At 75.3% G+C, this 115,343-nt stretch carries 81 protein-coding genes and 1 pseudogene (2 of these 82 cut by a window edge); 36 read left to right on the top strand and 46 right to left on the bottom strand.

All coding sequences use genetic code 11. From position 1 onward, the window contains the following. Positions 1–74: the 3' portion of a cytochrome P450 gene (locus ACFWP2_RS15290; protein ID WP_380451123.1), read on the top strand. Its footprint begins 1,177 nt before the window's first position; only the last 74 of its 1,251 coding nucleotides appear in the window; the start codon falls outside the window, past its left edge; its stop codon occupies positions 72–74. 80 nt (positions 75–154) lie between these two features. Here the strand turns inward: ACFWP2_RS15290 and ACFWP2_RS15285 are convergent, their stop codons facing one another. Continuing rightward, positions 155–3,403, bottom strand: coding sequence for a BTAD domain-containing putative transcriptional regulator (locus tag ACFWP2_RS15285; RefSeq protein ID WP_380451121.1), 3,249 nt, complete (start codon positions 3,401–3,403; stop codon positions 155–157). 290 nt (positions 3,404–3,693) lie between these two features. Here ACFWP2_RS15285 and ACFWP2_RS15280 point away from each other — a divergent pair, with 290 nt between their 5' ends. Next, the gene (locus tag ACFWP2_RS15280; RefSeq protein WP_380451119.1) at positions 3,694–4,557 is read left to right on the top strand and encodes a class I SAM-dependent methyltransferase; all 864 of its coding nucleotides are present in this window, start codon (positions 3,694–3,696) and stop codon (positions 4,555–4,557) included. An 84-nt stretch (positions 4,558–4,641) separates the two neighbouring features. Here ACFWP2_RS15280 and ACFWP2_RS15275 read toward each other — a convergent pair whose 3' ends face one another. The 3 genes from ACFWP2_RS15275 to ACFWP2_RS15265 form a co-directional block, all read right to left on the bottom strand. Then, complete coding sequence (locus ACFWP2_RS15275) at positions 4,642–6,198, bottom strand: hypothetical protein (RefSeq protein WP_380451117.1); 1,557 nt, start codon at positions 6,196–6,198, stop codon at positions 4,642–4,644. Positions 6,199–6,456: 258 nt separating this feature from the next. Then, a complete protein-coding gene (locus tag ACFWP2_RS15270; RefSeq protein WP_380451115.1) occupies positions 6,457–7,743 on the bottom strand; it encodes an MFS transporter in 1,287 nt (428 codons plus the stop codon). 161 nt (positions 7,744–7,904) lie between these two features. Further along, complete coding sequence (locus ACFWP2_RS15265; RefSeq protein WP_380451113.1) at positions 7,905–9,290, bottom strand: rhodanese-like domain-containing protein; 1,386 nt, start codon at positions 9,288–9,290, stop codon at positions 7,905–7,907. Positions 9,291–9,649: 359 nt separating this feature from the next. Here ACFWP2_RS15265 and ACFWP2_RS15260 point away from each other — a divergent pair, with 359 nt between their 5' ends. The 5 genes from ACFWP2_RS15260 to ACFWP2_RS15240 all read left to right on the top strand — a co-directional run bounded on the left by ACFWP2_RS15260 (position 9,650) and on the right by ACFWP2_RS15240 (position 16,280). After that, positions 9,650–10,015, top strand: coding sequence for a rhodanese-like domain-containing protein (locus ACFWP2_RS15260; protein ID WP_380451111.1), 366 nt, complete (start codon positions 9,650–9,652; stop codon positions 10,013–10,015). Further along, on the top strand, positions 10,012–10,761 hold the full coding sequence (locus ACFWP2_RS15255; protein ID WP_380451109.1) for a sulfite exporter TauE/SafE family protein: 750 nt from the start codon (positions 10,012–10,014) through the stop codon (positions 10,759–10,761). Before ACFWP2_RS15260 ends, ACFWP2_RS15255 begins: the two co-directional genes overlap by 4 nt. A 136-nt stretch (positions 10,762–10,897) precedes the next feature. After that, positions 10,898–11,464, top strand: coding sequence for a rhodanese-like domain-containing protein (locus ACFWP2_RS15250; protein WP_380451107.1), 567 nt, complete (start codon positions 10,898–10,900; stop codon positions 11,462–11,464). Between the two features lie 283 nt (positions 11,465–11,747). After that, positions 11,748–14,114, top strand: a complete 2,367-nt coding sequence (locus ACFWP2_RS15245; protein WP_380451105.1) for an RICIN domain-containing protein — start codon at positions 11,748–11,750, stop codon at positions 14,112–14,114. A gap of 114 nt (positions 14,115–14,228) precedes the next feature. After that, positions 14,229–16,280, top strand: coding sequence for an alpha-galactosidase (locus tag ACFWP2_RS15240; protein ID WP_380451103.1), 2,052 nt, complete (start codon positions 14,229–14,231; stop codon positions 16,278–16,280). A gap of 62 nt (positions 16,281–16,342) precedes the next feature. On the opposite strand, the gene ACFWP2_RS15235 is transcribed toward ACFWP2_RS15240, so the two are convergent. Beyond that, entirely contained in the window at positions 16,343–16,801 is a 459-nt protein-coding gene (locus ACFWP2_RS15235) for a hypothetical protein (protein WP_380451183.1), read from the bottom strand. A gap of 125 nt (positions 16,802–16,926) precedes the next feature. Between ACFWP2_RS15235 and sigJ the strand changes: the two genes are divergently transcribed. Beyond that, a complete protein-coding gene (gene sigJ / locus ACFWP2_RS15230; RefSeq protein ID WP_380451101.1) occupies positions 16,927–17,886 on the top strand; it encodes an RNA polymerase sigma factor SigJ in 960 nt (319 codons plus the stop codon). A 45-nt stretch (positions 17,887–17,931) separates the two neighbouring features. Here sigJ and ACFWP2_RS15225 read toward each other — a convergent pair whose 3' ends face one another. Together ACFWP2_RS15225 and ACFWP2_RS15220 are read right to left on the bottom strand one after the other, a co-directional pair. After that, the gene (locus ACFWP2_RS15225; RefSeq protein ID WP_380451099.1) at positions 17,932–19,179 is read right to left on the bottom strand and encodes a saccharopine dehydrogenase family protein; all 1,248 of its coding nucleotides are present in this window, start codon (positions 19,177–19,179) and stop codon (positions 17,932–17,934) included. A gap of 6 nt (positions 19,180–19,185) precedes the next feature. Further along, positions 19,186–20,259, bottom strand: a complete 1,074-nt coding sequence (locus ACFWP2_RS15220; protein ID WP_380451097.1) for an alpha/beta hydrolase family protein — start codon at positions 20,257–20,259, stop codon at positions 19,186–19,188. 69 nt (positions 20,260–20,328) lie between these two features. Here ACFWP2_RS15220 and ACFWP2_RS15215 point away from each other — a divergent pair, with 69 nt between their 5' ends. Further along, positions 20,329–21,177 carry a PaaX family transcriptional regulator C-terminal domain-containing protein gene (locus ACFWP2_RS15215; protein ID WP_380451095.1) on the top strand — a complete coding sequence of 283 codons (849 nt, stop codon included), beginning with the start codon at positions 20,329–20,331 and terminating at the stop codon, positions 21,175–21,177. Here the strand turns inward: ACFWP2_RS15215 and ACFWP2_RS15210 are convergent. Continuing rightward, positions 21,167–21,976 (bottom strand): annotated as a pseudogene (locus tag ACFWP2_RS15210) (MFS transporter); the annotation flags it as partial. The gene ACFWP2_RS15215 and the pseudogene ACFWP2_RS15210 sit on opposite strands and share 11 nt — an antisense overlap. 82 nt (positions 21,977–22,058) lie before the next feature. Here ACFWP2_RS15210 and ACFWP2_RS15205 point away from each other — a divergent pair. The 3 genes from ACFWP2_RS15205 to ACFWP2_RS15195 are packed head-to-tail and all read left to right on the top strand — an operon-like array spanning position 22,059 to position 23,969. Then, on the top strand, positions 22,059–22,802 hold the full coding sequence (locus ACFWP2_RS15205; RefSeq protein WP_380451093.1) for an AraC family transcriptional regulator: 744 nt from the start codon (positions 22,059–22,061) through the stop codon (positions 22,800–22,802). Positions 22,803–22,839: 37 nt separating this feature from the next. Further along, positions 22,840–23,583: an SOS response-associated peptidase gene (locus tag ACFWP2_RS15200; RefSeq protein WP_380451091.1), complete on the top strand. Its 744-nt coding sequence runs from the start codon at positions 22,840–22,842 to the stop codon at positions 23,581–23,583. A gap of 20 nt (positions 23,584–23,603) precedes the next feature. Continuing rightward, the gene (locus ACFWP2_RS15195; RefSeq protein ID WP_380451089.1) at positions 23,604–23,969 is read left to right on the top strand and encodes a nuclear transport factor 2 family protein; all 366 of its coding nucleotides are present in this window, start codon (positions 23,604–23,606) and stop codon (positions 23,967–23,969) included. Positions 23,970–24,072: 103 nt separating this feature from the next. On the opposite strand, the gene ACFWP2_RS15190 is transcribed toward ACFWP2_RS15195, so the two are convergent. From ACFWP2_RS15190 to ACFWP2_RS15135, 12 genes are all read right to left on the bottom strand, one after another. Next, positions 24,073–25,743, bottom strand: coding sequence for a thiopeptide-type bacteriocin biosynthesis protein (locus tag ACFWP2_RS15190; protein WP_380451087.1), 1,671 nt, complete (start codon positions 25,741–25,743; stop codon positions 24,073–24,075). Positions 25,744–25,761: 18 nt separating this feature from the next. Next, a complete protein-coding gene (locus ACFWP2_RS15185; RefSeq protein ID WP_380451085.1) occupies positions 25,762–27,768 on the bottom strand; it encodes a TOMM precursor leader peptide-binding protein in 2,007 nt (668 codons plus the stop codon). After that, complete coding sequence (locus ACFWP2_RS15180) at positions 27,765–29,414, bottom strand: hypothetical protein (RefSeq protein ID WP_380451082.1); 1,650 nt, start codon at positions 29,412–29,414, stop codon at positions 27,765–27,767. Before ACFWP2_RS15180 ends, ACFWP2_RS15185 begins: the two co-directional genes overlap by 4 nt. After that, on the bottom strand, positions 29,411–30,631 hold the full coding sequence (locus ACFWP2_RS15175) for a hypothetical protein (protein ID WP_380451080.1): 1,221 nt from the start codon (positions 30,629–30,631) through the stop codon (positions 29,411–29,413). The genes ACFWP2_RS15180 and ACFWP2_RS15175 overlap by 4 nt, the downstream gene beginning before the upstream one ends. Beyond that, entirely contained in the window at positions 30,624–33,266 is a 2,643-nt protein-coding gene (locus ACFWP2_RS15170; protein WP_380451078.1) for a lantibiotic dehydratase, read from the bottom strand. Before ACFWP2_RS15170 ends, ACFWP2_RS15175 begins: the two co-directional genes overlap by 8 nt. Before the next feature lie 200 nt (positions 33,267–33,466). Then, on the bottom strand, positions 33,467–33,640 hold the full coding sequence (locus ACFWP2_RS15165; RefSeq protein WP_380451075.1) for a thiazolylpeptide-type bacteriocin: 174 nt from the start codon (positions 33,638–33,640) through the stop codon (positions 33,467–33,469). Positions 33,641–33,945: 305 nt separating this feature from the next. Continuing rightward, complete coding sequence (gene lanL / locus ACFWP2_RS15160; protein WP_380451073.1) at positions 33,946–36,477, bottom strand: class IV lanthionine synthetase LanL; 2,532 nt, start codon at positions 36,475–36,477, stop codon at positions 33,946–33,948. A gap of 55 nt (positions 36,478–36,532) precedes the next feature. Further along, a complete protein-coding gene (locus ACFWP2_RS15155) occupies positions 36,533–36,700 on the bottom strand; it encodes an SflA family class IV lanthipeptide (protein ID WP_355269065.1) in 168 nt (55 codons plus the stop codon). 281 nt (positions 36,701–36,981) lie between these two features. Beyond that, positions 36,982–37,893: a phytoene/squalene synthase family protein gene (locus tag ACFWP2_RS15150; protein WP_380451070.1), complete on the bottom strand. Its 912-nt coding sequence runs from the start codon at positions 37,891–37,893 to the stop codon at positions 36,982–36,984. Between the two features lie 91 nt (positions 37,894–37,984). Then, on the bottom strand, positions 37,985–38,509 hold the full coding sequence (locus ACFWP2_RS15145; RefSeq protein WP_380451068.1) for a hypothetical protein: 525 nt from the start codon (positions 38,507–38,509) through the stop codon (positions 37,985–37,987). A 164-nt stretch (positions 38,510–38,673) separates the two neighbouring features. After that, on the bottom strand, positions 38,674–39,927 hold the full coding sequence (locus ACFWP2_RS15140; protein ID WP_380451066.1) for a styrene monooxygenase/indole monooxygenase family protein: 1,254 nt from the start codon (positions 39,925–39,927) through the stop codon (positions 38,674–38,676). A gap of 171 nt (positions 39,928–40,098) precedes the next feature. Continuing rightward, complete coding sequence (locus ACFWP2_RS15135; RefSeq protein WP_380451064.1) at positions 40,099–40,749, bottom strand: pyridoxamine 5'-phosphate oxidase family protein; 651 nt, start codon at positions 40,747–40,749, stop codon at positions 40,099–40,101. Between the two features lie 269 nt (positions 40,750–41,018). Here ACFWP2_RS15135 and ACFWP2_RS15130 point away from each other — a divergent pair, with 269 nt between their 5' ends. Together ACFWP2_RS15130 and ACFWP2_RS15125 are read left to right on the top strand one after the other, a co-directional pair. Further along, positions 41,019–42,539 (top strand): FAD-binding oxidoreductase, encoded by a 1,521-nt coding sequence (locus ACFWP2_RS15130; protein ID WP_380451062.1) that lies wholly within the window; start codon positions 41,019–41,021, stop codon positions 42,537–42,539. 165 nt (positions 42,540–42,704) lie between these two features. Beyond that, positions 42,705–44,069: an FAD-dependent oxidoreductase gene (locus ACFWP2_RS15125; protein ID WP_380451059.1), complete on the top strand. Its 1,365-nt coding sequence runs from the start codon at positions 42,705–42,707 to the stop codon at positions 44,067–44,069. A 54-nt stretch (positions 44,070–44,123) separates the two neighbouring features. Here ACFWP2_RS15125 and ACFWP2_RS15120 read toward each other — a convergent pair whose 3' ends face one another. After that, on the bottom strand, positions 44,124–44,741 hold the full coding sequence (locus ACFWP2_RS15120; RefSeq protein WP_380451057.1) for a TetR-like C-terminal domain-containing protein: 618 nt from the start codon (positions 44,739–44,741) through the stop codon (positions 44,124–44,126). A 322-nt stretch (positions 44,742–45,063) separates the two neighbouring features. On the opposite strand from ACFWP2_RS15120, the gene ACFWP2_RS15115 reads away from it, so the two are divergent. Beyond that, positions 45,064–45,276 (top strand): hypothetical protein, encoded by a 213-nt coding sequence (locus ACFWP2_RS15115; protein ID WP_380451055.1) that lies wholly within the window; start codon positions 45,064–45,066, stop codon positions 45,274–45,276. A 157-nt stretch (positions 45,277–45,433) separates the two neighbouring features. Here the strand turns inward: ACFWP2_RS15115 and ACFWP2_RS15110 are convergent, their stop codons facing one another. The 6 genes from ACFWP2_RS15110 to ACFWP2_RS15085 form a co-directional block, all read right to left on the bottom strand. Further along, positions 45,434–47,491 carry a histidine kinase gene (locus ACFWP2_RS15110; RefSeq protein WP_380451053.1) on the bottom strand — a complete coding sequence of 686 codons (2,058 nt, stop codon included), beginning with the start codon at positions 47,489–47,491 and terminating at the stop codon, positions 45,434–45,436. Between the two features lie 205 nt (positions 47,492–47,696). Further along, a complete protein-coding gene (locus tag ACFWP2_RS15105; protein ID WP_380451051.1) occupies positions 47,697–48,374 on the bottom strand; it encodes a response regulator in 678 nt (225 codons plus the stop codon). Next, the gene (locus ACFWP2_RS15100) at positions 48,371–49,705 is read right to left on the bottom strand and encodes a histidine kinase (RefSeq protein WP_380451181.1); all 1,335 of its coding nucleotides are present in this window, start codon (positions 49,703–49,705) and stop codon (positions 48,371–48,373) included. Before ACFWP2_RS15100 ends, ACFWP2_RS15105 begins: the two co-directional genes overlap by 4 nt. 219 nt (positions 49,706–49,924) lie before the next feature. Then, complete coding sequence (locus ACFWP2_RS15095; RefSeq protein WP_380451049.1) at positions 49,925–50,773, bottom strand: ABC transporter permease; 849 nt, start codon at positions 50,771–50,773, stop codon at positions 49,925–49,927. Next, on the bottom strand, positions 50,770–51,726 hold the full coding sequence (locus ACFWP2_RS15090; RefSeq protein ID WP_380451047.1) for an ATP-binding cassette domain-containing protein: 957 nt from the start codon (positions 51,724–51,726) through the stop codon (positions 50,770–50,772). Before ACFWP2_RS15090 ends, ACFWP2_RS15095 begins: the two co-directional genes overlap by 4 nt. 152 nt (positions 51,727–51,878) lie before the next feature. Then, positions 51,879–53,192 carry a hypothetical protein gene (locus ACFWP2_RS15085; RefSeq protein ID WP_380451045.1) on the bottom strand — a complete coding sequence of 438 codons (1,314 nt, stop codon included), beginning with the start codon at positions 53,190–53,192 and terminating at the stop codon, positions 51,879–51,881. A 131-nt stretch (positions 53,193–53,323) separates the two neighbouring features. Here ACFWP2_RS15085 and ACFWP2_RS15080 point away from each other — a divergent pair, with 131 nt between their 5' ends. Further along, on the top strand, positions 53,324–53,716 hold the full coding sequence (locus ACFWP2_RS15080) for a DUF302 domain-containing protein (RefSeq protein ID WP_380451043.1): 393 nt from the start codon (positions 53,324–53,326) through the stop codon (positions 53,714–53,716). A gap of 10 nt (positions 53,717–53,726) precedes the next feature. Continuing rightward, the gene (locus ACFWP2_RS15075; RefSeq protein WP_380451041.1) at positions 53,727–54,569 is read left to right on the top strand and encodes a universal stress protein; all 843 of its coding nucleotides are present in this window, start codon (positions 53,727–53,729) and stop codon (positions 54,567–54,569) included. A gap of 51 nt (positions 54,570–54,620) precedes the next feature. Here the strand turns inward: ACFWP2_RS15075 and ACFWP2_RS15070 are convergent, their stop codons facing one another. From ACFWP2_RS15070 to ACFWP2_RS15060, 3 genes are all read right to left on the bottom strand, one after another. Then, positions 54,621–55,613: an alpha/beta fold hydrolase gene (locus ACFWP2_RS15070; RefSeq protein WP_380451039.1), complete on the bottom strand. Its 993-nt coding sequence runs from the start codon at positions 55,611–55,613 to the stop codon at positions 54,621–54,623. Positions 55,614–55,857: 244 nt separating this feature from the next. Next, complete coding sequence (locus tag ACFWP2_RS15065) at positions 55,858–56,208, bottom strand: DUF6300 family protein (RefSeq protein ID WP_380451037.1); 351 nt, start codon at positions 56,206–56,208, stop codon at positions 55,858–55,860. Continuing rightward, complete coding sequence (locus ACFWP2_RS15060; protein ID WP_380451035.1) at positions 56,205–56,396, bottom strand: hypothetical protein; 192 nt, start codon at positions 56,394–56,396, stop codon at positions 56,205–56,207. Before ACFWP2_RS15060 ends, ACFWP2_RS15065 begins: the two co-directional genes overlap by 4 nt. A 247-nt stretch (positions 56,397–56,643) precedes the next feature. Here ACFWP2_RS15060 and ACFWP2_RS15055 point away from each other — a divergent pair, with 247 nt between their 5' ends. Continuing rightward, the gene (locus ACFWP2_RS15055) at positions 56,644–57,732 is read left to right on the top strand and encodes a branched-chain amino acid aminotransferase (protein WP_380451033.1); all 1,089 of its coding nucleotides are present in this window, start codon (positions 56,644–56,646) and stop codon (positions 57,730–57,732) included. Between the two features lie 62 nt (positions 57,733–57,794). Here ACFWP2_RS15055 and ACFWP2_RS15050 read toward each other — a convergent pair whose 3' ends face one another. The 8 genes from ACFWP2_RS15050 to ACFWP2_RS15015 form a co-directional block, all read right to left on the bottom strand. Beyond that, positions 57,795–59,372: a long-chain fatty acid--CoA ligase gene (locus ACFWP2_RS15050; protein WP_380451030.1), complete on the bottom strand. Its 1,578-nt coding sequence runs from the start codon at positions 59,370–59,372 to the stop codon at positions 57,795–57,797. A 38-nt stretch (positions 59,373–59,410) separates the two neighbouring features. After that, a complete protein-coding gene (locus ACFWP2_RS15045; RefSeq protein ID WP_380451028.1) occupies positions 59,411–60,370 on the bottom strand; it encodes an alpha/beta fold hydrolase in 960 nt (319 codons plus the stop codon). Continuing rightward, complete coding sequence (locus tag ACFWP2_RS15040) at positions 60,367–61,332, bottom strand: beta-ketoacyl-ACP synthase 3 (protein WP_380451026.1); 966 nt, start codon at positions 61,330–61,332, stop codon at positions 60,367–60,369. Before ACFWP2_RS15040 ends, ACFWP2_RS15045 begins: the two co-directional genes overlap by 4 nt. Continuing rightward, on the bottom strand, positions 61,329–62,141 hold the full coding sequence (gene fabI / locus ACFWP2_RS15035; protein ID WP_380451023.1) for an enoyl-ACP reductase FabI: 813 nt from the start codon (positions 62,139–62,141) through the stop codon (positions 61,329–61,331). Before fabI ends, ACFWP2_RS15040 begins: the two co-directional genes overlap by 4 nt. Then, positions 62,141–63,382, bottom strand: a complete 1,242-nt coding sequence (locus ACFWP2_RS15030) for a beta-ketoacyl-[acyl-carrier-protein] synthase family protein (protein ID WP_380451021.1) — start codon at positions 63,380–63,382, stop codon at positions 62,141–62,143. Before ACFWP2_RS15030 ends, fabI begins: the two co-directional genes overlap by 1 nt. Then, positions 63,379–63,633, bottom strand: coding sequence for an acyl carrier protein (locus tag ACFWP2_RS15025; RefSeq protein WP_380451018.1), 255 nt, complete (start codon positions 63,631–63,633; stop codon positions 63,379–63,381). The genes ACFWP2_RS15030 and ACFWP2_RS15025 overlap by 4 nt, the downstream gene beginning before the upstream one ends. 116 nt (positions 63,634–63,749) lie before the next feature. Further along, positions 63,750–64,868, bottom strand: a complete 1,119-nt coding sequence (locus tag ACFWP2_RS15020) for a radical SAM protein (RefSeq protein WP_380451016.1) — start codon at positions 64,866–64,868, stop codon at positions 63,750–63,752. 47 nt (positions 64,869–64,915) lie between these two features. Further along, complete coding sequence (locus tag ACFWP2_RS15015) at positions 64,916–65,635, bottom strand: Phenylacetic acid catabolic protein (protein ID WP_380451013.1); 720 nt, start codon at positions 65,633–65,635, stop codon at positions 64,916–64,918. Between the two features lie 399 nt (positions 65,636–66,034). Between ACFWP2_RS15015 and ACFWP2_RS15010 the strand changes: the two genes are divergently transcribed. From ACFWP2_RS15010 to ACFWP2_RS14985, 6 genes are all read left to right on the top strand, one after another. Next, positions 66,035–66,493, top strand: a complete 459-nt coding sequence (locus ACFWP2_RS15010; protein WP_380451011.1) for a PaaI family thioesterase — start codon at positions 66,035–66,037, stop codon at positions 66,491–66,493. 151 nt (positions 66,494–66,644) lie between these two features. Then, positions 66,645–66,812 (top strand): hypothetical protein, encoded by a 168-nt coding sequence (locus tag ACFWP2_RS15005; RefSeq protein WP_360344316.1) that lies wholly within the window; start codon positions 66,645–66,647, stop codon positions 66,810–66,812. Between the two features lie 242 nt (positions 66,813–67,054). After that, entirely contained in the window at positions 67,055–68,341 is a 1,287-nt protein-coding gene (locus ACFWP2_RS15000; protein WP_380451008.1) for an MFS transporter, read from the top strand. 205 nt (positions 68,342–68,546) lie between these two features. Beyond that, entirely contained in the window at positions 68,547–81,770 is a 13,224-nt protein-coding gene (locus ACFWP2_RS14995) for a MupA/Atu3671 family FMN-dependent luciferase-like monooxygenase (protein WP_380451006.1), read from the top strand. Next, entirely contained in the window at positions 81,767–83,254 is a 1,488-nt protein-coding gene (locus tag ACFWP2_RS14990; protein ID WP_380451003.1) for a condensation domain-containing protein, read from the top strand. The genes ACFWP2_RS14995 and ACFWP2_RS14990 overlap by 4 nt, the downstream gene beginning before the upstream one ends. Positions 83,255–83,465: 211 nt before the next feature. Continuing rightward, entirely contained in the window at positions 83,466–83,942 is a 477-nt protein-coding gene (locus ACFWP2_RS14985) for a nitroreductase family deazaflavin-dependent oxidoreductase (protein WP_380451001.1), read from the top strand. Positions 83,943–84,073: 131 nt separating this feature from the next. On the opposite strand, the gene ACFWP2_RS14980 is transcribed toward ACFWP2_RS14985, so the two are convergent. Continuing rightward, positions 84,074–85,351, bottom strand: coding sequence for an LPXTG cell wall anchor domain-containing protein (locus tag ACFWP2_RS14980; protein ID WP_380450999.1), 1,278 nt, complete (start codon positions 85,349–85,351; stop codon positions 84,074–84,076). A 246-nt stretch (positions 85,352–85,597) separates the two neighbouring features. On the opposite strand from ACFWP2_RS14980, the gene ACFWP2_RS14975 reads away from it, so the two are divergent. The 3 genes from ACFWP2_RS14975 (at position 85,598) to ACFWP2_RS14965 (ending at position 90,160) form a co-directional block, all read left to right on the top strand. Beyond that, complete coding sequence (locus tag ACFWP2_RS14975; protein ID WP_380450997.1) at positions 85,598–86,128, top strand: GNAT family N-acetyltransferase; 531 nt, start codon at positions 85,598–85,600, stop codon at positions 86,126–86,128. After that, positions 86,125–86,823, top strand: coding sequence for a phosphotransferase family protein (locus tag ACFWP2_RS14970; protein WP_380450995.1), 699 nt, complete (start codon positions 86,125–86,127; stop codon positions 86,821–86,823). Before ACFWP2_RS14975 ends, ACFWP2_RS14970 begins: the two co-directional genes overlap by 4 nt. Positions 86,824–86,929: 106 nt before the next feature. Further along, positions 86,930–90,160, top strand: coding sequence for an AMP-binding protein (locus tag ACFWP2_RS14965; protein ID WP_380451179.1), 3,231 nt, complete (start codon positions 86,930–86,932; stop codon positions 90,158–90,160). A gap of 112 nt (positions 90,161–90,272) precedes the next feature. On the opposite strand, the gene ACFWP2_RS14960 is transcribed toward ACFWP2_RS14965, so the two are convergent. The 6 genes from ACFWP2_RS14960 to ACFWP2_RS14935 form a co-directional block, all read right to left on the bottom strand. Then, complete coding sequence (locus tag ACFWP2_RS14960; RefSeq protein ID WP_380450993.1) at positions 90,273–93,398, bottom strand: amino acid adenylation domain-containing protein; 3,126 nt, start codon at positions 93,396–93,398, stop codon at positions 90,273–90,275. Continuing rightward, the gene (locus ACFWP2_RS14955) at positions 93,395–99,010 is read right to left on the bottom strand and encodes an amino acid adenylation domain-containing protein (protein WP_380450991.1); all 5,616 of its coding nucleotides are present in this window, start codon (positions 99,008–99,010) and stop codon (positions 93,395–93,397) included. Before ACFWP2_RS14955 ends, ACFWP2_RS14960 begins: the two co-directional genes overlap by 4 nt. Positions 99,011–99,098: 88 nt before the next feature. Next, complete coding sequence (locus ACFWP2_RS14950) at positions 99,099–102,164, bottom strand: amino acid adenylation domain-containing protein (protein ID WP_380450989.1); 3,066 nt, start codon at positions 102,162–102,164, stop codon at positions 99,099–99,101. Positions 102,165–102,988: 824 nt separating this feature from the next. Then, positions 102,989–103,771: a siderophore-interacting protein gene (locus tag ACFWP2_RS14945; RefSeq protein ID WP_380451178.1), complete on the bottom strand. Its 783-nt coding sequence runs from the start codon at positions 103,769–103,771 to the stop codon at positions 102,989–102,991. A 300-nt stretch (positions 103,772–104,071) separates the two neighbouring features. After that, complete coding sequence (locus tag ACFWP2_RS14940) at positions 104,072–105,016, bottom strand: DUF5996 family protein (protein WP_380450987.1); 945 nt, start codon at positions 105,014–105,016, stop codon at positions 104,072–104,074. 46 nt (positions 105,017–105,062) lie between these two features. Next, complete coding sequence (locus ACFWP2_RS14935) at positions 105,063–105,995, bottom strand: LysR family transcriptional regulator (RefSeq protein ID WP_380450985.1); 933 nt, start codon at positions 105,993–105,995, stop codon at positions 105,063–105,065. 138 nt (positions 105,996–106,133) lie between these two features. Here ACFWP2_RS14935 and ACFWP2_RS14930 point away from each other — a divergent pair, with 138 nt between their 5' ends. The 3 genes from ACFWP2_RS14930 to ACFWP2_RS14920 all read left to right on the top strand — a co-directional run bounded on the left by ACFWP2_RS14930 (position 106,134) and on the right by ACFWP2_RS14920 (position 108,210). After that, complete coding sequence (locus ACFWP2_RS14930; protein WP_380450983.1) at positions 106,134–106,859, top strand: SDR family oxidoreductase; 726 nt, start codon at positions 106,134–106,136, stop codon at positions 106,857–106,859. A gap of 147 nt (positions 106,860–107,006) precedes the next feature. Next, positions 107,007–107,615 carry an ester cyclase gene (locus tag ACFWP2_RS14925; protein WP_380450981.1) on the top strand — a complete coding sequence of 203 codons (609 nt, stop codon included), beginning with the start codon at positions 107,007–107,009 and terminating at the stop codon, positions 107,613–107,615. Positions 107,616–107,772: 157 nt separating this feature from the next. Beyond that, positions 107,773–108,210, top strand: a complete 438-nt coding sequence (locus tag ACFWP2_RS14920; RefSeq protein ID WP_380450979.1) for a universal stress protein — start codon at positions 107,773–107,775, stop codon at positions 108,208–108,210. A 462-nt stretch (positions 108,211–108,672) separates the two neighbouring features. Here ACFWP2_RS14920 and ACFWP2_RS14915 read toward each other — a convergent pair whose 3' ends face one another. After that, a complete protein-coding gene (locus ACFWP2_RS14915) occupies positions 108,673–110,385 on the bottom strand; it encodes an IclR family transcriptional regulator C-terminal domain-containing protein (protein WP_380450977.1) in 1,713 nt (570 codons plus the stop codon). Positions 110,386–110,491: 106 nt separating this feature from the next. Between ACFWP2_RS14915 and ACFWP2_RS14910 the strand changes: the two genes are divergently transcribed. The 6 genes in view from ACFWP2_RS14910 to pcaB are tightly spaced (at most 16 nt apart) and all read left to right on the top strand, a layout consistent with a single transcriptional unit that may run on beyond the window. Continuing rightward, positions 110,492–111,250: a CoA transferase subunit A gene (locus tag ACFWP2_RS14910; RefSeq protein ID WP_380450975.1), complete on the top strand. Its 759-nt coding sequence runs from the start codon at positions 110,492–110,494 to the stop codon at positions 111,248–111,250. Then, positions 111,247–111,888, top strand: a complete 642-nt coding sequence (locus tag ACFWP2_RS14905) for a CoA transferase subunit B (RefSeq protein ID WP_380450973.1) — start codon at positions 111,247–111,249, stop codon at positions 111,886–111,888. Before ACFWP2_RS14910 ends, ACFWP2_RS14905 begins: the two co-directional genes overlap by 4 nt. Beyond that, positions 111,885–113,087: a thiolase family protein gene (locus ACFWP2_RS14900; RefSeq protein ID WP_380450971.1), complete on the top strand. Its 1,203-nt coding sequence runs from the start codon at positions 111,885–111,887 to the stop codon at positions 113,085–113,087. Before ACFWP2_RS14905 ends, ACFWP2_RS14900 begins: the two co-directional genes overlap by 4 nt. A gap of 16 nt (positions 113,088–113,103) precedes the next feature. After that, complete coding sequence (pcaH, locus tag ACFWP2_RS14895; protein ID WP_380450969.1) at positions 113,104–113,877, top strand: protocatechuate 3,4-dioxygenase subunit beta; 774 nt, start codon at positions 113,104–113,106, stop codon at positions 113,875–113,877. Continuing rightward, positions 113,877–114,434, top strand: coding sequence for a protocatechuate 3,4-dioxygenase subunit alpha (gene pcaG, locus ACFWP2_RS14890; RefSeq protein ID WP_380450967.1), 558 nt, complete (start codon positions 113,877–113,879; stop codon positions 114,432–114,434). Before pcaH ends, pcaG begins: the two co-directional genes overlap by 1 nt. After that, positions 114,421–115,343: the 5' portion of a 3-carboxy-cis,cis-muconate cycloisomerase gene (gene pcaB / locus ACFWP2_RS14885; protein ID WP_380450965.1), read on the top strand. 448 nt of this gene lie beyond the right edge of the window; only the first 923 of its 1,371 coding nucleotides appear in the window; the start codon lies at positions 114,421–114,423; the stop codon falls past the right edge of the window. Before pcaG ends, pcaB begins: the two co-directional genes overlap by 14 nt.

The following is a 115,343-nucleotide window of genomic DNA, read 5'->3' as shown; positions in this document are numbered from 1 at the left end:
CCCGGGACGAGCTGGAGTTCGGCCACTGGCCGGCCGACGGCTTCCATCTGCTGCGGCTGCCGGTGCGGCTCTGAGCGGCAGCAGTCGCGGCGGGCCTCGGTCTCGGTCGTCCCTGCCGCCTCAGTGGCGGAACCGTCTCAGTGGCGGAACCGCCTCAGGCGTCCGCGCCGGACGCCCGGACGCCCACCAGTCGGCGGGCCTCGGCCGCCAGGGCGTCGCGGTCCGCCGCCCCGTACTCGGCGAGCGCCCGGCGGCACTCCCCGGGGTCGGCCCGCTCGGCCTCGGCCCGGGCCGCCGCCGAACCCATGGTCGGCTGGAAGTTGCGCAGGCAGCGGAACCGCTCGGCCAGCACGACCAGCCGCACGCCCACCCCGGTCCGCTCGGGATCGCCCTCGCGGGAGCCCCGATCCAGCGCGGCCAGGCCGAGTGCCAGCAGCAGCGCCCCGGCGAGCGGGCCCTCCACCAACGCGGCCGGACGGTCGAGCAGTTCGGCCAGCCGCTCCGGGAGTCCGGCGGCCAGGACGGCCACCCGGTCCAGCTCACCGTGGCGGGCGTGCGCGGCCACGCAGGCCGCCTCCAGCTCCAGCGCCCAGGACGGGTCGGTGAGCACCTCCGCGGGCTGCTCCGCAGCGCGGCCGACCACCTCGGTGGACCGCCGCCACAGCGCCAGCCCGGCCGCCACCTCGCCCCGGGCGAGGGCGAGTTCGGCCCGGGCGCCCAGTTCGGGGGCGAGCTGGTCGACGGCATCGGCCGGCCGGTGCCGCACCGCCAGCTCCAGCCAGTGTTCGGCACCGTCCGGGTCCCCGTCCTGCAGGCCTGCGATCACCATGCCCCAGCGCAGGCCCAGCATGTCGCTCCAGTCGCCGAGCCGGTCCAGCTCGGCCATCGCCGCTCGCAGCAGCGGCAGCGCCTCGGCGCCCCGCTCGCCCTGGAGGTGCAGTTCGCCGAGACGGGCGAGCGCGAACACCCGCAGCCAGGGCACCGGCAGCGCCTCGACGCCCGCCAGCGTCCGCCGCGCCGAGGCGGTCGCCCGCTCCATCTCCTGCGCGGCCTCCCACCGGTAGCCGACCACCGCCTCGGCCACACCGGCGAGCAGCGGTTCCGGGGAGGCACACAGGGCCGCCAGCGCACCCCGGTCCGGGCGGTCGGCCACCGCACCGCCCGACGTGGAGCCCAGCACCTCGGGGACGGCCGCCATCACGGTGGCGATCGCCCGGACCGGGGTGTCCGGCGCGGTCGGGGCCAGTCGGCGCAGCGCGGCGAGCAGGCGCAGCGCGCCGGTGCCGGTGCCGAGCCCGCCGCCCGCGGCGAGCAGGGCGTTGACGGTACTCAGCGCGGTGAGGGTGCGCACCGGCTCCAGCAGCTCGGGCCCGGGGCGCAGCCGGGAGACCGGGCCGCCGGTGTCCTCGGCGAGGGCGAGCAGCCGGACGTAGTTGCCCTCGACGGTCCACAGCCCGGCGAGGACGGCGGCGCCGGCGGCGACCGTGGGTCCGTCCCCGGCGGCGAGGGCCAGCCGCAGCGCGTGCACCAGGTTGTCCTGTTCGGCGCGGACCGCCCGCCACTCCGGTACGGCGGCCGGGCCGAACGGGCCGTCGTGGTGGGCGAGGCCGAACTCCCTTGCCCAGCTGAGGAATCGGGCGATGACGGTCGCTTCCTGCGCGGCCTTCGCCCGTTCGGCGGCGCCGAACTCGCGGACCGTCTCCAGCATCCGGAACCGCCCGCCGCTCGGAGTGTCGGCCAGCCGCAGGAGGGACTGGTCGACCAGGTCCTCCAGGACGGTCAGGACGTCGAAGCCGGCTCCGTCGGTGCCGTCGGCGCCCGCGCCGGCGACGGCAACGGCATCGGAGCACGTGCCACCGACGGCGTCGGCGAGCAGCCGCCCGGCGGCCTCGGCGGTGAAGCCGCCGGGGAAGACGGACAGCGCGCGCAGGGCAGCACGGCCCGACGGGTCCAGCAGGTTCCAGCTCCAGTCGACCACGGCCTGCAGGGTGCGGTGGCGCTGCGGCGCGTCCCGGGGTCCGCCGCGCAGCAGGGCGAAGCGGTCGGCCAGCCGCTCGGCGATCTCGGCCACCGTCAGCACCCGCACCCGGGCCGCCGCCAGTTCCAGCGCCAGCGGCAGCCCGTCCAGCCGGGCGCACAGCCCGGCGACCGGACCGGCGGGCAGCTCGACGTCGGGCCGGGCCGCCCGGGCCCGCTGGGTGAACAGCTCGACGGCGGCCGTCCCGTCCAACTCAGGGAGCAGGTACACCGATTCGGCGGAGATCCCGAGCGGCGTGCGGCTGGTGGTGAGCACCCGCAGGTCGGGGCGGGTGGCGACCAGTGCGTGCACCAGGTCGGCGACGCCGCGCACCACCTGCTCGCAGTTGTCCAGCACCAGCAGCGCCGGCCCGGGGCCCAGCGCGCCGGAGATTCCCGTCTGGTCCCCCGCCCCGAGCGCGGCCTCGACCGCCCCGGCCACGTCCTGGTCGGCGGCCACCCCGGCGAGCGGCACCAGGTGCACCACCCGCTGCGCCGCCGCGCGTGCCACGGCGGCGGCCAGCCGGGTCTTGCCGAGCCCGCCGGGACCGACCACCGACACCACCCGGGCGGCGCCCAGCAGCTCCGCCACGGCGGTGAGGTCGGCTTCCCGGCCCACCAGGGTGTTCGGCTCGTGCGGCACCCCGCGTCGCACCGGCGCTTCCTCGCCACGCAGCAACTCTTGGTGCAGTGCCCGCAGTTCGGGGCCAGGGTCGGCACCCAGGGCATCCCGCAGACCGCGGCGGTAGCGGTCGTAGCGGCCGAGTGCGGCCGCCGTCCCCGCCGTCCGGGCCTCGCTGCGCAGCAGTTCCAGCAGCACTTCCTCGTCCCCCGGCCGCCCGGCATCCTCCTCGGCGAGGGCCTCGACGGCCTGCGCGTGCCGCCCGGTGCGCGCCAGCGCGAGCGCCCGGGCACGCCGCAACGCCCGGTGGGTGCGGGCCCGTTCGGCGCGCAGCGCGGACACCGGGTCCGTCCCGTCGGGGTCCGCGGGCGCGCTCTGCGCACCCCAGAGCTCCAGCCCCGCCTCCGCTTCCGCGAGCGCCCCGGCGTGGTCCCCGGCCCGCGCCTTCTCGGCGCAGGCGGCGGCGTGCAGCAGCACCGCGGAGGCGTCCACCCGCTCCTCCCCGAGCCCCAGCCGGTACCCGGTCGGCGTGCTGACGATCAGGTCCGCCCCGAACTTCGCCCGCGCCCGGGACACCAGCACCTGCAGCGCCTTGCCCGGCCGCTCAGGCCCCTCCTCCGGCCACAGGCCGTCCACCAGGCTCCCCCGACCGCACCCGACCCGCACCTCCCCCGCCAGCAGGGCGAGCAGCCCCCGCAGCCCGGGGGCGGTGACCTCCTCGCCCCGACAGGAGACGGTGGACAGTACGCGCAGCTCGATCGTCACCGCGTCAGGCTAGCGACCACCCGCGGGCTGCCGTCGCCCGGCTCCGCGATCACCCACCCACGAACCCGCCACGCACCCACCCCCACACCCGCCATGCACCGGCCCGCGCACCGGTCCTGATTCCCGGTCAGCGGAGGTGGACCTTGTGCCACGGCACTCCAGTACCTAGTGTCTCGATGTATCGGTTCGATACATCGGCCCGATACTTCGTGCCGCCCGGGGTGGGTCGACCCCGGGCGGGCGCAGCGGGCTGTGCACCCGGCACGGACCGCCGACCGGAAGGAGCCTCGATGACGGGGACCGACCACAACACCGAGCACCACCAGGGCGCCGTGCAGCGCCATGTGCTCACCGGGCAGGAGGCGGAACAGGAGTCCGCGCGGGACGAACGACGGCTGCACAGCTCGTCGTTCGGCAGGGCCGCGGTCGCCTACGCCGAGCACCGCCCGGACTACGCGCGGGCCGCGGTGCGCTGGGCCCTCGAAACCGCGCCCGGCCCACGGGTGCTCGACCTCGGCGCCGGGACGGGCAAGCTCACCGCGGCGCTGGTCGCGCTGGGCCACGACGTCGTGTCGGTCGAGCCCGACCGGGCGATGCTGGCCGAGCTGCGCGGCACGCTGCCGACCGTCCGAGCGCTGCCGGGCAGCGCCGAGGCGATCCCGCTGCCGGACGCCTGCGTCGACGCGGTGGTGTCCGGCAACGCCATGCACTGGTTCGACATGGATCTGGCGGGCCCGGAGATCGCCAGGGTCCTCGCGCCCGGCGGTGTGCTGGCCGGCCTGTGGAACGTCTTCGACGACCGGGTCGACTGGGTGGCCGGCCTCGCCCGCGTCACCGGCCCCGCCGCGATCGGCCCGCGCGACGTGCCTGCGAGTTGGCGCACCGCGACGGCGCGGATGCACCTCCCGAAGTCCGGCGGGGACGCCTGGTTCGACTCGCCGGAGCAGGCCGAGTTCCCGCACGGTCAGCAGCGGACCGCGGACTCCCTCGTCGCCACCCTCGCGACGAAGGCGGGCGTCCTCGTCATGCCGGAGCGGGAGCGGGAGGCCCTGCTGGAGGAGGCCCGCACCTATCTCGCTGACCGGCCGGAGACCGGCGCAGGCGATTTCACCCTCCCGATGCTCACCAGCGTGCTGCGCGTCCGCCGGATGTGAGCAGCGGTCCTCGCTCCCCGGTTCGCCGGGGAGCGAGGACCGCCGAGGTGGCCGTCAGCCGTCAACTCTGTCAGCTGTCAGCTGTCAGCTGTCAGCGCGGAACGCCCCGTGGACTCGCAGGTCGCCGTTGATCGACACCTGGCCGTCGTTGGTGTGCACGATCCAGGCGTCACCGGTGCGCACCGACAGGTGCCCGTTGGCGTTCACCTTCCCGACGAACATCGACTCCCCGCCGACCCGCAGGTCACCGTTGACCGAGATCTTCCCCTCGTTGGTGTGCAGGACCCAGCCGCCCCCGTTGCGGACCGAGAGGTCCCCGTTGGCGTTCACCTTCTGCTCGAACTCCGACTCCGCGTGGACGACCAGCCGCGGCGGGCCGTCCAGCGTCTCCAGCACGTTGTCGACGGTCAGCCCACCGTGCAGGGTGAGCCGCTCCTTCACCTGGGCCCGGTGTGTGATCACGTCGTTCAGGTCCGCCTTGTCGGCAGCGACGGTCCCCCACTGGTGGCTTCCGGTGCCCTGGTACACGTTCAGACCGGCGGGCGGGAACTCGATCCACCCGTCGCTCGTCGAACGCCCCTGCACCCACTTGGTGTTGACACCGTTCAGATCCGCCTTGTCGGCCGCGACCGTCCCCCACGCGCGGCTTCCGGCGCCCTGGAACACGTTCAGACCGGCGGGCGGGAACTCGATCCACCCGGCACCGCTGTCCCGGCCCCGTACCGACGCGGCGGTCACGGTCTCGACGTCCGCCGTGGCGGCGGAGACGGTGCCGAGCGCGTTGGCGTCGTCCCGCACCTGCGCCCCGTGCGCGGTGAGGACGACCCGTCCCCGGTCCGTCGTGCCCTCCACCCACGGGGCGTGCACCCCGTCGGTCGCGGTCACGCTCTCGAACTCGGGGCGGCGGAGGTGGACGGTGGTGGTCAGGATGTAGCCCGGCTGCTGGTTGGTCCCCGAGGTGGCGATCAGGGTGTAGGTGGCGTCCCGCTTCGGCTCCTGGCCCGGCTTCGGCGACCACTGCCAGCCGGGTGCCGTTCCGGTCCTCGGCGGAACGAGCTCCGGGGGCCCGTCCGGGCCCTGGATCTGGTAGGTGAGGCTGTCGGGGCCGTCCCACTGGAGGAGGACGTCCGTGCCCGCGGCCACCAGGGACGCCCTGGGGCGGAAGTTGCGCGGCACCCTGGGTTCCTGCTTCAGCAGGCTCAGGCTCACGGGGTTCGTCTTCACCCACGGGCCGCTCGCCGCCCGCTCCGCCACCTGCAGCAGGACCAGCCCCGGCTTGCTGGAGACCGGGAAGCCCTCCAGCGCCAGGACCAGCGAGCCGCCGCCCTTGAACAGGGAGCGGCCGGGGTCACGGGCGGCCACCTTGAAGACGCCCGTCGTCGGGTCCCAGCCGGCCGTCGGCTCGTCGGCCGGGTCCGTCGCGTTGTTCTGCGCGATCCGCGCGGTGACCGCCTTCGGATCGGGCGTCAGATCACCGTCCTTCTGCCCGAAGGGCACCCGCACCTCGGTGGAGAACCAGAGTGCGTCGTCACCGGTCGGGTTGGAGACGACGATGTAGACCGTTCCCCGGGATTCCCCGCCCGCCTCCGACACCTGGAGCGGAGCCGGGTCGGTGAGGATTTCGTAGCTCAGGTATGCCATCGCTGAAGACCCCCAGTCTTCTGCCGTACGGGCGCTCGCCTCCACGGGCACCGCCCCTGCACAGCACTGTCCTGCCGGCCTGAAACCCGGGAGCCCCGATTCCTCACAACCGGCGCGAACCGGTCCCGTCCTGACCGAAAGAAGGAATCACCGGATTCCCGGCCCCTCCGATTCCCTCACGAGGCACGTCAGACCCGGGAAATGCGCCACCGCCCTGCGCCATCACGGGTGTCGCCGGTCATCAGCGGTTCGACCCCGCTACTCGGCCTGCGGCAGCGGGGATCCGCCCGGCCGGCGTGCCCCGGAGGCCTCCGCGTCCGGCTCCGTCGGACGGGTCCGCTCGGCCCAGGCGGCCACCGGCGGCCCGGCCGCGCCCAGGACCGCGAAGAACGCGCCGAGCAGCAGCCAGCCCGGGTGGCCGAGCGAGAGGACCACTCCGGTGAGGATCACGGGGGCGATGGCCTGGCCGGCGCCGAAGCCGATGCCGAAGAAGCCCTGGTACTGCCCCTGGGCGTGGTCGGGCGCGAGGCCGTAGCCGAGCGCGAAGCCGGCCGAGGACTCCCACACCTCCCCGACGCTGTGGACGCACACGGCGAGGACGGCGAGCACCGGTGCGACCCAGGCGGGAACATCGGCCGTCAGCGCCATCAACGGACAGCTGACCAGGAACAGGAACCCGGCGAGCCGGAAGGCGCGGCCGCCCTGACGAGGGGTCTCCACCGTGGAGCCGATCCTGCTCTGGAGCAGCACGCAGACACCGCTGTTGACCGCGTAGACCACGGCCACCGTCCAGCGCGGTGCGTCGGTGTGGGCGCTGAGCCAGATCGGCAACAGGAGGGAGACGGTCTGGTACTGCAGGCCCATGGCGCTGTAGAGCGCGACGAAGGCGACGTACGGCCGGTCGGTCAGCACGGACCACTGGCGGTACCCCTCGGGCCGGGGCAGCGGCCGGTAGTTCGGCAGGCCCAGGAACCCGATCAGTCCGGCGCAGGCGAAGCTGGCCGAGTTCACGAGGATCAGCGCGGTGTAGGCGGGGCGGGTGTCGATCTGGAGGGCGAGGGCCGCGCCCAGGGTGCCCACGACGACACCGAGGTTGACGAAGGTGCGGAGCCGGGCCCGGAAGGCGGCGGGACGTTCACCGCCCGCTCTGGCGATGAGCGCGCCGCCCGAGGCGCCGCTCGCCGCGGCGGCCAGCCGGTCCAGGGTGGCGATGAGCGTGAACGCGAGCCAGCTGTCGACGAGGACGAAGCCCGCCATGGTGACGGCCTGCAGGGCGAAGCTGGTCAGCCAGACCGTGCGCGGCCCGTACCGGTCGGCGAGGTTGCCCGCCGGTACGCCGGCCGCCAGGCCGACGAGGCCCGCGATCGTCAGACCCGCTCCGACCTGGGTGGCGGGCAGGTGCACCACGAGGGTGAAGTAGAGGATGGCGGCGGTGTTGAACAGCCCGTTGCCGACCCGGTTGACGAAACTGGCGGCGATCAGTGCGCGCTGCGGACCGGAATCCGACCCGTTGGACAACCCCCGCCCAGTCCCCCTCATGATCATGCCAGGCAGGCTAACACGGGGATTTCACGGCGTGTACGGGCCAGACTCCTCACGGCAGTTCCTGCCGGTGACACGCCTTCATGACACGGCACCTCACAGTAGTGAGCCCCGTCCCCCCGCCCGGTCCGAGGCCCGGACGGGGGTGGGCCGGGCGGCTGGGTTCAGGCCTGGGCGGGGTGGGTGAGGGTGTGCCAGGCGTTGTAGCCGCCGAGGAGGTCGGAGACGTCGGTGTGGCCGTGGTGGCGCAGCAGGCTGGCGGCGATGGAGGAGCGGTGGCCGCTGGCGCAGTGGACGACCAGGGGGCGGTCGGTGGGGATCTCGTCCAGGCGGCCGGGGAGTTCGGCCAGGGCGATGTGCAGGGACCCTTCGATGGAGCCCGTCTCGCGCTCGCCGGGGGTGCGCACGTCCAGGACGGTGGGGGGCCGCTCGTCGGCGAGGGCGGTGCGGAGCTGGTCGGCGGTGAGGCGGCTGGCGGGGGTGATCTCGTCGGCGAGGGCGGGCAGGGCGGTGCCGGGGTTGCGCAGGTAGCCGGCGATGCGGTCGAAGCCGATGCGGGCGAGGCGGGTGACGACCTCGCCCTCGCGGTCCTGCGGGGCGATGATCGCGATGTCGCTGTCGGGGGTGAGGACGGTGCCGGCCTGTTCGGCGAAGCGGCCGTCGGCGGGGACGTTGATGGCGCCGCGGACGTGTCCGGCGCCGAAGTCCTGGGGGCTGCGGGCGTCGAGGACGACGGCACCCGCGGTCCGGGCCTCCTTGAAGCCTTCGGGGCACAGGGGGGAGGCGGCGTTCGCGCGGTCGAGCAGCGGGTGGTCCTGCCGGTTGAGGGCGGCGTCGTGGCCGAAGTAGGCGGGGGCGGCGGACTGGCCGGCGGTGACGATGCGGACGAAGGTGTCCTGATCCATGGGCCGGCAGGCGTAGTTGGTCAGGCGCTGCGAGCCGATGGTGGACTGCTTCTCGGTGGAGAGGTTCTTGCCGCAGGCGGAGCCGGCGCCGTGGGCGGGGAAGACGCGGACCTGGTCGGGCAGGGCCATGAGCTTGTGGTGGACGCTGTCGTAGAGCATGGCGCCGAGCTCCTCGGCGGTGACACCGGTGGAGGCGAGCAGGTCGGGGCGGCCGACGTCGCCGATGAACAGGGCGTCGCCGGTGAGGACGCCGTACGGGGCTTCGTCGGTGGCGTGCTCGTGGACGAGGACGCTGATCGACTCGGGGGTGTGTCCGGGGGTCTCCATGATCTGGAGGGTGACGTCACCGAGGGAGACGCGTTCGCCGTCGGTGAGGTGGCGGATGGGGTACTCGGTCTCGGCGCGGTGGCCGTAGCCGATCCAGGCGCCGGTGCGGGCGGCGAGCTCGAGGTGGCCGGCGAGGAAGTCGGCGTGGAAGTGGGTGTTGATGACACCGACGACGGTCAGGCCGCGTGCCGTGGCGTCGGCGAGGTATTCGTCGACGTCCCGGCGGGGGTCGACGATCACGGCCTGGCCGGTGGTCTCGTCGGCGATCAGGTAGGAGGCCTGGGAGAGGCAGTCGAGGTAGTACTGGGTGAAGATCACGGGGTGGTCTCCTCGTCGGGGTCTGACGGGGGCGTATTTCCGAGCATACGACTCCCCGGGTCGATACGGGTGGGGGTATCGTCCGATACGGCCGGGGGTATGGCCGAACGATTTCGATAATACCCCCGGGGGTACTATGGTGGAGCCATCGAGAGGGTCGGCCGCCGCCTCCGAGCCAGGACGGGCGGGGCCGAGGATGCGCCGGTCACACCGCCGTACCCGGGCCACCGGCCCGTACGGACGACCGCGCCGCCCCCGACCCGCCGGACCACTGCGGTCCGGTCCCGCACCACTGGAGACACCGCATGCCTTTGCTGCCGCACGCCCACGGGTCCGCCCCCCACGGAGACAGCGCCCGCGTGAGCGGCGCCCACGGACAGGGCGCCCCCGGGCGGACCACCCCCGCCGAGGCCCACGAGCTCGCCCGCACCGGCGCCGCCGTGCTGCTCGACGTCCGGGAGGCCGCCGAGTTCGCCGCCGGTCACGCCCCTGGCGCGCTGCACCAGCCGCTGATCGCCCTGGTCGCCGGTGTCCCGCTGCCGCCCGAGGCGGCCGGACGGACCGTGCTGGCGATCTGCCGCTCCGGCAACCGCTCCCAGCGCGCGGCGGAACTGCTCACCCAGCGTAGCGTCGAGGTGCTGAACGTGGCCGGCGGCATGAACGCCTGGGCGGAGGCCGGGCTGCCGGTCACCACGCCCGGCGGCAGCGCCGGGCACGTGATATGACCACGCTGCTCCTGGCGCTCGCCGCCGGTGCGGTGGTCGGTCTCGCCCTGGGCGGGCTGGGCGGCGGCGGGAGCATGCTGGCCGTGCCCGCCCTGGTCTACCTGCTGGGCTTCAGTCCGGCGCTGGCCACCACGGCCAGTCTGGTGATCGTCGCCGCGACCTCGCTGACCGGGCTGCTCGCCCACGCCCGGGCGGGCCGGGTCCGCTGGCGCACCGGCGCGCTGTTCGCGGCCGCCGGACTGCCCCTCGCCACCGCCGCCGGGGCGCTGTCCGCCCGGCTGCCGGGCGCACTGCTGACCGGCGCCTTCGCGCTGCTGGCGGCGCTCGCGGCCTGGCGGATGCTGCGGCCGCCCACGGCGCAGACGCAGGAACGATCCGCCGCAGGACTCGGCCGGTCCACGGCCGCGGGCGCCGGACTCGGCGCCGTCACCGGACTGCTCGGCGTCGGCGGCGGCTTCCTCGCCGTACCGGCCCTGGTCTCGGTGCTCGCCTTCACCATGGCCGAGGCCGTCGGCACCAGCCTGCTGGTCATCACCGCCAACTCGCTCGCCGCCCTGCTGCCCCGCCTGGGCGCGACCGGTGCGATCGACTGGGCCGTGGCCGCGCCGTTCACCGGAGCCGCGATCCTCGGCGCCTGGGACGGCAAGCGGCTGGCCGACAAGCTCAGCGGGCGCACCCTGCAGAAGGCCTTCGCCGTCGCCCTGCTCGCCGTCGCCGCGCTGATGCTGATCACCACGCTGAGCTGATCACCACGCCGAGCCGACCGCCCCCGCGAGCCGGCCACCACGCCGAGCCGCCGATCACCGCAGTGGGGCGGCAGCCGGCACTCCCTGACGTCATCTCCCCCACCAACACCCCCTCCCGAAAGGACCCCACAGCCCCATGACCACGCCGCTGACCGTCGAGCAGCTCCAGCCCCGCCTCGGGCAGCTCACCCTCATCGACGTCCGCTCCCCCGGCGAGTACGCCGCGGGTCACATCCCCGGCGCCGTGAACGTCCCGCTCGACCAGCTCGACCGCGCCCTGCCCGCGCTGCGGGCGGCCGCCGGGCACGGCGAGATCGCCGTGGTGTGCGCCGCCGGGCCGCGCGCCGACAACGCCTGCCGCCAGCTGGCCGACGCCGGCATCCCGACCCTCACGCTGGCCGGCGGCACCAACGCCTGGGCGAACGCCGGACGGCCCCTGAACCAGGTGGCCGGCGCCCGCCGGGTGTGGGCGCTGGACCGCCAGGTCCGTCTGGTGGCCGGCTCGCTGGTGCTGGCCGGCGCGCTGATCGACCTCGCCCTGCCGGGCGCCCGCTGGGTCTCGGCGGCCGTCGGCGGCGGGCTGGCCTTCTCCGCGCTGAGCAACACCTGCGCGATGGGCTCGATGCTCTCCAAGCTCCCGTACAACCGGCCCCGCCCCGGCACGCCGAGCCTGGACGAGACGCTCGCCGCCCTCAAGCGCTGATCCCCGTCCCGGACCGCGACGGCGACTGACAACCGCGACTTACTACCGCGGCCGCGACCGCGACCAGGCCCGTGAAGGCTCCTGCCCACCCCCGTCGGGCAGGAGCCTTCACCGCTTCTCCCGGCCACCTCCCGGAAGCCGTCACGGCGTATCCCGTTGACGCGACCGAGCCAACCATGTGAAATGTCACCCATCACATGCGATGCATCATAACCCGGGCTCCCCACCAGATTTGAACGTTCCAACGTCACCACCCCACCCACCGACCGGAGGTAGCTCCGCCATGCCGCCCCGCCCCCGCGCCTTGCCCACCGGTCTCGCCCTCCTGGCCGTCCTCACCGCCCAGGCCCTCGGTGCCGCCCCGGCTCCCGCAGCCGCCGGAGCACCCCTCGTCGACGGCGGGAGCTACCTGCTCGGCTCGGCGCTCGACGGCTCCTGCCTCGGCCCCCAGTACGCCCAACCCGCCCCCGGCACCCCGGTGGTCGGCGCGGCCTGCGGGCGGCTGCTCAGCCAGCGCTGGCAGCTGCGCCGCAGCGGCGACGACTACCTGCTGGTCAACGCCGCCAGCGGCCGCTGCCTGACCCTCGGCGGCCCGGGCGGCCACCCCGCCACCGCCGACTGCGGCTCCTCCCCCGAGGCCGAGCGCTTCAGCGTCGCCCGCGCGCCGCAGGGCACCTTCACCCTCACCGTCCGCGGCACCGGCGCCTGCCTGACCGCCGACCCGGCGCCGGTGGGCCACCACTGCGACAACCGCCCCGCCCACCGCTGGACGCTCACCCGCACCGAGCCGCTGGTCCTCGCCGACCCCGGCTTCGAGCAGGGCTCCGCCGGCTGGACGTTCACCGCCCACACCGGCACCGCCGGCAACAACCCGCACGGCGGCGGCCGGCTCGCCTACCTCGACGCCGGAGCCGGCTACGCGGTGAGCCAGCAGGTCACCGCCGTCACCGCGGGCAGCTACGACCTCTCCGCCTGGATCGCGACGGGCGGCGCCGGCGGCGTCCTCTCGGTGAGCGTCAACGGCGCCGTGGTGCGCTCCCAGCCGCTGCCCGAGCAGTCCACTTACGCGAAGTACACCCTCCCCCGGGTGCCGGTCGCCCCCGGTGACCGGCTGACCCTCACCATCGGCTCCTCCCCGACGGGCTGGGTCAACGTGGACGACGCCGCCGTCGCCCCGTCCGCCCCCAACGACCCGGTGATCAGCTCCTCCGACCCCGAGGTCGTCGCGCTCTTCGACTGGGCCAAGACCAAGGCCAACAGCTGGGTCCAGCAGCCCGGCGCCACCGGCGTGCTGGACCAGGACGAGAACCACCCGGCCGGCACCGGCACCACCACCTACGACGCCTCGTACTGGGCCGGCTACCCGTTCCGATCCGCCTTCTACAGCCGGGACTTCGCCCACCAGCTGGTCGGCGCCCACCTGCTCGGGCTGGACGCCGAGAACAAGACCATGCTGCGCGGTTTCGCCGCCTCCGCCACCGAGGTCAACCGGCTCTACCCGGTCTGGGCGCTCAACTTCGACGCCCGCAGCTACGCCGCCATCGACTACCGCGGCCCGGACCGCTTCGTCCGCGAGCTGCCGGCACCGTTCGAACTCGTCCAGCAGGCCGGCGAGGCCTTCCGCTGGACCGGCGACCGGGACTACGCCCAGGACCCGAGCCTCGGCCGGTACGTCCGCAACACCCTCGGCCCGTTCATCGCCGCCCGCCCCGGCCCGGTCGACAACGGCGGGGTGCCGATCCCGCAGGCCACCAGTCGCAGCATCTTCGCCGGCACCGCCAGCTACGCCGAGAACGCCACCCGCACCTACGCCGAGGCCGGCGACGCGGTCGGCGCCCAGTACCAGGCCTACCTGGCCGCCGCCACGCTGGCCGACGCCCGGGGCGACGCCGCCTCCGCCACCGACCACCGCAAGGCCGCCGAGCGGCTGCGCACGTACGTCAACTCCACCTGGAGCGTGGACGGTTCGCAGCCCGGCGAGGTCGTGCACGGCTACGACACCACCGGCAAGGCGATCACCGGGTGGGGCTACGAGGCGAGCGTGCTGATGCCCGTCAAGCAGCTGCTCGACCCGGGCCCGCGCCGGGACGGCCACCTCGCCGCCATCGACGCCGCCGACTCCGGCCCGGAGCGCTCGGCCAACCTGGAGGCCTACACCTACCTGCCGGACGCCTTCTTCGCCAACCACGACGGCACCACCGCCTGGAAGTGGATGCGGCACATCTACGAGAGCACCGGCGAACCGCACGTGAGCGGCGCGATGCTCAACGGCGACTACCCCGAGGTCCCGTTCACCCTGCTCTCCCAGACCGTCCAGGGCCTGCTCGGTGTCACCCCTGACGCCGCCGGCCACGCGCTCGCCACCGCCCCGCAGCTGCCCGCCTCGATGGGCTGGCTCCAGGTCGCGGGCATCCCGGTGGGCGGCGGCACGGTGACCGTCCGCCACGACGGCGCGCAGCGCAGCACCGTCACCAACACCGGTACCGAGCCGCTCACCTGGGAGGCCCGCTTCCCCGGGCGGCACGCCCGCGTCACCGTCGACGGCGCGCCGCGCGAGGCCCGCACCGCCACCGTCGACGGCGCGACCTACACCGTCACCACCGTGACCCTCGCCCCCGGCCGCTCCGCGACCGCGACCGTCACCGACTGACCCCCACACCGCCCCACCCGCGGCCGGCCGGCCCCACCCGGCCGGCCGCGATCCCCTCTCCCCCTGAGAGCTTCCCTGACGACCCGGTCACCCCACATCCTCAGGAGTGCGCACATGCGCCGAACCCGCCGCCGTCTCGCGGCATCCCTGCTGTCCCTCGCCCTCGCCACCGCCGGCCTGGGAGCCGTCGGCCTCGGCACGGCCGCCCCGGCCGCCGCGCTCGGCAACGGCAACGCCCTGACCCCGCCCATGGGCTGGAACTCCTGGAACTCCCTCGGCACCGAGGTCACCCAGGAGCAGGTCGTCCAGACCATCGACTTCATGGCCGCCAACGGCCTGGTGGCCGCCGGGTACGACACCGTCACCATCGACGACGGCTGGTCGCTCTGGCACCGCGACGGCCAGAGCACCGACATCGTGCGCACCCCCGAAGGCGCGATGCAGCTCTACGACAACCAGGGCAAGCCCGTCTCCGGCACCGACGGCACCGGCAACGACCCCACCTCCGGCCACCTGATCCCGCGCCCCGACCACTTCCCGTCCCGGTCCTGGAACGGACAGACCGTCAACGGCATCGCGTACCTCGCCGACTACGCCCACAGCAAGGGCATGAAGTTCGGCCTCTACGCCACCGACACCTACCTCACCTGCCAGATGCACCCCGGCAGCCTCGGCCACGAGTCCACCGACGCGGCCGACTTCGTCTCCTGGGGCGTCGACTTCGTCAAGTACGACGACTGCCCGTACGGCCCGGCGATCACCGGCCCGGACGGGCACAACTACTACACCCAGGGCGTCGGCAAGGAGCTGACCCGCTCGATCTACGCCCGGGTGCAGACCTTCCAGCGCGCCCTGGACGCCGCCTCCGCCGCCCAGGGCCGGCCCAAGGTCACCCTCAGCGTCTCCGCCCAGCCCGTCCACACCGGGCTGCCGTACCTGCTCGCCGCCGACGACCCGGCCCGCACCGACCCGGTGGTCCAGGCCGCCGGCACCGCCCCCTTCCACGCCCCCGGCTACGCGCCCACCGGCATCTGGTGCGGCCAGGTGGCCAACCTCTGCCGGATCGGCGGCGACCGGAACAGCGAGCTCGACGGGGTGCTCTGGAACGGGCAGTTGCGCACCGCGCTGGAGTACCCGGGCAACGTCCGCCCGGGCAGCTGGAACGACCTCGACATGATGTTCACCGGCTGGCAGGACGTCTACGGCCTGTGGGGCACCACCGACACCTGCGTCTGCCACAAGCCCTTCACCGACGACGAGTCCCGCACCGAGACCTCGATCCTCGCCATGCTCGCCGCGCCGCTGATCTCCGGCGCCGACCTGCGCACCGCCGCGCAGTCCCAGCACAGTGACGGCGGCTACACCTGGTCCACCGGGATCAACGACGCGAGCCTGGCGATCCTGAAGAACCGCGAGGTGATCGCGATCGACCAGGACAGCCTCGCCAAGCCCGCCACCCTGGTCGGCGCCCAGCCGGCCGACGGGCGCGCGCCGGTGGTCCTCAAGCGGCAGCTCGCCAACGGCGACACCGCCGTGCTGCTGGTCAACCAGGACCCGTCGGCCGGGCGCACCGTCACCACCAGCCTCACCGAGCTCGGCCTCGGCGGCTCCGGCTACCAGGCCAAGGAGCTGTGGACGGGCGCGAGTTCGACCGTCACCGGATCGCTCGGCGCCCCGCTCCCGGCCCACGGCGCGGCCCTCTACCGGCTCACCCCGAAGGCGGCGGGCGGCTCGGGCGTCGTCGACGACGGGAAGTACCACACGCTGACCAGCGGTGGCCTCGCCCTGTCGCTGCTCGGCTCCTGCACCGCGCCGATCGGCTCGATCACCGACCTGGAGCCCGTGCGCCCCGGTGACCCGGCCCAGCAGTGGACCTTCACCGGCAACCCCGACGGCACCGTGCGGATCAGCGACAACTGCGCCACCGGCACCCACCGGCACACCGTGCTCTCCGCCGGGAACTCGGCCGGCTACAGCGCCTACCTGCTCGACCTGGCACCCGGCAACCCCTGGCAGGAGTGGAAGCTGATCCAGGGCTCGACCCCCGGCACCGTCACCGTCACCAACGTCGCCACCGGGCTCGCCCTCGACGCGGGCGCCGGCACCGCCGGAACCCCCGTCACCACCCGCCCGGCCACCGGCCAGAGCTGGACCCTCGGCTCCTGAGCCGACCGCGACAGGAGGACCCGGGGCGCCGACCGCGTCAGGAGGCCCCGGGTCCGCCCGAATCAGTCGGCTCGGGGTCCGACCGAATCAGGAAGCCCCGGGCCGGCCGCCCGCCGCACCGAGCGGGCGGCCGGCATCCGGACCAGCACCGCCACGCTCAGGCCGAAGATGAGCACGCCCAGCGGGACGTGGACCGACGGCACGTGCGCGATCCCCAGGACGACCTGCGCCGAGGCCAGCACCAGGAAGCCCGACGCGTACAGGATCGGGCGGGGCGAGCCGCCGCCCGGCCGCCAGGCCAGGACGGCGGCGAGCACGTACAGCATCGAGGCCCCGTACATCACCCGCGCGCCGATGCCGTGCAGCTGCTCGCCGTAGGAGGTGGAGAGCAGCAGGCCGGCCGAGACCGCCTGGAGGAGGACGGTCGCGGTCTGGAGCGCGACGGAGACCCGCAGGAAGGTGTGGGTGCGCTGCCCCGCTGTCGTGTCCGCCGCCGTGTCCGTCGCCGTCCCCGCCGTCATCCCGATGGCCATGATGCGCTCCCCTCTTCTGCCTCGCGGCAGCTGATCGATAGTGTCCCGCTAATCCGACGACACAGGTCGGCGAAGTGTGAGGCCCGCGGACGAAGCAGGGAGTGGCCCCGACCATGAACACCCCACCCGAGCCGGGGCAGCGGCGGTCCGTACCGGAGCTGAGCGTGATCGTCGGCGAGCGGCGGCAGCTGATCAACCTCGCCTACCGGCTGCTCGGTTCGCTGGCCGAGGCCGAGGACGCGGTGCAGGAGACGTACGCCCGCTGGTACGCGCTGTCCCCGCGACAGCAGGAGGCCATCGCCTCGCCGGGCGCCTGGCTGACCACGGTGGCCACCCGGGTCTGCCTGGACCTGCTCGGATCGGCGCGGGCCCGCCGGGAGCGCTACGTGGGCGAGTGGATCCCCGAGCCGCTGCCCGACCGCGGCGAGTGGATCGGCGGACCGGCCGGCGGGCGCGGCGAACCGGCCGATCCCGCGGACTGGGTGACCCTGGACGAGTCGGTGACCATGGCCTTCCTGGTCGTGCTGGAGGCGATGACCCCGGCCGAGCGGGTGGCGTTCGTCCTCCACGACGTCTTCCGCTACCCCTTCCCCGAGGTCGCCGAGATCGTCGGCCGGACCCCCGCGGCCTGCCGGCAGCTGGCCACCTCCGCCCGCCGCCGGATCAGGGCCGCGCAGGCCCCGACGGCGCCGACGGGTACGCAGGCGGGTCTGGTGCGGCACTTCAAGGAGGCCTGGGAGGCCCGGGACATCGCGGCCCTGGTCGCCCTGCTCGCCCCCGACGCCACGATGACGGCCGACGGCGGCGGAGTGGCCGGCGCCGCCCTCCGCCCGGTCCGGGGCGGCGAGCGGATCGCCCAGTACCTGATCCACTTCGCCGACAGGGCCGGCCCCGGGCTCACGCTCCTCGAACGGACCGTCAACGGCCGCCCCGGCCTGGTCGCCCAGCACGGCGGGCGCACCGCGACGGTGGCGGCGTTCGAGCTGGCGGACGGCCGGATCACCCGCATCTGGGCGGTCCGCAACCCGGAGAAGCTGCGCCCGTGGACGGAGAACGAGCCGCGCGGCGAATGAGTCCCCGACCTGCACGACCTGTGGGCGCGGCAGTCGGCTCCCGGCCTACAGGTCCTCCACCACCGCCACCCCCGGGCACTGCCGCGCCAGGTCGGCGAAGAACCGATCCGCGTCGATCACCGCCTCCGGCGGGTGCACCCCGGCCGGCCGCACCGTGCCGTCCAGCAGCTGTGCCAGCCCCAGCCCCGCCGGGACGCCGGTGGCTTCCGCCATGTCCGCCAGGAACCGCTCCGCGCCGGTCAGCCGGGCGAGCGCCACGGCCGGGCGGCCGTCCCGCGTTCCGGTGGCGGCGGCGAAGAACGGCGGGAGGGTGCCCGGGCCCCGCAGCCGGGGGGCGCGGACGGCCGCGCGCAGGGTACGGCGCACGGTGGGGCGGTCGAGGTCGGCGGCGGCGGTCTCGTTGGTCAGCCGTCCGGCGTCGAGGTCGTCGCGCAGCACGTCCAGGTAGGCGGCGGTGCCGACGGTCACCACCATCAGGTTGGCCGCGTCGCCGCCGGGCCGCAGGCTGCGGTGCAGGGTGACGGGCTCCGGGTGGCCGACGGTGTAGGCGGTGCCGCGGTGGCCGCCGGGCAGGTCGAGGGTGACTGGGCGCAGCGGGGGCCGGCGGACCAGCCGGCCGCCCTCGACCGCCGCGACGGTGCCGCTGATCTGCTGCATCCAGTGCACGGCGGCGGCGGAGATCTCGCCGTTGGCGTCACGCGGCGAGGTGTCGGCCGGCGGGCTGTCGGTCGGCGAGCTGTCGGCCGACGAGGGCGCGGGCTCGGAGCTCGCGGGCCGGGAGGCACCCGGCTGGTCGCCGACGTCCACCGGCCAGGCGGTGTACACGTCGGTCAGGGTGTCGAGGCGGGCGGCGGCCCGGGCCGCGAGCAGGTTGCTGACGCCGGGGCTGGCGCCCATGCCGAGCACCGCGCGCACTCCGGCGGCGCGGGCCTCCTCGTCCAGTTCCAGCATCGCGACGGTGGGTTCCCAGTCGTCGCAGATGTCCAGGTAGTGGGTGCCGGTGCGGATCGCGGCGCGCAGGACGTCGAGGCCGTAGCGGTAGTACGGGCCGACGGTGTTCAGCACGGCGTCGGCGTCCGCGAGGGCGGCACGCAGCCGTGGGCCGTCCGTGACGTCGACCCGGCTCGCGCGGACGGGCACCGGTGCGCCGACGGCGAGTGCGGCGGCGGCGCGGCGGGCGGCGTCGAGGTCGCGGTCGGCGATCACCAGTTCGTGGACGCCGGGCAGGGCGGCCGCGACCCGGGCGGCGACCCGGCCCATCGCGCCGGCTCCGCCGAGGGCGAGCAGTCTCATCGTGGGTCAGCCCTTCCGGTGGTCGAGCGAGGTCAGGAAGTTCCGCATGCCGTCGAGGTAGCCGGGGGCGAACAGCGAGCGCGGGGCGGCGACGGCGAGGAAGGTGCTGCGCAGTTCGGAGTCCTCGACGTCCTTGGGCACGAGGTTGTGGGTGGCGTCCGGGAAGCGCAGGACCCGGAGCAGGCCCGGGGTGGTGACGAGGCGGCGGTAGCCGGCCTCGGTGTCGTCGCTGTCGACGTTGAGGTCCCGGCCGCCGAGGACGAGCTGCACGGGCACCCGCAGGGCGGCGAGGTCCTCGGTGGCGTCGGCGAGGTGGTTGCGCTTGTTGAACGCCCAGCGCTCGGGGGTCAGCCCTTCGATGTCGCCGCCGGCGGCCCGGTACTGCTCGAAGGTCCCGGCGGACCGCAGGGCGGCGAGGTTGCGGTCGCTGCGGGCGACGGCGGCGGCGGTCTCCTCGGGCGAGGCGTGCCGTTCCCTGAGCTCGGCGAGCAGGTTGTAGCGGCCCTGCCGGAGCCAGTTGACGGCGGGGCCGACGGCGATCACGAACTTGACGTCCGGGGACTGCCGGGCGGCCTTGGGCATCACCCAGCCGGCCTGGCTGGCGCCCCAGAGCCCGATCCGGTCCGGGTCGATGCCGGGCTGCGCCTTGGCCCAGCGGATCGCGGCGAGGGTCTCGTCGGCGCGGTCCTGGAGGCTCTGGTCCAGCCAGTTGCCGGGGGCGTCGTGGACGCCGGGCTTGTCCCAGGACAGCGTCGCGTAGCCGGCCTTGGCCATGGCCTCCCAGAGCGGCCGGTAGAAGGTGTCGTGGGTGGCGTCCACGGGTCCGTCGCCGTGGACGAAGACCACCAGTCCGTACGGTCCGTGGCCGCCGGTCGGGCGGGCCAGCACGCCCTGGAGCGGCTGCTTGCCGCCGGTGACGGTGACCCGCTCCTCGGTGAGGTCGTACTCGTTCTGGTAGACCACCCAGCCGCCCGCGCCGGCCAGCAGCACGGCCACGGCCAGCAGCGATCCCCAGAGCCGGCGGTGCTTTCCCCGCGCCCTCGGCGTCTTCGCCGTCTTCGCCGTCTTCGGCTTCTCCATAGCGTTCATCCTTCAATCGATCGTTTCAAAAACGACCGTAGCAGATATGAACGCACTAGGATGATCGTCATGCAGGAGATCCCCACCCGGGTGCTGGTGGACGCGATGGTCCGCGCCGACGGAACGGTCGACTGCGGCGACCTCTACGCCGTGGCCGGCCGGCTCGGCATGAGCGACCAGCAGGTCCGGCTCACCATCAAACGCCTCACCGCCGACGGCCGCTTCGTCCAGGAGGGCCGCGGCCGCCGGGCGCTGCTGCGCGCCACCGCCGCGACCCGGCGGGAGATCGAACCGGACGTCGGGTACCTCGCCCTGATGTACGCCCAGGACCGGGGCGAGGCCCCCTGGGACGGCGTCTGGCACCTGGCCGGATTCGCCGTCCCCGAACGCGAGCGCACCGCCCGCGACGCCCTGCGCGAGACCCTGCTCCGGCTCGGCGGCGCCCCCGTGCAGAACGGGCTCTACGTCTCGCCGCACCCCTGGGAGCCGGACGTCCGGGAGGCGGCCGGCGCCCTGGGCGTCCTCGGCAACCTCACCCTGCTCGGCACCCGCGACCTGCACACCGGCGAGACCGCGGACCCCCGGGAACTCGCCCGCCGCTGGTGGCCGCTGGACGAACTCGCCGAGGGCCATCGGCGCCTGGCGGCCTTCGCCGCCGAGCAGTTCGCCCGGCTCGCCGCGGGCGGCCTGTCGGACACCGAACTGCTGACCGTGGCCGTCGAGTTGGCCGCCGTCTTCACCGAGGCCACCGAGCCCGACCCGCTGCTGCCACCCGAACTGCTGCCACAGCCCTGGCCCGGCGCCGAGGCGCGCGCACTGGTCGCCCGCTGCTGGACCCTGCTGCTCGCCGACCCACGACCGGGCGCGCCCCGGCTGTTCGACGCCTACGCGGAGGTGGTCGCGGCGGTCACTTCCTGACCGGTGCCACCCGCGTCGCCGCCGCATCGTCGCCGGCAGGCCCCGGCCTCACCGGCTCCGGCAGCGCCGGCTCCGGGAGCGTCCGGAACAGCGCCCAGCTCAGCACCGGCATCAGCACCAGCGGCAGCAGTGCCGTGCGCAGCGAGGTCGCGTCCGCGAGGCCGCCGATCGCCGGGCTCGCCAGGCCGCCGATGCTGACCGTCAGCCCGAGGGTGATCCCGCTCGCCGTGCCGATCCGCGACGGCAGGTAGTCCTGCCCGAGGGTGACCTGCAACGAGAACGGCACGTACAGCCCCGCCGAGGTCAGCGCCACGAACAGGTACAGCACCGGGCCCGGCACCAGCAGCAGCCCGGCCACCGCGACCGCCGCCACCAGGTACGACCAGCGGGACACCGCGACCCGCCCCCACCGGTCCGCCAGCGCGCCGCCCAGCACCGAGCCCACCGCGCCGCCCGCGTACAGCACCACCAGCGCCGCGGTGCCCGCCGCCGGACCGCCGCCGAGGCGCTGGGTGGTGAACAGGGAGAGGAAGGTGCTCAGCCCGACGAAGGCGATCGAGCGGCAGACCACCGCGAGCGACAGCTTCAGGAAGGCCACCCGGTCGTCGCTGGCCGGCGCCGGTGGCCGCTCCGCCCCGGCCGCCCGGCGCCGCTCCAGCTCGCGCAGCACCGGCAGGCAGAGCGCGGCGCCCGCGAGCGCGGGCAGGGCCAGCAGCGGGGTCAGCCGCAGGCCGCCCGTCCCGACCACGGCGGCGACCAGCAGCGGCGCGGCCGCGAAGCCCAGGTTGCCGCCCCAGGATCGACCTACGGTCGGAGTTCATCGGCATGCCGCCAGCCTCGGGCCCGCACCCGCTGTCGGACTTCCGATAACCTGCCATCCGATGCCGAGAATCCGCCACACTCCCGTCGCGTCGACCGAGGCCCGCCTGCTGCCCTCCGGCGGCGCCATCGACGCGCACCGGCACGACGACCACCAGATCGCCTACGCCGCCCGCGGCGTGCTGAGCATCACCACCGACGCCGGCTCCTGGGTCGCCCCCGGCAACCGCGCGCTCTGGATCCCGGCCGGCACCGTCCACGCCCACCAGGCCCACGGCGAACTCGAACTCCACCTGGTCGGCCTGCCCGCCGCCGACAACCCGCTCGGCCTCGACCGCCCGACCGTCCTCGCCGTCGGCCCGCTGCTGCGCGAACTGATCGTCGCCCACACCCGCAGTCCCGAGCGGGACACCCCTGAACGCGCCAGACTGCGCGCCGTCCTGCTCGACCAGCTCCGGGCCTCCCCCCAGCAGCCCCTGCACCTGCCCACCCCCGCCGCACCGGTCCTGCGGGCCCTGTGCGCGCTGCTGGATGCCGACCCGGCCGACGGCCGCACCCTGGCCGAACTCGGCCGCGCCGTCGGCGCCAGCGACCGCACGCTGTCCCGGCTGTTCCGCGCCGACCTCGGCCTGACCTTCCCCCAGTGGCGCACCCAGCTGCGGCTGCACCACGCCCTCGTCCTGCTCGCCGAGGGCCTGCCGGTCACCGCCGTCGCGCACCGCTGCGGCTGGGCCTCGGCCAGCGCCTTCATCGACGTGTTCCGCCGCGCCTTCGGCCACACCCCTGGCGCACAGGCGCCCCGTTGAACGTTTGCCGTCCGTGCGACGTGGGAGGCTGGGAGGCATGTGCGGTCGCTTCGTCTCCACCACCACGCCCCAGGACCTCGTCTCGCTGCTCGGAGAGCTCCGCTGGGACCCGGCCGAGACCTTCGCCCCCAGCTGGAACGTCGCCCCGACGGACCCGGTGCCGGCCGTCCTGGAACGCGTCGACCGGGACACCGGCGAGGTGCTGCGCCAACTGCGCCCACTGCGCTGGGGATTGGTGCCCTCCTGGTCCAAGGACCCGTCCGGCGGTGCCCGCATGATCAACGCCCGCTCGGAGACCGTCGACACCAAGCCCGCCTTCCGCAAGGCCTTCACCGCCCGCCGCTGCGTCATCCCCGCCGACGGCTACTTCGAGTGGCGCGAGGTCCCCGCCGGCGCCGACCGGAAGAAGTACAAGCAGCCGTACTTCCTCAGCACCGGCGGCGTGATGCTGATGGCCGGCCTCTACGAGTTCTGGCGCGACCGCACCCGCCCCGAGGACGACCCGCTCGCCTGGCTGGCCACCGCCACCGTCATCACCACCGACGCCACCGACTCCGCCGGCCGCGTCCATGACCGGATGCCGCTCACCATCGCCCTCGACGACCTCCCCACCTGGCTCTCCCCCGCCCACACCGACCCCGCCGAACTCCACCACCTGCTGCGCCGCCCCGCCGACGGCGACCTGCGCGTCCGCGCGGTCCCCACCACCGTCAACAGCGTCCGCAACAACGGCCCGCAGCTCCTGGACCCCGCCCCGGACCCGCTGGGGCTGGCCGACTGAAGCCGAACCAGGGAGATCGCATGAACGGCACCCCCGCGAGCGTCGTCGAGGCGGCGTTCCGCTGCTACCGCTCGCAGGACCGGGAGGCGGCCCTGCCGCTGTACGCCGAGGACTTCACGTTCACCAGCCCCCAGGACGACCGCATCGACAAGGCGGCTTTCTTCCGCCGGTGCTTCCCCACCGCCGACCGGTTCACGGAGCAGCGGCTGCTGCGGGTGACGCCCGCGGGCGAGGAACTCGTCTTCGCCTACTACGAGTACGAGCTGACCACGGGGGACCGCTACCGCAACGTCGAGGCGATCACGGTCCAGGGCGGGCTGATCCGGGAGGTGCAGGTCTTCTTCGGCGGCCGGCAGCCGGCTCGGGGCACGCCCGCGACGCCGTGAACCGGCCTGCCTGATCGCTCCTGATGGGTGTGGGGCCTCGGATCGACGCCCCACACCCTCGTGCGAGTGCGTGACGCCGTGGTCCGTCACGGGCCGCGGGTGCTCACTCCACGCTCGCCCCGGCGGTCCCCGGGCGGCCCAGCGGGAGGAGGTACTGGATCGGCTCGCCGAGGTCGTCGAGGCCGAGGAGTTCGTGGGCGAGGTCGTCCTGGAGGCCGCCGAGGGGGGTGGTGCCGAGGCCGAAGGCGGCGGAGGTGAGGAGCAGGTTCTGGGTCAGGTGGCCGGCTTCCAGGAGGCCGAGGCGCAGGGCGCGCAGGCCGTAGCGGCGGCGCAGGTGGGCGAGGTCGAGGTAGACGGCGAGGACGGCGGGGGCCCGGTCGATGCCGATGGCGTCCGGGTCCTCGGCCGGGCGGGAGAGGTAGGAGGAGAGGGCCTTGAGGTCGTCGAGGGCGGGGGCCGGACCGACCCGGCGCAGGCTGCGGTGTTCGGGCAGGCAGTGGTAGGTGCCGGCGGGCAGGCCGTCGACGGCGAGGGCGAGCAGGCGCAGCCGGACGGTGTGCAGGGCGCCCGCGCTCGGGTAGGGGCGGTGGCCGGTGCCGGGCTCGGGGGTGAAGGCGGACCAGAGCAGTCCGCCGAGGGCGCCGGCGGTGAGCGGGCCGGTCAGCGGGCCCCGGGTGGAGTGGCGGGTGCGCAGGGCGTCGGCGAGGGTGACGGGCGGCAGCGGGTCGGCGGGCAGCGGGAGGTCGTCGGGGCGGGGGCGCGGGGCCGGGGGGTGCGGCAGGTCGCGCAGGGCGGTGTCCTCGCCGCGGCCGATCTGGAACTTGCTGCGTTCCAGGTACTGGTGGTCCGGGGCGTGGTGGTCGGCGGGGAAGAAGGTGAACGGCTGTCCGGTCTCCAGCAGGGTGCGGGCGGCGAGGCGGCACACCGCCCGTTCCTCGTCGGGGCCGACGCCGAGCCGGTTGAACAGCATGTGCAGCTGGGAGGCCCAGATCCACTCCAGGCGCTCCTCGGCCCCGGCGGGAGCGGCGGGCGCGGTGGCCCCGACGGGCGCGGCCGCCCGCATCCGTGCGGCGGCTTCGGCGACCCGCGCCGCCCAGTCCCCCAGCCGGGGTGCGGCCGTTCCCGCCTCCAGTGCGGCGCGCAGTTCCTGGGCACGGCGGGCCAGCGCCCGCCGCTGACGGGCGAACACGGTGTTGACCCGGGTGTGCACGGCGGCGCCGGGCAGCGGCTGGAACTCGGTGACCCACCGCCAGGCGGCGGCGTGGCGGCGCAGCCAGCGGGAGGCCCCGAGTTCGTCGAAGCCGAGGGCGTACGCGGTGGTGTGGGCGAGGTCGAGGGCGAGCGGCAGCCGGTTCTCGGAGTCCTCGCCGAGGGTGTGCAGGGCACCGACGGCGGCGCGGGTGGAGTGGGTGAACACCTCTTCGGCGATCGGCAGCAGGGCCGCGCCGCCGTAGCGTTCGGTCTCGGGCTCGTACCGGACCTCCGTCACGCTGCCGTGCCCGTCCGCGAAGGGGCCGTCGGGCGGGGTGCGGCGGCCGGCGAGGCGGCTGAGCTCGGCGGCGAGGTCGGCGGGCGCCGGGCCCGGGCCGCGGTGGCGGATGCGCAGGTGGGGACCGCCCTCGCCGTAGCGGATGAAGAACCACTCGGTACCGGCGAGCCCGTCCATCAGCGGGGCGAGGTCCTCGGTGAGGAAGGCGTCGGCCTCGCGGGCGGGCAGCGGCAGCGCGAGGTGCAGGCTGTGCCAGGTGGTGGCCGGCCGCGCGTGGGTGGTCATCGCATGCTCTCCGGAAGGCTAGGGGAACGGGTGCGGGTGGAGCGGGAGTTCGTCGTGGCGCAGGGGCGCGGGGGTGCGGCCGAGGCGGTGCGGCACCTCCAGCAGGCGGGGCAGGCCGCGGGTGCGACGGTTGGCGTGGCCGAAGGTCATCGGCAGGGTGCCGGGGACGACGACCTTGGCGCAGTGCAGGCCGAGCCGGTCGCGGGCGCCGGGCTCGTCCTGGGTGACCACGAGGACCTCCAGGCCCTCTGCCGCCAGCCGGGTGACGGTCCGCTCCAGCAGGTCGGTGAGGTCGGTGACCGGTTCGGGGGCGCCCGGCCAGCGCTCGGTCCAGGGCACCGGCGGCGGCCCGGCGAAGAGGAAGTCCAGGCGGGGCTGGGCCTCGGGCAGGGTGTTGAGGCCGACGTGGTCGTCCAGGGAGACGACGAGCTCGGGCCGTTCCAGCATCGGCCGCAGCCGCCGCGGGTCGCGCGGCCCGCCCGGGGCGGTGGAGCGGTGTGGCGCCTCCTGGACGTTGGTGACCACCTCGGCGACGGCGGAGCGGATCGCCGTCCGGGGGTCGTGGTGGGCTCCGGCGGCCAGGAGGGTGCGCGGGGCTTCGAGGTGGTCGCCGCGGTGGCGGCAGAGGGCGATCACGGCGGGCACGCCGAGGTCGTTGGTGGCGTCGAGCAGGGTGAGCCGGTAGCCGAACAGCTCGGCCCGGTCGGCGAGTTCGGCGATCTGCGGGTCCTCGGTGGGGACGGCGATGCCGGGCAGCGGGGTGCGGGCGTACCAGGCCATCAGGAAGGCGTCGCGCTCGGCGACCTCGAACAGACCGTACAGCGCGGCCTCCTGGGGGCTGTTGCCCAGGCCGCAGCCGTTGGAGGACTCGTAGACCACCCGGGGGCGGTCGCGGCCGGGCACCTCCCAGTAGGCGACGCGTTCCGGGACGGCGACCGGGCGGCGATGGGTGAGCGACCAGCCGTGCACCCAGTCGAGTTCCAGCTCGGGGGTGTACGGGGCGGCGACCGGGGCGGGGAGGTCCGGATGGGCGTCGTCGGGCAGGCCGAGCCGGACCGGGTCGAGGACGGCGTCCGGGCCCAGCTCACGGGCCAGTTCGGCGTAGGAGGCGCGCAGGACGGTGCGGCGCCCGAGCGGCCGCATGCCCGCGTACCGCTCCACCGCCTCGAACAGCGCGATCCGCTCGCTGGAACGGAAGTCCGCGGCGCGACCGTACCCGCCGTCGTCGAGCGCCCGGCCGTCGGTCACCCAGGCGGTGGTGAGGGCGAAGGCCGAGTCCTCGGTGCGGAACAGCCGGCGGACCGGGCCGAACCGCTCGTCGTACAGCTCGGCCCGCAACTGCCCGGCGTCCGTACGGTCGTTGGACCCGCGCAGCACCGCCGGGTCGGGCAGCGGGCGCGGGGTGGCGGGCAGCCGGGCGGCCTCGGCCGTGTCGGCCGGCAGCGGATGGCAGACCTCGCAGCCGCCGACCGGGCGGACCCGGTGGGTGGACCAGGTGGCCCGGCCGCCGTGCACCACGTGGACCACGGCACCGTCGGGCGGCGACGGGGCGGCGGCCAGGTCCGCGGCGAGCACGGCCACGGCCTCCGCGAAGGCCGGGGTGCCGGTGCCCCCGAGCGCCAGGGCCGGGCTCTGCCAGGGCACCCGGCCGCCGGCGCTGGCGAGCCGCTGGTACTCGACGCAGGCCAGGCAGGCCGGCGCGCCGGGGGCGAGCACCGGTCCGACCACGGTCAGCGCGCCGTCCTCGCGCACCGGCACCAGGCGGACGTGGTGGGCCAGGGCGTGCCGGCTGAGCCGCTCGGCCAGGCCGAGGGTCCACTCGGTGAGGTGGACGACGGCGGTGCCGCTCGTGGTGTCGAGTGCCTCGGCCGGGGTGAGGACCGGCAGTTCACTCAGGGGCGGTTCGCTCAGGGGCGGCTCGCTCGCGGGCGCACTCGTGGGCAGTTCACTCAGGGGCGGCTCGCTCAGGGGCGGCTCGCTCGCGGGCGCACTCGCGGGCAGTTCACTCATGGACGGCTCACTCATGGGCGGCCTCCTTCGGCGACGAGGACCGTGAATCCGCAGCCGTCCAGGGCGTCGGCGAACGGGCGGGCCCCGGGGGTGGCGGGCTGCCAGCGGGTGGTGTGCGGGCCGGTGAGCCGGACCAGGGCGGCCCGCAGGTCCGCTTCCCGGTCGGCGATGTCGGCGAGCCAGCGATCGGCCGAGCCCAGGCCGGTCCAGGCCGCCGGGGTCCGGCCGGCGGCGGCGAGCGGGGCGGCGGCGCCGGACAGGGTGGTGTGGTGGGCGGGGGCGAGGCCGGCGTCCCGGGCCAGCAGGCGGGTGAGGGCGGCCAGTGCGGCGTGGGCGACGGCGTCGGCGGCACTGGCCTCGACCGAACGGCCCCCCTCGGCCCGAGCCAGGTATACCGGCCCGTCGGATAGTTGACGAACCGTCAGATCAGGTGCGCGGCCGAGCCGGCGGGCCAGCACGCCGTACCAGTGCCCGGCCTGCGGATGCTCCCGCCAGGCGGACTCCGGCACCGCGCGGCCGTCCGGAACCGGCCGGGCGAGGAGGGCCCGGCGCAGGGCCCGGCCGAGGGCGTGGTCCGGGTCGGCGCCGACCACCGGCGCGGCTCCCCCGCCCACCGCCGCCAGGTGCAGCTCGGCGGAGCGGCAGGCGGCGGCCAGCCGGGCCAGGTCCGTCCGTACCGCCCCGGCCGCCAGCGGGCCGGAGGGGGTGTCGCAGGAGACCAGGGCCAGGGGCAGCTGCGGCAGGTCGCCCGGCAGAGGCGCGTCCAGTACGCCCAGCCGGGGGTCGCCGAGGGCGTTCACCCGGCGCAGCGCCTCGGCGAGGCTCCCGGGTGGAGCGGCGACGGCCCCGGGGCCCGCCGCCCACGGGTGGTGCTCGGCCTGCGCTGGACGGGCCTCGGCGATCAGTACGGTGGGGCGCCCGTCGAGCAGCCGCGGATCGTCGGCCGGCTCGCCCGGGTCCGGCAGGCCCGCGACGGCGCAGAGCAGCCGCTGGGCGCCGGCGGCGGCGAGCAGCGCGAGGAGCACGGGCGGCGGCTCCGGAGCGGGGTCGAGGCCCATCCGGGCGGCGAGCGCCGTGGCGTCCGTCCGGGCCCGGGCCGGGTCGGCGGGCTCGGTGACGAAGCCGCCGTCCGCGCCGTACTGCAGCGCGACCGCCACCGCCGTTCCCGCCGGGCCGTCCGCCGTGGCCACCACCCGGCCGGCGGGCAGCCCGGGTTCGGCAACCACCGTCGGGGCGGCCGTCCCGCCCCGCGCCAGGGCGCGCACCACCGCACGGGCCGGCGCGCCGTGCGGGTCCGCGGCGGCCACCACCGGACGGGCGGCCGCGAGGGCCGCCGCCGCCCCGCCTGGGTCGTCCGCCACCGCGCCCGGCCAGGAGGGCAGTCGGGCCCCGTCCGGGTGGTCCACGAGCAGGCCGTGCTCGCGCAGCCGTTCGGTGACGGTGGCCAGCGCGGCGGCCACCCTCGGCTCGACGGCCGTGTCGAGGGCCTCCGCCTGCGGCCCGAGCCGGGCGGCGAGCACCTGCCACAGCGCCGGGAGCGCCCGGCTACCCTCGAGGGTGACGCTGCCGTCGCGGCCGCGCAGGTGCAGCCCTTCGCGCAGGGGCGTCACCGCCACCCCGGGGCGCAAGCGGGGCCGGACGGCGTCCGGTTCGGCCGTCATGCCGCTCCCTCCAGGCCGGTGCGTCCAGCGGCGCCCGGCACCCTCGCGGCGCCCGACTCCTCCTCGGCGCCCGACTCCGCCGCCGCGCCGAGGACCGCCTGCCAGCGGTGCCCGGTCAGCTCGGGCACGCTGCGCACCAGCAGGTGGGCGGCGAGGTAGCGCTCCATCGGGCGGACGTCGCAGATCGCGAGCAGCCGGTACAGGCCGTTGGTGCCGGCCCGGTTGATCAGGTAGTCGGGCCGGTGCCACATCCTGCCGTCGGGATCGGTGCGCTGCAGCAGCCGATGGAACTCGCTGTAGCGGGTACGCAGTTCGGCGTTCCAGCGCTCGGCGGTGGCCCGGTCGCCGAGGGCCTCGGCGCGCTCCCGGTACTCGGCGTGGCGGCCGCCGAGGTCGGCGCCGGCCGCCAGCCGCCGCCCGGCCAGGCTCCAGGCGGTGGCCGACCAGTGCGCCCAGTCCCGCTCCCAGCCGCGCGCACCACCCTCGGTGATCCGGCCGACCAGCGCGGTGACCGTCCGTCCGCTGTGCTCCCAGCGGCGCTCGAAGGCGGCCCGCAGGCTGCCGTCCGGGTCCTCGTGGACGAGGAAGTCCTCCAGGTGCGAGAGCACCGAGTAGTGCGCGCCGACCAGCCCGTCCGGGTGTGCGGTGGCGTGGGCCGCGAGCGCCGTGAGCACCAGCTGCACCCGCGCCTGCGCGGTGTCGCCGTGGGCGCCGAGGAACCGGCAGGCCGAGTCGAGGGCGGGCAGGCCGCTGCGCAGCAACTCCTCGCGCAGTTCGGCGGATTCGGCACCGATCAGAGCGCGCAGGGCGTCTTCGGAGGACCGGTCGACGGGCGCCGCCACGACGGTGTTGTCCGGCACCAGCGGGGCGTACGGCGGCGCGACCAGCTCCGCCCGTCCGGCGGCGGCGGCCTCGGCGAGCAGCTGCTCGTCCGTCCGGTCGGCCACGGACGGGTTGGCGGCCGCCCAGGCCCGCAGCGTCTCGGCGGCCCGCTGCGCCGCCCCGGCGATCCGCGCCCGCGGGCCGCGCAGCCGCAGCCGCAGGTGCGGCCCGAACCGCCAGTGCCGCTCGACGTGGGCGGCCAGGCCCTCGGCCGCCGCCTGCCGGGCCAGCGGCAGGACGGCTTCGCGCAGTGCGCGGGCCTTGTCGGGCTGGTAGTGGTACAGGACCACGTCCCAGGCGGTCTCGGCCCCTCGGCCGTCGGCCGGGTCACTCATCGGACGCCTCCTCGGTGCCGGCGGTACGGACGGTGTCGAAGGCGCCGGCCTCCTCCGCGCTTTCCCGGCCGGGCCGGTACGTCTCGACCACGAGCTCCATGGCCCGGGTCGGCTCCGCCTGCCCCGCGACGGCAGGGAGGGCCTCCTCCAGCACCGCACCGCGCGGGTACCGGGTGAGCCACTTGGCGAGGTGGCGCAGGTGCAGCGGGTTGCCGAGGTCGACGGGCTGCGGCTTGGGGGCCCGCAGGTGGGCCACGAAGGCGTCGCCGGGCGTGCCCTGGGTGTCGGCGGCGGCCGGCGCGGGGTGGAGGAAGAGCTGCTCGGGCAGGTCGAGCCGGGCCCGCCAGCGGGCGACGACCGCGACCGGGACCCCGTCGGGGCCCGGGTCGGCGGCGAGTTCGGCCCGCAGCGCGTCGAGCACTCCGGCCGGCAGCAGCCAGCGGCGGCGGGCGAGGAGGACGTGCCGGTGGCGCAGCCGCGGGGTGCGCAGCACGCTGCCGCCGGGCGCGGCGAGGGTGGTGCGCGGCAGCGGCGACCGGAAGTCGACGACCCCGTTGGGGTGGTCGTTGAGCAGCGGGCCGAGCCGTTGGGGCAGCATGACCGGTGCGAGGAAGCCCAGGTAGAGGACGTCGAGCAGCTCGCCGGTGGCTCGCAGCCGCAGCCGGAGCTGGTCGTCGGCCGGGTCGTGCACGAGGTCGAGGTCGGACTCGGCGAGGCCGGTCCACCGCCGGTCGGGGCCGATCTCGTCGGCGACCAGCCTCGGGTGCAGGTTGGCGTTGAATCCGCCGACCGGCCGGACCTGGGCGGCGCGGGCGCCGGCCCCGAGGCCGGAGCGCAGCTGCCGGGCGACCTCGTCGGCGGCCTGCGGGGCCAGGCCGTCGAGGAAGCGGCTGGTGAAGCGTCCCCAGCCGCCGTAGACGTGGTTGACGCACAACAAGCCGTCCGCGGAGTCGCGTTGGAGGAACCAGGAGTAGCTGAGCGGCCGGGCCGCGGTCCACCGGGGCAGCCGGGCGGCCAGGGCGCGAACCTGCCCGGCGGGGAGCACGAGTTCGCCGTCCAGCTCCGGCAGGTTCGCGAACTCCTCGCGCAGCACGGCGAGTTCGGCCGGGAGTGTGGTGTCCGCCCAGGAGTCCGCCAGGTCGGCACCGAACTCCCAGGGCGCCTCGCACACCCCGCCGACGCCGTAGCGGGCGACGAAGCGGTCCCGGGCCGCCCGGCGCATCAGGTGTCCGTGGTCGAAGAGCTCGGCGAGCGCGGTGAGTTCGGCGAGCGCCGCCCGGTCGGCAGCGCCCAGCCGGGGCCGACCGGGCGGGGCCGGCGCGTGGACGTCCTCGCTGAGGACGCTGAGCGGCGCGGCCTCCTGCGGCACCGGCCGTCCGGCGTCGGCCAGCAGCCGCCGCCAGCGCTCGGCGAGGGCGGCCAGCAGGGCGGGGCGGTGCTCGCCCGGGGCCGCGGCCAACTCGCCGCTCTCCCCTTCGAGCCGCTCGATCCGGTGGGCCAGCTCGGCGTCCTCGGGCCACTGCCGCAGCCACGCGGCCAGGCTCCGGAGCGGGTGCCGGTCCTGCGGGTCGACCGGCTCGGTGGGCACCAGCAGCCGGGCCGTGACGAGTCGGTCCACGAAGCGGTGCGCGGCCGGGTCGTCGCCCGGGCGCCCGAGGGCCTCGGCGAGCCGGGCGGCGAGGAGGTCCGGTGGCTCCGGGGTGGCCGCGAGCGAGGCGAGCAGGGCCAGTTCGGGCCGGGAGGCGAGCTCGACCTCCTCCTCCCGGGTGACCAGGAAGCGCCCGCCCGCGAACAGCGTCTCGGCCCGGGCGTAGCGGGCCCGGCCGTCGGCGACCCTGGCGGAGCTGGTCATCCGGTGCGGCAGCGTACGGCTGCGGCGGGGGTCTTCGAGCAGGGCCTGGACGAGCGCGGTGACCAGCGCCCGGTTCTCCCGGACGACCGCGCGGGGCTCGCCCGCCGCGTCCTCGGCCCCTTCGCCGTCCCAGCCGACGGCGGTGAACCAGGACAGCGGGCTGGTCTTGGCGGTGGCCCGCAGGGCGTGCCGTAGGACGGCGGCCTCCTCCTTGCGGGCCCGGCCGCGCGGTTGCCCGCTCGCGCCCGCCGTGTTGGCCACCGCGCGCAGCAGGTCGGCGCTGGTGAGGGCGACGGCCCGGGTGAAGGCGGGCTCCCGGCAGATACCCGCGAGGGCGGCCCGTTCGGCGGCGAGGGCGGGCGGGACGGCGTCGGCGAGCGTCTCCAGCAGTCGGGCCCGCAGCCGTCGCAGCTCCAGCCACTCGGCGAGCCGCGGTACGCGGCGCGGCAGGTCGGCGAGCCGGTCGAGCAGCGCCTGGCGGGGCGGGCGGCCGTTGTGCAGGTCGCGGCGCAGCGGCAGCACGACCCGGCGGTGGAACTCCTCGTCGTGCCCGCTCCGGCTGGCGTACAGCTCGTCGCAGAGGTCCGCCCGCAGGGCCTCGGCCGCGGCCTCGGCGGCGGCGAGGTCGCGCAGCAGCGCCCGGGTGCGCGCCGTGGCGGCGGGCTGGGCGGGCCGGGCGAGCACGGTGGAGCGCACCAGGGCGTAGCGCGCGGCGTACGCGGCCGGAGCCGGTACGGGTGCCGGCGCTTGGGCGTCCCGGGGCGGGGCGGCGCGGTTGGGCATGGCGGTTCCCTCCGACGGGGCCTGGGGCGCGTCTCGTGGGACTGGTCCGGTTCGGGCCGCGGCGCCGCCGGTCGGACCGGGCCCGCACGACAGGGCCGGCGACGCGGGACGGACCCGGCGCGTCCGGGCGGACGCGCCGGGTCCGTCCTGGCACCGTGGCCGGGCCTCGCGGGGCCCGGCCGGCGGCTTCGGACTGTTCCTTACATGTCCTGCGGCTGCGCGCAGGAGGACGAGGCCTGGCAGGAACAGGAGCCCCAGGAGGCGCCGTTCTCGGGCAGCGCGACGGTGTCGCGCAGCGAGGTGACGGTCAGCTCGCTGAGGTCGAGGTCCTGAAGGTCGAGGCTCTCGATGTGGGACGCGGTGATGTCGGACATGGCGTTCTCCCTCACGTGGGCAGGCGTGCCGGTCGAACCGGAAGGACGCGCCTGCGGTCGGATGTTGCGGGATGTGCCGGGTCCCCCGTGGGCGCGCCGACCGCGGGTCGCTCGGACCCGGGCTTCGCGCCGCCCGACGGCGACTCTAGGCGGCGGGCGGCGGCGGCCGGTAGGGTCATCGCCACCTTGGCCGGTAGCCCTCGCCAGGTCGGCTCAATACCGTTTCCCCGCAAATGGAACACCGGCTCTTCACTCGACCGCGCCCCCGGGCCGTGCTGGGGTGCGGCCGGCGTGCGACGGCGGGTTCAGCGCAACGGCAGCAGGCCCGGCACGGGGCCGCCGCGGCGGGCGAGGCGGCGCAGGAAGGTGGTGACGCCGGGGGTGCCGACCGCCCAGGCCCGGGCCTCCTCGTCCGGTCGGCGGCCGGGCAGCAGCGGCCGGTTCGGCCTGCCGCCCGCCCGGGTGAGGATCAGGGCCGCCAGGTCCTCGGCGGCCGCCCAGTGCCGGGCCTCGCCGGTGGTCACCGCGAGGTCGACGAGCAGGTCCCCGACGCCCGCGAGTCCGCAGCAGCGGAAGACCTGGGCGGTCCTCGGGGCGAGCGTCCGGCAGACGTCGCCCGCCTCGGCGGCCAGGGCGATCAGCGCGTCGTCGCCGTACTGCCGGCCGGCCTGGACCAGCAGGGTGCCGAGCCCGGCGAGACCGCGGCACCAGGAGAGGTAGCGCCGGGTCGCCCCCGGCGCACGGGCGGCGGCCATGATGCCGGGGAGATCGGCCGCGAGTCCGTCCACGATCTCCCGGGCGGCGCGCCGGGAGGCCTCGTCGGGCATGGCGAGCAGGAAGTGGGCGACGCCCGCGCGACCGTGCGCGAAGCCCTCCGCGAGGGCCGCGGTGCCGGGGTTGGGTTCCTCTCCGACGTCGTCCAGCGGCCGGCCGGCCAGGTCGGCGGCGCAGTCGGCCGCCGCCGCGCGGTGCGATGCGGCCGCCGGGCCGAGGGCGGCGAGCAGCAGGTGCCCGGTGCCGATGCCGGCCGTGCCGGCGATCTGGTCCACGCCCGTCCCCTCGTACCGGCGGGGCCGCGGGGGCTCGGTGCCCAGCGCGGCGGCCGCCTCGGCGAGGAACAGGTCGACGCCCGTACGGCCCTGGTACAGCGAGCCGTCCAGCTGGCCGAGGGCGGGGTGGGCGGCCGTCCAGCGGGCCAGTTCGGCGGCGGCGGCCCGGGCGTCCGGTCGGTCCGGGTGCTGGAGCAGTTCGAGGCCGAGGCCGGCCGCGCCGTCGTACAGCGAGAGCAGGGTCCGGGGCTGCCCGGCGCCCGGGCCGGCGGCGACCAGCTCGCGGGCCATCCGGACGCAGGTGGTGACGGTGTGGTCGAGTGCCTCGGCCGGCCGGCCGCCGCCCCGACCGGTGGGGGCGGCCCGTCGGACGGGCACCGCGCCCTCCCGCAGCCCGGCCGCCGTGGCGGCTCGCCGCGCCGGGTCGAAGCTCAGCAGGCCCTCGACCAGTTCGGCCGCCGGGTGCCCGGGCTCCGGGAGGGCGGCGCGCAGGCAGTCCAGGGTGCGGTCGCGGTTGGTCCCCGGGTCCGGGTCGATCACCACCGGGTCGAGGCCGGTGAGGGCGTGGTGCAGGGTGGCGCCGAGCGCGTAGTGGTCCTCGGTGGGGTCCTCACCGGTGGCGCCGGGCAGGCCGTACCCGGCGGTGGCGCCCGGCGGGCGCTCGCCCGCGAGGGCGCTCACGCCGAAGTCGACCAGCGCGGGCCGGCCGTCCGGGTCGAGCACCACGTTGGCGGGCTTGAGGTCGCAGACCACCACGCCGCGGGCGTGCACGGCGTCCAGCACCTCCAGCAGCCGGCGGGCCAGCGTCCACCAGTCGCGTCCGCCCGTGGTGCCGGCGTCGGCGTCGTAGGGCCCGGCGGTGAGCACCTCGCGGCGCAGGTCGATCCGGCCGCGGGCGGCGCTGACCAGGTACTCGTCGGTGCCGTGCCGGAAGTAGTCGACCAGCGCGGGCACGCCGGGGATCCCGGCCAGCGCGTCGAGCACCCGCCGCTCGTGCCGCAGTCGGCCGCGCGCGTCGACGCCCGCGCCGTCCTCGGCGACGAAGGCCCGGGCCTGCTTGACCACCACCTCGCGCCCGGTGGCGAGTTCGACCGCGCGGTAGACGTGGCCGCTCGGTGCGCGGGTGATGCCGGCGGTGATCCGGTAGCGGCCGTCGCCGACCCGGGTGGTCGCCGGGCGGGCGGGCGCGCCGGCCGCGTGGAAGGGGTCGCTCGCCCAGGGCGGCCGGCGGTAGCGGGCCTCGGCCAGCCCGGGGAAGAGCGAGCCGTCCGGGCCCGCCATGCCGGCCTGCGCCTCGTCGTCGGTGACGCGGAACGGGCCGTAGCGGTAGTGCACCGGGGCGTCCGGCCGCACGGGGCGGTCGCTCACCACCGCGGGGCCCTCCCGGCCGGCCAGTGCCTGCGCCAACTCCAGCCCCAGCGCACGGACTTCCTCCGGCCGGGGGTAGACGGTGACGGCCTTTCCCACGGCGGCGGCGCCGTGCCGGCCGCTGTTCAGCTCCCACAGTGCCGCCGTGCTCACCGCGAACTTCACGTCGCAGACGCGGCCGAGCAGGATCGGCAGCGCCGTGTCGAGCAGGGCCGCGAAGCCCTCCGGGCGGGCGGACAGGTGGAGCTTCCAGCCGTGGGCCAGCTCCGGCATCCGGGGGTCCCGGAGGTACCACCACTGGCCGTCGGTGCGCAGCGGGCGGTGCGGCCCGGGCGTGCGGGCGGCCAGTTCCTCGGCCCGGCACCGGAGTTCCTCTTGTCCCAGGACCGCGGCGGAGCCGGGGTCGGGCGGTGTGCTCATCGTTCCGTCCTCTCCCGGTCCACCGTGGTCCGCCGTGCTTCGGGATCCGGACGGATCAGGAGTTGAACTCGCAGGGGAAGCGGGTCGGGACGTAGGTCACCCACGGGTCGGCGAGGCACGCGACCGGGGTGAGGTCGGCGTCGAGCTCGTCCTCGAAGACGATCGCGTCCTCGTCGATCTCCAGCAGGCCGGCATCACGGATGTCGGTCATCAGGGCACTCATGATGGTCCTCCCAATGATTGGGGTCTTTGGGTCCTGCGTGCTGAGCGGGCTCATGCTAGCCAGACCACCTGGCCCGGGACATAGCGCTGACAGACCCGCCGAATCGACTACGACAAAGAGAGGTTCCGTTTGTGGACGCCGCCCCCGTCCGCCCTCACCGGTGCCACACACTCCGGATCGACGCGCGTCCGGGGCCGGCCCTGTTCGCGGGCCGGCGGTATTCGCGCGCCGGCGGTCGGTCGGCGGCGGTCGGTCGGTCGGCGGCGCGGGCCGACGACGGGTCAGCCGCGCAGCCGACGGGCCCGGAGGTACTCGCGGGCCAGCAGACGCAGCGCGGCCGGCTTGGCCGGGCTCGCCGAGCGGTGCAGCAGCGCACCGAGGTCGGCGCGGGCGGCGGCGCTGGTGAGCTCCTCCACGCCGACGATGCCGCGCACCATCGGCCGGTGGGCGGGCGGCACCCGGTCGATGACGGCCCTGCCCTCGGCGAGGGTGCGGTCGGCCCGGTCGAGCAGGTCCGCGAGCAGGGCCCGGACGGCGGGCAGGTCGCGGGCCTGCTCCAGGTCGGCGCGGGTGACGCCGTACTCCTTCAGGGTCTGCTCGGGGATGGCGAGCCGGCCGTCGGCGAGGTCCTCGGCGAGGTCGTTGACGAAGTCGAGCCGCTGGCTGCCGTCGATGAAGGTGCGGCAGGCGGCGCGGTAGTCGCTCTGGTCGCCGTCCGGGCCGATCAGGCCGGCGACCACCATGAAGCCGGGCAGCGAGTACCCGTCGACGTAGGCCTGGTAGTCCTCCTCGGTGGCGAAGCCGGTGAAGTCCAGGTCGGCCCCGGTCGCGGCGAGGAAGTCCAGCACTCGCTCCCGCAGGACGGGGTGGGCGTCGACGCTGTGCAGCAGGGGGCGCAGCTCGGGGTCGTCGGTGCGGCCGGCGGCGAGGCTGTCGGTGACCTGCCGCTGCCAGTGGGCGGACGCCGCCCGGCGTTCGGCGAGCGGACCGCTGTCGAGCAGGGTGTCGGTGCGGTGCATGAAGGCGGCGGCGGCGATCACGTGCGGGACCATGCGCGCGGGCAGCAGCAGCTCGGTGGCGAGCGCGGCCTCCCCTCGGTACCGGGTCATCTGCTGCCGCTGCCTGCCGTAGTCGGCCCGCAGCCCGGCATCCCGCACCCCGGCCGCGTCCAGCGCCCGCTCCCACCTGCCCACTCGGTCCGTCCCATCGTTCGTTCGACGGGGCCGAGCGTAGCCGGTGGGAGCGGGAGGACCTATTCGGGGCCCGGGCCTCCCGCGGCACCGGTCAGCGCGGGCGGATCGAGGAGAAACCGCAGGCCGGGGTGCAGAGGGTGACGATGCCGCTGTAGCGGTGGGTGGTCCGGCCCCGGGTGACGCTGTGCGTGGTGTGCTTCTCCCGCAGGTTGAGCTCCCGGCAGCGCGGGCAGGCGGCGCCGACCGGCTTGCCCCACGGGCGGTTCGGACTGAGCTTGGCGACGGAGACGACCAGCAGGACGGCGGCCACGCCCGCGCCGCCGAAGCCGACCACCCGCCACATCCCGTTCGAGGACTCCCGACGGTCGATCATCTCGTCGTAGGAGTAGGTGCCCCCGCCGCCGCGGCTGGACCAGATCCGGCACTCGCTGTGCCGGGTCATGGTCTGGCCGTCGCAGGTCGGCGGGGTGTCCGGGTCCGACTTGCCGACGACCAGGGCCAGGAAGAAACCGAGCGCGATCAGCAGGCCGAAGAAGACCGCGGCGACGGTCCGGCTGCGGCCGGTGTGCAGCCGTTTGCGCTCGTTGTAGGCCGTATCGATCACAGCCTGGGCCATGTTTCCCCCGTCGACCGCCACTGCTCTTCTCCCTTGGTCCGCGTGCCCGCCCGGCCCGGGTGCCGGGCCGGACGCCGCCCCCTCTCGTCCGGGGGCGAGAAGAACCCACCATGAACGGATCATGCCTGTACGGAACTTGGGGAGTTCTTGACCGTTCGGTTGCCCTATCGGTCGTCCGATCGTGTTTCCCCCGTGACCGATGCCAGGTAGGCGGCGGCCCGGGCCGGGTCGAAGTACCACTCCTCCAGGTCCGCCGGGTCGTCGAAGGCGTTGGCGAAGCGGTCGGCGACGGCCGGCACCTGGCCTCCCGCGCCGAACAGCTGGAGGGCGTGCGGGGGCGGCGGGGCGAGCATCGCGTTGGTCCAGGTGGTGACCGGGCCCGCCGTCCGCCAGAAGCGGTCGAAGGCGGACTGCAGGAAATCACGGTCGAACGGCTTGTCGCCGTGGGCGGTGATCGCCTCCAGGTAGACGTCGGCGCACTTGGCGGCGCTGTTCGAACCCTGGCCGGTGATCGGGTCGTTGAGGACGACCACGTCCGCGACGCCGAGCACCAGGCCGCCGCCGGGCAGTTCGCCGATCGGGTGGCGGACCACCGGGGTGAAACGCCCGGCCAACGTGGCGCCCGCGTCGGTGAGTTCGACACCGGAGCGGGTGCGGTCGTACTCCCAGGGCGTGAAGGTCCTCATCAACTCCAGTGTCACCCGCAGGTGTTCGGACGGATCGCGGATCCCGTCGAAGGCGTCCGCGGGGCCTCCGGGCTGGGCTTCCCAGAGCAGGATGTCGCAGGGCCCGGCCTCCGTCAGCGCCGGCACCGCGAAGAACTCGCCGACGCCCGGCACCACGTTGCAGCGCACCGCCGGGAAGTCGTGCTCGGGGCGCGGCCCGAGCCCGTGCACGTAGGCGGCCGCCAGCGCGCGCTGCGGCCGCTCGTACGGGGAGCGCAGCACGTCGCGCTCGAACAGCGAGGCCGGCGAGCCCTTCCCGGAGGCGACCAGCACCAGGTCGTACGAGCCGGCCAGGTTCTGCAGGTCGGCGGCCGTCACCCGGCGCAGCTCGACCCGGCCGCCGCGCTCGGCGAACAGCTCCAGCCAGGTGGACATCTTCAGCCGCTGGTCGACGGACTGCGCGTAGGCCTCCAACCGCCCGACCCAGTCGATCACCCGCTCCGCCCCCGGCATGGCGACCGACATCCCGATGCCCTCGATCCGGGGTGCCCGGTCGGCCCACAGGTCCAGGCCGAGGGCGCGTTCCGTACGCAGTGCGGAGTCGAACATGCACTGGCTGGACGTCACCCGCCCGCCGCGCACCTCCTCCGGACCGCGGTCGGTCAGCACCGTCACGTCGTAGCCGTGGGCCTGCAGCCCCAGGGCCAGTTGGAGTCCGGCCTGCCCGGCGCCGACGATCAGAATTCTGCGCATCGCCCCTGCTCTCCTGCTGGTACGTCCCGGACGGCGGTCGGCACGCGGCGGCCGCCACCGGTCTGCTTACCAGTCATCGCCGCGCCCGTCCACGGGCCGTGCGGCTCCCCGCCGACCCTGCGGGAGCTCCCGGGCGCGGCGGGAACTCCCGGGCGCGGCGGGGCGGGGGCCTCACCCCGTGACCAGCTGGCGGCCGGTGATCTCCTCCGGGCGGATCCGGACCCAGCGCGGCCGGTCCCCGCCCGCCCAGGCAGCCGCGCCGGGCAGGCCGGCCAGGCGCTCGAGCTCGACGGGGTCGGCCACGTAGTGGGCCGGGCCGAGGGCGAGCACGCTCCAGCCCCGCCCGAGGTACTCGTCGATGTGGTCGACCTGGAAGGCGACCGCGGCGCCCTCCTCGGGGACGGCGGAGCCCTGCTCGCCGGTGCGGTAGACGAAGGAGCCCTGGTCCACCACGTAGTTGACCGGCAGCACCACCGGCCCCGGCTCGACCGGCAGGGCGATCCGGCCGATGCCGTGGCTGCCGACCAGCTTCCAGCACTCCTGCTCGGTGAGGTCGAGCAGCCGGGGGCGCGGGCCGGGGCCGCCCTGGCCGGGCGGGGCGTCGGCCCGGCCGGACTGCAGCTCCTCGGGGGTGCTGTCGAGGGCGGCGGCGATCCGGACGAAGCCACCGGGGTCGAAGGAGGGCCCGGCGTCCAGCAGACACCGCAGGTAGCGGGGAGCCATCGAGGCCTGGTGGGCCAGCGCCTCCTCACTGAGGCCCAGCCGTTCGCGCCGCTCGGCGATCCGACGGGCCACGGCGGCAGGGTCGGGGGTGTCGTTCACGGTGGTGACTCCTCGGCTTGCCGGGGGCCGTCTGGCCGCGTCCGGGCGTTGACCAGGGCGGACCCATCCAAGCGCCCGGCCTGCGGCAAGTCGAGCAACGGCAGGGCTCGTGCGTGTCGGTACGACCGGCCGGAGCCACCGGCCCGCGCCCCCACCCGCCGCTGCGCCGGAAGGATCAGCCCCGCAGGCCCGCCCGGCGCCGCCGCGTGAGGATCGGCTGGACAGCACCCCGTGCGCCGGTCGCCGGTCGCCCGGGAGAAGGGCGCGCCATGTACCTGAACCGACGACGTTTCCTCGCGACCCTCGGCGCCGCCGCCACCGCGGTGGCCGCCGGCGCCGCCCCCGCCCGGGCGCTCACGGCCTTCCCGGCCCGTGACCGCGGCTGGTCGGCCGCGCCGCCCGACTGGCAGGCGCTGCGCGCCCGCCTGGGCACCCGGCTGGTGCTCCCGGCCGACCCCGGCTACGACACCGCCCGGCTCGGCTTCAACACGCTGAACGACGGCCAACTGCCCGCCGCCGTGGCGCGGTGCGCGTCCGCCGACGACGTACGGGCCTGCCTGGACGTGGCACGCGGGCACGGCATCCCGATCGCGGCCCGCTGCGGCGGCCACAGCTACCTGGGGTACAGCATCCCCGACCGGGGGCTGGTGATCGACCTGCGGCTGATGGCCGACGTCCGGGTGCTCCCCGACGGCACCGCCGAGGTCGGCGCCGGGGCCCGCCTGATCGAGGTGTACGCGGCGCTCGCCGGGGCGGGCCGACTGCTCCCGGCCGGCAGCTGCCCGACCGTCGGGGTCAGCGGCCTGACCCTGGGCGGCGGCCTCGGCGTGCTGACCCGCAAGTACGGCCTGACCTGCGACCGGCTGGCCGCGGCCGAGGTGGTGACCGCCGACTCGCGCCTGCTCACCGCCTCGCCCGCCGCGGAGCCCGACCTGTACTGGGCGCTGCGCGGCGGCGGCGGGGGCAACTTCGGCGTCGTCACCCGGTTCGACTTCGCCACCGCCCCCGCGCCCGGCCTGACCGTCTTCGTGCTCGCCTTCCCGGCCGGCTCGGTGCCGGAGGTGCTCGGGGCCTGGCAGCCGTGGGTGGCCGGGGCACCGTACGAGCTCTGGGCCAGCTGCCAGATCCACGGCGGCACGCCGCCCAGCTGCCGGATCGTCGGCTGCTACGTGGGCGACCCGGGCGCGGCCAACCCGCTGCTCGACCGTCTGGTGACGGCGGCCGGCACCGCCCCCAGCTCGCGCAGCGTCTCCGCCAAGGACTACCTCGGCGCGATGAAGTTCATGGCGGGCTGCTCGACCATGACCGTCCCCGAGTGCCACCCCACCTGGGAGGGCGGCAAGCTGAGCCGGACCGGCTTCGTCGCGGTCTCCCGGATGCTGGGGCCGACGCCGCTCGATCCGGCGCGGGTCACGGCGCTGATGGCCGGCCGCACCGGCGTCGACCTGCTGCTGGACTCGCTGGGCGGCGCGGTCGGCGAGCTCGCGCCCGGCGCCACCGCCTTCCCGCACCGCGACTCGCTCGCCAGCGCCCAGGTCTACGGCACCGCCACGTCCCTCAGCGAGGACCCGGTCCGGACCACCGTGAACACGATCCGCGACGGCCTGGCCGACCTCGGCGCGCGCGGCGCGTACGTCAACTACATCGACGGCACGCTGCCCGACTGGGGCCGCGCCTACTACGGCGCGAACCTGCCCCGGCTGAGGGACGTGGCCCGCCGCTACGATCCGGACGGGGCCTTCGCCTTCCCCCAGTCCGTCACGGCCGCCCCGGCCCGCTGGGCTCGCTAGGAGCTGCCCTCAGGCCGTTCCGGCGCTCCCAGGTCCCGGGCCGAGCCATAGGCCGGACCTATGGCCCCATAGATCACCACCACCTACTTCCCAGGTCATCCGTAGGGTTTGCTACAAAGGTTCAGACCACCTTTGTGCCCGCGCCCGACCGGAGGACCACTCGTCATGCCCCGCCCGATCCGAGTCGCGATCGTCGGAGCCGGCCCCGCCGGCATCTACGCCGCGGACGCCCTGCTGAAGTCCGACGCCGCCCAGGACCCCGGTGTCTCGATCGACCTGTTCGAGCGGATGCCCGCCCCGTTCGGTCTGATCCGCTACGGGGTCGCGCCCGACCACCCGCGCATCAAGGGCATCGTCACGGCCCTGCACCAGGTGCTCGACAAGCCCCAGGTCCGGCTGTTCGGCAACGTCGACTACCCGAACGACCTCGCCCTGGACGACCTGCACCGCTTCTACGACGCCGTGGTGTTCTCCACCGGCGCGATGGCCGACCGCGCCCTGGACATACCCGGCATCCAGCTCGACGGCTCCTACGGCGCGGCCGACTTCGTCTCCTGGTACGACGGCCACCCGGACGTGCCCCGCACCTGGCCGCTGGAGGCCGAGAAGGTCGCCGTCCTCGGCGTCGGCAACGTCGCCCTGGACGTCGCCCGGGTCCTCGCCAAGACCGCCGACGAGCTGCTGCCCACCGAGATCCCGCCGAACGTCCACGAGGGCCTGCGGCGCAACCGGGCCGTCGAGGTGCACGTCTTCGGCCGCCGCGGCCCGGCCCAGGCCAAGTTCAGCCCGATGGAGCTGCGCGAGCTGGACCACTCCCCCACCATCGAGGTGATCGTCGCCCCCGAGGACATCGAGTACGACGAGGGCTCGATCGCCGAGCGCCGCGCGGTCAAGCACGTGGACCTGGTCGCCTCCACGCTGGAGAACTGGGCGATCCGCGACGTCGGCGACCGCCCGCACCGGGTGTACCTGCACTTCTTCGAGTCCCCGGTGGAGGTGCTCGGCGAGGACGGCCGGGTGGTCGGCCTGCGCACCGAGCGCACCGAGCTGGACGGCACCGGCAACGTCCGCGGCACCGGCAGCTTCACCGACTGGGACGTGCAGTCGGTCTACCGCGCGGTCGGCTACTACTCCGACGAGCTGCCCAAGCTGCCCTTCGACCCGGTCTCGGGCACCGTTCCGCACCGGGCCGGACGGGTCCTGGACGGCGACGGCTCGCACCGCACCGCCACGTACGTCACCGGCTGGATCAAGCGCGGCCCGGTCGGCCTGATCGGCCACACCAAGGGCGACGCCAACGAGACCGTCGCCTGCCTGCTGGACGACCACGCCGCCGACCGCCTGCCCGGCGCCGTCGAGCCGGACCCGGCGGCCGTCGAGGAGCACCTGCGCGCGCAGGGCGTCCGCTTCACCACCTGGGAGGGGTGGCAGCTGCTGGACGCCCACGAGCGCGCGCTCGGCGAGGCCGAGCAGCGCGAGCGGGTCAAGGTCGTCGAGCGCGAGGAGATGCTCCGCCACAGCGGGGCCTGAGCGGATCGGCTGCCGGTCGTCCCGCCGTGCCCCGCGGGCTCGGGGACGGCCCCGTCAGGGACGGACGATCGGCAGCAGCAGCTCGTCCACGATCTCCGCAGGATCGAGCCGCACCGCGTCCCCGCCGCACATCTTGATCCGGTACAGCATCAGCGCCGGCACCAGGTCGGTGACCAGCGGGGTGACCGCCCCGGGCCGGACCTCGCCGCGAGCGGTGCCGCGGTCCAGCACCTCGGCGATCAGCTCGGTCGTCGGCTGGACGACCCGTTCCAGCACGATCTCCACGAAGGCGTGCGCCCGCTGGTGGTCGAGCTCGCTCATGATGGCCCGCACGGCGGCGCCCAGCTCGCTGACCATCGCGGCGCGCAGCCTGGTGACCACCTCCAGCAGGTCCCCGCGCAGGCTGCCGGTGTCGGGGGCCGGGCCGGAGGGCGGCAGGCTGGCCCGCAGCGCGTCCTTGACCAGCTCCTCCTTGGAGGACCAGCGGCGGTAGAGCGCGGCCTTGCCGGTCTGCGCGGCGGCGGCCACCCCCTCCATGGTCAGCCGGGCGTAGCCGTCGGTGGTGAGCTGCTGGAGGACCGCCTCGTAGATGGCGCTCTCCAGCGCCTCGCCGCGCCGCCGCAGCGGGGCACCCGTCACCGGTCCGTGCCCGGCATCCGTCTCAGCGGTCATGGTTGCGCACCTTCTTCAGTTGCCTTTCCTCGATCCCGATGGTGAAGCACTTCCCCTGCCACGACGTCGAGCATCAGTCGACGTCACCGGGGCTACTGACGATGTTAGTGAACGAACCCGTTCCCGCCACCACCCCGGTCCGCCCCGGTCCGCCCCGGTCCGCCCCGGTCCACCCCTGTTCGCTCCGGTGCTCCACTCGCGGCGGGTCGAGCACAACGGGACAGGGACGGGACCGTGGCCTCATGCGGCTGGGGCTCGACCGGCGGTGGCATGAAGGAGCAGGTCGAAGTGGACCCGCCTGCGGAACCCCGTGGAGGACCCCATGACCGACAGAACGGCCGGCGCCACGCTGGTGGCCGCCGGTGTCGCCGCGACCTTCGCCGTGGTGAGCGTCGCGGCCGCCGCCCGGGCGTGCAAGTGCCCGGTCCCGGGCGGCGAAGGCGCCCCGGCGGCGAAGCGGAACCGACGCCGCGGCTCCGGCTCCGACGCCTCCCAGAAAACTGCCCGACGCTGTACACCCCCGAACTGCCGCTGACCCCGCTGTCCCCCCTCTCCTGCCGTCATCACCGATTCGCCCCCGGCCACCGCGCCGGGGGCCCTTCCCGCGTAGTCGCTCCTTCGTACGACGGGGCCCTTCCCTCACCGACGGCCCTCTCCGCCACGCGGCCGCACCGGATCGGGAACCCCGGCCCTCAGCCGGTCGCCGGTCGACGCGGAAGCACCGCGTGCACCCGGGTACCGCGCCGCAGGGCGTCCACGACGCAGCTTCCGCCGATCTCCGCGGCCCGCTCGGACATCGACTGCAGTCCCACCCCCGGGTGCACGGGGAGGCCGTGGTTCGGGCCCTGCCCGTCGTCCTCGACGTCGAGCACCAACTGCCCGGCGTCCGCCCGGACGGACACCGTGGCGCTGTGCGCCCGCGCGTGGCGCACCACGTTGTTGAGCGCCTCCGCGGTGATCCGGTAGACCGCGACCTCGACGGCGGCGGGCAGCGCCGGCAGCGGGTCGGGCTCCAGCCGGGTGGCGACGGCGAGGTCCGGGCCGCTGAAGGTCTCGGCCAGCCGGCTCAACGCCAGGGAGAGGCCGTAGTCGCCCAGCGCGGTGGGTCCGAGCCGGTCGGTGATCCGCCGGACCTCCCGGACCGCCGAGGCCAGGTCGTCCGCGACCCGGTCCAGCACGCCGGAGAAGAGCGCCGGGTCGTCGACCGCCGCGGCGGCCTGGAGGCGCAGCCGCAGTCCGGCCAGCATCGGGCCGAGGCCGTCGTGGATGTCCCGGCGCAGCTGGCGGCGCTCCTCCTCGCGCGCCGCGACGATCTGCTCGCGGCTGGCCCGCAGGTCCTCCGTGAGCTGGAGCGAGGCGACGGCGGGCGCGGCTTGGTCGGCGAGCGAGCGCAGGATGTCGCGGTCGCTGGCGTCCAGCACCCGCTGACCCTGGCGCGGGGCGACGCTGAGCCGTCCGATCTGCTCCCCGCGGTGCACCAGCGGGAAGCCCTCGCCGCTGCCGGGGAGCTCCCCCACGGCGGCCAGCGAGCGTTCGCCGCCCCGCGTGGAGACGGTCAACTCGACGCCAGGCAAAAGCAGTTCATCGCTGACGGTACGGCACAGCACGGCCGGCACCTCCTGCGGGTCGACGGTCTGGCTGACCTTCCCGGCGAGGCTGCGCAACACCTGGTACGGCTGCGCGCGCGAGCCGTAGTACCAGCGGTCGACGACGCCGGAGGCCCAGTGCACGCCCCGGGGCAGGCCGATCGCGAGCAGGAAGACGGCGGCGACCACCACCAGCGCCCCGAGGCCCCGACCGGGCATCAGCATGGTGGAGAGCAGACAGGCCACCACCACGAAGACCACGGCCAGCCCGGCGGCCACCACCAGGCCGACCAGCACCCGCCGGGCGGACCGGTCGAGGTGCCAGGCCCCGTCCCGGACCACGACGACGGCCAGGGTGACCGTCCACAGCGCCGAGGTGACCGCGAACGCGATGTAGGAGAGCGTGCCCTGGTCGAAGTAGTAGCCGAGTTCTGCTCCGCCCCACAGCAGGTACACGCCGAGGGCGACCAGCACGTTCTGGCGGCGGCGCCGGGAGACCCCTTGGATGCGGGCGAGCGGGACGAGCACCACCAGGACGGTCAGCACGATGTACACGGCGAGCTGGGTGTCGAGCATCCGGCCGTTGAAGTGCTCCAGCCAGTGGGCGAGGCCGCCGCCCGCGAACGGGTTGGGCCGGCCGAAAGCGGTGGGTTCGGCCACGTAGTCACTGGCCGGGGGCAGTCGCCAGACGGCCACGGCGCCGATCGCCCACCACCAGCGTCTGCTCGGCAGCCTCCCGTACGGCAGCCACAGCGGCAGCGCGTGCCACAGGGTGCCGTTCACGGTGTCGCACAGCGAGGACAGCACGACCACCGCCCCGACCAGGTGCGGATCGCCCCCCTCCCCCCAGATCGGGGCCTCGGCGGCGACCGGGATGATCGTCGCCGCCCCGTACACCAGCAGCACCCAGCCGAGCTGGTTCCCGGGCCGGTGAGCGTGCAGCAGCACCCCACCCGCGACGGCGGCGAGGCCGTAGCCGAGCACCGCCAGGCTGTGGGTGGGCACCGAGACGCCGGGCGCACCGAGGTGGATCAGGACGTACCCGACCCAGAGTGCGGCGGCCGCCAGGCAGACGAGCGCGACCAGCCCGGCCGCGGCCAGTTGCCGCTCGGCCGGGCCGGATCGTGGCCGCCACCAGGCTCTCCGAATGCTGTCGGCAACCATGTCGGCCCTTTCGTCGGCGGGCACCTCCGGATGTCTGCAGTCTCCGGCACCCGTTGTCCCGGGTGCATGAGGCAGCAGCCCTGCCGGCCTTCGCGGCGGGCCTGCGGACCAAGGGGCGGGTCCGCAGACGGGCGGGCGGGTTCCTCGCGGTTGCCTGACAGGGTGGCCGGACGGGTGGCCGGACGAGGTGGCTGGACGGGGCGGGTCAGACCGGCGGGTGGGGGCGGGTGAGGCCGCGGTCGTAGGCGAAGATCACGGCCTGGACGCGGTCCCGGGCACCGATCTTCGACAGCACCCGGCTGACGTGCGTCTTGACCGTCGACTCCGCCAGCACCAGGCGCTGGGCGATCTCGCTGTTGGACCAGCCGTGGGCGATGGCGAGCAGGATCTCGCGCTCGCGGTCGGTCAGGGCGTCCAGCTGGGGGTCCGCGACGGGCGCGCCGCCGGGCGGGCGGACCGGCAGGCGGTGGGCGTAGGCGTCGAGCAGCCGCCGGGTGATGGCGGGGGCGACCACGGCGTCGCCCCCGGAGACGGCGCGGATGCCGGACAGCAGTTCCTCCGGACGGGCGTCCTTGAGCAGGAAGCCGCTGGCACCGGCCCGCAGCGCGGCGTGCGCGTACTCGTCGAGGTCGAAGGTGGTCAGCACCAGGATGCGGGAGCGCCCACCGGTCGCGACGATCCGGCGGGTGGCCTCGATCCCGTCCATGCCGGGCATCCGGATGTCCATCAGGACGACGTCGGGGCGCAGGTCCGCGGTCAGCCGGACGGCCTCGGCGCCGTGGGCCGCCTCACCGACCACCTCGGTGTCGGGCTGGCTCTCCAGCAGCATGCGGAAGCCGTAGCGCTGCAAGGGCTGGTCGTCCACGATGAGGACGGTGGTCACGTCGGGCCGCCTGTCGGGTCGGGGGTGGGGTTCGGGTCCGCGGTGAGCTCCGGGCCTGGGCTGAGGTCCGGGCCGGGGGTGAGGTCCAGTACGGCCTCCACCGCCCATCCGGCACCGGGGAGGGGGCCCGCCGTGAGGGTGCCCCCGTACAGGGCCGCGCGTTCGCGCATCCCGGCCAGGCCGTGGCCGTACCCGTCCGGGCGGCCGTGCCAGCGGGAGCCACCGGGCGGGCCGCTGTCCTCCACGCGGACCCGCAGCCGGTCGGCGTCGACGGTCAAGGTCACGTGGGCGCGGGTCTCGGGACCCGCGTGCTTGAGGGTGTTGGTGAGCGCCTCCTGGACGATGCGATAGGCCATCAGCTGGACGCCGCGGTCCGGCCGGTCCAGGGCGCCGGCAGCCGTGTACACCACCTGCGGTCCGGCGGCGCGGATGCGGGCGCACAGCCCGTCGAGGTCGGCGATGCCGGGCTGCGGCGTGTACTCGGCGGTGTGGTCGCCCTGGTCGCGCAGCACGCCGAGCATCCGGCGCAGTTCGCCGAGTGCCTGCCGGCTGGTGTCCCCGATCAGCAGCAGGGCCTCCCTGCCGCGTTCGGGGTTCGCCTGCGCCGCGTACGCCCCGCCGTCGGCCAGGGTGACGATGACGGACAGGTTGTGGCCGACGATGTCGTGCATCTCCCGGGCCACCCGGGCACGTTCGGTCGCGGCGGCCAGCCGGCTGCGCTGGTCGCGCTCTATCTCCAGCCGGGCGGCTCGCTCCCGCAGGCCGGCGAGCTGGGCGCGCCGGACGCGCACCGCGATGCCCAGGGCCACGGCCGCCGTCGTGGCGCTGAACAGGAAGAACAGCGCGTCGCCGACCGGCAGCCCACCGCCGGAGACGGCCACCGCGACCAGGGCGACGGCCACCACCATGGCCGCACAGGACCATGCCAGGTGCCGCAGCCGGCCGTGCAGCGCCAGGCTGTAGAGGGCGATCAGCAGGGCGGCGTCGGCACGCAGGCCGACGTCCAGGGACCACTGCAGGACGAACACGGCCATGATCGCGGCGAAGGCCGCCGTGGGCCGTCGTCGGCGCCACAGCAGCGGCAGGACCAGGCCGGCCTGCAGGGCCAGGGTCTGCGGCAGCGGCAGCCGGGCGAGCACGATCCGGTGCTCGCGCGCGCCGGCCTCGACGTGACCGGGGAAGAGGTCGGGCAGGCAGAACAGCAGGAAGGCGGCGGCCACCACCGCGGCGTCGAGCGCCCACGGGTGGTCGCGGTCCGCCTGCCGCAGCCGCTGGCCGATCCGGGCCAGGCGGGCGAACAGCGGGTGACCGGACAGGACGTCGGCGGGCAGGACGTCGACGGGCGGCGGGTCGGCGGGCGGGATGCCGACGGTCGGGGCTGCGGCCGCCGAGGTGTCGGCGGCCGGATCGCCCGCGACCGCGAACCGGCTCGTGGTGGCGGTGTGCTCGCTCACAGATGGCACCTCCCTGGGGCCGCCGGGCTGTCGTGGTCGGGTGTGCGGCGCCGGTTGTTCCCGGCGCCGCGGGGGATGGACTCCGTTTCGAGTCTCTCAGGCGTCGGTACGGACCAGCCGCACGGCCGCCGCACCGAGGGCGAGGACCATCCAGCCGAGGAAGACGGCCAGCCCCACCGTCGGCGAGAGCGTCGTCGAGTCGTGGTGCAGGGCGAACATCGCCTCGCCCGCGTGGCTGGGCAGGTACGGGCTGAGGTGGCTCTGCCAGGAGCTGGGCAGCAGCGACGTCAACCCGGGGACCAGCATCAGCGTGGCCACCAGCACCGCGATGCCGCCCGCCACCGAGCGCAGCAGCGCGCCCAGCGCCACGCCGATCACGCCGACCAGCGCGAGGTAGAGCCCGGCGCCCAGCAGACCGCGGACCACCCCCGCGTCGGAGAGCGTCATCGCCACCCGGGTGCCGGAGAGGACGCCGCTGTCGGCGACGAAGACCGCGAACACACCGACGGTGCCGAGCACCAGCGCTATCACCCCGTACACGGCGGCCTTGGACCAGAGCACCGGGAGCCGGCGCGGCACGGCGGCCAGGGTGGAACGGATCATGCCGGTCGAGTACTCCCCGGCGGCGACCAGCACGCCGAGGACGCCGAGGGCCAGCTGGGCGAAGTTGGTGCCGAACAGGGACAGGCTCAGCGTGCTCGCGCCCGCGAAGTCCCGCTCCATCGGACGGCCGGAGGTCATCCGTGACTTGAACTGGTAGGCGGCGATCAGGCCGAAGGCGACCAGGAAGAGCAGGGCCAGCCCGAGGGTGATCCAGGTGGAGCGCAGCGACCACAGCTTCGCCCATTCGGAACGGAGCACCCGCAGCGCCGTCACCTTGTAGGCGGGGCGCGCGGGCCGCACTCCCCCGGGGGCGGGCATCGGGCTCGGTGCCGTGGTGGTCATGCCGCGCTCCTCGGGGTCTCACCGACGGGGGCGCCGACGGCGGTGGTGGGCGTGCCGTGGTACTCGACGGCGTCGCGGGTCAGGTCCATGAACGCCTCCTCCAGGGAGACCGTCCGAGGGGTGAGTTCGAACAGGGCGATGCCGTGCTCGGCGGCGGCCAGGCCGATCTCGCGGGCCGTGCGCCCGACGACCAGCAGTTCCTCCGAACCGGCCCGGCCGGTGACCTCCACACCCGGGCCGGCCAGCACGGCGCGCAGCCGGGCCGGGTCGGCGCTGACCACCTTGACGACGTCGCCGCCGGCCTGGCGGACCAGCTCCTGCACCGTCGTGTCGGCCAGCAGCCGGCCCCGTCCGACGACGATCAGGTGGTCGGCGACCAGGGCCATCTCGCTCATCAGGTGCGAGGACACGAAGACGGTGCGGCCCTCGGCGGCGAGCGAGGTGAGCAGGTTGCGGATCCACCGCACGCCCTCGGGGTCGAGGCCGTTGACGGGCTCGTCCAGCATCACCGTGGCCGGGTCACCGAGCAGGGCCGAGGCGATCCCCAGCCGCTGGCCCATGCCGAGTGAGAACGCCCCGGCACGCTTGCGGGCCACCGAGGAGAGCCCCGTCAGCTCGATGACCTCCTCGACCCGTCGGCGCGGGATGCCGTGGGTGTGGGCCTGGGCCATCAGGTGGTGGAAGGCCGAGCGGCCCGGGTGGATCGACTTGGCCTCCAGCAGCGCGCCGACCTCCTGGAGCGGTGCCGCGTGCTCGGCGTAGCGGCGGCCGTTCACCCGCACCGAGCCGCTGGTGGGCGCGTCCAGCCCGACGATCATCCGCATCGTGGTGGACTTGCCCGCGCCGTTCGGCCCGAGGAAGCCCGTCACCGTCCCCGGCCGGACCGTGAAGTCCAGCTGGTCCACGGCCGTCTTCTCCCCGTACCGCTTCGTCAGCCGGTGCGCCTCGATCATCGCTCACCCCTGTGCTCCGGGGCCGGTCCGTACCGGCCGCCTCGCGCACCACGCTACGTGCGGAGCCGGCTCCGATCCGTGGTACCGGGGTCCGATCATCGGCGCGCCCGTAGTACCGCGGTACCACCCCGACGCCCCACCACGGCAGGCGGTCAGCGGCACCCCGCCAGCACGGCCCGGACCTCGGCCAGCGCCGTCGGATGGTCCTCGCCGTACGTCACCACCGCCGCGAACACCGCGTCGATCGCGGCGCGCAGCGGGTCCGCCTCGGCCGCGCCCAGCACGGCCGGCAGCGCCATGTGCGGCTGCGACACCGGCCGGTCGGGGTCGAGCGGGCCGAGGTGGGCGGTGAACACGGCGGTCGGCGACGTCCCTGCCGCCGATGGCGCCGATGGCACCGGGAGCTCCGACACGGTCCCGCTACGGAAGGCCGACTGCGACACGGACACGAGCACGGACAGCGGCTGCGGAGCGCCGGGGCCGAGGTGCGGCGGGCGGACGGGCTCGCGCCCCGGGGCGACGGCCCGGCGGACCGTCCGGGCGGGGACGCGCGGGTCGGTGGCGAGGGTCTGCCAGAGCGCGGCCGGGTCGTCGAAGGGCGGCGGCAGCGGGCGGCCCTCGTCCAGGGCGGCCAGGGCGGCGGCAACCCAGTCGAGCCCGGCGAGCCCGGCCGCCGCGCAGGCGCGCCGGGCGGCGAACCGCGCCACCGTGCGCTGAACCCGCGGGCCGGCGTCGTCCAGGGCGTGCAGCAGGGACGCGTCGAACTCCAGCAGGCCGCGCACATTGCCCGCCACCTCGCGCAGGGCCCGGCTCGGCCGCCGACCGCCCCATTCCCACAGCTCGGCGGCGGCCCGGTTCTCCCGCTCCACCCGCTCCACCCGCTCCCGCGCGAGACGGGCCCGGAGCTCCTCCGCGGCCAGTTCCTCGGGGGTCGGTGGCGGCGGCAGCCGCCGGGCGTAGTCGTGCCAGTACGCCGCGGTCCGCGAGCTCTGCCGCAGGACGCGGTCCGGCGCGGGCGGGGCGGGCCAGAACTGGAGCAGGTAGCGGTCCGCCTGCGGTTCGTCGGGCGTCCCGGTGTCCCGCCGGTGCCCCTCGTCGATGCCCCGGGCGCAGTAGCGCACCCGGTAGTCGGTCTCCGCCAGGTCCAGCTCCCGGACGGTGCCGCCGGCCCACTCCACCAGCAGGCTGCGGTCCGTGGCCGGACGGAAGGAGATCTCGACCACGTCCTCCCAGTCCTGGTCCACCGGCGGGGCCTGCTCGTGCACCTCGACGGTGAAGCCGACGCTCCCGGTGTGCAGCCCGGTGGTCAGCCAGAGCGCCCCGGGAACGGCCGCGCCGCAGAGCCCCGCCCGCTGTCCCGCGAACGCCTTCGCCAGGTCGGGCCCGGGACCATCGGGGTCGCTCTCCACGTAGATCTGTCCGTAGTGCACCCGGACCTCGCCGTCGACCGGCCTGCGCACCTGCACCACACCCTCCCCGCGATCGGAACGGCCCGAGCGTAGGCGGCACCACCGACATCGACCCGAGATCCGCTCCGGGAGGCGGCGGGCACGGCGGCCGCCGATACTGGGGCCGCCCGGATTCTCAGGGAGGAACCATGGACTACGGTCTCGGCGTGCGGCTCGACCGGCCGTTCGCGCAGGCGGTGGAGTCGGTCACCGCCGCGCTCAAGGAGCAGGGCTTCGGCATCCTGACCACCATCGACGTCCGGGCGACGCTGCGCGAGAAGATCGGCGCGGAGATCGAGGACTACCTGATCCTCGGCGCCTGCAATCCCGCCCTCGCCCACCGCGCGCTCCGGGCCGACCCCAGCATCGGGCTGCTGCTGCCCTGCAACGTGGTGGTCCGGGCGGACGGCGACGCCACGGTGGTGGAAGCCGTCGACCCGCAGACGATGATCACCCTGGCCGGCCCGGGCGGCGGGCTGGGCGAGGTCGCGGACGAGGCGGCGCAGCGGCTGGGCGCCGCCCTGGACGCGCTGCGCGGATGAGGAGCAGACCATGACCGCACCCGTCGTCGCCGGATTCGACGGCTCGCCCGAGAGCCTCGCCGCCACCGAGTGGGCCGCCCACGAGGCAGAACGCCGCGGCTGCCCGCTCGATCTCCTGCAGGCCTGGCCGTGGCCGCACCGGGACGTGGTCGGCAGCGAGGAGACGTACCGGCACGCGCTGGACCGACTGTCGGTCCGGGCTGATGAGTTGCGCCCGCTGGCCGGTCCCGGGCCGGTCACCTCGGCGATCGTCCCCACCGATCCGGCCGAGGCGCTGGAGGCGGCCGGAAACTCGGCCGCCGTGCTCGTCCTGGGCTCGCGCGGGCTGGGTGCGGTACGCGGCTTCCTGGTCGGGTCGGTGAGCCAGGAGGTGCTGCGACGGGCGAGCTGTCCGGTGGTGCTGGTCCGGGCGGAGGCGGTCGAGCCGGACGGCCCGGTGCTGGTGGGCCTCGACCTGACCCGCCCGATGGACGACGTGCTGGCCTTCGCCTTCGACGCGGCCGTCCGGCGCCGGGCCCCGCTGCGGGTGGTGCACATCTGGTCGTCGCCGGTGTCCAGCGAGTACACGGCACTCCAGGCCGTCGGGCTGGAGGGCGACCTCTCGGCCGTCGAGCGGGACCGGTTCGCCGAACAGCTGGACCCCTGGCGGGAGCGCCACCCGGAGGTGCCGGTGACCGCCGAGCTGATCCACGGCAGCCGCTCCGTCGCCCTGGTGGACGCGGCGGCGGGGGCCCGGCTGCTCGTGGTCGGCCGCCGAGTCCGCCGCACCCTGCTCGGCGCCCACCTCGGCCCGGTGGCGCACGCCGCGATCCACCACGCGGTGTGCCCGGTCGCCCTCGTCCGGCACGCCTGACCCAGGCGGGCCCCGGGCGGCACACCCGACCGGGGCGGCCGGGCCGGTCGCTCAGCGGGTGGCGCGGCGGCGGGCGATACGGGTGAGCACCGAGCCGGAGACCAGCGCGGCGGCACCGACGGCGCCGACCGCGGCGAGGGCCTGGCCGTGCGAACCGGTCGCGGCGAGCTCGGCCGGGGCCGCACCGGCACCGATGGCGCCCGCGGCCCCGTCACCGATGGCCCCCGCGGCCTCACGGATCTGGCGGACCACGACGTCGGGATGGGACATCATCGACACGTGCGAGGAGTCGATCTCGACGGTGCGCGACTTGGCGCGCCTGGACTCGAAGCGTTCCAGGTCGGGGGCGATGGCCCGGTCCTGCCGGGAGACGACGAACCACGACGGGATGTCGCGCCAGGCGGCGGCGGTGGCCTTCTGCGCGAAGCCGACCTGGGAGACCGGGCGCTGCTCGGCGGCCATCAGCCGGGTGCGCGATTCGGGCAGGTCGGCGGCGAAGACGGCGCGGAACTTCTCGGTCTGGATGTAGAGGTCGACTCCGCCGCCGCCACTGCCCGCGAAGAGAACGGGGTTGAGCGCGGTGCCGAGGTCACTGCCCGCGAACTTCGTCGACAGCTCGGCCGGGGACTCGCCCACGTCGGGCGCGAACGCCGACACGTAGACGAGCGCCTTCACGTTCGGGTTCCCGGCGGCGGCCTGGGTGATGACGGCTCCGCCGTAGGAGTGGCCGGCCAGCACGATCGGACCGCTGATGCTCTTGAGCACACTGGCCACGTACGCGGCGTCCTCGGTCAGTCCGCGCAGCTCGTTGGGCGGGGCGAGGACGGTGTACCCGTCGTCCATGAGGCGCGCGGCGACGTCGTTCCATCCGGAGGCGTCCGCGAACGCGCCGTGCACCAGGACCACCGTCGGCTTCGCTCCGCCGCCCGGCCTTCCACCGGTTTCGGCGGCCGTGGCCGGAGACGCTCCGGCGGCGACCGCACAGGTCGCGAGCGCCACCACGGCGGCTGAGGAGAGCGAACGGCGGGACTGCGATATGCCCATGGTTCCTGCCTTTCAGCAAGGTGAGAGGGGGCTGGAACCACCCTGTTCACACCGCTGCCCGGGCGGCACACCACGCTGCGCACGCGGGTGAATCCGCACCGCCGTTCGGATTCCGGTGCGACGGCCTCGGGTTTCGGCGCGGGGTTCCGGCGTCGGGTTTTCGGCACCGGATCTCGGCATCGGATCTCGGCACCGGCGACACCGCGTCGATCGACGCGGGCAGGAACGGTTCGGCCCACGGTGTTCAGAGCTCTCCCGTTCTGAACCGGGCCGCTTCGTCCTCCAGGGCCGCCAGGTCGGGGGTGCGGTGGCGGACGGTGCTCACCCATTGGCGGACGAGCGCCCCGAGCTCGGCGAGGCGGCTCGGGACGGGGGTGCCGAGGAGGGCGAGCAGGCCGGTCGCCGCCGGGTCGTCCTCGTCGCAGGCGGGGCAGAGGGCGGTCTCCTTGAAGCCGGTCACCTGCTTCCCGGCCTGATTCGGCCAGGAGTGCGGGTAACGGGCGGTCAGGAGCGCCTGGTTTCCGCAGCGTCGGCACGGCGGGACGGCCATGGTCCGGACCTCGACCGCGGGAGCGTGCTCGCTCGGAGGGTTCATGCCCGACCCACCCGGGTCCCGGCGCCGGGAAGCACGATCGCGGCGAACGGGATGAACGGGGCGGACGTGCCGTCGAGGTCGGGCGGAAGCGCCCTGGTGACGCGCCGGCCGTGCGCGAACGGGCGGCCCGGGTTGCGGGAGGAGTCCTCGATGGCGTTCCTGGCCTTGATCCTGCCGAAGGTGTTCACCCGTACGGTCTACCCGCTACCGTGCGTGTCGATCACCGCCCCGGCGATCGACCCCCGCGAGCGGTGCCACGACGGGCCCGGCCGGGGTCGCTGAGCAGCACGAGGACATCCAGAGGTACGCGGACGGCGACGGCCGGGCCGGGTCGCGCCGTGTCACGTTCGACTGACGACCGTTAGCATGACGGGTATGGCGCCGATCGTTGGCGTCAGTTCACACAGATTCCACAGCGGTGTTGAGGAGTTGACGATGAGTCGCGCTTTCCCTCTGGTCAGGAGGACCGATCCCGTCTCTGAGCAGGAGCGACGTGCCATCCTCGCCGCCCCGGGGTTCGGAAAGTTCTTCACCGACCACATGGCCACCGCCACCTGGACGCCCGCCGATGGCTGGCACGACCGCGAGGTCTCCGCGCTGGTCCCGTACTCGCTGCACCCGAGCGCCGCCGTGCTGCACTACGCCCAGGAGATCTTCGAGGGGCTGAAGGCCTACCGTCACGCCGACGGCAGCGTCTGGCTGTTCCGCCCGGAGTTCAACGCCCGCCGCTTCGCCCGCTCCGCCGAGCGGCTCGCCCTGCCGGTGCTGCCGGAGGAGGACTTCCTCACCAGCGTCGAGGAGCTGGTCCGCGCGGACGAGGCGTGGGTGCCGGACTCCGCCGACGAGAAGAGCCTCTACCTGCGGCCGTTCATGTTCGCCTCGGAGGCCTTCCTCGGCGTCCGGCCCGCCGAGCAGATCGCCTACTCGGTCATCGCCAGCCCGGCCGGCCCGTACTTCGCCGGCGGCGTCACCGGCATCACGCTCTGGGTCAGCAGCAACTACACCCGCGCCGGGCGGGGCGGCACCGGCGCCGCCAAGTGCGGCGGCAACTACGCCTCCAGCCTGGCCGCGCAGTTGGAGTCCCGGAAGCACGGCTGCGACCAGGTGCTGTTCCTGGACGACACCGGCGGCGAGGGCGACCTGGAGGAGTCCGGCACGATGAACCTGTGCCTGGTCACCTCGGCCGGCGAGCTGGTCACCCCCGCGCTCGGCAACATCCTCGACGGCGTCACCCGGGACTCGATCCTGGCCCTGGCGGGCGAGTTCGGGCTGACCCCGGTGGAGCGCTCGATCACCCTCTCCGAGCTGCGGTCCGGTGCCGCCGACGGCACGGTCACCGAGGTGTTCGCCGCCGGGACCGCCGCGGTGGTCACCCCGATCGTCGGGTTCAAGGGCGAGGGCTACGAGTTCACCATCGGCAACGGCTCGCCGGGCAAGCAGACCCTCGCGATCCGCGAGCACGTGCTGGACATCCAGTACGGCCGCGCCGAGGACGTCCACGGCTGGATGCGACGGGTGGTCTGACCACCCCGGGCGGCCCGACCGGGCCGCCCGACCCGTCGGGGCCGCCCGGCTCCCGGGCCGCTTCAGCTCCCGATCCGGCTCAACTCCCCCTCGGGCACGACGACCTCACGCTTGAGGATCTTTCCGGTCGACCCCTTGGGCAGCGCGTCGACCGTCCAGACCAGCCGCGGGTACTTGAACGGGGCCACCCGCTCCCGGACGAAGCCGCGGATCTCCTCCGGGGTCGCCGAGGCGCCCTCGCGCAGGACCACGGCGGCGGCCACCTCCTGGCCGTGGGTGGGATGGGGGACGCCGATCACCGTGGCCTCGGCGATCGCCGGGTGCTCGTACAGCACGTCCTCCACCTCCCTCGGGTAGACGTTGAAACCGCCGCGGATGATGACGTCCTTGCGGCGGTCGACGATCCGGAAGTCGCCCCGCTCGTCACGGGTGCCGAGGTCCCCGGTGTGCAGCCAGCCGTCCCGGACGGTCTGCGCGGTGGTGTCCGGGCGGCGCCAGTAGCCCTTCATCACGTTGTGGCCCTTGATCACCACCTCCCCGACCGTGCCGTCCGGCACCTCCCGGCCCGACTCGTCGACGATCCGCATCCGCACCCCCTCGATCGGGATGCCGATGGTGCCCGCGATCCGCTCCCGGTCGCTGCGGTTGGCGCAGGCCAGCGGGGAGGACTCGGACAGCCCGTAGCCCTCCAGCACCACGCAGTCGAAGTCGGTCTCGAAGCCGCGCAGCACCTCCGGCGGCATCGAGGCGCCGCCGCCCAGGCACACCCGCAGCGAGGAGACGTCGTGCCCGGCGCGCTGCGGGTGGGTCAGCATCAGGGTGTACATGGTCGGGACGCCGAGGAAGACGCTCACCCGGTCCCGCTGGATCACCGAGAGCGCGGCCAGCGGGTCGAAGCGCCGCACCAGGGTCAGGCACGCCCCGACCGCCACCGCGGAGTTGAGGCCGATCACCTGGCCGAAGGAGTGGAACAGCGGAAGCCCGCCGAAGACCACGTCCCGCTCGACCATCCCCAGCACCTGGACGCCGGCCCGGACGTTGCACACGATGTTGCGGTGGGTCAGTTCGGCACCCTTGGGTGCCCCGGTGGTGCCGGAGGTGTAGAGGATGACCGCGGTGTCCTCTCCCCCGCGTCCCCCGGTCCCCGGCAGGCCGTCGGGCTGCCGCGCGAGCGCCGCGACGAGGGCGGAGGGCTCGACGGGGACCAGCCGGGTGCCGGTGCGCCGCGCGCCCTCGACGGCCTGCTCGGCGCCCGCGTGCCAGGCGAGCAGCACGGCGGCCCCGGCGTCGGCGAGGCAGTGCTCGATCTCCCGGGCCTTCAGCAGCGGGTTCATCGGGACGACCACCGCCCCGGCGCGCAGGATGCCGTAGTACAGCACCGCGAACTCCGGCACGTTGGGCAGCAGCACCGCCACCCGGTCGCCGGGCGCGACGCCGAGCTCGGCCAGCCAGTGGGCGGCCCGGGCGCTGCGCGCGTCCAGCTCGGCGAAGCTCAGCACCTCCTCGTCCAGCCGCAGGACGGGGTGGTCCGGGCAGCGCGCGGCGGTCGCGGTGAGCAGGTCGGGAATGCCGTACGGGAGGTCGGCGGGACCGTGCGGATCGCCGGTGCTTCTGTCGGACGGGGTGGGGACGGCGGACATGCGGACGCTCCTCGGGGCGGCGGGGCTCGGTCTGATCCTCATACGGTCGGGTGGACGCCGCTCTGCGACGCGGCGCTCTCGCGGGCGCCCGCGGCGGCGCTCCCGGCTGCCCCCTCGGCGGCGCTCCCGGCAGCGGCCGCGGCGAGCAGCCAGGGGGCGATCCGCTCCACCAGCCCGCGGTTGTGCCGGATCCACCGGAAGTGGTCCAGCGCTCGGCCGTCCGCCTGTTCGGCGGTGTAGCTCCAGCGCTCCACCCGGGCCCGGGGCAGCTTGGCGCACAGGTGGTCGACGGCCCGCGGCGGTGCCAGCTCGTCGCCCTGCACGTCCACGGCCAGCACCGGCAGGTCGACCCGGGCCAGCGCCCGTTCGTAGTCGGCGGCCGCGCCGCGCACCCGGTAGCGGCCGGTGCGCATCTGCCGCGCCCAGTCCCGCATCAGCCGGGCCGACTCGCGCCCGCCGAAGCCGAACCGCTCGCCCGGCCAGTGGCCGACCACCGCCGAGGCGACGACCGAGAACTGGCTCAGTGCCAGCCTCCGCAGGCCGGCCCGTACACCGAAGGTCCGGTACCAGGCCGATCCGCTGGCCACCAGCACCGCGCCGGCGAGCCGGGGCCGGTACACGCCGCAGTGCACCAGGCCCAGTTGGCCGCCCAGGCTGTGCCCCAGCAGCAGGCGCGGCGCGCCCGGGAAGGCCTCGGCGACCGCGTCGAGCACCGCCCCGAAGTCATGCTCGACCAGCTCGCGGAAGCCGAAGGCGACCCCGTGCCGCGGCACCGGCCGGCTCTCGCCGTGGCCGCGCAGGTCGCAGGTGGCCACGCTCAGGCCGGCCGCGTGCAGGGCGCGGACCAGCGGGGTGTAGTGCCGGGCGGCCGTGCCCATCGCCGGCAGGACGATCACCACCGGGGCGGCCGGCTCGGGCCGGGCCAGCGCCCGGACGGTGAGCCGGGCCCCGTCGGGCGCGGTGAGCTCGGCGATCACGGGGAACCGGGGCGTCCTCACGTCCGCCCCTCCCCGCCGGCGCCGGCGCCCGGCCGCCAGCCGATCACCCCCGCGCCCCAGGTGATGCCCGCCCCGAACGCGGCGAGGCCGAGCAGCTTCGGACCGTCCAGCAGGCCCTCCTCGCGGGCGTGGGTCAGGCCCAGCGGGATCGAGGCCGCCGAGGTGTTGGCGACCCGGTGGACGTTCAGGTAGAGCCGCTCGGGCGGCAGCCCCACCTCCTTGCCGACCGCGCGCACGATCCGCGCGTTGGCCTGGTGGGCGACGAACAGGTCGAGGTCCTCGCAGGTCAGGCCGCGCCCGGCGAGCACCTCCCGGGTGGCGGCGGACATCTTCTCCACCGCGTGGTCGAACACCTCCCGGCCGTCCATCCGCAGCTTGCGGTCCTCCCGGTCGGCGTAGAGCAGCGGGATCTGCTCGCCGTCGCTGCCGAGCGAGAAGCACGGGTCGGGCGCGCCGGGCACGTCGGCGACCACGGCGGCGCCGGCTCCGTCGGCCAGCAGCACCGCGGTGCCGCGGTCCTCGTGGTCGGTGATCCGGGTCAGCGCGTCGGCGCCGCAGACCAGCACCGCCTCCGCCCGGCCGGTCTCGATCAGCGCGGCGGCGTGGTCCAGGCCGTAGACGAAGCCGGCGCAGGCCGCGTGCAGGTCGAAGGCGGTGGCCTGCGGCATGCCGAGCCGGGCGGCGACCTCCACCGACACCCCGGGGGTGACCCGGTCGGGGGTGATGGTGGCGACCACCACGTGCCGGATGCTCGCGGCGGTACGGCCGGAGCCGCGCAGCGCCTGTTCGGCGGCGGCCACCACGAGGTCGGCGAGCCGGCCGTCCGGGGCGAGGAAGCGGCGCTCCTCGATGCCGGTCCGTTTGACGATCCACTCCGGGGAGGCGCCGATCCGCTCGAAGTACGCGTTGGGGACGACGCGTTCGGGCAGGGCGGCGCCCACGCCCACGATGGCGGCCGTCATGCCGCGCCTCCTTCGGCGAAGGCCGGGCCGGTGCCCATCCGGACGGCGTGCATCCCACCGTCCGCGTGCAGGATCTCCCCGCTGACCGTGGCGGCGAGGTCGGAGAGCAGGAACAGCACCGGTCCGACCACCACGGCCGGATCGGTGCGGTCCCAGCCGAGCGGGGCCTCGGCCTGCCAGCGGTCGGCGATCCGGTCGAAGGTGCTGATCGCCTGCCCGGCGACGGTCTCCACCGGGCCGGCCGCCACCAGGTTGACCCGGATGCCGGAGGGACCGAGGTACATCGCCAGGTAGCGGCAGACCGCGCCGAGGGCCGCCTTGCCCACGCCCATCCAGTCGTAGCCGGCCCAGGCGCCGGAGGCGTCGAAGTCCAGCCCGACGACGCTGCCGCGCCGGCCGTGCGCGCTGAGCAGCGGGGCGAGCGCGGTGGCCAGCGAGTGCAGGGAGACGGCGGCGGTGCGCAGCGCGAGGCCGGCGGCCTCCGGCGGGGTGGTGAGGAAGTTGCCGCTCAGCGCCGTCTGCTGGGCGGCGGCGACGGCGTGCAGCACGCCGTCCACCCCGCCCCAGCGCTGCTCCAGGTCCTTGACCAGCCGGGCGAAGTCCTCGGGCCGGGTGACGTCCAGCTCCAGCACCTCGGTGGGGCGGGGCAGGACGCCCGCCGCCTTCTCGGTGATCCGCCGGGCCCGGCCGAAGCCGGTGAGCAGCACCTCCGCGCCGGCGTCCTGGAGCGCCCTGGCGGTGTGCCAGGCGATGGAGTCCTGGTTGAGCACCCCGGTGATCAGATAGCGGCGTCCGTGGAAGCCGAGCATCACTCCTGGCCTTTCGTCGTACCGGGCGCCTCGGCCGCCGCCAGCACCAGGGCCGCGTTGTGTCCGCCGAACCCGAAGGAGGTGGAGAGTCCTGCCCGGCGGCCGCCGGGCAGGGTGGGGGCGGCGAGGGTGGTGGCGCGGTGGATCAGGTTCAGCGGACCGAGCTTCTCGTCGGGCTCGCGCAGCCCGACGGTGGGCGGGGCGGTGGCGTGGCGCAGCGCCTGCAGGGTGGCGACGGCCTCGACCGCGCCGGCCGCACCGAAGAGGTGGCCGGTGCAGGACTTGGTGGAGGAGAGCGGGATCGCCTCCAGGGCCGGTCCGAGCGCCAGCCGCAGCGCCTCGCACTCCGAGCGGTCGTTGAGGACGGTCCCGGTGCCGTGCGCGTTGAGGTAGCCGAGCTGTCCGGGGGTGACGCCGGCCGCGTCGAGCGCCAGGGTGACGGCGCGGGCCGCGGGCTCGCCGGTCGGGTCCGGGGCGGTGAGGTGGTGGGCGTCGCAGGTGGCGCCGTAGCCGAGCACCTCGCCGAGCACGGTGGCGCCCCGGGCGGCGGCGCCGGCCGCCGTCTCCAGCACCAGGATTCCGGCGCCCTCGCCGATCAGCAGGCCGTCCCGGTCGCGGTCGAAGGGCACCGAGCGGCCGCTCTCCGACAGCGCGCCGGCGGTCCGGAAGGCGGCCCGCACCAGCTCGGAGGTGGAGGCCTCGGCGCCGCCGACCACCACCGCGTCGGCCGCGCCGGCGGCGAGCAGCAGCAGGGCGGTGCCGATCGCCTGGGTCGCGCTGCTGCAGGCCGAGGCCAGGCAGAGCGCCTCGCCCCGGAAGCCGTACCGCTGGGCGATCTGCGAGGCCGGGGCGTTGGCCATCATGGCGGGCACCATGAGCGGGGAGACGAACTCCCCGCCCTGCTGCCGGAGCACCTCGGCCTGGCCCTCGAAGCTCGCCGTCCCGCCGAGCGCACAGCCGACCACGCAGGCGATCCGCTCGGCGGGGTAGGGCGGCGGGCCGTCCGTCCATCCCGCCTGGGCCAGGGCCTCGGCGGCGGCCACGAGCGCGAGCTGGGTGAAGCGGTCGGTGCGGCGGATCTGCTGGCGCGACAGGTGGTCGGCGGGCCGGAAGTCCCGGCACAGCCCGAGCCCGTCGGCGAGCCCGCTCTCGCCGGCCACCGCTCGCCGGTGCAGCTCGTCGGCGCCCACGCCCAGCGGGGTCACCGCGCCCAGGCCGGTGACGACGGCCCGGGGCCTCACTCCAGACCGGCCTTGCGGCGGCACAGGGCGAGCACCTCGCCGACGGTGTACAGCTGGTCGAAGTCCTTGGGCTTCACCGGGATGCCCAGCTGCTTGCGGATGGACTGGCTGAGCTCGACCATGTCGAGCGAATCGATCTCCAGCTCGTCCAGGGCGGCGTCGTCGACGATGCCCTCGCGGTCGACGCCGAGGTCGACCAGGGCGTCGACGACGAAGTTCTCGATGGCGGTGCGGTCCAGTGTGTCTGGCATGGCTCTCCTCGTCCGCGCGGGGCGGCGGTGGCGGTGCGGGGGACGTGCGGGCGGTGCGTACGGCGCGCCGGCAGTACGCGCGGCGTGCGGGCGGTGCGTACGGCCGGGCGGCGGGCTCAGGCCGTGGTGCCGACCTTGGTGGCGTGGTACGGGGCCCAGTGCCACTGCCGCCAGTAGCTCTCGGCGATGTCCAGCCACTGCTCCAGCCGGGCGGCGTCGTCCAGGAAGCGGTTGGCGCTGACCACCAGCCAGCTGTAGACGGCCTGGCTGTCCCGGCAGCCGCCGCAGTCGCCGGAGGTGCAGCAGAACTGGAGCGACTCGTAGTCGGCGCCCCAGACGTTGAAGCCGGGGATGACCGGGTTGCCGTTGGCGACGCGCTCCTCGTGCTCGGGGGCGTCGACGCTGAGGCTGGGGCAGACGTCGTAGCCGAACCGCCCGCCCCAGTGCGTCCGGCCGGTCACCAGGGTCTCGATGAAGTACGGGTGGCTCACCACCGCGTGCGGGTACAGCTCCTTGACCCGCTGCGCCTCGTCCAGCACCCGCTGCTCGTTGGCGATCTTCAGCGGGGTCTCGGTGCCGTGCTCGCTGTAGAAGTTGAAGGTGACGATGTTGCCGTTCTCGGCGATCTTCCGCACGGTGGGCTCGATGTGCTCGACCCCGGCCTCGGAGAGCGCGTAGATGAACAGCACCCGCTGGTCGTCGCGGTAGTGCGAGAGCGCGGTGTCGAACAGGCCGGTGAACTTGGAGCCGTTGACCCGGATCGCGCGCAGGTCGTCGTCGAGCGGGCCGCCGCCGAAGATGCTGACCGCGATGGCGATCTTCTCGAAGCCCTGCTTGGGCATCGGGCGCAGGCCGTTGGTGGAGATGGTGATGTACGGCAGCTGTTCGACGAAGGCCTCGACCCGGCGCGGGACGAGGGTGGGCTCGCCGCCGATCAGGGTGGCCTGGTTGACGCCGTCGTCGGCCAGCTTGCGGGCGAAGGCCCGGATGCGGTCCAGGTCGGACAGCTCCTTGACGGCCGTGTCGAAGCCGCCCTCGAAGTACCAGCACCCCTTGCAGCGGATGTTGCAGGTGTTGGTGAGGTGGACCTCGCAGGAGCGGACCTCGCGCCCCAACCGGCGCAGCCGGTGCAGGCGTTCGGCCAGGTCGGGACGGTCGGCGATGAGTTCGGCGGTGCGTGCCTTGGCCTCGCGCCGGCTCAGCGGGCGTCGTTCGATGGTGACGGGTGTTGCCATGGCGGTGGGCTCCTCGGGAGTCGCGGGATCGGCGTGCTGCTGCACTGCTACTCCGGGAGGCGCAGACCCAGGTTCTTGATGCGCGGGGTGACCTTCTCCCGCCACAGGTCGCAGGCCTGGCCGTTGGTGGTCTGCCGCAGGCCGAAGCGGACGGCCAGCCGGGCGCGCTCGGAGCGCGGGCTGCCGAAGATCCGGATGAAGGTCGGCCAGAGCCGGTCCAGGGCCTGCTGGAGCTGCTCGCGGCCGTCGTCGGTGGCGGCGAGGTTGCGGCACACCCGGGCGCCGTGGGCGATGTGCACCTTCTCGTCGAGGACGATCGTGCGCACCGCGTCGGCCCAGGGCCGGTAACTGCTCTGCGCGAACTCGGAGATCATCACCATGGCCGTCTCCTCCCCGATGTAGGAGAAGATCCCGCGCTCGGCCCAGGTGGTGCAGTTGTGGAACTCCTGGGCGCGGAACAGGTTCCGCTCGGCCAGGGTCTGCTTCTCCATGTAGCTGGTGTCCACGCCGATCTCGGCGAGGACCCGCTTGCCGATCTTGTAGTGGTCGTACTCCTCGGCGGCGCGCTCGGCGCAGACCTGCCGCTCCTCCGCGTCGGGGGCCAGCGGCAGGAAGACCTGCACGTAGTCGTCACCGCCGGAGAGCTCGCCCTCGGTGTTGACCACCATGCCGCGGATCGCGATCTCCCGGTACTCCTCCGGCATGGCGAGGAACTCGTCGGGCGTGCGGACCACCACCACCTCGTCGTCCGTAATGGAAATCCCCATGGCACAACACCCCGTTTCTGAAGCAGGACCCTGAAGCAGGACATGGTCGGGCGTGAGCGGCCGGGGCGGCTTCCACCGAGGCCCTCGATGACGACCACAAGGAAAAAGGACGCCGCCCCCCAGCGGCCGGCGGAGCTCCGCAGCGGCTCCGCTCAACTTCCTGGGAGCGTAGGTGGTGGTTTTTGGACCGAACAAGGTCCCGCACGGATCGTGCCGAACGGATTCGGCCACCGGGCACCACCGGAGCGACTGGTTCCGGCCGCTGCGACACCGGTACGACATGCGCAATTTCCCTTCCCGTCAAGGATCTTGGCGGGTGACCACGGCAAACGAAGCTGGCCGGAAGCAGGCCTGGACCGCTCCGGGCGTACCGCCTGGCCGACGGTTACGCTGAGCGCCATGACCACCGACTCGAACACGGCGGTCGCCACCGTCGACGTCCTCCTGGGCCCCGACCAGCTCAATGAGCTGATCACCGGCCAGTTCCCCGACTACGCCGCCTGCCGGGTGACCGAGGTGGACGGCCACGCCCTGATCCTGGCGGTGGACGGCGACCGGCTGCGCACCCGCCCGGGCGGCACCGTCTCGGGCCCGGAGCAGGCCGGACTGTGCGACCTGGCCGCGTTCCTCCTGATCAACGCCCGGCTCGGGACCACCCTGATGGCGCTGACCAGCTCGCTGCAGATCAGCTTCCTCAACCGTCCCCGGCCGGGGGCGCTGCGGGTGCACGCCAGGACGGCCAAGTTCGGGCGCCGGCTGTGCGTGATCCTGGCCGAGCTGCTGGACGCCGACGACACCCTGGTGGCCAGCGCCACACTGACCTACGCGATTCCTCCGGCCCGGCCCGAGACGGCCTGACGCCCGTCCTCGCACCCCTCCCCGCCGCACCGGCGCCGTCCCGCCGCCGCTCCGACCCCGGCGGCAGGACGAATCCGACATTACGAATACGGGGTGGGGTATATTGGCAGGGCGGCCCCACCCCTGGGGGCCCGGAGAACGGAAGTACCAGATGTGCCGACGAGTCGCCTGCCGCACCTGCGGGAAGCCGACCTTCGCCGGGTGCGGGATGCACGTGGAGCAGGTCCTGGCCGGGGTGCCCAAGTCCGCCCGGTGCGACTGCGCCGCGCAGGGCCGGGCGGGCAAGGGCTGGTTCGGCAGGCTGTTCGGCCGCCGCTGACCGCCACGTCGACCGTCCTGCGCCGACCCTCTCGCGCCGACCACCCCGCGCCGACCACCCCGCCGCCCGTCCGTACGCCAACAACTGGCCAGGGTGGCGCGAAAGATGACAGCAAGTCGGCCTAGTTCACGATCTTTTGGACAGGAAATGATCTAAGCATTGATCTGGCGCCCGTCCACCCTCTAAATTGCGGTGCAATGTCACACTGAACCGCCATATATGGCGCGCCCGGGGGGATTACGGTGCCGGACACCGCATTGGAAGCACCGCACCAGGCCGCGAGCAAGCTGCCCCGGGCCTTCTACCGGCTGGCCGCAGGCGATGCCCTGAACATGTACGGAAGCCAGCTCGACCTGGTCGCGCTGAGCCTGTTCGCCTACGAGGCCGCCGGCAACGCCCTCGGCACGGCCGGGTATCTGGTCCTGCGGCTGGGCGGGGGCGTCGTCGGCGGGCTGGTCGCCGGGCGGCTGGTGGCCCGGCTGGAGCGGCGGAAGCTGATGACGGGCTGCGCTCTGGCCCAGGCGCTGGCGCTGGTCGTCGTCGCCCTCGTCCCGGCCTCGCTGCGCATCCCCGTCCTCTACCCGCTCGCCCTGGTCCTCGGCGCCGCCGCCGCGATCGCCGCCGTCGCCCTGCGGACCAGCATCCCCGAGATGGTCGGCGCCGGGCGCCGGGCCCGCGCCAACAGCCTGATGGCCAGCTGCCGTTCCACCGCGATGGTGCTCGGCTTCGCCTCCGCCGGCGTGGTGGTGGCCTGGGCCGGGTTCCGGGCCGCGCTGCTCATCGACGCGGCCAGCTTCCTCCTGTTCGGGGCACTGGTGATCCGGCTGCCGCTGCCCACCCGGGCCGCGCCGGCGGAGGAACCCTCGGCCCAGCCGACGGAGGAACCCTCGGCCCAGCCGGACGAACCCCCGTCGAAGGCCGGGAAGCGCGGCCCCCGGTGGCAGGCCCTGATCGTCCTGCGGGCCGCTCCGGTGGTGGGCGCCATGGCGGGGATCCGGCTGCTGGACGCCTTCGGCTCCGCCGCCCACAACATCAGCCTGCCGGTCTTCGCCAACCAGTCCTCCCCCGGCAACCCGGCCGCCCTGCTCGGCACCTTCTGGGCCACCTGGGCGATCGGCAACCTCGGCGCCCAGCAACTGGTCTCCCGGTTCATGCTGCGCCGGGGCATCGAGCCCGGCGAGCGCGGCTTCGCCCTGGGCACCTGCCTGATGTCCGCCTGCTTCATCCTGGTCTTCACCGACCTCCCCACCCCGCTCTTCCTGCTGGTCGCGATCGGCGCCGGCCTCGGCGACGGCTTCACCGAGATCTCCTACACCACCCGGATCCAGGCCCTCGCCGACGAGCGGCGCGGCGAGGCCTTCGGCATCCTCGCCTCCGCCGAGAACGTCGGCATGGGCACCGGGATGCTGCTGAGCGGCTCGCTGCTCACCCTGCTCAGCCCGCTGACCGTGGTCGGGGTCTCGCACGCCGTCCCGATCGTGCTGGCGCTCGCCTTCCTGGTACTGGTCGCCCGCACCCGTCGCCGCTGAGCGGCCCGCCCGGCGACCCTCCCACCGCCCCGGCGGCCCCGCGCCGCAACGCGACAACGACCACCCGCACCACCCGGCGCCCCCGCGCCTCAAGCCGTAAGCCGTAAGCCGTAAGCCGTAAAACGACACCCTTCTCCGCTCCCCTCCCTGCCCCGGGGCGGCCCACACCCGCGCCCCGGCACCGATCCGAAAGGTGCCGAACGTCATGAGTCCCACCGGTCCCGACCACGGCCGGCTGCGCACCCTGGAAGCCCGACTGCTGCTGCGCCCCGAGATCGCCGACTGCGCGCTGCTCCCCGTCGAGCACGAGAACGGCCGCCCCGGCCTGCTGGCCTACCTGGTGCCCGCCGTCGACGGCGATCCCGAGGCCCTGCGCCGGCGGGCCGCCGCCGCGCTGCTGGACGCCGACCCGAGCGCCGAGGTGCACCTCCTGGACGGCATCGTCCGCACCCCCGAGGGCGAGCCCGACGCCGCCGCCCTGGCCGCGGCGCTCACCCGGCCGCCGGCCGCGCCCGGCCCCGCCCTGCGCCACCTGAGTGAACTCACCGACCGCTGGCGCCCGTTCGGCGAGGGGTCGGCGACGGCCGGCACCGCGCCGGCGGAGCCGACGACCTCCCCCGCGGGCGCCGGAACGGAGGCCGTCGGCGCTCCGCTGCCCGCCCCCGCGCCCGACGCTCCCCGGACACTGCCCGAGGCACTGCTGCGCGCCGCCGCCCTGCACCCCGACCGGGGGCTGCACCTGGTCCGGGCGGGCGGCGAGGCAACCAGCCTGACGTACCGTCAGCTGCTGGACCAGGCCCGCGGGATCCTCGCCACCCTGGCCGCCGCCGGAGTGCGGGCCGGGGACCGGGTGATCCTCCAGGTCCCGGACCCGGAGCTCTACTTCCCCACCCTGTGGGCCTGCCTGCTGGGCGGGGTGCAGCCGGTGACGGTGGCCCGCCCGCCGGACTACCACGAGCGCAACCCCGTCCTGGAGAAGCTCTGGCACGCCTGGCAGACCCTGGAGGAGCCGCCGGTGCTCGCCTGCGGGCCGGCCGTGGCCGGCCTGGAGCGGCTCGGGGAGCTGTACCCGGCGCCGGGCCTGCGGGTGATCGCCGTCGACCGGCCCGCTGTCGACCGGCCCGCCGACGGCGGCCTGCCCGTGGCCGCCGAGCACGCCCCCGCCCCCGGCGACGTCGCGATCCTCCAGCTGTCCTCCGGCAGCACCGGGCGCTCCAAGGCGGTGCAGATCACCCACCGCGGCATCCTGGAGTACGTGGCCGGAGCCGTCTCCCAGGGCTGCGTACCGGGCGACACCACGGTCAACTGGCTGCCCCTGGACCACGTCGCCGGGCTGCTGATGTTCCACCTGCGCGACGTGGTGCTGGCCACCGACCAGGTGCAGGTGCCCACCGAACTCGTGCTCGCCGACCCGCTGGTCTGGCTGGACGCGCTGGAGCGCTACCGGGCGGCACACTCCTGGTCCCCCAACTTCGGCTTCCGGCTGGTCGCCGAGGCCGTGCGGGCGGCCGGACCGGCCCGCCACTGGGACCTGTCCGCGGTCAAGTCGCTGATCAACGCCGGGGAGCAGTGCACCGAGGCGGTGCTGGACGAGTTCCTGGCCGCCACCGCCCCGTTCGGCATCCGCCCGGAGCACCTGCTGCTGGGCTGGGGCATGGCCGAGACCTGCACGGTGATCACCTACAAGCGCTACCACGAGGACGGCGCCCGCCGGCTGGTGCGCACCGACTCGCTGACCGGCCGGCTGGAGCCCGTCGACGCGGACTCGGCCGAGCGCGGCACCGCCTTCCTGAGCATGGGACGGCCCGCACCCGGCACCCGGATGCGGGTGACCGACGACGACGGACGGGTGCTGCCCGAGCACTGGGTGGGCCGGCTCCAGGTCCACTCCGGCCGGGTGACGCCGGGGTACCTGAACAACCCGCCCGCCAACCAGGAGGCCTTCGTCGGCGACGACTGGTTCGACACCGGGGACCTCGCCTTCCTGGCCGACGGCGAGGTGGTGCTCACCGGCCGTCGCAAGGAGATCATCATCGTCAACGGGGTGCACTACTTCTGCCACGAGCTGGAGGACGTGGTGGCCTCGGTGACGGGGGTGCGCTCCGGGCACGTGGCGGCCTTCGGGGTGCCGGACGAGCGCACCGGCACCGAGCAGCTGGTGATCGCCTACGTCCCGAGCGATCCGGACGCCCCCGCGCCGCCCGTCGCCGCCGAGGTGCGGCAGCTGCTGGCGGCCCGCCGGCAGCCCGCGCCCACCCTGGTGCTGCCCGTGCCGGCGGCCGAGTTCCCCCGCACCACCAGCGGCAAGATCCAGCGCACCGCGCTGCGCCGCCGGCTGCTGGACGGCGAACTCGACGACCACATCGTGGCCTTGGACCTGGCCGAGGCCAATGCCCGGACGCTGCCGGACTGCGTGCGGCAGCTCGGCTGGGAACCCCGCCCGGCTGCGGAGGTCACCGCCGCTCCACTGACTGACGAAACGATCCTGCTGCTCGGCCCGTCCGGCCCCGGCACCCTCGCCGAGGCCCTGGCCGCCGCCCTGCCGAACGCCCTGGTGGCGGACCGGCCGCCGACCACCGACCCCGAGGAGTGGCTGCGGGCGCTCGGGGACCGGACGGCCGACCGGCTGGTCTACCTGTGGAGCGCGACGGCCGACGGACCCGTCCAGCCGGACGAGGCGCTGCTCGCCCTGCTCCGGGCGCTCCCGGCGCGGGCCCCGGTCCGCGAGCTGGTCTCGGTCAGCGCCGGGCTGCACGCCGTCCTCCCCGGTGAACTCCCCCGGCCGAGGGCAGCGTTGACCGCGGCCCTGACCGCCGGGGCGCGGGCCGAGCAGCTGGTGCCCGCCGCCCGGCACCTTGACCTGCCCGGCGACGCGCCGGCCGCGGAACAGGCCGCCGCCCTGATCGCCCTGCTCACCGACCCCAGGCCCGAGCCCGAGTCCGCCTGGCGCGCCGGCCGCCCCTGGGTCCCCCGGCTGCAAGCGGCCGAGACCGCCCCCGGACCGGCCGGGGCGGGCTGCTCGCTGCTCACCCCTGGCGCCCACTACCTCGTCACCGGCGGCCTCGGCGGGATCGCCGCCGAGCTGCTGCCCGGGCTGCTGCGCGAGTACGGCTCCCGGCTGCTGATCGTCGGCCGGAGCGACCTGGACGCCCCGACCGCCGAGGCGGCCGAACGCCGGGCCGCGCTGCGTCGACTGGCCGCCCAGGGCGGTCAGGTCAGCTACCTCCAAGCCGATGTGACGGACCGTCAGCAACTGGCCGAGGCCGTCGCCGAGGCCGAGCGGCAGTGGCAGGCGCCGCTGGACGGCGTGCTCCACCTGGCCGGCGGCTACCGGCTCGCGCTCCTCGCCGACACCGACACCGAGGGCTGGCGCGAGGCCGTCCGGACCAAGGCCGAGGGCACCGACCACCTCATCGAGCTGGTCAAGCAGCGCCCCGGCGCCCAGTTCGTCGCCTTCTCCTCGATGATCGGCCTCCAGGAGGCGGTCGGCTCCACCGGGTACGCCGCCGCCAACCGCTACCTGGAGAGCACCGTCGAACGGCTCCGCCGGGAGACCGGTGCCCCGGCCTGGACGATCTCCTGGGGCCTGTGGAGCGGGATCGGCATGAACCGCGACACGGAGAACGAGCAGGCCGCCGCCGGACGGGGCATCGCCGTACTGAGCGCCGCGCACGGCCGCCGGCTGGCCGCGCTGCTGCTGGCCGGCGCCCCGGGCCACCGGTACGCCGGCCCGGACCCGAGCTCCCCCGCCGCCCGGCGCCGGCTGCTGGCCACCGCGCCCCGCCCGGTGACCGCCGCCGCGCCCGCACCGTCCACTCCCTCCACGTCGACCGCGTCGACCACGTCGACCGCTTCGACGCCGGGAGACCGACCCGCCGTACCGGCCGCCCCGGGCACCGGATCCGCCGCGCCCTCGGGGCTGCGCCGGCTCGTCCTGGACGCCTTCGAGTCCGTCCTCGACACCCCGCTGGACCCGGGCCGCCCGTTGGCCGAACTCGGCATCGGCTCACTCCAGTTGATGCGGGTGCACGGGGCGCTCAGCGCCGCACTGCCGACACCGCCGGCGCCCACCGAGCTGTTCCGCCACCCCACCGTGGACGCCCTGATCGAGCACCTGGCCGCCGGGCCGGCCACGCCCGCCGCCACTGCCGGCTCCCCCGTCGCCGGGGTCGCCGGGCCGGGTGACGACCGCCGGGTGGCGATCGTCGGCCTGGCGCTGCGCCTGCCGGGCGCCGACACCCCCGAGCAGTACTGGCGGAACATCGTCGAGGGCGTCCGGAGCACCACCCGCTTCACCGAGGAGGAGCTGGCGGCGGCCGGACTGCGCCCGGAGGAGTACCGCCACCCCGACTTCGTCCCGGTCACCGGCGCGCTCACCGACGTCGACCACTTCGACGCCGAGGCGTTCGGCATCAGCGGCGCCGAGGCCGCGCTGATGGACCCCCAGCAGCGCCTGCTGCTGGAGATCTGCCGCCAGGCCCTGGAGGACGGCGGCTACGACGCACCGGACCCGGAACGCCGGGTCGGGGTCTTCGCCGGCACCGGGATGACCCTGTACGCGCTGCGCAACTACTACCAGCACACCCTGGCCGCCACCGCCGACCCGGCCGAACCGGTGGCCGCCCTGCAGACCGCGATCGGCAACCAGGCGGACTTCGCCGCCACCCGGGTCGCCTACCGGCTGGGCCTCACCGGTCCGGCGATCGGTGTGCAGACGGCCTGCTCCACCTCGCTGGTCGCGGTGCACCTGGCCGTCCAGTCCCTGCTGGCGGGCGACTGCGAGCTGGCCCTCGCCGGGGCCGCCGCCCTGCACATCCCGCAGGCCGCCGGCTACCGCTACGAGGAGGGGTCGATCCTCTCCCCCGACGGCGCCTGCCGGGCCTTCGACGCCGACGCGGGCGGCACGGTCGGCGGCAACGGCGTCGCCGCCGTCCTGCTCAAGCGCCTCGACCGGGCGCTGGCCGACGGCGACACCGTGCACGGGGTGATCCTCGGCTCGGCCGTCAACAACGACGGCGGACGGAAGGTCGGCTACACCGCGCCCAGCGTGGACGGCCAGGCGGCCGTGGTCGGCCGGGCGCTGGACCTGGCGGGCGTGCCCGCCGAGAGCATCGGCTACATCGAGGCCCACGGCACCGGCACCCCGCTCGGCGACCCGATCGAGTTCCGGGCGCTGGCCCAGGCGTTCCGCGCCCGGACCGAGGCCGCCGACTTCTGCTCGCTCGGCTCGGTGAAGCCCAACATCGGCCACCTGGACACCTGCGCCGGGATGGCGGGCCTGATCAAGGCGCTGCTGGTGCTGCGGCACGGCACCATCCCGCCGCTGGTGAACTTCACCAGCCCCAACCCCGCGCTGGAGCTGGACGGCAGCCCCTTCCGCCTCGCCGCCGAGCGCCGCGACTGGCCGCAGGGCCCCACCCCGCGCCGGGCCGGGGTCAGCGCCCTGGGCGTCGGCGGCACCAACGCCCACCTGGTGCTGGAACAGGCCCCGGACACCGCCGCGGTGCCCGCGCCGCAACCGGCCCCGACCGTGCTGCCGCTGTCGGCCCGCACCGCCCAGGGTCTCAGCGAGCTCGCCGAGCTGCTCCGCGACCGGCTCGACGCCGAACCCGCCCTGGCGCCCGGCGACCTGCCGCTCACCCTCGGCGCCGGCCGGCGCGCGCTGCGCCACCGGCTGACCGTCACCGGCCCCGACCCGGCCGCCCTGCGCAAGGGCCTGGACGCCTTCCTGGCGGGCCGGCCCACCGCGGCCGCGGCCCACCGCGAGACCGGGCGCGGCGAGGTCCGGCCGGTGCTGCTCTTCACCGGCCAGGGTGCCCAGTACCGGGGCATGGCCGCCGAGCTGTACCGGGCCTTCCCGGTCTTCCGCGCCGTCCTGGACGAGTGCGACCGGCTGCACCGCGAGAACTGGGACGAGCCGCTGCTGCCGCTGCTGCTCGACCCCGCCCCGCAGGGCACCGAGGACACCTGGACCACCGAAGCGGCGCAGCCCGCGCTGTTCGCCCTCCAGGCGGCCTACCTGCGGCTCTGGCAGGAGCTCGGGGTGCGTCCCGCCGCGGTCGCCGGGCACAGCGCCGGGGAGTACGCGGCCTTCCACGCGGCCGGCGCGCTCGACCTGGCCGACGGGATGTTCCTGACCGCGCTGCGCGGGCGGCTGATGCACCGGCTGACCGAACCGGGCGCCATGACGGTGGTCCCGGCCGGCCCGGACCGGCTGGACGGGCTCGGCGACTGGCTGCCCGGAGTGGACCTGGCCGTGGTCAACGGCAGGGGTCAGTGCGTGCTGGCCGGCCCGCCGCGCGAGATCGCCGCCGCCGAGGCCGTGCTGGCCACCGACGGGTTGACCCCCGAACGCCTGGCCACCGACCGGGCGTTCCACTCCCGCCTGCTCGACCCGATGCTCGACCCCTTCCGCGACCAGCTGGCCCGGCTGCGGCTGCGGCCGCTGACCGTCCCGCTGATCAGCAACCTCGGCGGCGAGGTGCTGGCGCCCGGGACCGTCCCGACGCCCGAGTACTTCCTCCGTCAGACCCGGGAGACCGCCCGGTTCGACCAGGTCCTCGCCGTCCTGGACGGGCAGGACCACGAGCTCTTCCTGGAGATCGGCCCGCACCCGACGCTGACCGGCATGGGCCGCCGGGAGCTGCCGCAGCGCCACTTCGTCGCCGGCGGCCGGCGCGGCGCCTCGCCGGAGCAGCAGTTCGACACCGCCGCGGCCGCGCTGTGGTCGCACGGCGTCCCGCTCGACTGGGCCCGCTTCGCCGCCGCACGGGAGTGGCCGGACGGACCGGCCCGCCGCGTCCCGCTGCCCACCACCGTCTTCCAACGCCGCCGCCACTGGTTCACCGCCCCTGCCAGGCCCACCACCGAGGACCCCGCCATGCACCAGGACCCACCCCAGCAGAGCGCGCCGGACGCGACGCCGGACGCCGCAGCTACCTCCGCGCTTTCCTCCGCACCTTCCTCCGCGCCCGCGCCGAGCCCCGAGGAGCTCGCCGAGCAGGCCGTGCTGCGGCAGGTCGTCGAGCAGACGGCCCGCCAGCTCGGCTACGACGAGGCCTCGGTCGGGACGGACGAACCGTTCTTCGACCTGGGCGCCGACTCGCTCTCGATGATCAACATGATCCGCGACCTGGAGCGCGCGTTCCGGGTGCGGGTGTCGATGCGCGAGCTCTTCGAGGCGGCGGACACCCCGGCCCGGCTGGCCGGGCTGATCGCCTCCCGGCTGGAGCCGGCGGTGCTGGCCACGCTGCTGCCGGCCGCCGAGCCGGAGCCCGTGGCGGAGCCCGAGCCCGCCGCCGTACCCGCGCCCGCGCCGGTGACGGCCGCGGCTCCGACGCCCGTTCCCGTCCCGGCCGCCTCCGCTGCCCTCGCCGCCCCGGCCGCTCCGACCGTCCGGGAAGCAGCGCCGGTCCCCCAGCCCGTGCCCGTCGCACCCCCTGCCCCGCGGGCGGTCCCCGCCGCGCTCCAGCCGGTGACCGACGGCACCGGCCTGATCGAGCGCCAGCTCGCGCTCCTCGGCCAGTTCTCCGACCTGATGCGCGACCAGCTCGGCCTGCTGGCCGGCGGCGCGCCCGCCCTGCCCCCGGCACCCGTGCCCGCGGCCCTGCCGCCGGCGGCCGTACCCGCGGCCGCCCCGGTCCCGGCGCCCGCCGTCGCCTCCGTCCCCGCCCCGGCCGCACCCGCAGCCGCAGCGGCCGTCGAGGCGCCCGCCGCGGCGCAGGCCCCGGCCGCCCCGCAGGTGCACGGCCCCCGGGTGACGGTCTCCCGCGAGTCCGGCATGGCCTCCGGCGGCCTGACCGACCAGCAGCGCGCCCACGTGGACGAGCTGGTCGCCCGCTTCACCGCCCGCACCACCGCCTCCAAGGCGATCACCCGCCGCCACCGCCGCACCCTGGCGGACAGCCGCGCCGTGGTCGGCTTCCGCTCCGGGACCAAGGAGATGCTCTACCCGCTCGCCGCCCGCCGGGCCCGGGGCTCCCGCCTGGAGGACGTCGACGGCAACCCGTACGTCGACATCACCATGGGCTTCGGCGTCCTGCTCTTCGGCCACGACCCGGAGTTCGTCTCCGAGGCCGTCCGCGAGCACCTGTCCTCGGGCCTGCGGCTGGGCCCGCGCGGCCCGGAGACCGGCGAGGCCGCCGAGCTGCTGGCCGAGCTGACCGGCACCGAGCGGGTCGCCTTCGCCAACTCCGGCACCGAGGCGAACGCCGGGGCGATCCGGCTGGCCCGCGCCCACACCGGCCGGGACAAGATCGTCATGTTCGAGGGCTCCTACCACGGCCACTCCGACCAGACCCTGGGCCGGACGCTGGGCCACGGCGCCGACCGGGAGACCGTCCCGGTGTCCATCGGCATCCCGGGCAGCGCGGTCGCGGACCTGCTGGTGCTGCGCTACGGCGACCCGGAGAGCCTCAAGGTCATCGAGGAGCACGGCGACCGCATCGCCGCCGTCCTGGTCGAGCCGGTGCAGAGCCGCCACCCGGGCCGCCAGCCCGTCGACTTCGTCCGCTCGCTGCGCGAACTCACCACCCGGCTCGGCATCGTGCTGGTCTTCGACCAGATGCTCACCGGCTTCCGGCCCCACCTGCGCGGCGCCGAGGGCTTCTGGGGCGTCACCCCGGACATGTCCACCTACGGCAAGGTCCTCGGCGGCGGCTACCCGATCGGCGCGATCGCCGGGCGGGCCGACATCATGGACGGGATCGACGGCGGCCACTGGGACTACGGGGACGACAGCTACCCGCCCAAGGACACCACCTTCTTCGGCGGCACCTACATCCAGCACCCGCTGGCGATGACCGCCGCGGGCGCGGTGCTGCGCCACCTCAAGGCGGCCGGCCCCGGCCTCCAGGAGCGGCTGAACGCCCGCACCGACGAGCTGGCGGCCACGCTGAACGGCTTCTTCGAGGAGGAGGAGTTCCCGCTGCGGCTGGCCCACTTCGGCTCGCTCTTCCGCTTCGAGCCCCGGGCCGACATGGAGCTGCTCTTCCCGCACCTGCTGACCCGCGGGGTCTACGTGTGGGAGTGGCGCAACTTCTTCCTCTCCACCGCCCACACCGACGGCGACCTGGAGTTCGTGATCGACGCGGTCCGCGAGTCGCTGCGCGACCTGCGGCGCGGCGGCTTCTTCCCGGCCTCGCCCGGCGTCCGCCTGCCCGCCCCGCGGCCGACCGCCGAACTGCCGGTGCCCGCCGAGGCCGTGGGCCGCGCGCCCGCCGAGGCGATCGCGTACCAGCCGGTCAGCGACCCCCAGCGGCCGGTGGACTTCAGCCTCTACTTCTTCGGCGACTACCCGCAGGACTCCCCCGACGACGAGAAGTACCGCATCGTCCTGGAGAGCGCCCGCTTCGCCGACCGGCACGACTTCCACTCCGTCTGGCTGCCCGAGCGCCACTTCCACTCCTTCGGCGGCATCTTCCCCAACCCCTCGGTGCTGGCCGCCGCCCTGGCCCGGGAGACCAGCCGGATCCGGCTGAACGCGGGCTGCGCCGTGCTGCCGCTGCACCACCCGGTGCGGGTGGCCGAGGAGTGGTCGGTGGTCGACAACCTGTCCGGCGGCCGGGTCGGCCTGGGCTGCGCCAGCGGCTGGCACCCGAACGACTTCCTGTTCTTCCCCGAGCGCTACGGCAGCCACAAGGAGCTGATGCACCGGCAGATCGACACCGTCCGGGCGCTGTGGCGCGGCGAGCCGTACCAGGGGCGCAACGGCAACGGTGAGCCGATCGAGGTGACCCTGCACCCGCGCCCCCTGCAGGAGATGCCGCCGATGTTCACCGCGATCGTCGGCAACCCGGACAGCTTCCGCGAGGCCGCCCGCAACGACCTCGGCGTCATCACCAACCTGATGACCCAGGACATCGCCCAGCTGGCCGAGAACATCGCGGTCTACCGGCGCACCCGGGCCGAGCACGGGCTCGACCCGGAGGCCGGCCGGGTGGTCGTGCTGGTCCACACCTACCTGGGCACCGACCTGGCCACCGCGCGCGAGCAGGCCTACCGGCCGTTCTGCAACTACCTGCGCTCCTCGCTCTCACTGTTCGGGCAGATGGCCAACAGCCTGGGTCTGACCCTGGACTACAAGAACGCCCGCGAGGACGACCTGGAGTTCGTGCTGGAGCGCGCGTACGAGCGGTACTGCGCCTCCCGCGCACTGATCGGCACCCCGGAGAGCGTCCAGGGGGTGCTGTCCGAGCTGCGGGCGGCCGGCGCGGACGAGATCGCCGCCTTCGTGGACTTCGGGCTCTCCCCCGAGCTGGTGGCGGCCGGCCTGCCGCAGCTCGACGTCCTGCGCCGGGACACCCTGCGCGGCGCGCCGCTGTCCTACGCCCAGCAGCGGATGTGGTTCCTGCACCGGATGCTGCCCGACGGCGGGCAGTACAACGAGGTCAAGGCGATCGCCCTGGACGGCCCGCTCGACCCGCAGGCCCTGGACTCCGCGCTGCGCCGGCTGATCGAACGCCACGTCGCACTGCGCACCGTCTTCCGGGAGCAGGACGGCGAACCGTTCCAGCAGGTGCTGGCGCCGCCCGCCGGCCCGGTGCTGCGGCGGATCACGGCGGACCCGAGCAGCCGCGACGCGGTGGCCGACCTGGTCGCCGCCGAGGGCGAGCACCGCTTCGACCTCGCCGAGGGCCCGCTGTTCCGGGCCCTGCTGCTGGAGCAGGCCGCCGACCGGCACGTCCTGGTCCTCTCGATGCACCACATCGTGATCGACACCCTGTCCACCGTGGTGATCACCCGCGAGCTCGGCGAGCTCTACCTGGCCGCCCAGGAGGACCGGGCCGCCCGGCTCCCGCTGCTCACCACCAGCCCGGCCGGCGAGGCCGCCCGGGAGCGGGCCCGGGTGGCCGCCGGCGAGTACGACGAGAGCCTCGCCTACTGGCGCAAGGTGTTCGGCGGCGGTGACCTGCCGGTGCTGGCCCTGCCCACCGACCGGCCCCGCCCGGCGGTGCCGGACGGCCGAGGCCGCTCCTTCGTCCACCACCTGCCCGCCGAACTCTCCGACGGCCTGCGGGAGTTGGCCCGCTCCAAGCGCTCCACCCTGTTCATGGTGCTGCTGACCGGCTTCGCCGGCGTCCTGCAGCGCTACGCCGGCCAGGACGAGATCGTGCTGGGCACCCCGGTGGCCAACCGCGCCGACGGGACGGAGGACCTGATCGGGTTCTTCGTCAACACCCTGGCGCTGCGCCTGGACCTCTCCGGCGAACCCGCCTTCGCCGAGGCGCTGGGCCGGGTCCGCTCCACCGCACTGGACGCCTACGAGCACCAGCAGCTGCCCTTCGAGGTGCTGGTGCAGGAGCTGAACCCGCAGCGCGACACCAGCCGCAACCCGCTGTTCCAGGTGATGGTCGAGTTCGAGAACCACATGGTCTTCGAACTGGACCTGCCCGGGCTGACGGCCCGCCCGCTGGACCACGTCGCGGACCGTTCTGCCTTCGACCTCACGCTCTTCCTGACCAGCCTGCCCGACGGCATCCGCTGCCACGTGGAGTACGCCGAGACCCTGTTCGACCGGGCCACCGTCGACCGGCTGCTCGGTGCCTTCGAACGGCTGCTCACCGCGGCCGTCGCCGACCCGCAGCGCCCCCTCGTCGAGCTCACCGCCGTGTCCGCCGCCGAGGCCGACACCGCCCTGGAATGCGGCCCCGCGGCCGCCCGGGAACCCGAGCACCCGCTGGCCACCATCACCGCGACCGCGGCCGGACGGCCCGAGCGGACCGCGGTGGTCGCCGCCGACGGCACCGAGACCGATTACCGGACGCTGCTGGCCCGGGCGGAGGACCTGGCCGGCCGGCTGCTGGCGGCCGGCGTCCGCGAGGGCAGCCGGGTGGGCGTCCTGCTCCCCCGCTCGGTGGACCTGGTGGCCGCGCTGCTGGCCATCCTGCGCCTCGGCGCCGTCCACGTCCCGATCGACGTGCTGCAGGGCCCCGAGCGCTGCCGGCTGATCGTCGAGGACAGCGCGCCGGTCGTCCTGCTCACCACCTCCGACGAGGCCCCGGCCGAACTCGGCCTGACCGTACCGACGGTGCTCACCGGCACCGCCCCGGCCGACGCCGGGCCCGGCGACGCCGCGCCCGCCGAACTGCCCCCGCTGCCCGCCCCCTCGCAGCAGGCGCCCGCGTACCTGCTCTACACCTCCGGCTCCACCGGCCGCCCCAAGGGCGTGCTGATGCACTCCCTCGCCCTCGCCCACTTCGTGGCCTGGAACGTCGCCGACCACCCCGCGGCCCGCACGCTCCAGTACGCCTCCTGCGGCTTCGACGTCAGCGTCCAGGAGATCCTCACCACGCTGGCCGGCGGCGGCACCCTGCTGCTGATCGAGGAGGAGACCCGCTACGACGTGACGGCGCTGGCCGCCGTCGTCCGGGCCACCCGGGCCGAGCGGCTCCACCTGCCGTACACCCCGCTGGCCGCCCTGGCCGACGCGCTCGGCGAGGAGCCGGTGCCCCACCTGCGGGAGCTGGTCTCGGGCGGCGAGCAGGTGCTGCTCACCCCCGGGCTGCGGGCCTTCCTGCGCCGCAACCCCGGCTGCCGGCTGATCAACCACTACGGCCCGACCGAGACCCACGCGCTGACGGCCGGCGAGATCGACCCGGACGGCCCGGAGTACGCACCGATCGGCCGCCCGACCCCGGGCAGCCGGATCGTGCTGCGCGACCCCGCCGGGCGCCGGGTGCCGGCCGGAGCGGTCGGTGAGATCCACGCCCTCGGCGTCCAGGTCGGCATCGGCTACATCGGCCGCGACGAGGAGAGCGCCGCCGTCTTCACCGACACCCCCGACGGCCCGGGCTACCGCACCGGCGACCTCGGCCGCTGGCGGCCCGACGGCCGGCTAGAGTACCTCGGCCGGGCCGACCGCCAGGTCAAGGTGCGCGGCTACCGGGTCGAGCCCGGCGAGATCGAGACCGTGCTGCGCGGCCTTCCCGGCGTGCAAGCCGCCGCCGTGACGGCGCGCCGCACCACGACGGGCACGGTGCTCGCCGGGTACGTCGGATGCGCGGCCGCCGACCTGCCCGCGGTCGCCGACCGACTCGCCGACCTGCTGCCCGACTACATGGTGCCCGGGCTCTGGGCCACCGTCGACGCCCTGCCGTTCAACGCGCACGGCAAGCTGGACACCGCCGCCCTGCCGGAGCCGCGCCCGCTCGGCGCGGACCAGCCGCAGGCCGCGCCGACCACCGAGCTGGAGCGCACCGTCCAGCGGCTCTGGGAGGAGGAGCTCGGCCGCCCCGCCGGGGTGGAGACCTCCTTCTTCGACCTGGGCGGGCACTCGCTGGCCGCCACCCGGCTGCTGAACCGGGTCCACGAGGCGACCGGTCTGCGGATCGGCGTGCTGGACTTCTTCCGCCGCCCGACCATCCGCGCGATGGCCGCCCACCAGCCGGCCGTCGAGCAGGCCCCGGCCTTCGAGGAGGGCACCCTGTGAGCACGGCAACGGACACGGACGCCGCCGAGCAGGGCTGGCAGCGGCTCCTCCGACTGCTCGACGACCGCGAGATCGTGCTGCGCACCACCGGCGAGCGGCTCGGCTACCTGGCCCCCACGGGGGCGATGGACGAGGAGGTCACCGGCCTGGTCCGGGCCCACCGCGACCGGCTGCTGACCACCCTGACCGGCGCCGGGGCCGCCCTGGCCGCCGCGCCGGCCGGGCTGGCGCAGCGGCGGATGCACACCACCCACGGCCGGTCGGCCGACCCGGCGGTGTGGAACATCGTCCAGCGGATCACCCTGCGCGGACCGCTGGAGCCCGAGCGGCTGGCCGGCGCCCTGACGGCGCTGACCGAACGCCACGAGAGCCTGCGGACCCGCTTCCTGGACACCGAACTCGGGGTGCTCCAGCAGGTGCTGCCGAACACCGCGACGGACCTCCCGGTCGACGACCTGCGCGGGCTCTCCCCCGCCGACCGCGCCGCGGCGATCGCCGCGGCCACCGACGCCGAGATCCACCGCCCGTTCGACCTGGCCGAGCCCCCGCTGCTGCGCACCCTGCTGCTGCGCACGGCGGAGCAGGAGTGGGTGCTGCTGCTGACCGTCCACCACATCGCGATCGACGGCTGGTCGCTGGCCATCCTGCTGGACGACCTGGGCGCGCTCTACCGGACGGGCGGCCCCCTGCCGCAGGAGCCCGGCCGGATGACCGACCACGCCTGCTGGGAACGGACCGTGGTCACCCGGGCCGCCACCGCGGCGGCCGTCGACCACTGGGCCGCGGCCTTCCGGGGCGCCTCGCTCTCGGTGGACCTGCCCACCGACCGGCCGCGCCCCGAGCAGCGCTCCGGGCGCGGCGAGACGGAGAGGTTCCGGATCCCGGCGGCCGTGGCCGACGCGGTCGCACGCTACGCCGCCGGGCGTTCCACCACCCCCGCCGCCGTCCTGCTGGCCGCTCTCAACCGGCTGCTCGGCAAGCTCAGCGGCGGGCCGGAGACCCTGATCCTGCTCTCCAGCGCCAACCGCACCCGGCCGGTCGACGAGGGTGTGGTCGGCCTGATCACCAACAGCGTGCCGATCCTGCTGCACGCCCGGGACACCGACACGTTCGGGGACCAGGTCGACCGGGCCGGCCGGACGATCGCCTCCGGCCTCGACCACTCCCGGCTGTCCCTCGGCCACCTGGTCGAACCCCTGCGGGAACGCGGCATCTCGCTGCCCGCCTCGTTCCCGCAGGTCATCGTCGCCGTCCAGAGCACCCCGGCGATCGCCCTCGACCTCCCCGGTCTGACCGCCGAGATCGAGGACATCCCCGGCCCCTCCGCCCGCGCAGACTGCGCGATCGCCCTCACCCCGGACGCCGACGGCTACGCGGGACAGATCGAGTACGACGCCGACCTCTTCGACCCGGGCACGATCCGCGGCTGGCTGGACGCCCTGCTCGCGGACTTGGCCCAGCAGTTGGAGGTCCCGCTCGCATGACACCCCGGTGGTCCCCGGTGGGCGGTGCGCCGCCCACCGGGGACCACCGGAGGCTTCCCCGAACCGCGGATTCGCAGAGCCGGGTGCGGCACCGGAACCCTGCCGTCACACTGGAGGCTGTCGGCGGAGCCGGACCGGCGGTCGCCCCGTCGCGCGAGGCCCGCGGGGGACCGTCCCGGCATGATCCGCACACGACAACGAGGTGAACGCGATGCCTCTTGAGGGCGAGTACGAGCCGAGTCCGGCGCAGTGGGTGCGCGACCAGGTCGAGCTGTACGAGAGCTCGGGCGGCACGCGCGGCACGACGCTCTGGGAGACCGGCCTGCCGGTCGTCATCGTCACGATGCGCGGCGCGAAGAGCGGCCGGATCCGCAAGATCCCGCTGATGCGTGTGGAGCACAAGGGGCGCTACGCGGCGGTGGCCTCGAAGGGCGGCTTCCCGCAACACCCGGCCTGGTACTCCAACCTCAAGGCCGACCCGCACGTGGAACTCCAGGACGGCCCCGAACGCCGGGCCATGACGGCCCGTGAACTCACCGGGGACGAGAAGGCCCGGTGGTGGCAGCGCGCCGTCGCCGCGTATCCGCCGTACGCCGAGTACCAGGAGAAGACCCACCGCGTGATCCCGGTCTTCGTCCTCGAACCCGAGCCCCCGGCCGGGCACCCCGACGCCGACCGGCGCCGCTGAGCCCGGCTCCACGGGCGGCCGTCGGACCCGCGGGCCGAGGCGGGGCTGAACGCCGCGCGGCACGGCAACGGCACGGGAGGTCGGGCCGGCCGACTTCCCGTGCCGCGGGCGGGGATCCGCAGGACGCACCGTCAGGAGCGCCGGCGGCCGTTGCGACGGGCGAGGCCGAACACGGCGGCACCGGCGCCCACGCAGAGCAGGGCGCTGATCACGAGGGCGGGAGTACTGCTCCCGGTCTCGGGCAACTGGCCCCCTCCGTGACCGGGGCCCTGCTCGGGCGGGCGGTGGTGACTCGGCCCGCCCGTGGGGGACGGCCCGGCGGTCGCCGTGTGGCTCGGGCCGGCGGTCGCCGACGGCGAGTGGGTGGGCGAGGAGGTCGGGGACGGCGAGTGGGTGGGCGAGGTCGTCGGGGACGGCGAGTGGGTGGGCGAGGAGGTCGGGGACGGCGAGGAGGTGGGGGACGAGGTCGCGGTGGAGGACGGGGACGGGGACGGGGACGGCGTCGCGCAGGCCACCTCCTGGATCACGACCTCCCCGTTGCCGCTGCGCGCTCCGGTGGTGAAGGTCGCGGAGGCCGGTCCGAGGCTGGAGCCTCCGCCTCCCCCGCCGCCGTCGAGCGTGCCCGCGGTGGACGAGCCGCCGGCGCCGCCCCCGTGGGCCCCTCCGCCGCCTCCGCCGCCCGTGCCCATGTGGGGGTCACCGACATTGATCGCCGCGTCGCCGCCCTTGGTGCCGGTGGCGCTGCCGCCGGCGACGCCGTCGTGGTCGGAGTCGGCCGTGGCGACCCCGCCCGCGCCACCCGCTCCCCCGCTGCCGCCCGACTTGCCGCCCTTGCCCGCCGGGCTCTGGCCGGTGTCGGCTCCGTCGGTTCCGGCCTGCCCGCCGTCGCCGCCGCGCGCGGTTCCGTTGTCGGAGAAGCTGCCGGCGCCTCCGCCGCCGCCACCCGCGACGATCAGCGCGCTGCCGCCCGTCGTCACGGTGGTGGCGCCGCCGCCGCCGGCGCCGATGGCACCGTTCCCGGGGTGGTGGTCGGCGCTGTAGGAACCTCCCTGGCCACCACCGCCGTAGCCGCCGTAGGAGGTGCTGCCGGGCACCGAGAGGTCGCCTCCGCTGCCCGCCTGTCCCACGTCGACGGTCAGGACCTGACCGCTCGTGACCTGCACCGTGGTCCGCACCTGGCCGCCCTTCCCGCCGGGCGATCCGTAGACGGCGTCGCCGCCCGCACCGCCGGAGGCCTGGACCACGAGTTCGCAGATCCCCGCGGGGACGACGTACTGCTCGGGCGCGCCCCGGTACTCGAAGGTGTGGGTGCCGGGGGCGGCCAACGCCTGCTGCGGGGCGCAGACGAGCAGGGCCGCGAGGGCGGCCGAGGCGGCGATTCCACCGGTTCCATAATGAATGTTTCTCATACAAACCTTCTAATGGAGTGGCCGCCCCCGACAGCGGTCAACACACGGTTCCGTCCGGGTGAACCCCACCGCCGGATGCGGCCGAGGCCGTCGCGCGCCACCGGGTGGCCCGTCGGTGACCGGCTCGCCGAGGATCTATCTGCGCCCGGTGGTCCGGGACCGGATGACGACAGCCCGCGGCCCACGCCCCGTGGCCCCGGAGAAAACCTGTGGTCACGGCCGGGCCGCCGATGGTAAACATGTGACATGTTACAAGGCACCCACATTACCCTCCGGGCCCGCCACGACGCCGACCTCCCGGTGCTCCTGGCCGAGCTGTACGACGACGTGGCGACGCGCTCGCGGGCCGACTCCCGCCCCTGGCGGCCCATTCCTCCGGGATCGGCGGACTCCCCGTACGCGGTCTCCGGGCCGTCCGACGAGGCGGCGTGCTTCTCGGTGGTCGAGACGGCCTCCGGGGAGCTGGCCGGGGAGGCGCTGCTGTGGGGCATCGACGCCCACAACCGCGGCGCCCACGTGGGCCTCGCCCTACTGCCGGGGCACCGGGGGCGCGGGCTCGCGCCGGACGTCCTGCGGGTGCTCTGCCACTACGCCTTCCCGGTGCTCGGCCTGCGCCGCCTCCAACTGGAGACGCTGGCGGACAACGCCCCGATGCTCCGGGCCGCCACCGGCGTCGGCTTCACCGTCGAGGGGCGGCTGCGCCAAGCCGCCTGGGCGAACGGGGAGTTCGTGGACCAGGTCGTACTCGGGCTGCTGGCCGAGGAGTGGCGAAGATGAGCGGCGGACCGTCCGGGCTGCGCCCCCTCCCGCACGGCTACACCAACCGCACCGCGGGCGACGGCACCGTGGTCGTGAAGCGCTACGAAGGGCCGGACGCCGAGGAACGGGGCCGGCGCGAGCAGCGGCTGCTGTCCCTGCTGCACAGACTGCTGCCGGTTCCCCCGGTGCTCGCGGCCGAGCCGGGCGCCATCACGCTCGGCCACCTGCCCGGGGTGCCCGCGCAGGACCTGCTGGACGCCGGGCACGGCGCGCGGGTCCTGGCCGCCTGCGGGCGGGTGCTGCGGCGGCTCCAGGCCGTCGACCCCGCGGTGACCGGCGAGGTTCCGGCGCGCCCGGGGTCGGTGCTGGTGCACGGGGACTTCGGGCCCAACAACCTGCTGCTGGACCCCGCCACCTTCGCCGTCACCGGCCTGCTGGACTGGGAGTTCGCCCGTCCGGGAGAGCCCGTGGAGGACCTGGCCTGGTGCGAGTGGATCGTCCGCGCGCACCACCCGGATCAGGTCGGTGCCCTGCACCACCTCTTCGACGCCTACGGGCAGCCGGTGCCGCCCTGGCCGCGGCGCCGGGCCGCCATGCTCGCCCAGTGCGCCCGGCTGGAGGAGTTCTGCCGCCGACGCGACCCGGACGGGCCGGGGGTACGGCAGTGGCAGGAGCGCGGGCGACTGACGGCGGGCTGGCCGGAGATCCCCTGACCCCGGGCCCCGGCGGGCCGACGTCTCCGGGCCGACGTCTCCGGGCCCGCGCGCCAAGGGTCATGACGACATGTGAACGGATCTGGCGCCCGCCTTCACCGTTCCGATACGGTCTGGACCAATCAGCGGCCGATCTTCCTCCGGCATCGGTCCGCCGCGCTCCGAAAGCCTCCCGGGAGTCGTCATCAGCGCCCAGCCCGCCTCCGTTCCGCTCACGCTTCCGGCGCTCCTGGACCACCGGGCGGCGCTCCATCCCGACCGCACCGCGCTGCTCGTGCCCGGCGGCGGGAGCCTCACCTACCGCCGGTGGCGCGAGCGGGCGGTGCGGGCCGCGCACGGGCTGGCCCGGGCGGGCGTGCGGCCCGGGGACACGGTGGCGCTGCTGTTCACCAACCGGGAGTGGGACGAGTACGCCGTGGCGTTCCTGGCCGCCCACTACGCGGGCGCGGCCGGGCTGGTGATCCGCGAGGACCTGGCCCCGGCCGATGTGGAGCGGCTGATCGAGGCCGCCGGGGCGCGCTGGGCGCTCGCCGGGAACGGCCCGCGCACCGCGCTGCCCACCCTCGGCCTCGACGACCTCGGCGGCCGGGACGACCTCGACTCCCCGGACGGGAACGAGCCGCCGCACCGGGTCGCCCCCGGGGACCTGGCCCAGATCATCGGCACCTCCGGTACGACCGGCACCCCGAAGGGCGTCCGGGCCGCCCACGCGAGCCTGACCGCCGGCCTGGTCCTCGACCCCCGCCCCCGCCCGTACGCGCACTCGCGGCACGCGGTGCACGCCTTCCCGATCGGCACCAACGCCGCCCAGGCGGTCCTGGTGAACGCGCTGACCGCGCAGCCCGCGACGATCTGCCTGCCGCGCTTCGACGCGGAGGAATTCGGTCGGGTGGTCGAGGAGTTCGGCGCCGGCACGGTCTTCCTGGTGCCGTCGATGGCGGTGGAACTGCTGAACTCCGGGGTCGCCGACCGCCGGGACCTCGGCAGCGTCCTGCTGGTCGGTTCCACCGCCGCCGCCCTCCCGCCGGCCGTCGCCGCCGGGCTGAGCGCCGCGCTGCCGAAGGCGACGGTCGTCAACACCTACACCTCGGCCGAGGCCTCCCCCGCCCAGATATCCGCGGTGGTGGACCCCGGCCGACCGGGCTCGGTGGGCCGCCCGACCGACCCGGCCGAACTGCGGATCCTGGACGAGGCCGGGGAGCCGGTGCCGCCCGGCGGGACCGGCGAGATCTGGCTGCGCCAGCCCGGCCCGCCGCGCGGATACGCCGGAGCCGAGACCGAGACCGGGACCGGGACCGGAGCAGGGACCGGGACCGGAAGCGCAGCCGAGGCCCCAGCCGCCTCCGACACCGTCTTCCGCGACGGCTGGGTGCGCATGGGCGATCTCGGCCGACTGGACGGGGACGGCTTCCTCCACCTGGTCGACCGGGAGAGCGACATCGTCAAGTCCGGTGCTCTGAAGGTCTCGACGCTGCGGATCGAGGCCGTGCTGCACGAGCACCCGCAGGTCGCCGACGCGGCCGCGCTCGGCCTGCCCCATCCGGTGATGGGCCAGGTGCCGGTCGCCGCGGTGATCCCGCGGCCGGGCGGAATCGATCTCGACGGGCTGCGGCTCTTCCTGAGCGAGCGGCTCGCCAGGCCCGAACTGCCCGTACGCATCCTGGTGGTGGACTCCCTGCCGCGCAATCCGAGCGGCAAGGTGCTCAAGCACCGGCTGCGGACCGCGTTCGAGGAACCCGCCCCGGTGAGCGGAAGGGCCCCGGAGACGGAGCGGGAGCTCGCGCTCGCCGCGCTGTGGCGGGCCGTGCTGGGACGGCCGGTCCGGGCGGTGGAGGACGAGTTCTTCGCCCTCGGCGGGGACTCGTTCCGCGCCGTCCAGCTGGCCGCCGCGATCTCCGCCGAGTTCGGCGTGGCGGCCCGTACCGCGCTCGTCTTCGAGCGCCCCTCGCTGCGCGCCCAGGCGGCCTGGCTGGAGCGGGCGGAAGCCGCTCCGACCGGGCCGGCGGAGAAGTCCGGGGCCGAGGAGTCGGACCGCGAGGACGGCTCGGACTTCCTCCGCGAGCTGCGCGCCCAGCCGCACGACCTGCCGCTCACCTCCCAGCAGGAGAACTTCCTGCGCTGGATGGCCGAGGTCCCGGGCCGCAACGTGGGCTCGGTGGCGGTGATGTTCCGGGTGACGGAGGGCCTGCGGACGGACGTCCTGACCGACGCCCTGCACGAGGCGATCCGTCGCCACCCCGCGCTGCGGACCAGGTTCGTCCCGGCGCCCGGTACCGAACCCGGGGTGCTGCGGGCCGTCCTGGACGACGCACCGCACGCGGACGTGGTGCTGGTGGACGCGCCCGGTGCGAGCGACGACGAGGTGTCGGCGCAACTGGTCGCCGTGCGCGACCGGTTGACGGACGTCGCGACGGGGCCGATGACCAGGCTGGCCGTGGTGAGCCGGGGGCCGGCGAACCACGTCGTCCTGCTGGCCGTCCACCACCTGGTCAGCGACGGCTGGTCGCTGGGCCTGCTCCTGCGCGACCTCGGGGTGGCGTACTCGGCGCTGCGCCACGGCCGGCAGGCCCCGGCGCCCCGGCCCGGCCCGGAGTACCGCGAACTGGTGGAGTGGTCGAACGCCCACTGGCCGGCCTCCCGGACGCACTTCGCGGCGGCGCTCGCGGACGCGCCCGAGGCGATCGACCCCTTCCCGGGGCGCCGGCACACCGAGGTGGTGCTGAGCGCCGCCCACGCCTTCACGGTGCCCCCGGAGGCGGCGGGCGCGCTGCGGGCCAGGGCGGCGGAGCTGGGGGCCACCCCGTTCCTCGCGGTGGCGGCGGTCTGGAGCGGTCTGCTGGCCGCCCGCAGCGGACAGCCGGACTTCGTCCTCATGACGCCGGTGCCGGGCCGGACCCGCCCGGAGGCGGAGCGGGCGGTCGGCTGTTTCGTGCAGTCGCTGCTGGTGCGGGTGGACGTGTCGGGTTCGCCCGGGTTCGCCGAACTGCTGGACCGGGTCCGGTCCGCCGCCACCGCCGCGCTCGACCACCAGCTGTACCCGTTCGCGGAGTTCAGCCCGCTGGCGCCGTTCGCGGCCTGGCTGCGGTACGAGAGCTGGAGCGCGCCGGCCCAGCTGCCGGGGGTGGCCTGCGCCGCATGGGAGCTGCCGCGCAACGCCACCGTGCCGTACCCGCTGCCGGGCGGCGACCGGCACGTCCCGGAGCTCGCGGTCACCGAGCTGCCGGACGGCGGGCTGCGGTGCTGGCTGCGGTACAACGAGCACGCCTTCGAGGCCGGGACGGTGGCCGCGCTGGCCGAGGACCTCGCCGCCGCGCTGACCGGGGCAGCCGGGCTCTGACAGAACGACAGCGGGGGTGCGGCCGTCACCGGCCACACCCCCGCATCGCCTCCCACGCATCGCCTTCCGCCCGGTCCGCCGCGCGGATACGCCGGAGCCGGACCACGACCGCTCAGCCGGAGAGCCGCCCCGCCGCCTCCTCCTCGGTGAGCGCGTCGATCTCGGCGATCAGCAGCGCCTCGATCCGCGCCGCGAGGGCGGCCGGCGTACTGCTCTCGAACACGTCGCGGATGGGGATGTCGAGACCGAGGCCGGCCCGGATCCGCGCGGCGACCCGGGTGACCAGGAGGGAGTCCCCGCCCAACGCGAGGAAGTCGTCGAACACCCCGACCCGGGGCACGCCGAGGACCTCCTGCCACAGCTCGGTGACCAGGTGCTCGGCGTCGCTGCGCGGCGCGACGTGGCCCGGCCCGCCGCCCGGCCCGGGGTCGGGCAGCGCCGCGAGGTCGGGTTTGCCGTTCGCGGTCAGCGGCAGCCTGGCCAGGGTGAGCACGGTGTCCGGGACCATGTAGGAGGGCAGCCGCAGCGCGAGGTGCTCGCGCAGCTCGGCCGGGTCGGGCTCGGCACCCGGGCGGGGGACGGCGTACGCCAGCAGCCTGCGGCCGTCGCGGACCAGCACGGCGGCCTGCGCGACGGCCGGGTGCGCGGTCAGCACGGACTCGATCTCCGCGGGCTCGATCCGGTAGCCGCGCAGCTTCAGCTGCGCGTCGCCGCGCCCCAGGAACTCCAGCCGGCCGTCCGCCCGCCACCGTGCGCGGTCCCCGGTGCGGTACATCACGCCGTCGGCGAAGGGATCGGGCACGAAGGCGGTCGCGGTCAGGTCGGGTCGGCCCAGGTAGCCCCGGGCCAGGCCGCTGCCGCCGATGTACAGCTCGCCCTCGGAGCCCCGGGGCAGCAGCCCGCCGCGCTCGTCCAGCACCCGGAGCCCGACCCCGGGCAGCGGGCGGCCCAGCGAGGGCCGTCGGTCGGTGTCCGCGGCGGTCAGCTCGGCCGCGGTGACGATCACGGTGGCCTCGGTGGGGCCGTAGGTGTTGACCAGCCGGACCGCGTCCCCGTGCCGTCGTCGCCAGCGGGCGACGGTGTCGGCGCGCGCCTCGGAACCCCCGATGACCACCAGGCGCAGCGCCTGCGGCCAGCGGGTCTGCTCGCCGAGGCCGACGAGCTCCTCCCAGTAGGCCGTCGGCAGGTCGAGCACGGTGACGGACCGGCCGGACGGGCCGGCCAGCAGGTCGGGCAGGGTCCGGCCGCCACCGGGCAGCAGCACGACGCACGCCCCGGCCGCGAGCGCCGGCCAGAGCTCCTCCACGTGGGTGTCGAAGCCGAGGGAGGCGAACTGGACGATCCGGTCGGCGGGGCCCAGCGCGTAGCCGTCCGGGCCCGCCATCCAGTCGACCCGGGCGGACACCGCCGCGTGGTCGACCGCGACGGCCTTCGGCGTGCCGGTGGAGCCGGAGGTGTAGAGGACGTAGGCCAGGCCCCGCGGATCGGGCGGGGCGAGGTCGGCCGCGTCGGCGTTCGGCGAGTCCGCGCCGGTGAGGGTGAGGACGGCGTCGGCCTCGCGGACCATCAGGGCGCGGCGGTCCTCGGGGTGGGCCGGGTCGAGCGGGAGGTAGCCGGCGCCCGCCTTCCAGATCGCCGTCAGGGCGACGACCAGCTCGAAGGAGGGCGCCATCGACACCGCGACCACCCGGCCGGCCACCGGGCCGAGCCGGTGCGCCAGTTCGGTGGACCGCCGGTCGAGTTCGGCGTAGGACAGCGTCCGGCCGTCGCAGTCCAGCGCCGGCGCGTCCGGTCGCGCGGCGACCTGGTCGGCGAACCGCTCCAGCACCGTGCGCACGGTGGCGGGAGCCGCCGGCCCCGCCCCCAGGGCGAGCAGCGCCGCCCGCTCCTCGGCTCCGACGAACCAGTCGCCGTACAGCGGGAGTTCCGGGTCCTCGACGATCCGCGCGTACAGCTCGCGGCACCGGCGGCCGAGCGCCTCGACGGTCTCCCGGTCGAAGAGCTCGCGGTCGTGGCAGAAGGAGAGCGTGATGCCGCCGTCGGCGGTGCGCCAGCTGTCGAGCAGCAGATCGGTCTTGGCCTGCTCGAAGCCGGAGTCCATGCTCGTCGTGCGGACGTCCGCGGGCAGCGCGGGCTCGCCGGAGCCGTCCGCGAGGTCGTTCTGGCTCTGGTGGACGAAGACGGCCTGGTAGAGCGGGCCGGCTCCGGTGTCCGCGGGCAGGCCGAGGTGGGCGGCGAGCCGCTCGGCCGGGGCGTCGGGGCGGCTCAGGGCGGCGAGCGCGGCGGACCTGGTCCGCTTCAGCACCTCGCGGAAGCCGGGGTCGCCGGTCAGGTCCGACCTGATCACCGCGGTGCGGTTGAAGTAGCCGAGCAGCGCCTCGTGCGCGGCCTCGGTGCGGCCCGCCAGCGGGGTGCCGACCACGAAGTCCCGGCAGCCGGTCCAGCGTGCGAGCACGCACTGGTAGCCGGTGAGCAGCACCATGAACGGGGTGCACCGCTCCTGCCGGGCCAGCCGGTCGAGGGCGGCGGTCAGCTCGGGGCCGAGGTCGACGGTGACGAAGCCGGCGGGTCTGGTGGGGTTCGCCGGTCTCGGCCGGTCGAAGGGGAGGCGCAGCGCTCCGGTGCCGGCGAGCCGGTCCGCCCAGAACCGGAACGCCTCCTCGCCTGCCTGCCCGCCGGTCCTGGCCTGTTCGGCGCGGGCGAAGTCGCCGTACTGGAGCGGGAGTTGCGGCAGGACGGCGGGGGCCTCGCCGATCGCCTCGCGGTAGAGGGCCAGCAGTTCTCGCCACATCGTGCGGAAGGACCAGCCGTCGGCGACGATGTGGTGGACGACGACGCTGACCGCGTGTTCCCGCTCCCCCGCGCTGATCAGGGTCGCGCGCAGGGGCGGCGCGGCGGCGAGGTCGAACGGCGCGTTGACGGAGGGGCGGCAGGCGTCCGTGAAGTCCGCCTCGGTGGCGCCCTCCGGGAGCCGGAGGGTGACCAGGTCGATCTCGGCGGGCGGCTGGACCAGCTGGACGGGCTCCGCCGCCTCGGGGCCGTCGTACCCGAAGCGGGTGCGGAGGATCTCGTGGCGCTCGGCCAGCCGGCCGAGGGCGGTGCGCAGGGCCCGCGGATCGATCGGCCCGGTCCAGCGCCGGTTGAGGTACATGTTGAAACCGGCGTCCTCCGGGTGGAGTTGCTGGAGGAACCAGAGCCGGCGCTGTTCGGCGGTCAGTGGGTGGGTGGCGGTGGTCACCGGACGGTCACCTCGGTCTCGGAGGGGTGCGGAAGGGCGGGTGCGGCGGTTCCCACGGTGCCGGCGCTGCCCGCGGTGCCGGCGGGTGCGGCGGTGCCGGCGGCCCGCTCCTGGAGGGTCTGCAGACCGACCAGGTCGTCGGGCTCGGCGTCGGGGACGTCCCGGTCGAAGTGGCGCAGCACCGGGACGGCGAGGCAGACCAGCGCGAGGGCGGCCATGGCGAGGCCGAACAGCAGGTAGAGCAGTCCGATGCCGCGGCCGTCGCCGGTGCCGATGAGCCGGCCGACGGTGGCGGCGAGGGCGCCGTCACGGTCCATCAGGGGTTGGAGGAGTCCGGGGCCGAAGGGGGCGACGACGGCGAAACCGACCGGAAGGGTGGACCAGGCGACCATGGTGTTGACCGCGATCACCCGGCCGTGGAAGCGCAGCGGCACCTTGGTCTGCACGATCGTCGCGTACGAGCCGTTGAGCAGGGCGAGGGCGAAGGTCATGCCGAAGGCGCCGAGGGCGACCGTCCAGATCGACGGGCGCAGCCCGGTGAGCAGGCAGGCCCCGGCGACCGCCAGGGTGGCGAGCAGCACCCCTCGCAGCTTCCGTCGGCGCGGTCCGCCCCAGGCCACCAGGGTGATCCCGCCGAGCACGGCGCCGAGGCCGGCCGCCGTGGACACCCAGCCCGCCGCCGAGAGCGGGGCGAAGGAGAGCACGAGCGGGGTGGTCAGCAGGAACAGCGGGGAGAGGAAGACGTTGAGGACGGCGAAGTACAGCAGCATCGCGCGGAAGTGGCGGCTGCCGAGGGCCCGCCGGAAGCCCTCGCGGATCTCGGCGGGGATGCTCTCCCGCCGGGTCGAGCCCATCACGTCCGGGAACCGTACGGCCAGGGTGACGGCGACGGCGGCGGCGTAGCCGGCCACGTCGAGGGCGAGGATGCCGCCGAGCCCGATCGCGGCGAGCAGGCCCACGGCGAACAGCGGGACGAGGAACTGGGCGAGGCCGAAGGCCATCTGGACCACGCCGTTGGCGCGGCCGAGGTAGCGCTTGGGGACGAGCTGCGGCACGGCCGCGTTCCAGGCGAGCCGTTGGAAGGAGAGGGCGGCGGAGAGCACCGCGACGAGCGCGTAGGCGTGCCAGACCTCGAGGCCGCCGGTGGCGTACAGCAGGAGCAGGACGGCCTGGGTGAGGCCGGCGGCGAGGTCGCCGAGGAGCATGGTCCGGCGCCGGTCCCCCCGGTCGACGATCGCGCCGGCGACCGGGGCGGCGAGGATGCCGGGCACCAGGCCGCAGGCGGCCAGTAGCCCGAACTGGGCGAGGGAGCCGGTGCGCAGGTAGATCCAGACCGGGAGGGCGAACTCGGTGAGCGCCGATCCGATCATCGACACCTGCTGCCCGGAGGCCACGGTGAGGAAGCGGCGCATGGTCGGGCGGACGGGCGGCCGCGCGCCCTCGGCAGCCGGCCGTTCGGCGTCCCGGGAGAGCCCGGCCAGCCACCAGGTGGCGCCGTCCGTCCGGCGGTGGCGGTCCTCCTGACCCGCGGCGATCGAGCGGTGGACGCCGGTGACGACGGCGGCGAGTTCGGCGGCCCGGTACTTGAGGTAGAAGTGGCCGGCCTCGTCGAGGACCACCACGGCGGTGGTGTCGGCGATCCGGTGCCACTCGCGGTAGCGCTCCTGGTAGAACTCGGTGGCCGGGTCGCGGTCGCCGCAGACCGCGATCACCGGGGCCTTGATCCGTCCGCCCTCGGTGCCGAACATCCGGGTGAAGTACCGTTCGACGTCCTTGGTGCCGGTGCGGCGGTTGCGGACGATCAGCCGCAGTTGCTCCGGGTCCAGGTCGTCGGTGTCCATCCCGGCGGCGGCCAGGCCGTTGATCATGTCCTGGTCGCTGCGCATCCGGTCGAGGAGTCCGGCCCACCGTTCCCCGACCGCGGCGCCGCGCCCCCTGGGGCGGGCGAAGGGGAAGATGCCGCCGAGGTGGACGGCGTCGATCTCCCGGCCGGCGGCCTCGACCCGGCGGGCGATCTCGATGGCGAGGCGCACTCCGACGCCGCAGTGCCCGTACAGCACGATCCGGCCCTCGACGCCCTCGACGATCTCGCGCGCGCACCGGTCGGCGACCTCGTCGACGTCCATCGGTTCCTCGCCGAGTTCGTGTCCGGGGACGGCGATGGAGTGCAGCGCCCAGTCCTCGGGCAGGGCGTCGGCGAGCGGCTTGTAGATCAGTGCGCTGCCGCCGCCGTAGGGCGCGCAGACCACGCTGGCGGTGGTGCGGCGGCGCTCCGGGGTGAGCCGGTGCAGCAGCCCTCGCGGTCCCCGGTCGGCGCCCGGGTCGGCGACGAGCCCGGCGAGCTGCCGGACGGTCGGGAAGCGGAAGAGGTCCATCACGCCGACCGGGACCGGCAGGTCAGGGAAGGCGCGGCGCAGCCGGGCGACGACCTGGGTGGCGAGCAGGGAGTGCCCGCCGATCTCGAAGAAGTCGTCCAGTGCGCCGACCTCGGCGACGTCGAGCACCTCGGCCCAGATCGCGGCGATGAGGGTCTCGGTCTCGCCCTCGGGTTCGACGCGGCCGGCGGCCGGGGCGGCGTCCTCGGGTTCGGGCAGCGCCTTGCGGTCGACCTTGCCGTGGGCCAGCAGCGGCAGGCGGTCCAGGACGACGAACCGGGCGGGGACCATGTAGTCCGGCAGGACCTCGCCGAGCGCCGCCCGCAGCTCGGCGGCGGCGGGGACGGTCCCGCCGCTCGCGCGTTCGAGGTAGGCGACGAGGTTCTGTCTGATCCCCTCGCCCCGGACGGTCACGAAGGCCTGGGTGACGCCGGGCAGCGCGGTGAGCGCGGCCTCGATCTCGCCGGGCTCGACCCGGTAGCCGCGGACCTTGATCTGGTCGTCGGCGCGGCCCAGGTACTCCAGCACGCCTTCCCCGGCGCCCCCGGCCTGGCGGCTCGGGGGTGCCCCCACCGGCCGGGTGGACCCGGACGGCCGCCAGCGGGCCAGGTCGCCGGTGCGGTACATCCGGCCGCCGGCGAACGGGTCCTCGACGAAACGTTCCGCCGTCAGCTCGGGCCGGCCCAGGTAGCCGCGGGCCAGCCGGTGCCCGCCGAGGTACAGCTCACCGGTCACCCCGGGCGGCACCGGCCGCCCGGCCCCGTCCAGGACGTAGCAGCGCGCGCCGGCGAGCGGGGTGCCGATCGGTGTGTTCCCCGGGCCGTGCTCCCCCGGGAGGACCTCGTGGACGGTGACGCCGACCGTCGCCTCGGTCGGGCCGTAGTGGTTGAACACCGCGCAGCCGCCCCTGGCGGCCAGGTCGGCGGCCCAGGCCCAGGACGAGGCCTCCCCGCCGAGCACCAGGGCCCGGCGCGGCAGCAGGCGTTCGAGCGGGGCGTCGGCGGACAGCGCGGCCAGGTGGGAGGGCGTCATCTTGAGGTAGTCGAGGGCCGACGCCTCGATGCGGTCGGCGAGTTCGGCTCCGGCGATGCGACGCGGCAGCAGGTGCACCCGGCCGCCGGTGGTGAGCGCCAGGTAGAGCATGGTGATGCTGAAGTCGAACGACAGGGACTGCAGCAGCCCGTAGCGGGCACCGGGCTCGATCCGCAGCCGTTCCCGCACGCCGGCCAGGTAGTTGAGGATCTCCCGGTGCTGTACGGCGACGCCCTTGGGCTGCCCGGTGGAGCCGGAGGTGTAGATGACGTACGCGAGGTCGTCCGGGCCGGAGGCCTCGGGGAGCGGCGTGTCGTCCGGTGCCGGGTCTGCCTGGTCCATCAGCAGCTCGGCGCCGCCGTACCCGGGGAACCGCTCCCGCAGCACCGAGTCCGTGACCAGCACACGCGTGTCCGCGTCGGCCACCAGGTGGGCGAGCCGCGCGGGCGGCTGCTCCGGGTCCAGCGGCAGGTAGCAGCCGCCGGCCTTCAGCACGCCGACCAGGGCCACCGCCAGGTCCGGGGACTGCTCCAGGCAGACCGCCACCCGGTCGTCCCGGCCGACGCCGAGGGCCCGCAGCCGCCGCGCCAGGGCCGTCGCCCGGGCGTCGAGTTCGCGGTGGGTGACGGTGGCGTCCTCGAAGACCAGCGCGGGCCGGTCCCCGGCCTGCCGGGCCGCCGCCGCGAGCAGCGCGGTCAGCGTCCCCGGTCCGCCCTCGGGGAGGTCCGGGCCGGCCGCCCAGCGTTCGAGCACGTCCCGGTGCTCGGTGGCGGTCGACACCGGCAGGTCCCCGACGGCTCGGTCCGGATCGGCCGCGGCCGCCGTCATCAGGACCTCGAAGCGCTCGACGAGCCGTCGCACGGTGTCCGCGTCGAAGAGGTCGGTGCGGTAGGTGATCAGGCCGAAGAGCCCGCCGTCCTTCTTCTCCCGCAGGTAGAAGGCGAGGTCGGAGTGGCTGGTGGTGGCGGCGTGCCCGAATCCCTCCGCCGTGGCGGCGGGTGCGGTGGGGGCCGCGCGCTCGCCGTAGTTCTGGAAGGCGAAGGTCACCTGGAACACCGCCGAGCGGCTGACGTCCCGCTCGATGTCCAGGTCGGCGACCATCTGCTCGAAGGGCACCTCCTGGTGGGTGTAGGCGTTCAGCGTCGTCTCCCGCACCCGGCCGACCAGTTCGGCGAAGGTGAGGCCCTCCTCCAGCCGGGCCCGGATCGGCAGCATGTTGACGAAGGCCCCGACCACCGCCTCCAGCTCCCGGTGGAGCCGGCCGGCCACGGCCGAACCGATCGCGAAGTCCCTCTGACCGGTGTGCCGGCCGAGCAGCACCTGGAGCCCGGCCATCAGCACCATGTACGTGGAGGCCCCGTGGGCGCGGGCGCAGTCGGCGACGGCGCGGGCGAGTTCCGGGCTCCAGTGCAGTTCCACGGCCGCGCCGTCGAAGGTGAGCAGCGGCGGCCGGGGGCGGTCGGCGGGCAGTTCCAGGGCGGGGACGTCGGCGAGTTCGGTGCGCCAGTAGTCGCGGGAGGCGGCCAGCGCGCCACTGTCCAGCCGGTCCCGCTGCCAGCGCGCGTAGTCCCCGAACTGCACTGGTAGGGGCGGGAGTTCGCGCTCCGCACCGTCCGCGTACCGGGCGTAGAGGGCGTCCAGTTCCCGGTTGAGGATGTCGATCGACCATCCGTCGCCGACGATGTGGTGCATGACCAGGGCGAGGACGTGGTCCTCCTCGGCGATCCGGACGAGCAGGGCTCGCAGCAGCGGCCCGGCGGCGAGGTCGAAGGGTCTGGCGACCAGTGCCGCGATCTCGTCCGCGGCTCTTCGCTCGGGGTCCGGATCGCCCGAGGCGTCCACGAATCCGGCGGCGAAGGGGCCCGGTTCGGCGACCAGGACCTCGGCCCGGCCGTCCTCGGTGACCGGGAAGGTCATCCGCAGTCCCTCGTGCCGTGCCACAAGGGCGGCCAGGGCGGCGTCCAGCGCCGGGCGGTTCAGCGGCCCGCGCAGCCGCCGGGCCGGGGCGAGCGTGTACGCCGTCCCGCCGGGCGAGAACTGGTCCATGAACCAGAGCCGTTCCTGCCCGCTGGACAGGGGCGGCGGGCTGCCGGCCGGGCGGGGCTCGACCACCCGCACCGGAGCCGTGGCGCCGCGCAGGCGCTGGGCGAGGAGGGATCGTTTGGTGGCGGACCAGTCCGCGGGCAGGTCCTGGGTGTCGGTCATCGGCAGTCCGTTCGGGCGTGGAGCGGGGAGGACGCGCGGGAGCGGTCGACGTCGCGCGGGGAGGACGCGCAGGAGCGGTGGGCGGCGGTCAACGCCGCTCTCGCACGACGGCGGCCAGGGCGGCCGGGGTGGAGGCGTCGAAGAACAGGTCGAAGTCGAGCTCGACCCCGAAGGCGGCGCGGATCCTGGCGGTGATCTGGATGATCGTCAGCGAGTGTCCGCCGAGGTCGAAGAGGTCGTCCTCGGGGCCGATGCCGGTGGCGCCCAGGACCTCCTCCCAGATCGCCAGGATGCTCGCGGTGACGTCGTCGGCCTCCGCCGGGCCGGCGGCTGCCGCGCGCGGCGGGGCGGGCAGCGCCCGGCGGTCGAGCTTGCCGCTCGGGGTGAGCGGCAGGTGGTCGAGGGTCACGTACTGCCGGGGCACCATGACGGCGGGCAGGGTGCGCAGCAGGTGGTCCCGCAGGTCCGCGTCGGACAGCGGTGCGTCGCCGGGTGCGGGCACCCGGTAGCCGACGAGCGCGGGTTCCCCCTCGGCCTGCTCGCACACGGCGACGGCCGCGGCGGCGACGGCCGGGTGGTCGAGCAGCGCGGCCTCGATCTCGCCGAGTTCGATCCGGTGGCCGCGGATCTTCACCTGGTCGTCGATCCGGCCGTGGAACTCCAGTTCGCCGTCCGGCGTCCATGCCGCGAGGTCGCCGGTGCGGTACATCCGGCCGCCGGCGAACGGGCCCTCGGCGAAACGTTCCGCCGTCAGCTCGGGCCGGCCCCGGTAGCCGTCCGCGAGGCCGTCGCCGCCCAGGTGGAGCTCTCCGGGGATGCCGACCGGCAGGGGCCGGCCGTCCGCGTCCAGGACGTACGCCCTGGTGTTGGCGACCGGTCGGCCGATCACCACGGCGTCCGGCGCCGCGGGGACCTCGGCGCAGGTGGCGTAGATCGTCGCCTCGGTCGGGCCGTAGCCGTTGATCAGCCGGCCGAGGGAGCCCCGGAGCTCGCGGGCGAACGGGAGCGGCAGTGCCTCCCCGCCCACGATCCCGGTCAGCCCCGCCGGCAGCGGCCCGGCGCTGAGCAGGACCCGCCAGCCCGAGGGGGTCGCCTGAAGATGGGTCACGCCCTCGCGCCGGATCAGCCCGACCGTGCCCGGCGCGTCCAGGGCGGCGCCGTCCGGCGCGAGGACCAGTCGGCCGCCGGTGATCAGCGGGAGCAGGATCTCCAGCCCGGATATGTCGAAGGAGAGCGAGGTCAGGCCGAGCCAGACGTGCTGCCGTCCCGAGCCCAGGCGGTCCGCGAACGAGGTCAGCAGGTTCACCAGGGCCCGGTGGCCGATCTCCACGCCCTTGGGCCGCCCGGTCGAGCCGGAGGTGTACAGCACGTAGGCGAGGCCACCGGGCCCGGCCGGCGCCGCCCCGGCGGGCCCGGGCTCCACGGGGCCGCCCCCGAGGCGCAGGACGGCCGGTGCCGCCGCCACCACGTCGGGCGTGGGCTCCCGGTCGGCGACCAGCAGGGCCGCGCCCGAGTCGGCGAGCAGGAACGCGAGCCGCTCGGCGGGGTGGCCCGGGTCGAGCGGCAGGTAGGCGGCTCCGGCGGCGTGCACCGCGAGCAGGACGGCGGGCAGGTCGGCGGAGCGCTCCAGGTGCAGGGCGACGACGTCGCCCGGTCGGACTCCGGCCCCGCTCAGCACGGAGGCCAGTTCGTCGATCCGCTCCACGAGCGCCCGGTAGGTCAGCCGCTCGGCGCCCGCGCTGACGGCGAGGGCCTCGGGCGTCTCGGCGGCCCGCTCGCGGACCAGGTCCAGGGCCGTGCGCTCGCCCGGGTAGGCGCGGGCGGTGTCGTTCCACTCCTCGACCACCCGGTGCCGCTCGGCCTCGCCCAGCAGCGGCAGGGCGCTCAGCGGAGCCTCGGGCGCGGCCGCCGCGGCCTCCAGCAGGGCCGTGTAGTGCCCGGCGATCCGGGCCGCGGCGTCCGGCGACAGGACCGCCGGAGCGTACTGGAGCGAGAACGCGAGCCCTTCGGCGGTGTCCACCGCCTGGAGGTGAAGGGTGTTGCGGGCGGCGCCGTTGAACACCGTACGGTCCACCCGGACGGCGCTTCCCGGGAACACCGGGTCCACGGCGCGGCCGCGCCGGTAGCCGAACGAGACGGGGGCCAGCCCGGCGCGCGGCGTCAGACCGCCGACCGCCGCGCCGAAGGGCACCGGGCGGAACGGGTATCCGTCACGGACCTCGGCCCGGACGGCCCGGGCGTAGGCGGCGAAGGGCATCGCGGCACTCGCCCCGGCCGGCGCGTGCACCGGCAGCTCGTTGACGAACAGACCGATCTCCCCGGCCTGTTCGGCCGTCCGGACGGAGAGCGGCACGGAGACCGGGACGGCTTCGCCGCCGTAGCGCAGCAGCAGTCCGTGCAGGGCGGCGAGGAGGAACTCGAAGACGGTGACGCCGCAGCGCTGCGCGGCCTCGGCCAGTGCCGCCCGGCCGTGGGCGTCCATCCGCCACCCGACGGAGGCTCCGGCCGCCGGGGCGGTGACGGCCTGCGGCAGGCCGGGCAGGACGGGCTCCGTCGCCGCGGCCCAGCGCGGGCCGTAGCGGTCCGCCGCGCGGCGCACGAGCTCGGGGTCGGGCGCGGGCGCGGGGTCGGGCGCGGGCGCGGACTCCGGCTCGGGGCTCCGGTCGGCCGCCGGGGCGGCCTCTCCCAGGGCCCGCGCGTAGGCCGCGGCGAGCTCCGCCACCAGGACGTCCTTGGACTCCCCGTCGAACACGGCATGGTGCACGACGGCCAGCAGCTCCGCCGCCCCGTCGCGGCCGCGGTAGAGGGTGAACCGCGCCAAGGGACCCGCCTGGAGGTCGAAGGGCCGTGCCGTGTCCTCGGCCAGCAGCTTCTCCCGGCTCTCCCCGCAGTCCCCGGAGACGTCGACCACCTCGAGGACCGGGGCGGTACCGGGCTCCAGCACGACCTCACCCTCGCGCTCCACGAGCGCCTGGGACAGGGAGGAATGACGTTCGGCCACCGTCGCGACGGCCCGGGCGAGCGCCTCCGCGTCGACCCGGTCGAAGGAGATGCGGACGGGCATGTGGAACACCCCGTGCGTGTGGCCGAGGCGCTCGGTGAACCAGATGCCCCGCTGGAAGGGCGACGCGTGCGGGGGGAGCGAGTGTGGCATGTGCGGCTCGATTCGGCAGTCGGTGAATGGCGCGTTCCCCGTGGCCGGGCGCCGACATGGCCGACACCGCGGACTTCTTCGGCGACCCGGCCGCCGGGTGGCGTTCGACCGGCCCGCGCCGGCCCGCGGGCCGCTCCGGCCTCGACCCTCCCGGCCCGCAGATCCCCCCTGCGAACGACCGGGTCGGAGCCGGTCCTCTCCCCAGTGAAAAGACCGATCTTGGTCCAGACCTGCCGAGAGGTTGGCAGAGAAGCCCAGCGCCGTCAAGGGTCGTCCACCCCGCTGACAAAGGCGTCATGAACGCGTCCAACCTGCGGGAATGCGGCGCCGGGCACGCGTTCTGATCGTTCGTCATCGTCTCAACGGCCGCCGACCGCGCGGCGGGCCCCGACGGACCGGCCCGGCCGCGCCCGAGGCCGTCGGGCTCACCGCACCGGACGTCGCGGAGCGGCACCGGCCGCCGGCCGTCGCCACGTACGAGGAGCGGTACGTCGCCCCCGCCGCCCTCCCTGGCCGAGGCCAGCGCGCCGAAGGAGTCGGCCGCCCCCGCCGAGCGCGCCGTCGAGCACCAGGTCGCACCGGGCGGCAGCGGGTCGGGCCGCGGTCGCCGGAGTCGGGCCCCGCACTCGCCCTGTCCTGGCGCGACGGACCGGCCCCGACGGGGACGGGATGGCCGAGCACGGTCGGCCCGCAACCGGCCGTCCCCATCACGCCGTTGCCGGAGGAGCGGCGGCGCGGGACCACCGGCTGACCCGCGGGGCGGCCGCCCCTTCGGCCGGAGCGGCCCTACGCCTCCGGAGCGGCCCTACGCCTCCGGAGCGGTCCTACGCCTCCTCCTCCGGCCCGTCCTCGCCGCGCTGGTCCTCGGTGCGCCCGGCCCGCCAGTAGCCCATGAAGCAGACCGCGCGCCGGTCCATCCCCCGCTCGCCGACCAGGTGGCGGCGCAGCTCCCGCACCGCGGCCGCCTCCCCGGCGATCCAGGCGTACGGCCGACCGTCCGGCAGGTCGGCGACGCGCACCGCCCCGGTCAGGCCCGGTCCGCCGGCCCGGCGGTGGACCCAGACGGTCTCGACGCCGGCCCGGCCGGCCGGGAGGTAGGCCTCGTCCGACGGCCCGTCCACCTCGGCGAAGACCCGGACGGGGAGGTCCTCGGGCAGTTCCTCCAGGATGGCGGCGATGGCCGGCAGCGCCGACTCGTCCCCGGCCAGCAGGACCCAGCCGGGGTCGGCGGGCAGCTCGAACTCCACCCCGCCGGCCCGCTCGACGGCCGGCCCGTACACCGCCACCCGGTCGCCCGGCGCGGCCCTGACGGCCCATCGGGAGCCGGGGCCGGTGTCCCCGTGCACGGCGATGTCGATGTCGATCTCGTCGGGGTCGCGGCGCTGACCGCGGACGGTGTAGGTGCGCAGCACCGGGCGCACCGCCGGGGACGTCTCCCGCCAGCTGTGGTACCAGCCGAACTCGCCGTCGCCGGACGGGATCAGCGGCTCGGACTGGCCGGCGAGCGGCAGCAGCAGCTTGATCCGCTGGTCGAGGCCGCCGTTGACGAACCCGGCGAGGCTCTCCCCGGTGAGCGTGATCCGCACGAGGTACGGAGTGAGGGTCAGGGTGCGGGCGACGCGCAGGGGGAAGAGCGCGAAGCGGGCGGGAGCGGTGACGGCGGACAGGGCAGGCTCCTTCCGGCGGAACGGGGGAACGCCGCGGCTGCGCCGGTTCGTACCTTCCGGCGCCCATCGCAGCTTAGGTGAGGCTAACCTAATACTCTTCCCACGAACACCCGCTCGCAGCGGTCCGCGCGAGCGCGAGGCCGGAAGGCGGTGTGCAGGGTGTCGTGGCGGCCCGGGGCGCCGCCGCCGCCCTGCCCTGCCCTGCTCTGCCCTGCCGTCAGCTTCCGCCCCGACCGGCCGTCAGCCTCCGCCGCGGGCCGCCACCGGGTCGGTGACGCCGCCGGGCGAGGCCTCGCCGCCGATGTTCCAGCCGGCCAGGCGGGCCGCGGGCTGGTAGACGGACTCGTAGAAGTCGAGGACGGCACCGCGCGGGTCCTCGCCGCCGCGGACCTCCTCGTAGTCCAGGACGGCCAGGTGGCTGCCGTTCCGCTCGATCCAGCGGGCGGCGTCGGGGCGCAGCGGGCAGTCGGCCAGGCCGGCGGGCTCGGGCGCGGCGTAGGAGTAGAAGGCCGGTCGGGGGAAGGAGTCGTCGCCGAACCAGAAACCGGAGCTGACGACCTCGCGCGAGTAGGCCTCTCGGGTCACCGGGTCGACGGTCCGCGGCTGTTCGATCTCACGGTCGGAGAAGCGGGTGACGGCGATGTCGAAGGTGTGCCAGAAGTGGTGCACCGGGCTGACCTTCCCGCAGAAGCCGGCGGCGAACTCCTCCAGGACCAGGTTGACCTGGCTGAGCACCTGCCAGTAGCGGTTGACCCAGAACGGGTCGTAGGCGGCGTGCTCGGTGTCCTCGGTGAACGGCCGGCCGGTGTCGGGCAGGTCGAACGGGGTCGGGTGCGGGAGCGACACCGTCACGCCGACCGCGGCGAGGGAGTCGAGGGTCCGGCGGTAGAACGACGCCACGGACTGCCCGGTGAGCGGGAAGGAGACCCTGCGGCCGTCCGACGAGCAGACCACCAGCCGGTGGTCGACGAAGTCGAAGTCGATGCAGAAGGTCCCGCGCCCGTCGGGCACGGCCATCGGGCGGGTGGTGATGCCGCGCCCGGTGAGGTGGTAGGGGACGTTCCACCAGTGGTTGCGCCGCACGCTGCGCGCCAGGCGGATCTTGCCGACGACCTGGGCGAACCGGTGGACCGTCTCCTTGGAGTCCTGCCACTGCGCCAGCGGGATCGGGGGGAACAGCTCCATGGTCGCCACGCTAGGCCGGTGGGGGCGCGCCCGCATCCGCGCCGCGTCACCCGCCGCCGGCCTCGGAGCCGGCGGGCCGGCCGGAGACGGCGGGGTCGACCCGGGCCTGTCGGGACAGCAGGTCCGCGAAGGCCACGGTGAGCGGGTCGGGGCGGGTGCGGGTGTAGGCGGTGAGGGTGCGCAGGATCGGGGGGTCCGGGCGCAGCAGGGCGCCCTCGAAGTGGGCGGGGAGGATGTTGGCGGGCACCAGGGCCGGGCCCAGGCCGGCCGCCGCGAGCAGCGGCGCGGCCGAGGTCTGTTCGGCGCGGATCGCCGCCCTGGGGTGGAAGCCCGCCCGGGCGCAGACCTGGTCGAGCAGGTCGGCCAGGCCGTTGTCGGGGGCGAAGTGGACCCAGTCCCGGTCGGCGAGTTCGGTGAGGGCGACCGTGCCGGCGGGGCGCTCGGCCAGCGGGTCGTCGGCGGGCAGGACGACGGTGAACTCCTCGACGCCGAGTTCCCGGATCGGCCCCTCCCAGCCGGTGGGCACCGGGCCGATGGCGAGGTCGGCGCGGCCGGCGGCCATGGCCTCCTGGAGCCGGTCGGTGTGGGCGTACTCGCGCAGCCGGATCCGCACGCCGGGGTGGCGGCGGTGCCAGTCCCGCAGCACCGGCGGCAGGATGCCGAGGCTGACCGAGTAGACGACGGCGACCTCCAGTTCGCCCTCCTCCAGGCCGGCCGTACGGCGGGCCGCGGCGTGCAGGCGTTCGGCCTCGGCCAGTGCGGCCCGGGCGTGCGGCAGGACCGCCCGGCCCATCGGGGTGAGCCGTACGGAGCGCGGCAGGCGCTCCAGCAGCCGGCCGCCGAGGGCGCCCTCCAGGGCGCGGATCTGGTGCGAGAGCGCGGGCTGGGTGACGTGCAGCTGCTCGGCCGCGCGGGTGAACGATCCGGTGTCGACCACGGTGGCCAGGTATTCGAGCTGCCTGAGCGTCGGTGTTGCCATGAACAGATCTTATCGCTGGGGTAGAAAACAAGCCTTGGACTCATCAGCGCAGGTCGGAGAGGGTCGTGGTGTGGCCGCCGCGGGACGCAGCGGACGGCCGTTTCCCCAAGATCCAAAATCATCCGAAGGAGTTCCACCATGTCCGACACCACCTCCCTCCAGGGACAGCGACTCGTCGTGGTCGGTGCGGGTTCGCGCACCGGGCAGGCCCTCGCCAAGGCCGCCTCGGCGGCCGGCGCCACCCTGGTGCTGGCCGGCCCCGACCCGCGCAAGCTGGAGTGGACGGCCGGCGAGCTGACCGGGCCCTCCGAGGTGATCGCCCTGGACATCGCCGACGAGCGGTCGATCGCCGCTTTCGCCGCCCGGGTCGGCCGCTTCGACCACCTGGTCTCCACCGCCGCGATGCCGGCCAACGGCCCGCTGCGGGAGCTCGAAGCGGCCGATGTGCAGCGGGCGTTCGCGGCGAAGGTGATCGGCCCGCTGCTGCTGGCCAAGCACCTGGCCGGGCAGGTCTCCGAGCGCGGTTCGTTCACTTTCTTCTCCGGTGTGGCCGCGTGGCGCCCGGCGCCCGCGCGCACCGTGATGGCCACCACCAACGGCGCGCTGGCCTTCCTGGTGCAGGCGCTGGCGGTGGAGATCGCGCCGGTCCGGGTCAACGCCGTCTCCCCCGGCATCGTCGACACCGGTTCCTGGGACGGCCTGGGCGCCGACAAGGAGGCGTTCCTGCGCGGGGTCGCCGCGCGCAACCCGGCCCGGCGCGTCGGCACCCCGGAGGACCTGGTCAAGGCCGTCTTCTACGCCATCGACAACCCGTACGTCACCGGCACGGTGCTGCACGTCGACGGCGGCGGCCGGCTCGCCTGACCCCCTGCCCCGGTCGGCCGGCTCGCCTGACCCCCTGCCCCGGTCGGCCGGCTCGCCTGACCCCCCTGCCCCGGTCGGCCGGCCGACCCCGCACGCCCGCACGCCCGCACCCCCGGGCACGACCACCCGAACCGAGGAGCTGTTCCCATGCGCTCGCACACCCTGATCCGTACCGCCGCCGTCCTCACGGCGGTGGCCGGCCTGGCGGGCGGCACCGCCGCGGCCGCCCCCGTCCACGACAGCGGCCGCCACTCGTCCGCCCGTGACTGGCCGCAGCGGCTGATCGACCGTTCGCCCGATCTCGTCCAGCCGGAGGCGCTCACCGTGGACCGTTCGATCGGCGCCCGGCGCGCCGCCCAGGAGGTCCGCCTGGCGCAGCAGTTGTACACCTTCTGGAACACCGGTCAGCAGCGCTACCTGGACGCGGCGGTCAGCCCGCAGTTCCGCGACAACACCCTGCCGCCGGGCCGTCCCCAGGGCCCCTCCGGGCCGCTCTTCGCCTCGAAGAACTTCCGCGCCGCGGTGCCGGACCTGACCTGCGAGCTGTCCGACGTCCTGATCAGCGGGGACAGGATCACCGCCCGGCTGGTCTTCCGCGGCCACTTCACCGGCACCTTCGACGGCGTGCGGGGCCAGGGCCAGCGCGTCGAGTTCAACGCCATCGACATCCAGCACGTCGGGACCGACCGGATCACCGAGGACTGGCACATCGAGGACAACGCGACGCTGCTCACCCAGCTGGGCGTCCACGCCTGACCCCTCCCGGCCCGGCCCGGCGCGGCGCGGCCACCGGCATCCACCACGGCTCGGCCGCCGGGCGTCACCCGGCTGCCGGGCCGTGGTGGCGGCGCCGTCCGGCGGCCAGCACCGTGGTCAGGGGGCGACGATCCGCTGGACGGTCAGGACGGTGCAGATGAACGCGAACGACTCCGCACCCCGCGTCGTGGTCGGCGTCGACGGCTCGCCGTCGTCGTACGCCGCGCTGCGCTGGGCGGCCCGGCACGCGACCCTGATCGGCGGGGTGGTGGACGCGATCGGCGCCTGGGAGCCGCCGAGCCACTTCGGCTGGTCGGCGCCGGTGGTCGACACCACCTTCGACCGGGAGCTGGCCGAGCGGCGCTTCGCCGACGAGCTGCACACGGTGCTCGGCGAGGACAGCCGGGCGGAGGTCCGCCAGACGATGGTCATGGGCGACCCGACCGAGGTCCTCCTGGACGCGTCCCGGGGCGCCGAGCTGCTGGTGGTCGGCAGCCACGGCCACGGCGGCTTCACCCGCACCCTGCTCGGCTCGGTGAGCATGCACTGCGCCCAGCACGCCGACTGCCCGGTGGTCATCGTCCGGGCCCGGTGACGCCGACGGACATCCGCCGAGCACCCGGGCGCCGGCGACGCGTCGGCGTTGCCCACCGGAGAGCGCGCGGGGCACTGCGGCGGCCTCGCGCTCGCCGCGGCCGACCTGGTCGAGGAGTTCGGCGACCCGGTGCCGCCGGGAAGCCGGGTCGAGCGCGGCGCGCAGCCGCAGCACGTGCTCGACGCACGCGGCGGACCGCCGTCATCCTGCCCGGCACCGTCACCCGCATCCACACGGCCGTCGCCGAGACCTACCGGCGCTGGTGCGGGGAGCACGGCTCGGCGCCCCGGCCGGTCCGCACCGAGGGACCGGGCGACGGGCCGGTGGCTGCCGCCGTCGAAGGGCTGCTGATGGCCGCCCTGGAGAGCGGCAGCCGGGAGCCGACCGGCGCCCTCGCCCCGACCCGCCCGGAGGTCCGTGCTTCGAGCGGCCCTGACGCCGCCCTCAACCCCGACGCCGCCCTCAGGCCGGCCGCGCCCCGGGCAGGCGGTCCGTCAGTGCGAGGTCGGCACTGATCGCCCGGGCCGCCTCGGACAGCGGCGGGAGCAGAGCCGCGCGGACCTCGTCGGGGGTGCCCCGCCCGGCGTGCAGCGCGACGTTGACGGCGGCCACCACCCGGCCCAGGCCGTCGTGGACCGGGACGGCGACGGAGCGCAGCCCCTCCTCCAGCTCCTGGTCGACCAGGGCGTGGCCGTCCCGCGCGGCGGCGCGGACGGCGGCGGCCAGGGCGGCGCGGTCCGTCACGGTGGCCTCGGTGAACCGCGTGGGCGTCATCTCCGCGAGGAGGGAGGCGAGTTCCGGCTCGGGCAGGGCGCCGAGCAGCACCCGCCCCATCGACGTCGGGTACGCCGGGAGCCGGGTGCCCACGGCGAGGTCGAGGCGCATGATGCGGGTGGTCGGGACGCGCGCGACGTAGCGGATGTCCGGGCCGTCGAGGACCGCCATCGAGGCGGACTCGTGGACCCGGAGCACCAGGTCGATCAGGTGCGGCTCGGCGATCTCGGCGAGGGACAGGCCCGCCAGGCGCGCGTATCCGAGACCGAGCACGCGGGGCAGGAGACGGAACCGCTCACCGTCGCTGCCGACGTACCCGAGGTGCCGCAGGGTGATCAGGGCCCGGCGGGCGGTGGCGCGGGGCAGGCCGGTCGCGCGGGCCACCGCGGCCAGCGGGTGGCTGCCGGGCGCGGCGCCGAGAGCGAGCAGGACGTCCAGCCCGCGGGCGAGCGACTGGAGGAAGCCGGAGCCGAGTTCCTCCTTGAGTCGCCGGCCCGACGGCGGCACCGCGGGTGCGGCCGGCGCCGCCGGGAGGGCGAGGCGCCGCTCCATCTCCCGTGCCGTGTCCCGGAGTCGGGGCAGGGCGTGACCGGTGAGTGAGGCGGCGTCGTGCCGGCTGGTGTGGCTGACGACGCTGACCGCGCAGACCGTCGCACCCGAGGGGTCGCGGACCGGGACGGAGACGGCGACCAGCCCGGGCTCGATCAGCTGGTCGTCCACCGACCAGCCCCGTACGGCGGAGGCCTGCGCCAGCTCCCGGAACCCGACGACGTCCGGGGCGCTCGACGGCTCCACCGCGTAGCCGCCGTCGTCCGTACCGTTCGCGTCGTCCACGCCGTTCGCGCGGCGCCGCGGCCAGGCGTCCCACCGGCCCTCGTCCCACTCGGCGGCGAACAGCGCGCCCGGGGCGCAGCGCTCGGCGGGCAGCAGGTCACCGATGCGGAAGGAGACGGCCATCGCGCGGCGGCGGGTGGCCTGGACGACAAAACGAGCGTCGTCGCCGTCGGGGACGGCGATCGAGACGGACTCGTCGAGGCGGTCGGCGAGTTCGACGGCGAGGGAGCCGAGCCGATCCGGCAGGCCACTGCCGGTCAGGTAGGCGTTGCCGAACTCGGCCGCCCGGGGGGCCAGGACGAGGTCCCGCCCGTCGGAGCGCAGGTACCCGAGGCCGACGAGCGTGGTGGCGATCCGGTCGACGGTGGAGCGGGCGAGGCCGGTGGCGCGGGCCAGGTCGCTGGGCCGCTGGCGCACGGCCGGGTCGACGGCCATGGCTCGCAGCAGGGCGAGCCCGCGCTCCAGCGGCCCGACGGACTCCTCGGGCGGTGCGGACGACGGACCGGACAACGGACCGGACGACGGACCGGACGGCGGACCGGACGGCGTCGGAGCGGTTTCGGGCATCGGCGGATTCTCCTTCACGGGCCCGTTGACAGGCGTCGGACCGCGGCGCACACTCTGCGCACCCAAGATTCCGAACGATAGTTCACCAGGCGAACAGGGGCAACGAATGGACAAACTGGTGGCCTCACCCGAGGAGGCCGTCGCCGACATCGGGGACGGCTCCTCGCTCGCCGTCGGGGGCTTCGGCCTCAGCGGCGTCCCGAACGTGCTCATCCAGGCGCTCTACGCACGCGGCTCCGGCGGCCTGAGCGTGGTGTCCAACAACTGCGGAGTGGACGGCGGCGGCCTCGGCGTGCTGCTGGCCGCCGGGCGGATCGGCCGGGTCACCGGCTCGTACGTCGGCGACAACAAGGAGTTCGCCCGCCGCTACCTCAGCGGCGAGCTGGAACTGGAGCTCACCCCGCAGGGCACCCTCGCCGAGCGGCTGCGAGCGGGCGGCTGCGGCATCCCCGCGTTCTTCGCCCCGGCGGGCGTCGGCACCCTGGTCGCCGAGGGCGGCCTGCCCTGGCGCTACGCCCCGGACGGCTCCGTCGCCCTCGCCTCCCCGCCCAAGGAGGTGCGCGAGTACGACGGCCGCTCCTACGTCCTGGAGCGCGGCATCACCACCGACTTCGCGCTGGTCCGCGCGGCCCGGGGCGACCGGCACGGCAACCTCGTCTTCGCCAAGGCCGCCCGCAACTTCAACCCGCTGGCCGCGATGGCGGGCCGGGTGACCGTCGCCGAGGTCGAGGAACTGGTCGAGCCGGGCGAGCTGGACCCCGACGCCATCCACCTGCCCGGTGTCTTCGTCCAGCGCGTCGTCGCCCTGACGCCGCAGCAGGCCGCCGCCAAGGGCATCGAGCGCAGGACGGTGCGAACCGCATGACCTGGAACCGCGAAGAGATGGCGGCCCGCGCCGCCCGCGAACTGGCCGACGGCTGGTACGTCAACCTCGGGATCGGCCTGCCCACCCTGGTGCCGGGATTCCTGCCGCCGGACGTGGACGTCGTCCTGCACTCGGAGAACGGCCTGCTCGGCGTGGGCCCGTACCCGACCGAGCGGGAGGTGGACCCGGACCTCATCAACGCCGGCAAGGAGACGGTGACGGTGCTCCCGGGCGCGTCCTCCTTCGACTCCTCGCTCTCCTTCGGCATGATCCGCGGCGGCCACATCGACGCCGCGGTCCTCGGCGCCATGCAGGTGTCGGCCACCGGGGACCTGGCGAACTGGATGATCCCCGGGAAGATGGTCAAGGGCATGGGCGGCGCGATGGACCTGGTCCACGGCGCCCGGCGGGTGATCGTGCTGATGGAGCACACCGCCAGGGACGGCTCACCGAAGATCGTCCCCGAGTGCACCCTCCCGCTGACCGGCCGCGGCTGCGTGGACCGGATCGTCACCGACCTCGGCGTGCTGGACGTGACGGCCGACGGGCTCGTCCTGGTCGAGACCGCGCCCGGGGTGAGCCCGGACGAGCTGCTCGCCCGGACCGCCGCGCCGGTGCGGGTGGAGGTGCCTCGATGACCCGGGACGTCTACCTGGTCGACGCCGTCCGCACCCCGGTCGGCCGCTACGGCGGCGCCCTGTCCGCCGTCCGCCCGGACGACCTCGCCGCCGGGGTGATCCGCGCACTCCTCGAGCGCACCCCGGCCCTCGACCCGGCCACGGTCGACGACGTGTACCTCGGCAACGCCAACGGCGCCGGCGAGGAGAACCGCAACGTCGGCCGGATGGCCGCCCTGCTCGCCGGGCTGCCGGTGACCGTGCCCGGCGTCACCGTCAACCGGCTCTGCGCCTCCGGCCTGGAGGCCGTCGTCCAGGCCGCCCGGGCGATCGCGCTGGGCGACGCCTCGACGGTGATCGCCGGCGGCGTGGAGTCGATGAGCCGCGCGCCCTACGTGCTGCCCAAGAGCGACCGCGCCTTCCCCGCCGGGCACACCGAGCTGTACTCGACCACGCTCGGCTGGCGGATGGTCAACCCGAGGATGGCGCCGGAGTGGACCGTCCCGCTCGGGGAGTCCGCCGAGCTGATCGCGGAGAGGCACGGCATCAGCCGCGAACAGCAGGACGCGTTCGCCCTCGCCAGCCACCGCAGGGCCGCCGCCGCCTGGGAGCAGGGCCGCTTCGACGCCGAGGTGGTGCCCGTGACCGTCCCGACGCGCCAGGGTGAGGTCGTGGTCGACCGGGACGAGTGCGTGCGCCCCGACACGTCCACGGCGGCGCTGGCGAAGCTCAGGCCCTCCTTCCGCAGCGAACGGGGCACCGTGACCGCGGGCAACGCCTCGCCGCTCAACGACGGCGCCGCCGCCGTGCTGCTCACCGACGAGCAGGGCCTGCGCCGCGTCGGCCGGCAGCCGCTGGCCCGGGTCCGGTCCGCCGCCGTCACCGGGATCGAGCCGCAGTACTTCGGGCTCGGGCCCGTGGCCGCCGTCCGCCGGGCCCTCGCCAGGACCGGCCGCGGCTTCGCCGACCTCACCACCCTGGAGCTCAACGAGGCCTTCGCCGCCCAGGTGCTGGGCTGCCTCGCCGAGTGGCCCGAACTGGACCCCGAGGTCCTCAACCCCCGCGGCGGCGCCATCGCCCTCGGGCACCCGCTCGGCGCCTCCGGGGCCCGGCTGGCCGGCGCGGTCGCCCACCAGCTGGAGGCCGCCGGCGGCGGTACGGGCGTCGCGACGCTGTGCGTCGGCGTCGGCCAGGGACTCGCCCTCGTCCTCGACCGATGACCGGCCCACGAGACCGATGACCGGCCCACGAAAGGAGCCACCCGTGTCGCCCACCCAGCAGGACGTCTCCCGGGAGATCGCGGCCCACGTCGAAGCCGCGACGGCCGCAGCCCCGCACCACCCCCGGCGCGACTACCCGCCCTACCGCAGCAGCGCGCTGCGCCACCCCCGCCAGCCGCTCGTCCCGGTCCGGGACCCGGAAGCGGTCGAACTCTCCGGCCCGGCCTTCGGCCGCACCGACGTGACCGACCTCGACCACGACCTGACCCGGCAGCACACGGGCGAGCCGCTCGGCGAGCGGATCACCGTCACCGGCCGGGTGCTCGACCGCGCCGGACGGCCCGTCACCGGACAGCTGGTGGAGATCTGGCAGGCCAACGCGGCCGGCCGCTACGCCCACCAGCGCGACCGGCACCCGGCCCCGCTCGACCCCCACTTCACCGGCGTCGGCCGCTGCCTCACCGACGACCGCGGGAACTACCGCTTCACCACCGTCAAACCCGGCGCCTACCCGTGGGGCAACCACACCAACGCCTGGCGCCCCGCGCACATCCACTTCTCGCTGTTCGGCACCGCGTTCACCCAGCGCCTGGTCACCCAGCTCTACTTCCCCGGCGACCCGCTGCTGCCGTACGACCCGATCCTGCAGTCCGTCACCGACGCCGCCGCCCGCGCCCGGCTGGTCGCCGCGTACGACCACGAGCTGTCCGTGCCCGAGTGGTCGCTCGGCTACCGCTGGGACATCGTCCTGGACGGGCCGGGCGCCACCCCGATCGAGGAAGGCCGCTGATGCTCCCACCCACCCCCTCGCAGACCGTCGGCCCGTTCTACGGCTACGCACTGCCCTTCCCCGGCGGCCCCGAGCCCGCGCCCGCCGGGCACCCCGAGGCCCTCACCGTGCACGGCACCGTGTACGACGGCGCGGGCGAGCCCGTCCCCGACGCACTGCTGGAGCTCTGGCAGCCGGCGCCGGACGGCGGCCGCGCCGGCGCCCCCGGCTCGCTGCGCCGCGACCCGACCACCGGCGGCTTCGCCGGGCGCGACGGGGTGGCCTTCACCGGCTTCGCCCGGGTCGCCACCGACGCCGACGGCCGCTGGGCCGTACGCACCCTGCCGCCCGGCGGGGTGCCCTACCTGTCGCTGTGCGTCTTCGCCCGCGGTCTGCTGCACCACCTCTACACCCGGATCTACCTGCCCGGGCCCTCGGCCGAGGCCGACCCGCTGCTGGCCTCGCTCGCCCCGGAGCGACGCGCCACCCTGCTCGCCCACGAAACCGCCCCGCGCGTCCACCGCTTCGACGTACGACTGCAGGGCCCCGAGGAGACGGTCTTCCTTGACTTCGGCTGACGAACCCGACGGCGCGGACCTCGGTCTGCTCTCCCCCGCCCGCGCCGGCACGGCGGTCGAGGCCGCCACCGGCGACCGGGCCTTCCTCCAGGCGCTGCTCGACGCCGAGGCCGCCCTGACCCGGGCCCAGGCCCGCCTCGGCCGGGCCCCGGCGGCGGCCGCCGCGGCCGTGACCGCCGCCGCCCGCGCCGAGCGCTTCGACCTGCGCGGCCTGGCCCTGCGGGCCCGGGCCGCCGGCAACCCGGTGATCCCCCTGGTCGCCGACCTCACCGCGGCCGTCCCCGCCGAGGCGGCCCCGTACGTCCACCGGGGGGCGACCAGCCAGGACGTCCTGGACACCGCCACCATGCTCGTCGCCGCCCGCTGCCTGCCTTTGATCACCGCCGACCTGCACCGGAGCGCCGACCTGCTCGGCCGCCTCGCCGCCGAGCACCGGCTGACCCCGATGGCCGGACGCACCCTGACCCAGCAGGCCGTCCCGACCACCTTCGGGCTCAAGGCGGCCGGCTGGCGCAGCCTCGTGCTCGACGCCGCGGACCGGCTCGCCGCCCTCCGGCCGCCCGCCCAGCTCGGCGGCGCGGCCGGCACCCTGGCGGCCTTCGGGCCTGCGGACGGACCCGCCCAGATCGCCGCCTACGCCGACGAACTGCGCCTGGCCGAACCCGAGTTGCCCTGGCACGCGCTGCGCACCCCGATCGCCGACCTGGCCACCGCGCTGGCCTTCACCACCGCCGCGCTCGGCAAGCTCGCCGCCGATGTGCTGGTGCTGAGCCGCACCGAGATCGGCGAACTCGCCGAGGGCCGGGGCGGCGGCTCCTCCGCGATGCCGCACAAGGCCAACCCGGTGGCGGCCACCCTGATCGCCGCCTCCGCCCGGCAGGCCCCGTCGCTGGCCGCCGTCCTGCTCGG

Origin of the sequence: Kitasatospora sp. NPDC058444, assembly GCF_042721415.1 — a bacterium.
Lineage (GTDB): Bacteria > Actinomycetota > Actinomycetes > Streptomycetales > Streptomycetaceae > Kitasatospora.
Note: the sequence above shows the minus strand (reverse complement) of the source record. Positions and strands in the feature narration are given on the sequence as shown.

What these genes read in the sequence shown, in the direction of transcription:
- ACFWP2_RS15280 (WP_380451119.1), top strand. Translation starts at nt 3,694, where the DNA reads ATGACGGGGACCGACCACAACACCGAGCACCACCAGGGCGCCGTGCAG.
- ACFWP2_RS15275 (WP_380451117.1), bottom strand. Translation starts at nt 6,198, where the DNA reads ATGGCATACCTGAGCTACGAAATCCTCACCGACCCGGCTCCGCTCCAG.
- ACFWP2_RS15270 (WP_380451115.1), bottom strand. Translation starts at nt 7,743, where the DNA reads ATGATCATGAGGGGGACTGGGCGGGGGTTGTCCAACGGGTCGGATTCC.
- ACFWP2_RS15255 (WP_380451109.1), top strand. Translation starts at nt 10,012, where the DNA reads ATGACCACGCTGCTCCTGGCGCTCGCCGCCGGTGCGGTGGTCGGTCTC.
- ACFWP2_RS15250 (WP_380451107.1), top strand. Translation starts at nt 10,898, where the DNA reads ATGACCACGCCGCTGACCGTCGAGCAGCTCCAGCCCCGCCTCGGGCAG.
- ACFWP2_RS15245 (WP_380451105.1), top strand. Translation starts at nt 11,748, where the DNA reads ATGCCGCCCCGCCCCCGCGCCTTGCCCACCGGTCTCGCCCTCCTGGCC.
- ACFWP2_RS15240 (WP_380451103.1), top strand. Translation starts at nt 14,229, where the DNA reads ATGCGCCGAACCCGCCGCCGTCTCGCGGCATCCCTGCTGTCCCTCGCC.
- ACFWP2_RS15235 (WP_380451183.1), bottom strand. Translation starts at nt 16,801, where the DNA reads ATGACGGCGGGGACGGCGACGGACACGGCGGCGGACACGACAGCGGGG.
- sigJ (WP_380451101.1), top strand. Translation starts at nt 16,927, where the DNA reads ATGAACACCCCACCCGAGCCGGGGCAGCGGCGGTCCGTACCGGAGCTG.
- ACFWP2_RS15225 (WP_380451099.1), bottom strand. Translation starts at nt 19,179, where the DNA reads ATGAGACTGCTCGCCCTCGGCGGAGCCGGCGCGATGGGCCGGGTCGCC.
- ACFWP2_RS15220 (WP_380451097.1), bottom strand. Translation starts at nt 20,259, where the DNA reads ATGGAGAAGCCGAAGACGGCGAAGACGGCGAAGACGCCGAGGGCGCGG.
- ACFWP2_RS15215 (WP_380451095.1), top strand. Translation starts at nt 20,329, where the DNA reads ATGCAGGAGATCCCCACCCGGGTGCTGGTGGACGCGATGGTCCGCGCC.
- ACFWP2_RS15205 (WP_380451093.1), top strand. Translation starts at nt 22,059, where the DNA reads ATGCCGAGAATCCGCCACACTCCCGTCGCGTCGACCGAGGCCCGCCTG.
- ACFWP2_RS15200 (WP_380451091.1), top strand. Translation starts at nt 22,840, where the DNA reads ATGTGCGGTCGCTTCGTCTCCACCACCACGCCCCAGGACCTCGTCTCG.
- ACFWP2_RS15195 (WP_380451089.1), top strand. Translation starts at nt 23,604, where the DNA reads ATGAACGGCACCCCCGCGAGCGTCGTCGAGGCGGCGTTCCGCTGCTAC.
- ACFWP2_RS15190 (WP_380451087.1), bottom strand. Translation starts at nt 25,743, where the DNA reads ATGACCACCCACGCGCGGCCGGCCACCACCTGGCACAGCCTGCACCTC.
- ACFWP2_RS15185 (WP_380451085.1), bottom strand. Translation starts at nt 27,768, where the DNA reads ATGAGTGAGCCGTCCATGAGTGAACTGCCCGCGAGTGCGCCCGCGAGC.
- ACFWP2_RS15180 (WP_380451082.1), bottom strand. Translation starts at nt 29,414, where the DNA reads ATGACGGCCGAACCGGACGCCGTCCGGCCCCGCTTGCGCCCCGGGGTG.
- ACFWP2_RS15175 (WP_380451080.1), bottom strand. Translation starts at nt 30,631, where the DNA reads ATGAGTGACCCGGCCGACGGCCGAGGGGCCGAGACCGCCTGGGACGTG.
- ACFWP2_RS15170 (WP_380451078.1), bottom strand. Translation starts at nt 33,266, where the DNA reads ATGCCCAACCGCGCCGCCCCGCCCCGGGACGCCCAAGCGCCGGCACCC.
- ACFWP2_RS15165 (WP_380451075.1), bottom strand. Translation starts at nt 33,640, where the DNA reads ATGTCCGACATCACCGCGTCCCACATCGAGAGCCTCGACCTTCAGGAC.
- lanL (WP_380451073.1), bottom strand. Translation starts at nt 36,477, where the DNA reads ATGAGCACACCGCCCGACCCCGGCTCCGCCGCGGTCCTGGGACAAGAG.
- ACFWP2_RS15155 (WP_355269065.1), bottom strand. Translation starts at nt 36,700, where the DNA reads ATGAGTGCCCTGATGACCGACATCCGTGATGCCGGCCTGCTGGAGATC.
- ACFWP2_RS15145 (WP_380451068.1), bottom strand. Translation starts at nt 38,509, where the DNA reads ATGGCCCAGGCTGTGATCGATACGGCCTACAACGAGCGCAAACGGCTG.
- ACFWP2_RS15140 (WP_380451066.1), bottom strand. Translation starts at nt 39,927, where the DNA reads ATGCGCAGAATTCTGATCGTCGGCGCCGGGCAGGCCGGACTCCAACTG.
- ACFWP2_RS15130 (WP_380451062.1), top strand. Translation starts at nt 41,019, where the DNA reads ATGTACCTGAACCGACGACGTTTCCTCGCGACCCTCGGCGCCGCCGCC.
- ACFWP2_RS15125 (WP_380451059.1), top strand. Translation starts at nt 42,705, where the DNA reads ATGCCCCGCCCGATCCGAGTCGCGATCGTCGGAGCCGGCCCCGCCGGC.
- ACFWP2_RS15120 (WP_380451057.1), bottom strand. Translation starts at nt 44,741, where the DNA reads ATGACCGCTGAGACGGATGCCGGGCACGGACCGGTGACGGGTGCCCCG.
- ACFWP2_RS15115 (WP_380451055.1), top strand. Translation starts at nt 45,064, where the DNA reads ATGACCGACAGAACGGCCGGCGCCACGCTGGTGGCCGCCGGTGTCGCC.
- ACFWP2_RS15110 (WP_380451053.1), bottom strand. Translation starts at nt 47,491, where the DNA reads ATGGTTGCCGACAGCATTCGGAGAGCCTGGTGGCGGCCACGATCCGGC.
- ACFWP2_RS15095 (WP_380451049.1), bottom strand. Translation starts at nt 50,773, where the DNA reads ATGACCACCACGGCACCGAGCCCGATGCCCGCCCCCGGGGGAGTGCGG.
- ACFWP2_RS15090 (WP_380451047.1), bottom strand. Translation starts at nt 51,726, where the DNA reads ATGATCGAGGCGCACCGGCTGACGAAGCGGTACGGGGAGAAGACGGCC.
- ACFWP2_RS15080 (WP_380451043.1), top strand. Translation starts at nt 53,324, where the DNA reads ATGGACTACGGTCTCGGCGTGCGGCTCGACCGGCCGTTCGCGCAGGCG.
- ACFWP2_RS15075 (WP_380451041.1), top strand. Translation starts at nt 53,727, where the DNA reads ATGACCGCACCCGTCGTCGCCGGATTCGACGGCTCGCCCGAGAGCCTC.
- ACFWP2_RS15070 (WP_380451039.1), bottom strand. Translation starts at nt 55,613, where the DNA reads ATGGGCATATCGCAGTCCCGCCGTTCGCTCTCCTCAGCCGCCGTGGTG.
- ACFWP2_RS15065 (WP_380451037.1), bottom strand. Translation starts at nt 56,208, where the DNA reads ATGAACCCTCCGAGCGAGCACGCTCCCGCGGTCGAGGTCCGGACCATG.
- ACFWP2_RS15055 (WP_380451033.1), top strand. Translation starts at nt 56,644, where the DNA reads ATGAGTCGCGCTTTCCCTCTGGTCAGGAGGACCGATCCCGTCTCTGAG.
- ACFWP2_RS15050 (WP_380451030.1), bottom strand. Translation starts at nt 59,372, where the DNA reads ATGTCCGCCGTCCCCACCCCGTCCGACAGAAGCACCGGCGATCCGCAC.
- ACFWP2_RS15040 (WP_380451026.1), bottom strand. Translation starts at nt 61,332, where the DNA reads ATGACGGCCGCCATCGTGGGCGTGGGCGCCGCCCTGCCCGAACGCGTC.
- fabI (WP_380451023.1), bottom strand. Translation starts at nt 62,141, where the DNA reads ATGCTCGGCTTCCACGGACGCCGCTATCTGATCACCGGGGTGCTCAAC.
- ACFWP2_RS15025 (WP_380451018.1), bottom strand. Translation starts at nt 63,633, where the DNA reads ATGCCAGACACACTGGACCGCACCGCCATCGAGAACTTCGTCGTCGAC.
- ACFWP2_RS15020 (WP_380451016.1), bottom strand. Translation starts at nt 64,868, where the DNA reads ATGGCAACACCCGTCACCATCGAACGACGCCCGCTGAGCCGGCGCGAG.
- ACFWP2_RS15015 (WP_380451013.1), bottom strand. Translation starts at nt 65,635, where the DNA reads ATGGGGATTTCCATTACGGACGACGAGGTGGTGGTGGTCCGCACGCCC.
- ACFWP2_RS15010 (WP_380451011.1), top strand. Translation starts at nt 66,035, where the DNA reads ATGACCACCGACTCGAACACGGCGGTCGCCACCGTCGACGTCCTCCTG.
- ACFWP2_RS15005 (WP_360344316.1), top strand. Translation starts at nt 66,645, where the DNA reads ATGTGCCGACGAGTCGCCTGCCGCACCTGCGGGAAGCCGACCTTCGCC.
- ACFWP2_RS14995 (WP_380451006.1), top strand. Translation starts at nt 68,547, where the DNA reads ATGAGTCCCACCGGTCCCGACCACGGCCGGCTGCGCACCCTGGAAGCC.
- ACFWP2_RS14985 (WP_380451001.1), top strand. Translation starts at nt 83,466, where the DNA reads ATGCCTCTTGAGGGCGAGTACGAGCCGAGTCCGGCGCAGTGGGTGCGC.
- ACFWP2_RS14980 (WP_380450999.1), bottom strand. Translation starts at nt 85,351, where the DNA reads ATGAGAAACATTCATTATGGAACCGGTGGAATCGCCGCCTCGGCCGCC.
- ACFWP2_RS14975 (WP_380450997.1), top strand. Translation starts at nt 85,598, where the DNA reads ATGTTACAAGGCACCCACATTACCCTCCGGGCCCGCCACGACGCCGAC.
- ACFWP2_RS14970 (WP_380450995.1), top strand. Translation starts at nt 86,125, where the DNA reads ATGAGCGGCGGACCGTCCGGGCTGCGCCCCCTCCCGCACGGCTACACC.
- ACFWP2_RS14955 (WP_380450991.1), bottom strand. Translation starts at nt 99,010, where the DNA reads ATGACCGACACCCAGGACCTGCCCGCGGACTGGTCCGCCACCAAACGA.
- ACFWP2_RS14950 (WP_380450989.1), bottom strand. Translation starts at nt 102,164, where the DNA reads ATGCCACACTCGCTCCCCCCGCACGCGTCGCCCTTCCAGCGGGGCATC.
- ACFWP2_RS14940 (WP_380450987.1), bottom strand. Translation starts at nt 105,016, where the DNA reads ATGGAGCTGTTCCCCCCGATCCCGCTGGCGCAGTGGCAGGACTCCAAG.
- ACFWP2_RS14935 (WP_380450985.1), bottom strand. Translation starts at nt 105,995, where the DNA reads ATGGCAACACCGACGCTCAGGCAGCTCGAATACCTGGCCACCGTGGTC.
- ACFWP2_RS14930 (WP_380450983.1), top strand. Translation starts at nt 106,134, where the DNA reads ATGTCCGACACCACCTCCCTCCAGGGACAGCGACTCGTCGTGGTCGGT.
- ACFWP2_RS14925 (WP_380450981.1), top strand. Translation starts at nt 107,007, where the DNA reads ATGCGCTCGCACACCCTGATCCGTACCGCCGCCGTCCTCACGGCGGTG.
- ACFWP2_RS14920 (WP_380450979.1), top strand. Translation starts at nt 107,773, where the DNA reads ATGAACGCGAACGACTCCGCACCCCGCGTCGTGGTCGGCGTCGACGGC.
- ACFWP2_RS14915 (WP_380450977.1), bottom strand. Translation starts at nt 110,385, where the DNA reads ATGCCCGAAACCGCTCCGACGCCGTCCGGTCCGCCGTCCGGTCCGTCG.
- ACFWP2_RS14910 (WP_380450975.1), top strand. Translation starts at nt 110,492, where the DNA reads ATGGACAAACTGGTGGCCTCACCCGAGGAGGCCGTCGCCGACATCGGG.
- ACFWP2_RS14905 (WP_380450973.1), top strand. Translation starts at nt 111,247, where the DNA reads ATGACCTGGAACCGCGAAGAGATGGCGGCCCGCGCCGCCCGCGAACTG.
- ACFWP2_RS14900 (WP_380450971.1), top strand. Translation starts at nt 111,885, where the DNA reads ATGACCCGGGACGTCTACCTGGTCGACGCCGTCCGCACCCCGGTCGGC.
- pcaH (WP_380450969.1), top strand. Translation starts at nt 113,104, where the DNA reads ATGACCGGCCCACGAAAGGAGCCACCCGTGTCGCCCACCCAGCAGGAC.
- pcaG (WP_380450967.1), top strand. Translation starts at nt 113,877, where the DNA reads ATGCTCCCACCCACCCCCTCGCAGACCGTCGGCCCGTTCTACGGCTAC.